Source organism: Pseudomonas sp. Je.1.5.c (genome assembly GCF_051129895.1).
In the GTDB taxonomy this organism is placed as follows: Bacteria; Pseudomonadota; Gammaproteobacteria; order Pseudomonadales; family Pseudomonadaceae; genus Aquipseudomonas; species Aquipseudomonas urmiensis.
In genome coordinates this window covers 1-112,887 of record NZ_JBCPSP010000009.1, presented here as the reverse complement: position 1 = coordinate 112,887, position 112,887 = coordinate 1, and the positions used below count along the sequence as shown (strand labels likewise).

General features: G+C 63.0%; 101 protein-coding genes, 4 pseudogenes and 2 riboswitches (1 of these 107 only partly in view). Of the genes and pseudogenes, 43 read left to right on the top strand and 62 right to left on the bottom strand.

Annotated elements, in window-relative coordinates:
* On the top strand, window positions 1–174 hold the end of the coding sequence (locus AAZU54_RS10120; RefSeq protein WP_434727098.1) for a YeeE/YedE family protein. Its footprint begins 1,041 nt before the window's first position; 174 of the gene's 1,215 nt are visible here — the last part of the coding sequence; its start codon lies off the left edge, out of view; its stop codon occupies window positions 172–174.
* 6 nt (window positions 175–180) lie between these two features.
* On the opposite strand, the gene AAZU54_RS10115 is transcribed toward AAZU54_RS10120, so the two are convergent.
* The 4 genes from AAZU54_RS10115 to AAZU54_RS10100 form a co-directional block, all read right to left on the bottom strand.
* Window positions 181–1,062, bottom strand: coding sequence for a DMT family transporter (locus tag AAZU54_RS10115; RefSeq protein WP_434727097.1), 882 nt, complete (start codon window positions 1,060–1,062; stop codon window positions 181–183).
* 377 nt (window positions 1,063–1,439) lie between these two features.
* Window positions 1,440–1,769, bottom strand: coding sequence for a hypothetical protein (locus tag AAZU54_RS10110; RefSeq protein WP_186557058.1), 330 nt, complete (start codon window positions 1,767–1,769; stop codon window positions 1,440–1,442).
* A gap of 74 nt (window positions 1,770–1,843) precedes the next feature.
* On the bottom strand, window positions 1,844–2,494 hold the full coding sequence (locus tag AAZU54_RS10105) for a DUF998 domain-containing protein (RefSeq protein ID WP_434727096.1): 651 nt from the start codon (window positions 2,492–2,494) through the stop codon (window positions 1,844–1,846).
* A gap of 30 nt (window positions 2,495–2,524) precedes the next feature.
* Entirely contained in the window at window positions 2,525–2,842 is a 318-nt protein-coding gene (locus tag AAZU54_RS10100; RefSeq protein ID WP_405129533.1) for a hypothetical protein, read from the bottom strand.
* A gap of 52 nt (window positions 2,843–2,894) precedes the next feature.
* Here AAZU54_RS10100 and AAZU54_RS10095 point away from each other — a divergent pair.
* Both AAZU54_RS10095 and AAZU54_RS10090 read left to right on the top strand, forming a co-directional pair.
* A pseudogene (locus AAZU54_RS10095) lies at window positions 2,895–3,038 on the top strand (helix-turn-helix domain-containing protein); the annotation flags it as partial.
* Between the two features lie 68 nt (window positions 3,039–3,106).
* Window positions 3,107–3,856: a FadR/GntR family transcriptional regulator gene (locus AAZU54_RS10090; protein WP_186557065.1), complete on the top strand. Its 750-nt coding sequence runs from the start codon at window positions 3,107–3,109 to the stop codon at window positions 3,854–3,856.
* Window positions 3,857–3,981: 125 nt separating this feature from the next.
* Here the strand turns inward: AAZU54_RS10090 and AAZU54_RS10085 are convergent, their stop codons facing one another.
* From AAZU54_RS10085 to AAZU54_RS10035, 11 genes are all read right to left on the bottom strand, one after another.
* On the bottom strand, window positions 3,982–5,562 hold the full coding sequence (locus AAZU54_RS10085) for an aldehyde dehydrogenase (NADP(+)) (protein ID WP_368973509.1): 1,581 nt from the start codon (window positions 5,560–5,562) through the stop codon (window positions 3,982–3,984).
* 47 nt (window positions 5,563–5,609) lie between these two features.
* Window positions 5,610–7,163, bottom strand: a complete 1,554-nt coding sequence (gene garD / locus AAZU54_RS10080) for a galactarate dehydratase (RefSeq protein WP_434727095.1) — start codon at window positions 7,161–7,163, stop codon at window positions 5,610–5,612.
* Window positions 7,164–7,238: 75 nt separating this feature from the next.
* Window positions 7,239–8,603: an MFS transporter gene (locus AAZU54_RS10075; RefSeq protein ID WP_186557069.1), complete on the bottom strand. Its 1,365-nt coding sequence runs from the start codon at window positions 8,601–8,603 to the stop codon at window positions 7,239–7,241.
* A gap of 105 nt (window positions 8,604–8,708) precedes the next feature.
* Window positions 8,709–9,620, bottom strand: a complete 912-nt coding sequence (kdgD, locus tag AAZU54_RS10070) for a 5-dehydro-4-deoxyglucarate dehydratase (RefSeq protein ID WP_186557070.1) — start codon at window positions 9,618–9,620, stop codon at window positions 8,709–8,711.
* Window positions 9,621–10,063: 443 nt separating this feature from the next.
* Window positions 10,064–10,876 carry a gamma-glutamyl-gamma-aminobutyrate hydrolase family protein gene (locus AAZU54_RS10065; RefSeq protein ID WP_186557071.1) on the bottom strand — a complete coding sequence of 271 codons (813 nt, stop codon included), beginning with the start codon at window positions 10,874–10,876 and terminating at the stop codon, window positions 10,064–10,066.
* A gap of 354 nt (window positions 10,877–11,230) precedes the next feature.
* Complete coding sequence (locus tag AAZU54_RS10060) at window positions 11,231–12,013, bottom strand: amino acid ABC transporter ATP-binding protein (RefSeq protein WP_434727094.1); 783 nt, start codon at window positions 12,011–12,013, stop codon at window positions 11,231–11,233.
* Window positions 12,014–12,036: 23 nt separating this feature from the next.
* Window positions 12,037–13,281, bottom strand: a complete 1,245-nt coding sequence (locus AAZU54_RS10055; RefSeq protein ID WP_186557073.1) for an NAD(P)/FAD-dependent oxidoreductase — start codon at window positions 13,279–13,281, stop codon at window positions 12,037–12,039.
* Window positions 13,282–13,297: 16 nt separating this feature from the next.
* Entirely contained in the window at window positions 13,298–14,008 is a 711-nt protein-coding gene (locus tag AAZU54_RS10050; protein WP_186557074.1) for an ABC transporter permease, read from the bottom strand.
* Entirely contained in the window at window positions 14,005–14,724 is a 720-nt protein-coding gene (locus AAZU54_RS10045) for an ABC transporter permease (RefSeq protein WP_186557075.1), read from the bottom strand. Before AAZU54_RS10045 ends, AAZU54_RS10050 begins: the two co-directional genes overlap by 4 nt.
* Before the next feature lie 116 nt (window positions 14,725–14,840).
* Window positions 14,841–15,593: a transporter substrate-binding domain-containing protein gene (locus AAZU54_RS10040; protein WP_186557076.1), complete on the bottom strand. Its 753-nt coding sequence runs from the start codon at window positions 15,591–15,593 to the stop codon at window positions 14,841–14,843.
* A 26-nt stretch (window positions 15,594–15,619) separates the two neighbouring features.
* The gene (locus tag AAZU54_RS10035) at window positions 15,620–16,492 is read right to left on the bottom strand and encodes a MurR/RpiR family transcriptional regulator (RefSeq protein WP_186557077.1); all 873 of its coding nucleotides are present in this window, start codon (window positions 16,490–16,492) and stop codon (window positions 15,620–15,622) included.
* A 155-nt stretch (window positions 16,493–16,647) separates the two neighbouring features.
* Here AAZU54_RS10035 and AAZU54_RS10030 point away from each other — a divergent pair, with 155 nt between their 5' ends.
* The 8 genes from AAZU54_RS10030 to AAZU54_RS09995 all read left to right on the top strand — a co-directional run bounded on the left by AAZU54_RS10030 (window position 16,648) and on the right by AAZU54_RS09995 (window position 30,462).
* On the top strand, window positions 16,648–17,673 hold the full coding sequence (locus AAZU54_RS10030) for an Ldh family oxidoreductase (RefSeq protein ID WP_312155661.1): 1,026 nt from the start codon (window positions 16,648–16,650) through the stop codon (window positions 17,671–17,673).
* Between the two features lie 176 nt (window positions 17,674–17,849).
* Window positions 17,850–19,046, top strand: coding sequence for an aromatic amino acid transaminase (locus AAZU54_RS10025; RefSeq protein WP_434727093.1), 1,197 nt, complete (start codon window positions 17,850–17,852; stop codon window positions 19,044–19,046).
* A 316-nt stretch (window positions 19,047–19,362) separates the two neighbouring features.
* Window positions 19,363–20,652, top strand: coding sequence for a serine/threonine transporter (locus AAZU54_RS10020; protein WP_186557080.1), 1,290 nt, complete (start codon window positions 19,363–19,365; stop codon window positions 20,650–20,652).
* Between the two features lie 132 nt (window positions 20,653–20,784).
* A complete protein-coding gene (tpx, locus tag AAZU54_RS10015) occupies window positions 20,785–21,285 on the top strand; it encodes a thiol peroxidase (protein ID WP_186557082.1) in 501 nt (166 codons plus the stop codon).
* 213 nt (window positions 21,286–21,498) lie between these two features.
* On the top strand, window positions 21,499–22,767 hold the full coding sequence (locus AAZU54_RS10010; RefSeq protein WP_186557084.1) for an MdtA/MuxA family multidrug efflux RND transporter periplasmic adaptor subunit: 1,269 nt from the start codon (window positions 21,499–21,501) through the stop codon (window positions 22,765–22,767).
* Complete coding sequence (locus AAZU54_RS10005; RefSeq protein ID WP_405129501.1) at window positions 22,764–25,862, top strand: MdtB/MuxB family multidrug efflux RND transporter permease subunit; 3,099 nt, start codon at window positions 22,764–22,766, stop codon at window positions 25,860–25,862. Before AAZU54_RS10010 ends, AAZU54_RS10005 begins: the two co-directional genes overlap by 4 nt.
* Window positions 25,859–28,966: an efflux RND transporter permease subunit gene (locus AAZU54_RS10000; protein ID WP_186557088.1), complete on the top strand. Its 3,108-nt coding sequence runs from the start codon at window positions 25,859–25,861 to the stop codon at window positions 28,964–28,966. The genes AAZU54_RS10005 and AAZU54_RS10000 overlap by 4 nt, the downstream gene beginning before the upstream one ends.
* Window positions 28,963–30,462 (top strand): efflux transporter outer membrane subunit, encoded by a 1,500-nt coding sequence (locus AAZU54_RS09995; RefSeq protein WP_186557091.1) that lies wholly within the window; start codon window positions 28,963–28,965, stop codon window positions 30,460–30,462. Before AAZU54_RS10000 ends, AAZU54_RS09995 begins: the two co-directional genes overlap by 4 nt.
* Window positions 30,463–30,495: 33 nt before the next feature.
* On the opposite strand, the gene AAZU54_RS09990 is transcribed toward AAZU54_RS09995, so the two are convergent.
* Together AAZU54_RS09990 and AAZU54_RS09985 are read right to left on the bottom strand one after the other, a co-directional pair.
* Window positions 30,496–31,764: an ATP-binding protein gene (locus tag AAZU54_RS09990; protein ID WP_434727123.1), complete on the bottom strand. Its 1,269-nt coding sequence runs from the start codon at window positions 31,762–31,764 to the stop codon at window positions 30,496–30,498.
* 62 nt (window positions 31,765–31,826) lie between these two features.
* The gene (locus AAZU54_RS09985) at window positions 31,827–32,537 is read right to left on the bottom strand and encodes a response regulator (RefSeq protein ID WP_186557093.1); all 711 of its coding nucleotides are present in this window, start codon (window positions 32,535–32,537) and stop codon (window positions 31,827–31,829) included.
* A gap of 166 nt (window positions 32,538–32,703) precedes the next feature.
* Here AAZU54_RS09985 and AAZU54_RS09980 point away from each other — a divergent pair, with 166 nt between their 5' ends.
* From AAZU54_RS09980 to AAZU54_RS09970, 3 genes are all read left to right on the top strand, one after another.
* A complete protein-coding gene (locus AAZU54_RS09980) occupies window positions 32,704–33,009 on the top strand; it encodes a hypothetical protein (protein WP_186557094.1) in 306 nt (101 codons plus the stop codon).
* A gap of 28 nt (window positions 33,010–33,037) precedes the next feature.
* On the top strand, window positions 33,038–33,706 hold the full coding sequence (locus AAZU54_RS09975; protein ID WP_186557096.1) for a DUF3313 domain-containing protein: 669 nt from the start codon (window positions 33,038–33,040) through the stop codon (window positions 33,704–33,706).
* Between the two features lie 148 nt (window positions 33,707–33,854).
* Entirely contained in the window at window positions 33,855–35,942 is a 2,088-nt protein-coding gene (locus tag AAZU54_RS09970) for a putative bifunctional diguanylate cyclase/phosphodiesterase (protein WP_217838527.1), read from the top strand.
* Here the strand turns inward: AAZU54_RS09970 and AAZU54_RS09965 are convergent.
* Window positions 35,939–36,199: a DUF1652 domain-containing protein gene (locus AAZU54_RS09965; RefSeq protein ID WP_186554305.1), complete on the bottom strand. Its 261-nt coding sequence runs from the start codon at window positions 36,197–36,199 to the stop codon at window positions 35,939–35,941. The genes AAZU54_RS09970 and AAZU54_RS09965 overlap by 4 nt on opposite strands.
* Window positions 36,200–36,471: 272 nt before the next feature.
* Entirely contained in the window at window positions 36,472–37,125 is a 654-nt protein-coding gene (locus tag AAZU54_RS09960; protein ID WP_434727092.1) for a DUF1345 domain-containing protein, read from the bottom strand.
* 178 nt (window positions 37,126–37,303) lie between these two features.
* Between AAZU54_RS09960 and AAZU54_RS09955 the strand changes: the two genes are divergently transcribed.
* Complete coding sequence (locus tag AAZU54_RS09955) at window positions 37,304–38,218, top strand: site-specific integrase (RefSeq protein WP_264232584.1); 915 nt, start codon at window positions 37,304–37,306, stop codon at window positions 38,216–38,218.
* 9 nt (window positions 38,219–38,227) lie between these two features.
* Here the strand turns inward: AAZU54_RS09955 and AAZU54_RS09950 are convergent, their stop codons facing one another.
* Window positions 38,228–39,418, bottom strand: a complete 1,191-nt coding sequence (locus AAZU54_RS09950; protein ID WP_434727091.1) for a type II secretion system F family protein — start codon at window positions 39,416–39,418, stop codon at window positions 38,228–38,230.
* Window positions 39,419–39,429: 11 nt separating this feature from the next.
* Window positions 39,430–39,855 (bottom strand): type II secretion system major pseudopilin GspG, encoded by a 426-nt coding sequence (gspG, locus tag AAZU54_RS09945; RefSeq protein ID WP_186554309.1) that lies wholly within the window; start codon window positions 39,853–39,855, stop codon window positions 39,430–39,432.
* 185 nt (window positions 39,856–40,040) lie between these two features.
* On the opposite strand from gspG, the gene AAZU54_RS09940 reads away from it, so the two are divergent.
* The 4 genes from AAZU54_RS09940 (at window position 40,041) to AAZU54_RS09925 (ending at window position 45,371) form a co-directional block, all read left to right on the top strand.
* A complete protein-coding gene (locus AAZU54_RS09940) occupies window positions 40,041–40,667 on the top strand; it encodes a lytic transglycosylase domain-containing protein (RefSeq protein ID WP_186554310.1) in 627 nt (208 codons plus the stop codon).
* Window positions 40,668–40,757: 90 nt separating this feature from the next.
* Window positions 40,758–42,212, top strand: a complete 1,455-nt coding sequence (locus tag AAZU54_RS09935) for a sensor histidine kinase (RefSeq protein ID WP_434727090.1) — start codon at window positions 40,758–40,760, stop codon at window positions 42,210–42,212.
* Between the two features lie 266 nt (window positions 42,213–42,478).
* Window positions 42,479–43,972 (top strand): sensor histidine kinase, encoded by a 1,494-nt coding sequence (locus tag AAZU54_RS09930; RefSeq protein ID WP_186554312.1) that lies wholly within the window; start codon window positions 42,479–42,481, stop codon window positions 43,970–43,972.
* Entirely contained in the window at window positions 43,941–45,371 is a 1,431-nt protein-coding gene (locus AAZU54_RS09925) for a sigma-54-dependent transcriptional regulator (RefSeq protein WP_186554313.1), read from the top strand. Before AAZU54_RS09930 ends, AAZU54_RS09925 begins: the two co-directional genes overlap by 32 nt.
* 20 nt (window positions 45,372–45,391) lie before the next feature.
* Here AAZU54_RS09925 and AAZU54_RS09920 read toward each other — a convergent pair whose 3' ends face one another.
* The 3 genes from AAZU54_RS09920 to AAZU54_RS09910 form a co-directional block, all read right to left on the bottom strand.
* Window positions 45,392–45,685, bottom strand: a complete 294-nt coding sequence (locus AAZU54_RS09920; RefSeq protein ID WP_405129495.1) for a hypothetical protein — start codon at window positions 45,683–45,685, stop codon at window positions 45,392–45,394.
* Between the two features lie 131 nt (window positions 45,686–45,816).
* Complete coding sequence (locus tag AAZU54_RS09915; RefSeq protein WP_186554314.1) at window positions 45,817–47,169, bottom strand: GntP family permease; 1,353 nt, start codon at window positions 47,167–47,169, stop codon at window positions 45,817–45,819.
* A gap of 112 nt (window positions 47,170–47,281) precedes the next feature.
* Window positions 47,282–47,821, bottom strand: a complete 540-nt coding sequence (locus AAZU54_RS09910; RefSeq protein ID WP_186554315.1) for a gluconokinase — start codon at window positions 47,819–47,821, stop codon at window positions 47,282–47,284.
* A 209-nt stretch (window positions 47,822–48,030) separates the two neighbouring features.
* Between AAZU54_RS09910 and AAZU54_RS09905 the strand changes: the two genes are divergently transcribed.
* The 3 genes and pseudogenes from AAZU54_RS09905 to AAZU54_RS09895 all read left to right on the top strand — a co-directional run bounded on the left by AAZU54_RS09905 (window position 48,031) and on the right by AAZU54_RS09895 (window position 50,512).
* On the top strand, window positions 48,031–49,050 hold the full coding sequence (locus tag AAZU54_RS09905; protein ID WP_186554316.1) for a LacI family DNA-binding transcriptional regulator: 1,020 nt from the start codon (window positions 48,031–48,033) through the stop codon (window positions 49,048–49,050).
* 85 nt (window positions 49,051–49,135) lie between these two features.
* Window positions 49,136–49,975, top strand: a pseudogene (locus AAZU54_RS09900) (PAS domain-containing protein); the annotation flags it as partial.
* A gap of 42 nt (window positions 49,976–50,017) precedes the next feature.
* Window positions 50,018–50,512: a methyl-accepting chemotaxis protein gene (locus tag AAZU54_RS09895; protein ID WP_392467266.1), complete on the top strand. Its 495-nt coding sequence runs from the start codon at window positions 50,018–50,020 to the stop codon at window positions 50,510–50,512.
* Here the strand turns inward: AAZU54_RS09895 and AAZU54_RS09890 are convergent.
* The 7 genes from AAZU54_RS09890 to AAZU54_RS09860 all read right to left on the bottom strand — a co-directional run bounded on the left by AAZU54_RS09890 (window position 50,487) and on the right by AAZU54_RS09860 (window position 56,989).
* Window positions 50,487–53,753, bottom strand: coding sequence for a transporter substrate-binding domain-containing protein (locus AAZU54_RS09890; protein WP_434727122.1), 3,267 nt, complete (start codon window positions 53,751–53,753; stop codon window positions 50,487–50,489). The two genes, AAZU54_RS09895 and AAZU54_RS09890, sit on opposite strands and share 26 nt — an antisense overlap.
* A 13-nt stretch (window positions 53,754–53,766) precedes the next feature.
* On the bottom strand, window positions 53,767–54,381 hold the full coding sequence (locus AAZU54_RS09885; protein WP_186554318.1) for a response regulator transcription factor: 615 nt from the start codon (window positions 54,379–54,381) through the stop codon (window positions 53,767–53,769).
* Between the two features lie 220 nt (window positions 54,382–54,601).
* Window positions 54,602–54,844 carry a DUF1272 domain-containing protein gene (locus AAZU54_RS09880; RefSeq protein WP_264232596.1) on the bottom strand — a complete coding sequence of 81 codons (243 nt, stop codon included), beginning with the start codon at window positions 54,842–54,844 and terminating at the stop codon, window positions 54,602–54,604.
* Window positions 54,845–54,910: 66 nt separating this feature from the next.
* Window positions 54,911–55,663, bottom strand: coding sequence for a precorrin-4 C(11)-methyltransferase (gene cobM / locus AAZU54_RS09875; RefSeq protein ID WP_312153719.1), 753 nt, complete (start codon window positions 55,661–55,663; stop codon window positions 54,911–54,913).
* A gap of 30 nt (window positions 55,664–55,693) precedes the next feature.
* The gene (locus AAZU54_RS09870) at window positions 55,694–56,086 is read right to left on the bottom strand and encodes a cobalamin biosynthesis protein (RefSeq protein WP_186554603.1); all 393 of its coding nucleotides are present in this window, start codon (window positions 56,084–56,086) and stop codon (window positions 55,694–55,696) included.
* Between the two features lie 17 nt (window positions 56,087–56,103).
* Window positions 56,104–56,793 carry a CbtA family protein gene (locus AAZU54_RS09865; RefSeq protein ID WP_186554321.1) on the bottom strand — a complete coding sequence of 230 codons (690 nt, stop codon included), beginning with the start codon at window positions 56,791–56,793 and terminating at the stop codon, window positions 56,104–56,106.
* A gap of 10 nt (window positions 56,794–56,803) precedes the next feature.
* Window positions 56,804–56,989 carry a CbtB domain-containing protein gene (locus AAZU54_RS09860; protein WP_186554322.1) on the bottom strand — a complete coding sequence of 62 codons (186 nt, stop codon included), beginning with the start codon at window positions 56,987–56,989 and terminating at the stop codon, window positions 56,804–56,806.
* Between the two features lie 99 nt (window positions 56,990–57,088).
* Window positions 57,089–57,313: riboswitch (cobalamin riboswitch) on the bottom strand.
* A 176-nt stretch (window positions 57,314–57,489) separates the two neighbouring features.
* A riboswitch (cobalamin riboswitch) is annotated at window positions 57,490–57,689 on the top strand.
* 100 nt (window positions 57,690–57,789) lie between these two features.
* Between AAZU54_RS09860 and cobW the strand changes: the two genes are divergently transcribed.
* The 4 genes from cobW to AAZU54_RS09840 are packed head-to-tail and all read left to right on the top strand — an operon-like array spanning window position 57,790 to window position 64,305.
* Window positions 57,790–58,857, top strand: a complete 1,068-nt coding sequence (gene cobW / locus AAZU54_RS09855; RefSeq protein ID WP_186554323.1) for a cobalamin biosynthesis protein CobW — start codon at window positions 57,790–57,792, stop codon at window positions 58,855–58,857.
* A 3-nt stretch (window positions 58,858–58,860) separates the two neighbouring features.
* Window positions 58,861–62,631, top strand: a complete 3,771-nt coding sequence (gene cobN, locus AAZU54_RS09850) for a cobaltochelatase subunit CobN (protein ID WP_434727089.1) — start codon at window positions 58,861–58,863, stop codon at window positions 62,629–62,631.
* Window positions 62,624–63,637: an ATP-binding protein gene (locus tag AAZU54_RS09845; RefSeq protein WP_186554325.1), complete on the top strand. Its 1,014-nt coding sequence runs from the start codon at window positions 62,624–62,626 to the stop codon at window positions 63,635–63,637. Before cobN ends, AAZU54_RS09845 begins: the two co-directional genes overlap by 8 nt.
* A gap of 53 nt (window positions 63,638–63,690) precedes the next feature.
* Window positions 63,691–64,305, top strand: a complete 615-nt coding sequence (locus tag AAZU54_RS09840; protein WP_434727088.1) for a vWA domain-containing protein — start codon at window positions 63,691–63,693, stop codon at window positions 64,303–64,305.
* Window positions 64,306–64,407: 102 nt separating this feature from the next.
* Here the strand turns inward: AAZU54_RS09840 and AAZU54_RS09835 are convergent, their stop codons facing one another.
* A complete protein-coding gene (locus AAZU54_RS09835; RefSeq protein ID WP_003247923.1) occupies window positions 64,408–64,674 on the bottom strand; it encodes a hypothetical protein in 267 nt (88 codons plus the stop codon).
* Window positions 64,675–65,004: 330 nt separating this feature from the next.
* Here AAZU54_RS09835 and AAZU54_RS09830 point away from each other — a divergent pair, with 330 nt between their 5' ends.
* Window positions 65,005–66,330, top strand: coding sequence for a sigma-54 dependent transcriptional regulator (locus AAZU54_RS09830; protein ID WP_186554326.1), 1,326 nt, complete (start codon window positions 65,005–65,007; stop codon window positions 66,328–66,330).
* Window positions 66,331–66,381: 51 nt separating this feature from the next.
* Here the strand turns inward: AAZU54_RS09830 and AAZU54_RS09825 are convergent, their stop codons facing one another.
* From AAZU54_RS09825 to AAZU54_RS09775, 11 genes and pseudogenes are all read right to left on the bottom strand, one after another.
* Window positions 66,382–68,583 carry an LTA synthase family protein gene (locus AAZU54_RS09825; RefSeq protein ID WP_434727087.1) on the bottom strand — a complete coding sequence of 734 codons (2,202 nt, stop codon included), beginning with the start codon at window positions 68,581–68,583 and terminating at the stop codon, window positions 66,382–66,384.
* Between the two features lie 136 nt (window positions 68,584–68,719).
* The gene (locus tag AAZU54_RS09820; protein ID WP_186554328.1) at window positions 68,720–70,000 is read right to left on the bottom strand and encodes a hypothetical protein; all 1,281 of its coding nucleotides are present in this window, start codon (window positions 69,998–70,000) and stop codon (window positions 68,720–68,722) included.
* Between the two features lie 46 nt (window positions 70,001–70,046).
* Complete coding sequence (locus AAZU54_RS09815; protein ID WP_186554329.1) at window positions 70,047–70,793, bottom strand: hypothetical protein; 747 nt, start codon at window positions 70,791–70,793, stop codon at window positions 70,047–70,049.
* 36 nt (window positions 70,794–70,829) lie between these two features.
* On the bottom strand, window positions 70,830–71,510 hold the full coding sequence (locus AAZU54_RS09810; RefSeq protein WP_186554330.1) for a C39 family peptidase: 681 nt from the start codon (window positions 71,508–71,510) through the stop codon (window positions 70,830–70,832).
* 62 nt (window positions 71,511–71,572) lie between these two features.
* Complete coding sequence (locus AAZU54_RS09805; RefSeq protein ID WP_434727086.1) at window positions 71,573–73,126, bottom strand: heme utilization protein; 1,554 nt, start codon at window positions 73,124–73,126, stop codon at window positions 71,573–71,575.
* Between the two features lie 50 nt (window positions 73,127–73,176).
* Window positions 73,177–73,749 (bottom strand): adhesin, encoded by a 573-nt coding sequence (locus AAZU54_RS09800; RefSeq protein WP_264232611.1) that lies wholly within the window; start codon window positions 73,747–73,749, stop codon window positions 73,177–73,179.
* A gap of 1 nt (window position 73,750) precedes the next feature.
* Window positions 73,751–74,188, bottom strand: a complete 438-nt coding sequence (locus AAZU54_RS09795) for a hypothetical protein (RefSeq protein WP_186554333.1) — start codon at window positions 74,186–74,188, stop codon at window positions 73,751–73,753.
* 297 nt (window positions 74,189–74,485) lie between these two features.
* Window positions 74,486–75,037: an AAA family ATPase gene (locus AAZU54_RS09790; protein WP_186554334.1), complete on the bottom strand. Its 552-nt coding sequence runs from the start codon at window positions 75,035–75,037 to the stop codon at window positions 74,486–74,488.
* Complete coding sequence (gene pnuC / locus AAZU54_RS09785) at window positions 75,034–75,600, bottom strand: nicotinamide riboside transporter PnuC (protein ID WP_186554335.1); 567 nt, start codon at window positions 75,598–75,600, stop codon at window positions 75,034–75,036. The genes AAZU54_RS09790 and pnuC overlap by 4 nt, the downstream gene beginning before the upstream one ends.
* A 191-nt stretch (window positions 75,601–75,791) precedes the next feature.
* The gene (locus tag AAZU54_RS09780; protein ID WP_434727121.1) at window positions 75,792–76,526 is read right to left on the bottom strand and encodes a methyl-accepting chemotaxis protein; all 735 of its coding nucleotides are present in this window, start codon (window positions 76,524–76,526) and stop codon (window positions 75,792–75,794) included.
* A gap of 138 nt (window positions 76,527–76,664) precedes the next feature.
* Window positions 76,665–77,336, bottom strand: a pseudogene (locus AAZU54_RS09775) (cache domain-containing protein); the annotation flags it as partial.
* Between the two features lie 391 nt (window positions 77,337–77,727).
* Here AAZU54_RS09775 and AAZU54_RS09770 point away from each other — a divergent pair.
* A complete protein-coding gene (locus AAZU54_RS09770) occupies window positions 77,728–78,558 on the top strand; it encodes an undecaprenyl-diphosphate phosphatase (protein WP_186554337.1) in 831 nt (276 codons plus the stop codon).
* A 10-nt stretch (window positions 78,559–78,568) separates the two neighbouring features.
* Window positions 78,569–79,006 carry a DUF1294 domain-containing protein gene (locus AAZU54_RS09765; protein ID WP_405129528.1) on the top strand — a complete coding sequence of 146 codons (438 nt, stop codon included), beginning with the start codon at window positions 78,569–78,571 and terminating at the stop codon, window positions 79,004–79,006.
* Here AAZU54_RS09765 and AAZU54_RS09760 read toward each other — a convergent pair.
* Both AAZU54_RS09760 and AAZU54_RS09755 read right to left on the bottom strand, forming a co-directional pair.
* On the bottom strand, window positions 78,999–79,358 hold the full coding sequence (locus tag AAZU54_RS09760) for an MmcQ/YjbR family DNA-binding protein (protein WP_186554339.1): 360 nt from the start codon (window positions 79,356–79,358) through the stop codon (window positions 78,999–79,001). The two genes, AAZU54_RS09765 and AAZU54_RS09760, sit on opposite strands and share 8 nt — an antisense overlap.
* A complete protein-coding gene (locus tag AAZU54_RS09755; RefSeq protein ID WP_186554340.1) occupies window positions 79,351–80,253 on the bottom strand; it encodes a LysR substrate-binding domain-containing protein in 903 nt (300 codons plus the stop codon). Before AAZU54_RS09755 ends, AAZU54_RS09760 begins: the two co-directional genes overlap by 8 nt.
* A 132-nt stretch (window positions 80,254–80,385) precedes the next feature.
* Here AAZU54_RS09755 and AAZU54_RS09750 point away from each other — a divergent pair, with 132 nt between their 5' ends.
* Both AAZU54_RS09750 and AAZU54_RS09745 read left to right on the top strand, forming a co-directional pair.
* Window positions 80,386–80,997: an FMN-dependent NADH-azoreductase gene (locus AAZU54_RS09750; protein ID WP_434727085.1), complete on the top strand. Its 612-nt coding sequence runs from the start codon at window positions 80,386–80,388 to the stop codon at window positions 80,995–80,997.
* Between the two features lie 179 nt (window positions 80,998–81,176).
* Window positions 81,177–82,208, top strand: coding sequence for an alpha/beta hydrolase family protein (locus tag AAZU54_RS09745; RefSeq protein WP_434727084.1), 1,032 nt, complete (start codon window positions 81,177–81,179; stop codon window positions 82,206–82,208).
* Here AAZU54_RS09745 and AAZU54_RS09740 read toward each other — a convergent pair.
* From AAZU54_RS09740 to AAZU54_RS09730, 3 genes and pseudogenes are all read right to left on the bottom strand, one after another.
* Window positions 82,185–83,366 carry an MFS transporter gene (locus AAZU54_RS09740; RefSeq protein ID WP_434727083.1) on the bottom strand — a complete coding sequence of 394 codons (1,182 nt, stop codon included), beginning with the start codon at window positions 83,364–83,366 and terminating at the stop codon, window positions 82,185–82,187. The two genes, AAZU54_RS09745 and AAZU54_RS09740, sit on opposite strands and share 24 nt — an antisense overlap.
* Before the next feature lie 196 nt (window positions 83,367–83,562).
* The gene (locus AAZU54_RS09735) at window positions 83,563–85,149 is read right to left on the bottom strand and encodes an ABC-F family ATPase (protein ID WP_434727082.1); all 1,587 of its coding nucleotides are present in this window, start codon (window positions 85,147–85,149) and stop codon (window positions 83,563–83,565) included.
* Between the two features lie 32 nt (window positions 85,150–85,181).
* Window positions 85,182–85,533, bottom strand: a pseudogene (locus tag AAZU54_RS09730) (integrase).
* An 84-nt stretch (window positions 85,534–85,617) separates the two neighbouring features.
* Between AAZU54_RS09730 and AAZU54_RS09725 the strand changes: the two are divergent.
* The 5 genes from AAZU54_RS09725 (at window position 85,618) to AAZU54_RS09705 (ending at window position 88,138) form a co-directional block, all read left to right on the top strand.
* Window positions 85,618–85,926 carry a hypothetical protein gene (locus tag AAZU54_RS09725; RefSeq protein WP_264232627.1) on the top strand — a complete coding sequence of 103 codons (309 nt, stop codon included), beginning with the start codon at window positions 85,618–85,620 and terminating at the stop codon, window positions 85,924–85,926.
* Between the two features lie 249 nt (window positions 85,927–86,175).
* Window positions 86,176–86,538 (top strand): hypothetical protein, encoded by a 363-nt coding sequence (locus tag AAZU54_RS09720; RefSeq protein ID WP_434727081.1) that lies wholly within the window; start codon window positions 86,176–86,178, stop codon window positions 86,536–86,538.
* Between the two features lie 210 nt (window positions 86,539–86,748).
* Window positions 86,749–87,045 carry a hypothetical protein gene (locus tag AAZU54_RS09715; RefSeq protein WP_312154447.1) on the top strand — a complete coding sequence of 99 codons (297 nt, stop codon included), beginning with the start codon at window positions 86,749–86,751 and terminating at the stop codon, window positions 87,043–87,045.
* Between the two features lie 106 nt (window positions 87,046–87,151).
* Window positions 87,152–87,565: a hypothetical protein gene (locus AAZU54_RS09710; RefSeq protein WP_186554349.1), complete on the top strand. Its 414-nt coding sequence runs from the start codon at window positions 87,152–87,154 to the stop codon at window positions 87,563–87,565.
* A 72-nt stretch (window positions 87,566–87,637) separates the two neighbouring features.
* Window positions 87,638–88,138, top strand: coding sequence for a methylated-DNA--[protein]-cysteine S-methyltransferase (locus tag AAZU54_RS09705; RefSeq protein WP_186554350.1), 501 nt, complete (start codon window positions 87,638–87,640; stop codon window positions 88,136–88,138).
* 27 nt (window positions 88,139–88,165) lie between these two features.
* On the opposite strand, the gene AAZU54_RS09700 is transcribed toward AAZU54_RS09705, so the two are convergent.
* The 3 genes from AAZU54_RS09700 to AAZU54_RS09690 form a co-directional block, all read right to left on the bottom strand.
* Window positions 88,166–88,408, bottom strand: a complete 243-nt coding sequence (locus AAZU54_RS09700) for a hypothetical protein (protein ID WP_186554351.1) — start codon at window positions 88,406–88,408, stop codon at window positions 88,166–88,168.
* Entirely contained in the window at window positions 88,405–89,148 is a 744-nt protein-coding gene (locus tag AAZU54_RS09695; protein WP_186554352.1) for a carbon-nitrogen hydrolase family protein, read from the bottom strand. Before AAZU54_RS09695 ends, AAZU54_RS09700 begins: the two co-directional genes overlap by 4 nt.
* 118 nt (window positions 89,149–89,266) lie before the next feature.
* Complete coding sequence (locus AAZU54_RS09690) at window positions 89,267–89,782, bottom strand: DUF3016 domain-containing protein (RefSeq protein WP_186554353.1); 516 nt, start codon at window positions 89,780–89,782, stop codon at window positions 89,267–89,269.
* Between the two features lie 78 nt (window positions 89,783–89,860).
* Between AAZU54_RS09690 and AAZU54_RS09685 the strand changes: the two genes are divergently transcribed.
* Window positions 89,861–90,556 (top strand): metallophosphoesterase, encoded by a 696-nt coding sequence (locus AAZU54_RS09685; RefSeq protein WP_186554354.1) that lies wholly within the window; start codon window positions 89,861–89,863, stop codon window positions 90,554–90,556.
* Here AAZU54_RS09685 and AAZU54_RS09680 read toward each other — a convergent pair.
* Window positions 90,534–91,154: a LysE family translocator gene (locus AAZU54_RS09680; protein ID WP_186554355.1), complete on the bottom strand. Its 621-nt coding sequence runs from the start codon at window positions 91,152–91,154 to the stop codon at window positions 90,534–90,536. The genes AAZU54_RS09685 and AAZU54_RS09680 overlap by 23 nt on opposite strands.
* Before the next feature lie 340 nt (window positions 91,155–91,494).
* Between AAZU54_RS09680 and AAZU54_RS09675 the strand changes: the two genes are divergently transcribed.
* Window positions 91,495–91,971 (top strand): YbjN domain-containing protein, encoded by a 477-nt coding sequence (locus AAZU54_RS09675; protein WP_186554356.1) that lies wholly within the window; start codon window positions 91,495–91,497, stop codon window positions 91,969–91,971.
* Window positions 91,968–92,906 (top strand): peptidylprolyl isomerase, encoded by a 939-nt coding sequence (locus AAZU54_RS09670; protein WP_434727080.1) that lies wholly within the window; start codon window positions 91,968–91,970, stop codon window positions 92,904–92,906. The genes AAZU54_RS09675 and AAZU54_RS09670 overlap by 4 nt, the downstream gene beginning before the upstream one ends.
* A gap of 96 nt (window positions 92,907–93,002) precedes the next feature.
* On the opposite strand, the gene alkB is transcribed toward AAZU54_RS09670, so the two are convergent.
* The 5 genes from alkB to AAZU54_RS09645 form a co-directional block, all read right to left on the bottom strand.
* Window positions 93,003–93,647, bottom strand: a complete 645-nt coding sequence (gene alkB / locus AAZU54_RS09665; RefSeq protein ID WP_405129480.1) for a DNA oxidative demethylase AlkB — start codon at window positions 93,645–93,647, stop codon at window positions 93,003–93,005.
* A gap of 122 nt (window positions 93,648–93,769) precedes the next feature.
* Entirely contained in the window at window positions 93,770–95,215 is a 1,446-nt protein-coding gene (locus AAZU54_RS09660; protein ID WP_312152458.1) for a curlin, read from the bottom strand.
* 16 nt (window positions 95,216–95,231) lie between these two features.
* A complete protein-coding gene (locus AAZU54_RS09655; protein ID WP_186554360.1) occupies window positions 95,232–95,705 on the bottom strand; it encodes a curlin in 474 nt (157 codons plus the stop codon).
* Between the two features lie 20 nt (window positions 95,706–95,725).
* Window positions 95,726–97,957 carry an Ig-like domain-containing protein gene (locus tag AAZU54_RS09650; RefSeq protein WP_434727079.1) on the bottom strand — a complete coding sequence of 744 codons (2,232 nt, stop codon included), beginning with the start codon at window positions 97,955–97,957 and terminating at the stop codon, window positions 95,726–95,728.
* Window positions 97,958–97,989: 32 nt separating this feature from the next.
* The gene (locus tag AAZU54_RS09645; protein WP_186554362.1) at window positions 97,990–99,336 is read right to left on the bottom strand and encodes a hypothetical protein; all 1,347 of its coding nucleotides are present in this window, start codon (window positions 99,334–99,336) and stop codon (window positions 97,990–97,992) included.
* A gap of 385 nt (window positions 99,337–99,721) precedes the next feature.
* Between AAZU54_RS09645 and AAZU54_RS09640 the strand changes: the two genes are divergently transcribed.
* Genes AAZU54_RS09640 through qhpG form a run of 4 tightly spaced genes read left to right on the top strand, consistent with a single transcriptional unit; the run spans window position 99,722 to window position 105,330 of the window.
* A complete protein-coding gene (locus tag AAZU54_RS09640; RefSeq protein WP_186554363.1) occupies window positions 99,722–101,635 on the top strand; it encodes a sigma-54-dependent Fis family transcriptional regulator in 1,914 nt (637 codons plus the stop codon).
* A gap of 3 nt (window positions 101,636–101,638) precedes the next feature.
* Window positions 101,639–103,372 carry an ABC transporter ATP-binding protein gene (locus AAZU54_RS09635; protein WP_434727078.1) on the top strand — a complete coding sequence of 578 codons (1,734 nt, stop codon included), beginning with the start codon at window positions 101,639–101,641 and terminating at the stop codon, window positions 103,370–103,372.
* The gene (gene qhpE, locus AAZU54_RS09630) at window positions 103,362–104,039 is read left to right on the top strand and encodes a subtilisin-like serine protease QhpE (RefSeq protein ID WP_405129477.1); all 678 of its coding nucleotides are present in this window, start codon (window positions 103,362–103,364) and stop codon (window positions 104,037–104,039) included. Before AAZU54_RS09635 ends, qhpE begins: the two co-directional genes overlap by 11 nt.
* Window positions 104,032–105,330, top strand: a complete 1,299-nt coding sequence (gene qhpG, locus AAZU54_RS09625; protein ID WP_434727077.1) for a flavin-dependent monooxygenase QhpG — start codon at window positions 104,032–104,034, stop codon at window positions 105,328–105,330. Before qhpE ends, qhpG begins: the two co-directional genes overlap by 8 nt.
* Window positions 105,331–105,366: 36 nt before the next feature.
* Here the strand turns inward: qhpG and AAZU54_RS09620 are convergent, their stop codons facing one another.
* The 5 genes from AAZU54_RS09620 to AAZU54_RS09600 all read right to left on the bottom strand — a co-directional run bounded on the left by AAZU54_RS09620 (window position 105,367) and on the right by AAZU54_RS09600 (window position 112,598).
* On the bottom strand, window positions 105,367–106,803 hold the full coding sequence (locus AAZU54_RS09620) for a hypothetical protein (protein WP_434727076.1): 1,437 nt from the start codon (window positions 106,801–106,803) through the stop codon (window positions 105,367–105,369).
* 72 nt (window positions 106,804–106,875) lie between these two features.
* Window positions 106,876–108,024 (bottom strand): iron-containing alcohol dehydrogenase, encoded by a 1,149-nt coding sequence (locus AAZU54_RS09615; RefSeq protein ID WP_186554367.1) that lies wholly within the window; start codon window positions 108,022–108,024, stop codon window positions 106,876–106,878.
* A gap of 183 nt (window positions 108,025–108,207) precedes the next feature.
* Complete coding sequence (locus AAZU54_RS09610; protein ID WP_186554368.1) at window positions 108,208–109,581, bottom strand: sigma-54 interaction domain-containing protein; 1,374 nt, start codon at window positions 109,579–109,581, stop codon at window positions 108,208–108,210.
* A gap of 74 nt (window positions 109,582–109,655) precedes the next feature.
* On the bottom strand, window positions 109,656–110,975 hold the full coding sequence (locus tag AAZU54_RS09605; protein ID WP_225915603.1) for an alginate export family protein: 1,320 nt from the start codon (window positions 110,973–110,975) through the stop codon (window positions 109,656–109,658).
* Window positions 110,976–111,104: 129 nt separating this feature from the next.
* Window positions 111,105–112,598, bottom strand: a complete 1,494-nt coding sequence (locus AAZU54_RS09600; RefSeq protein ID WP_434727075.1) for an aldehyde dehydrogenase family protein — start codon at window positions 112,596–112,598, stop codon at window positions 111,105–111,107.
* Window positions 112,599–112,887: the final 289 nt, after the last annotated feature.

Here is a 112,887-nt window from a genome sequence, read left to right as displayed (position 1 = left end):
TCGCGCCTGGCCTACGGCTGCAACATTGGCGCCTATTTCAGTGGTATCGCCTCGGGCAGCGTACATGGCTGGTTGTGGTTGGTTGCGGCGTACACGGGCAACTTGATCGGCGTGCGCCTGCGGCCGAGGTTCTTTGCTGGCGAACGCCGCGCCCCCGCCTTGAGCGGCTGCTAAGGCGCATCACTCCCTGCGCGCTGGCTTCAACGCCAGCGCCACGCCGCCGAGCACCACCAGTGAGGTCAGGCTCAAGCGCCAGGACAACGGCTCGCCCAGCAGCATCACCCCACCCAGCGCCGCAATGACCGGCACGCTCAGTTGCAGCGTCGCGGCTTGCTGGGCGCTGAGGTATTTCACCACCCCATACCACAGGCTGTAGCCAGCACCGGACGCCAGTACCCCGGAGCCGAGCGCGTAGAGCACGCCTTCGCTACTCAGCTGTGCTCGTGCGCCGCTGAAGATTAGCCCCAGCCGCAGCGCCAGCAGCAGTGGCAAGCTGCGCAGGAAATTACCGGCAGTATCTGCCAGCGGGTCAGCCGACCCCTTGCCCAGCACTGAATAAGCGCCCCACGCCACACCCGCGACCAGCATGATCAGGGCGCTAGCCAAGGGCGGCGCATCGGCGCCGGGTAGCAGCAGGGCAATCAGCCCAGTAAAGGCGATCAGCATGCCCAGCATCACCCGCCGCTGCAGTGACTCACCCCTGAACAGGCCATAGGCGAACATGCTCACCTGCACCGCGCCGAACAGGATCAACGCCCCGACCCCTGCGCCCAATTGCAGGTAGGCGAGGGAAAACAGCCAGGCATAGGCGAACAATGCCAGGCTCGCCGCCCAACTGCCGCGCGGCGCCCGTCTACCCTGGCTGAACCACAGCACACTGGCGAGAAAGACCGCACCGCTGCCCAGCCGTAGGGCGGTAAAGCTATTGGCATCTATCGCGCCATCGCGCAGGGCCAGGCGGCAAAACAAGGAGTTGGCAGCGAACGCCAGCAGGCTGAGCACGGTTGGCAGCAGCAGCGAATGGCCAGGCAAGCGGGCGCTACAGGCTTTATTGTTATTCATGGTCACCTGGAGAGGGGCCTGAAGGCTCGTTGTGCGAGCCTGTCGTCAGGTTGGTCGTAAGCGCAGTGTCGACAGGTTGCAGGTTCGCTGCAACGCTACTTTCGGGCGAGGGTTTGCTGTAATGGATGCACAGATCATCGCGATGTCGCCGCTAGGGGCTGTTTAGGGCGGCAGTGCTTCAAGGAGGGGTGGTCGCGAAATCTTAGAATCATTATCTGGATTAAATAACAATCTTATGCTTATGAAATGTATAGATATTTCTATGAAAATTGGTGGGAGGCTTCTTCGCGGTCGTACTGCCGCCGCGAAGAAGACAGGGTAGTAAAGTTATTGCTAAAAAAGATTAGATACCTATCGTAGGTATATGATTTTATTGGTTATCTTCTCGCAACAGCATGCTGGACGCACTGCTCATAGTACGTTTGCTTGATAGCGGCGGGTTTGAGGCGCGATTGGCTGTTGTAGGTCTGCTCGGTAATGCCAAACGCGGTCATGCGCATCCACGGCTTGGGGAATTTGCGCGCCTGTAAACGCTTGCGGGTCGCGTACAGGTTGACCCCGGAAAGCTTGGCCTGCTGGGCCTCGGCGGCGATTTGCGAACCCCAGCCACAGACGTGCCGATCGTTCTGGCTCAGGGCCCGGGCCTGAGCGGTAAAGGCCATGCAGGCCAGCAGGCAGCCGGCCGTGGTTGCTAGAAATACCCGCATGATGCTGTCCTAAGCTTATGAAGGAAAAGGGAGTTTGCCTTCGCTTTAAAAGCTTGGGGGCCAGCAATTTGCCGTCAGATGATCGCCATGCGCAGCGGATTACGGCGGGTGCTGCGCAGGCTGTACAGCGCCAGGATGGCAATCCAGATGACCGACACGCCGTAGTTGAGCCGTTGGTACAGGCCGAACCATTCGCCGCTATGCGCCGCCTGGGCCATGAGTATCACGCTGACGATCGCCACCACTGTGCAGGCCAGTGACCACCAGGCGAGGCTGGCAGAGCCGGCCACCCGTTTGCCCAGCCAGCTCCACAGCAGGCTGGCCAGGGTCAGCGAAAGGAACATCAGCAGCCCGCTCAGGTTGTGCATCTGCTGCGAGAACGAGGGTTGCGCCGGGGCGCAGCCTTGGTCGCAAGCAAACCAGCCCGTGCCGATACTGCCCAACGCATGCACCAGCACCAGCAAAGCACTCAGGCGTGCCCAATTCGACTGCCGCCAGCGGCGTGCCAACCCCCAGGCGAACAGGGCGAATAATCCGCCGAGGGGGAAGTTGTTCAGCAGCGCAGACCATCCCTGGGTCGGTGCGCCAACCGCACCCAGTTGGCTCATGGCCTGATGCAGGTGGCTGTATCCAGGGTAGCTTGCCGCGGTCAGGGTCACGCCCATCAGCAGCCAGACGGGGATCAACAGGCCGCAGCCCAGTAACAGTCGGTCGAGGGTTTTCATGCTGTATTTCCTTCCATGGAGTAGACGCGCTCAAACCCGCACATTACCGCCGTTGCAGGGCGATTGGCCAGCGCTCAGCGCCCGGCGCAGAGCATCACCAGCAGGACTGTGCCTAGCAGCACCAGGTAGGCTCTGGCGTGCAGGCTGTCGGCGATGCGCCAGGGCCGAGCCTGCCCGGCTCATTGGGCGCAGAACGGCGCCGGCGACGCTGACAAAGCCTGGGCGCAGCCAACCATCGAGCAGCGTCAGCACCAGGTAGCCGATGAACAGCCAACGCAGCCAGGTGCCGTCCAGCTGCAGCGCTGCATAGGCGCCGACTATCGCGCCCATGGCGATGGCCGGTGCCAGTTGACCAATCAGATCCCAGCGCAGGCTGCCCGAGCGATGATGACGCCAGGTGGTGACGCGGATCGCCCTGGACTTGGGTTATGACAGCCCCAGTGCGTTTTCCAGCATGTTCCGCAGGGTGCTGGGCGAGGCGCCTTCGCGTTTTGCCCCTGGAGGGGCGCAACCCGCAGTGCGCAGGGTTGAGCGAAAACCGTAAGGGATGTATGTGATCGTACAACTGCTTGCGCTATCATGACGCTGGTCTTTCAAGGTGAAATACACGGCATGACAGAGCAGCAGGTACAGGCAAGGACCCGGCGCAAGCCGCGCAGTCTGGCCCAGGAACTGGTCACGGTGCTGACCGAACGGATCCGCAGTGGTCAGCTCAAGCGCGGCGACAAGCTGCCGACCGAGTCGCAGATCATGGCCGAGGAGGGCGTTAGCCGCACGGTGGTGCGTGAGGCCATCTCGCGGTTGCAGGCAGCAGGCCAGGTGGAGACCCGCCACGGCATCGGCACCTTCGTGCTGGATGCGCCGGCGGGTAGCGGTTTTCGCATCGATCCGGCAACTGTGGTCACCCTGCGTGAGGTGCTGGCGGTGCTCGAGTTGCGTATCGCGCTTGAGATCGAGTCAGCCGGGCTTGCCGCGCAGCGGCGCGATGACCAGCAGTTGGCCGGGATGCGTGCGGCGTTGGATGAGATCAACGAAAGCGCCGCGCATGCCTCCGATGCCGTATCAGCGGACTTCCAGTTTCACCTGCGCATCGCCCAGGCCAGTGGTAATCACTACTTTGCCGACATCATCAATCACCTGGGCACCAGCATCATTCCGCGCACCCGGCTCAATTCGGCACGGATTGCCCATGATGACCAGGCGCACTACATGAGCCGCCTGCGTCACGAGCATGAAGCGATCTATGAGGCGATTGCCCGGCGCGATAGCGAAGGGGCGAAGATGGCGATGCGCATGCACCTGTCAAACAGCCGGGAGCGCTTGCGCCAGGCCCATGAAGCGGCAGAGGCGCAAGGGGTCTAATCGACCTTGCGCTTGCCCTCAGCCTGTTGCTGGACCTGTAGTAGGGGCTTGCCCCGCGATCAGGCCATAACCGACAGATAAAAAAATGCCCCGCACTATGCGGGGCATGGCTTATTTCAAACAGATCACAGCGAACCTTCGCTCCACTGCCCATTGACCAACCGGCGCAGCCCCAGCGGGTTGTTATCCTTGAGCGCCTCAGGCAGCAGCGCCTGCGGGTAGTTCTGGTAGCATACCGGCCGCAGGAAACGGTCGATCGCCAAGGTGCCCACCGAGGTGCCGCGGGCATCGGAGGTGGCTGGGTACGGCCCGCCATGAACCATGGCGTCGCACACTTCCACACCCGTCGGATAGCCATTGACCAGAATCCGGCCAACTTTCTCCTCCAGCAGCGGCACCAGCCAGGCGAACGCCTCGAAGTCTTCCGCTTCACCAATCAAGGTAGCGGTGAGCTGACCGCGCAGGCCCAGCAAGGCCGCGCGCAGTTGCGCCTGGTCCTTGACTTCGACCGCCACAGTGGCCGGCCCGAACACTTCTTCCTGCAGCAGCGGGTCGGCATCGACCAGCAGGCTGGCATCGGCCTTGAACAGCTGCGCGCGGGCTTGTGCACCTTGTTGAGGCTGGCCCGCCAGGTGCTCGATGCCTGCATGAGCGTGCAGGTGCTCAAGGCCGGCGACGTAACTGCGTAGGCCACCGGCGTTGAGCAGGGTTTGCCCGGCCTGGGCATCCAGGGCTTGGCCGACATTGCTCAGCAGGCTGCTGAACTCGGCCGATTGCAGGCCGATCACCATCCCTGGGTTGGTGCAGAACTGGCCGGCGCCAAGGCATACCGAACCTGCCAGTTCGCGGGCGATGGTTTCGCCGCGCTTGGCCAGCGCGCCGGGCAGGACGATCACTGGGTTGATGCTCGACATCTCGGCGAACACCGGGATCGGCTGCGGGCGTTCGGCGGCCATGCGGCACAGCGCGTCGCCACCCTTGAGCGAGCCGGTGAAGCCCACCGCCTGGATCGCCGGGTGCTTGACCAGCCACTCGCCGACACCGCCGCCGAAGACCATGTTGAACACGCCCTTGGGCATGCCCGTGCGCTCGGCGGCGCGAATGATGGCGCAGCCGACCAGATCGGCAGTGGCCATATGGCCGCTATGTGCCTTGAACACCACCGGGCAGCCAGCGGCGAGGGCGGCAGCGGTGTCACCGCCCGCGGTGGAGAAGGCCAGCGGGAAGTTGCTGGCGCCGAACACCGCGACCGGGCCAACGCCAATGCGCATCTGGCGCAGGTCGACCCGTGGCAGCGGTTGACGCTCAGGCAACGCCTGGTCGATGCGAGCGCCTAGGAAGTCACCACGGCGCAGCACCTGCGCGAACAAGCGCATCTGCCCGCTGGTGCGGCCACGTTCGCCCTGAATGCGCGCAGCGGGCAGGGCGGTCTCGCGGCAGACGATGGCGACGAAGCTGTCGTCCAGTTCATCCAGCTCGGCGGCGATGGCCTCGAGGAACTCGGCGCGGCGGGCCGGGGAAAGCTGGCGGAACTCGGCAAAAGCGCCAGCGGCGGCTCGGGCGGCCTGGTCCACTTCAGCCTCAGTGGCTTGGACGAAGCTATAGGGCAGGGCTTCGCCGGTGGTGGCATCGAGGCTCTGCAAGCGTTGGCTGCCGGCGGCGCTGCGCTGGCCGGCGATGAAGTTATGACCAAGAATCTCAGGCATGGGGTGCTCCTTTTGGAGGAATGGAAGACTGAAGGACGACGAAGCCATCAAGTGATCGGCGCCGGGTTGAACAAGGTGATGTCGTTGTGCAGCCTGTGCTGCTCAGCCCAGGTCTGTTTGCGGCCACTGGCGACGTCCAGGTAGTAGTGGAACAGCTCCCAGCCCAGCTCCTCGATGCTCGAACGGCCGCTGGCGATGCGCCCGGCGTCGATGTCGATCAAGTCCGGCCAGCGCTGGGCCAGTTCGCTGCGGGTGCACACCTTGACCACCGGCGCCATGGCCAAGCCATACGGCGTGCCGCGGCCGGTGGTGAATACGTGCAGGTTCATCCCCGCCGCCAGTTGCAAGGTGCCGCAGACAAAATCGCTGGCCGGGGTGGCACAGAAGATCAGGCCCTTGCGCTCGACTCGCTCGCCAGGGCCGAGCACGTCCTGGATGGCGCCGCTGCCAGACTTGACGATCGAGCCGAGCGATTTCTCGACGATATTGGACAGGCCGCCTTTCTTGTTGCCAGGCGTAGTGTTGGCGCTGCGGTCGGCCGCACCTTGTTGCAGGTAGCGGTCGTACCAGTCCATCTCGCGTATCAGGGCCTGGGCGACCTCCTGGTTTTCGGCGCGCGAGGTGAGCATGTAGATGGCATCGCGCACTTCGGTCACTTCCGAGAACAGCACGGTAGCGCCGGCCCGCACCAGCAAGTCGGCGGCGTAGCCCAGTGCCGGGTTGGCGGTAATGCCGGAGAATGCGTCACTGCCCCCGCACTGCATGCCAAGGATCAGCTCGCTGGCCGGCACCGTCTCGCGGCGGCGCTGGTCGAGTTTTTTCAGGCGGGTTTCGGCCAGTTCCATGATCTGCTCGATCATTTCGCTGAAGCCAAGGCTGGCATCCTGCAGGCGATACAGCCACGGCTCGCTGAGGTCCACCGACGGGTCGTTGTCGTGCATCACCTGGCCCGCTTGCAGCTTCTCGCAGCCCAGGCTGATCACCAGCGCTTCGCCGCCCAGGTTAGGGTTGCGCGCCAGGTTGCGCACGGTGCGAATCGGGATGTAGGCGTCGCGGGCGTTGATTGCCACGCCGCAGCCATAGCTGTGGGTGAGGGCGACCACGTCATCGACGTTGGGGTATTGCGGCAGTAACTCGGCGCGGATGCGCTTGACCGCGTGCTCCAGCACGCCGGTCACGCACTGCACGGTGGTGGTGATGCCGAGGATATTGCGGGTGCCGACGGTGCCGTCGGCGTTGCGGTAGCCTTCGAAGGTGAAACCCTCCAGAGGCGGCAGGGGCGCAGGGACGGCATCGCAGCGCGGCAGGCTGTCCAATTCCGGTGCCGACGGCATGGCCAGCTGGCTTTCCTGGACCCAACTGCCCTGGCGCAGGTCTTCCAGGGCATAACCGATGATTTGCCCGTAGCGGCGCACCGGCTCGCCTTTGCCGATCAGCACGGTGGCGACCTTGTGGCTTTGCGGCACGGCTTCGACCAGGGTCAGGCCATCGGGGAAGCGGGCGCCTTCGCCCAGGCCGCCGTCGTTGACCACCACCACGACGTTATCGTCGTCGTGCAGGCGGACGTAGCGGGGCGAGTCGGAGTGTTCGATCAACTGCATGTTCAGGCCCTACAGGTAGGTTCTCAGGCTTTTGTACATCCGCCCGCAGCGGTATCCCGGTGCGGGCGTGTCCACTCAGTGACGCGAGCTTGCCAGTTCGCCATTGGCGGCTGGCTCAGGCTGTGACTGGGGGGTGTTTTCGCGCAGCTCGATACGCTTGATCGGGCCGACGATCACCAAGTAGCTGAACACCGCCACCAAGGCGTTGGCGCCCACATACACCAAGGCCCACTTGAACGAGCCGGTGGCGCTGATGATGTAGCCGATGACGATCGGCGTGGTGATTGAGGCGATGTTGCCGAAGGTGTTGAACAGACCACCGGACAGACCTGCGATCTGCTTGGGTGAGGTATCGGCCACCACCGCCCAGCCCAGGGCACCGATGCCCTTGCCGAAGAACGCCAGGGTCATGAAGCCGACCACCATCCATTCCGCTTCGACGTAGTTGCAAAAGACCATGGTGGTCGACAGCAGCAGGCCGCAGACGATCGGCAGTTTGCGCGAGAAGGTCAGCGAATTGCCGCGGCGCAGCAGCCAGTCCGACAGCACGCCACCCAGCACACCACCGATGAAGCCGCAGATGGCCGGCAAGGAGGCGATGAAGCCGGCCTTGAGGATGGTCATGCCGCGCTCCTGCACCAGGTACACCGGGAACCAGGTCAGGAAGAAGTAGGTGATGGCGTTGATGCAGTACTGGCCCAGGTAGACGCCCAGCAGCATGCGGCTGGTCAGCAGTTGCTTGATGTAGCCCCATTTCGGGCCATCGTTGCCGCGTTTCTGGTCCATGTCGACCAGCCCGCCGTTTTGCTCGATGTGCTCAAGCTCGCTCTGGCTGATGCGCGGGTGCTGGCGTGGGTTATAGATGGTCTTCAACCAGACCGCGGAGAACACGATCCCCAGTGCGCCCATGACGACGAATACATGTTCCCAGCCGAAGCTGAACACGATCCAACCCATGATTGGCGCGAACAGTGCGGTAGCGAAGTACTGCGCCGAGTTGAAGATTGCCGAGGCGGTCCCGCGTTCGGCCGTCGGGAACCAGGCGGCAACGATGCGCGCGTTGCCGGGGAACGACGGTGCTTCAGCGAAACCGACCAGAAAGCGCAGGGTGAACAGGGTCACCACCGCCCAGGCTACCGGCAGGCCGCCGACAAAACCTTGCAGGAGGGTGAACAGCGACCAGGTGAAGATACTGAACGCGTAGACGTTCTTCGAGCCGAACCGATCGAGCAGCCAGCCACCGGGGATCTGGCCCGCGACGTAGGCCCAGCCGAACGCCGAGAAGATGTAGCCGAGGGTGACGGCATCGATGCCGAGGTCTTTTTGCAGGCTGGAGCCGGCGATGGCGATGGTAGCTCTGTCTGCATAGTTGATCGTGGTCACCAGGAACAGCATGAACAGGATCAGGTAGCGCACATGCGTCTTTTTAGTCGCTTGCATGCTGGGTACTCCCACTAGTTATTTTTGTGCGGGCTAACGAGTTGTAACCGGAGCCAGGCATCGCCCGGCTCCGGTGTGCGGCATTGGCAGGCCGCGGGGTGGTGCTTACTGCGGACCCATCTTGTCCATCAGTGCGGCGAGCATCTCGTACTCTTCGCCAGTCAGGTCGGTCAGCGGCGTGCGTACTGGGCCTGCGTCGTAACCGGCGAGCTTGGCGCCGGCCTTGACGATGCTCACCGCGTAACCGGCTTTGCGGTTGCGGATGTCCAGGTACGGCAGGAAGAAATCGTCGATCAGCTTGGCCACGGTGGCGTGATCGTCACGGGCGATGGCGTGGTAGAAGTCCATCGCGGTCTTGGGCACGAAGTTGAACACCGCCGAGGAGTACACCGGTACACCCAGGGCTTTATAGGCGGCAGCATACACCTCAGCGGTCGGCAGACCACCCAGGTAGCTGAAGCGGTCGCCCAGGCGGCGACGAATCGACACCATCAGCTCGATATCGCCCAGGCCATCCTTGTAGCCGATCAGGTTCGGGCAGCGTTCGGCCAGTTGCTCGAGCAGGCTGGCGTTGAGGCGGCAGACGTTGCGGTTGTACACCACCACGCCAATCTTGACCGATTTGCACACCGCTTCGACGTGAGCGGCGACGCCATCCTGGCTGGCCTCGGTGAGGTAGTGCGGCAGCAGCAGCAGGCCTTTGGCGCCAAGCCGTTCGGCTTCCTGGGCGTATTCGATGGCCTGGCGGGTGGAGCCACCGACGCCGGCCAGGATCGGTACCGAGCGCTCGCAGGTATCGACTGCGGTCTTGATCACTTGGCTGTACTCGCTGGCAGCCAGGGAGAAGAACTCACCCGTCCCGCCGGCGGCGAACAGGGCGCTGGCGCCATAGGGGGCGAGCCATTCCAGGCGCTTGATGTAGCCGGCCTGGTTGAAGTCGCCCTGGGCGTTGAAGTCGGTCACCGGGAACGACAGCAGGCCGTGGGAGAGGATGGATTGCAGTTCTTGTGGATTCATTGTTGTTGGCATCCTATGGCGCTTGGGGTGAAGGTGATGTGCTGCGATGGAGGTAAGTTATCGTACAACTTGAATGATGACTAGTACCTCTGCGCAGATTTTTTCAGCGTCGCCAGGAAATAGGCAGGATGGAGCGCCGATAACTTCGCGGCCAAGCTCGTCCCCCATTGATGCTCCAGGGGCCTTGAGAGCTCTGCAGTTCCTGTGGGCGCGGGCTTGCCCGCGAAGTGGCCATGACAGATGACGAGACGGTTGAAGCCGAATGCGCAGTGCTGGCTACGGCAATAAGTCGTCGTATGACTTGAGAGGGAAAAAAGATCGCAGGGACAGGCACGAGCCCGCCACCCGCTTCCACGGGAAGTGTTCTGGGACCAGCAGAGGGTGACCGGGGAAACGGGGGCGGCCTTGCGCCGCCCCGCGATCAAAACTAACGAAGCGAGGGGTCAGGCGGCCTGGTGGCGCTTGCTGACTTGGGATTTGCGGACCTGGGCGCGGCAGGCATCGCCAAATGCCTGGAACATCTTGATCGAATCTGGGTTTTTCGCCGCTTGCCACTCGGGATGCCATTGCACGGCAAACAGGAACGGCGAGATGCTCGGTGCGTGGATTGCCTCGACCAGGCCATCTTCAGCGTGGGCAATCGGCTCCAGGCCTTCACCCAGGTTGCGCAGGCCTTGGCCGTGCAGCGAGTTGACGCGGATTTCGTCGGTACCCAGTGCGTCGCGCAGCCAGCTGCCTGGTTTGATCTTCACGCCATGCACTTGCTGGTACTGGACGTCGACCGGATCTTCCGGGTTTTCCCGGTGATCGTTGAAGCCGGCTTCGGCGTAGACCTTCTGGTAGATGTCACCACCCAGGGCCACGTTGATTTCCTGCATGCCCCGGCAGATACCGAAGATCGGCAGGCCGCGGGCAATGGCCAACTGCACCAGGGGGATGTCGAACAGGTCGCGGTTCTTGTCCTGGGCTTTGCCGGGCGTTTCGTTTTCCTGGCCGTACAGCGCTGGGTCGATGTTGCTGCCGGCGCCGGTCAGGTAGACGCCGTCGGCCATGTCCAGGTAGCTCTCCAGGTCTTCGGTACCACAGCACGTGGGAACCAGGACCGGAATGCAGCCTGCGAAGTCGACCAGCGGAGTGATGTATTTGTGGGTCATGACCTGATAGTCATGGCCTTTGCGCTCTTGGCTGCCCATGGTCATCAGGACGACGGGCTTGCGCAGGGAAGGTTGCTTGTTGCCAATGTTGCTGTTGGACATATGTCACCTTGGGACAGGTGCTTCCTGTCGTTGTTGTGCAGGCGCACGGCCTTGGCCTTGTGTACGACCTCGGGCCCCGAGCACTGCCGGCTCGCAGAGGGAGACGATGCCGGTCGGGGCTTACTCATAGCTTGCCAGAGCCGTTCGATATGTCAAACGAGTGGCGCGCGCTTTGGCGCCGGTTTTCGGGGGGTGTAGAGCGGCGGGGCCTTGGCTGGCAAGGGTTTGGCGGGGGTTTTGGTAAATATATTTAACGATGCAGTTGGATCATTGCAGCGCTGCAATGATCGGGGGCAAGCCGCTGCGTTCGCGTGGGAGCGGGCTTGCCCCGCGATAGGGCCCATACTGCCTAGCTCAATGCAGGATCTGCTTCAAGAACGCCTGCGCCCGCGCCGTGCGCGGCTGCCCGAAGAACACCTGTGGCGGGCTGTCCTCGATGATCTGCCCTCCCTCCAGAAACAGCAAGCGCTCTGCCACCTGCCGAGCAAAGCCCATCTCATGGGTGACGCAGAGCATGGTCATGCCGGTATCGGCCAGTTTCACCAGCACATCCAGCACCTCGGCGACCATCTCCGGGTCCAGCGCCGAGGTTGGCTCATCGAACAGCATGATCCGCGGCTTCATGCACAAGGCGCGGGCGATGGCCACGCGCTGCTGCTGGCCACCGGAGAGCTGGCTGGGGTATTTATGCGCCTGGCTCTCGATCCCGACTTTGCTCAGGTACATCCGCGCACGCTCCTCGGCGTCCTTGCGCGATAGCCCACGAACGCTGGTGGGGGCGAGCAGGCAATTGTCCAGCACGCTCATGTGCGGGAACAGATTGAAGTGCTGGAACACCATGCCGATTTCGCTGCGTACCTGGGCGGCCTCGCGGCGGCTACTGGCCAGATCGATCCCGGCAACCTGGATAGTGCCTTGTTCAGCAATTTCCAGGCGATTGATACAGCGAATCAAGGTCGACTTGCCCGACCCCGAGGGGCCACAGAGCACGATCCGCTCGCCTTCGCGGACCTGCAGGTTGATATCACGCAGGACATGGAAGGCGCCGTAGTGCTTGTTCAGGCCTTCGATGTCGATCAGCACCGGCCGCGAGTCGGCTTCGGGGGTAATACTGGCAAGGCTTAGAGGGGCGGTCATGTTGTTGTTCTCCCGCTGAAGTTCTAGTCGAAGCGTGCGGCGCTGTAAGGCGCAGGATCAGTAAACGGCTGTTCGCCGGTGAGCATTTCGGCCAGCAAGCGCCCGGTCACTGGGCCCAGGGTCAGGCCATGGTGGGCGTGCCCGAAGTTGAACCACAGGCCTTTGTGCCTGGGCGCTGGGCCAATCACCGGGCGCATGTCCGGCATGCACGGGCGCCGGCCCAGCCAGGGCTGGTCGTCCAGGCGCTCACCAAGCGCCGGGAACAGCTTGCGGGCCAAGGCTTCGCAGCGCTGCAGCTGGATTTCGTTGGCCGGCGCATCGCTGGCGGCGAACTCGATGCCGGTGGTCAGGCGCACGCCACGGGCCATCGGCGCCAGTACGTAGCCGCCTTGGGTGTCGCAGATCGAATGCTGCAATTGGGCATCGCCACGGGTGGCGTAGTGCATGTGATAGCCACGCTTGATGCCCAGCGGGAAGCGATAGCCCAGCGGTGCGTACAGCTCGGCCGATTGCGGACCAAGGCAGGCGACTACTTCGTCGGCGCTCAGCGCTCCGCGCTGGCTGTCGACCTGCCATTTGCCATCCACCTGGCGCAGGCTACTGGCATCGCCATGCAGGAACTGCCCGCCACGCTGGACGAACAGTGCGGCATAACCACGGGTCAGACCACCTGGGTTGCTGACGGTTTTCGGGTCGAGCCAGTGGATGCCGCCAACGACATCACCTTGCAATTGCTGCTCGCGTGCTTGCAGCTGCTCGCGCTCCAGAAATTCATAGTGCAGGCCATAACGGGCCAGGCCCTTGACCTCTTGTTTGGCCTGGGCGAACAGGGCAGGGTCGCGGAACACCTCGATCCAGCCTTTGGCCTTGACCAGCGCAGCCAGCCCGGCGGCTTCTATCAACGCGTCGTGCTCCTCGACGCTGCGCTGCACCAGCGGCAGCATGTCGGCCGCCGCCGCAGCCAGGCGGCCGGGCGCCGATTGTTGCCAGTAGCGCAGCAGCCAGGGCGCCGCCTTGGGCAAGTGCAGCGGGCTGTAGCGCACATCCGGCTGGCGGTTCAGGCCATAGCGCAGCAGCGCGCCAAGGTTACGCGGGAACGCATAGGGAATGACGCTGGAGCGTTCGATCAGCCCGGCGTTGCCATGGCTGGTGCCGCTGCCCGGCTCGTCGCGGTCGATCAGGATCACCTGACGGCCACGCGCTTGCAGGTGCAGCGCAGTGCTGACGCCGACGATACCGGCGCCCAGGACAAGGGTTTGGCAATGCATGGAGCGTATCCTTCGGTCAGTTCAGGTGGCGGCCCAGGCGGGCTTCCAGGTGTTTCAGGGTGCGCCGGACGATTTCCACGATCAGCAGATAGAGCACCGCCGCCCACAGGTAGATCTGGAAGTCGAAACTGCGCGAGAAGGCCAGCTTGGTCACGCCCATCAGGTCATAGATGGTCACCAGCGAGGCGATGGCGCTGGCCTTGATCATCAGGATCAGCTCGTTACCCAAGGGGCCGATGGCCACCAGCAACGACTGCGGCATGATCACCTTGAAGAAGGTGGTCGAGCGCTTGAGGTTGAGCGCTCGCGCCGCTTCGTACTGCCCCGGGGCGATGGCCAGCAGGCTGCCGCGGAAAATTTCTGCCTGGTAGGCGGCAGTGTTCAGGGTGAAGGCGAGCACGGCGCAGTACCAGGCCTCGCGGAAGAACCACCATAGCCCCAAGTCTTGCCAGAAGCCTTTGAGCGAGCCGAGGCCGTAGTACAGCAAAAACAGCTGGGCCAGCAGTGGCGAGCCACGGAAGAAATAGATGTAGCCAGCAGCCAGGCGGTTGAGCAGTGGCTGCTTGGACATCCGCGCCAGCGCCAGCAGCAGGCCCAGTAGCGCCCCGAGGGTAAACGAGATAGCCACCAGCTTGGCGGTCACCAGCAGGCCATCGATAAAGCGCGGTCCGTAGCGCTCCAGCAGTTCGGGGTCGAGCACCAGCCCCAGCAGTTGTTCGACAGTCATGCCCGTGCTCCTTGCAGGTGACGGCTGCAGCGCCGCTCGATGAAGGCAAACACCCGGCCCGACAGCGCCGAGAACAGCAGGTAGCCCAGGCAGGCCACGCCATAGAAGAACATCGGCTCCTTGGTCACGCTGACCGCCAGGTTGGTCTGGCGCATCAGATCGACCAGGGAGATGGTCGACACCAGCGAAGTGTCCTTGAGCAGCGACAACCAATTGTTGGATAGGCCGGGCAGGGCGATGCGGGTCAACTGCGGCAATACCACCTTGAAGAACCCGGTGCGCTTGCTCAGGCCCAGTGCCGAGCAGGCTTCAAGCTGGCCCTTGGGCAAGGTCTTGAAGGCGGCCAGCCAGATTTCGCTGGAGAAGGCGGCGAACACCAGGCTGAAGGCGATCATCGCCGCGAGGAAGGTATTGATCAGCACCTCGCCTTGATAGCCCATGGCAGCGAGAATCTTCTGCGCAGCGATCTGGCAGCCGTAATAGATGATCAGCAGGGTCAGCAGCTCCGGCAGGCCGCGAAATACCGTGGAAAAAGTGGTTGCCCAGGCCCGTGGCAGGCGTTTGCGCGAGCGGGCGGCAAGGGCCACAGCCAGGCCAAGTGGCAGGCCAATAGGCAGACAAGCCAGGGCCAGCGACACAGTCACCAGGGCGCCGGCGAGCAGCGCCTGGCCCCAGCCACCGCTGGCGAAAGACAGCAAGGACAGTTGATCGAACATGGGTGTTTCCCCACTTGCAATGAGTGCATGCGAACGTGCGCGGGAGCGGGCTTGCCCCGTGATGGCGCCCGTCAGGCGCCTAGGCTGAGCCCGCTGCCACGCAAATGTCCTGGTGGTCAGTTATAGATGTCGAACTCGAAGTACTTGCTGGCGATCTTCTGATAAGTGCCATTGGCGACGATCTCGCCTAGGGCCTTGTTCAGTCGCTCGCGCAGCGCCTCGTCGTCCTTGCGCACGGCGATGGCGGCATCGGCTTTGGTCTTGCTGACATCACCGAGGATCTTGCAGCAGTCCTGGCCGTTCTTTTTCTGCCAGTCGAGCAGGGGGAACTTGTCGGCGATCACCCCGTCCAGGCGCCCGGCAGCGAGGTCGGCGTTGGCCTCATCCATGGTCGGGTAGAGCTTCACATCGGCGCCGGCCTTGGCGTACACGTCCTCGGCGTAGATCGCCTGGGTCGAGGACGACTGGGCGCCAACGGTGTAGCCTTTGAAGTCGGTCTGGGCGTCGCTGATCGGGCTGTCCTTGGCGACCGCGACGGTCAGCGGGGTGCGGTAATAGTGGTTGGTGAAGGCGATCTTCTTGCGCCGCTCCTCGGTGTCGATCATCGAGGCGACCACAGCATCGTATTTGCGCGCCATCAGCGCCGGAATGATGCCTTCCCAGTCTTGCGCGACCAGCGTGCACTCGACTTTCATCTGCTCGCACAGGGCGTGGGTGATATCGATATCGAAACCGTGCAGCTTGTTGTCGGCATCGACATAGTTGAACGGCGGATAAGCGCCTTCAGTGGCGAAACGCAGGGTCTCGGCGCTGGCAGTCCCCGCCAGCAGCAGGGCGCACGCACCCACCATAGCCATGGTCTTGTTCATCTTGCACCTCTAGGGTTGCTCGCTTGCTATTGTTGTTTTCCCGCCGGCCACGAGGTGTAGCCGACGAACTCGTTATGTAGAGCGGCAGTCGCTTCCAAGCGCTTTTCAACATCAGGCCCGAGTTTCTTGCAGACCTCGTTGACCATCAGGTGCACCCACGACAGCATCGCCGAGGTGGATTCCCAGAACAGATTGAACTCGGTGGGGATGCGAAATACCTCGTCGGCATTGGCATCGGCCCAGTCACAGAAGGTGTCGGTCACCAGCGTGACCGGAATGCCCGCCTGGCGTGCCTTCTGGCACAGCATCAGGGCGTGGCGTGAATAGCGGCGCGCCTCGAAGACCACCAGCGCACTGTGGTCTGGGCGGCCGAGCAGGACCTCGCCAAAGTGCCCGGCGCTGCCGTCGACCACCTGCACGCCATCGCGCAGGTAGTGCAGCAGGTGGGTCATGCATTGGGCGACGCCGCGCTCGGTCTGAAACCCGGCGATGAACACCCGGGGCCGTTGTGCCAGGCGCTGGGCAACCTGGTGCCAGGCCTCAGTGCGGCTGTACTCATGCACCCGCACCAGCGCGGCGATTTCCAGCTCCAGGCTGCCGCTGCTTTGACTGTCGTCGTGCTTCTGGCGATATTCTTGCAAACGGTCACCCACCAGCCATGGGCCATCGCCCAGGTCGCTTTGCAGGTCTTGCTTGAGCGCCTTCAAGTGGGCATAGCCGAGCGAGCGGCAGAAACGGCCAACGCTGGATTCGCTGACGCCAAGCTTTTCGGCGATGCTCGCCGAAGTCTGGAACGGCAGTTCGTGCAGGTTGCCGAGCATGTAGCTGGCGATCTTGCGGCCCGAGGCGGCAGCACTGTGCAGGCTGTGCTCCAGGCGTTGCTTGATCGATTGGCTCATGACGTGCTCCGGGCTGGGTGAGGCGTGAAATAGAAAATGGATCTTTTCTGTCATCAAGTCAACATTTGACAGATAGCTGTCACATGCATGAAAGTTTTTGTCATTGCCAGCGCTGTTGCCATTGCGTTTCCAATAATTCCAAAAAGGAGCTTCAGATGTCCGCACCCTCCACCAGCGCAGTCGTGCGCGTGCCGTTTGCCCAATTGCAGGCGTTGCTGAAAGCGATCCTCGAGCGCCATGGTTGCAGCCAGCAAGTCGCCAGTGCTCTGGCGTTCAACTGCGCCAGTGCCCAGCGTGACGGCGCCCATAGCCATGGCGTGTTCCGCATTCCCGGCTACGTCTCGACCCTGGCCAGTGGCTGGGTCAACGGCAAGGCCGTCGCGCAGGTCAGTGATGTGGCGTCGGGGTATGTCCGGGTCGATGCCGGCGGTGGCTTTGCCCAGCCCGCGCTGGCTGCGGCGCGCGCGCTGCTGGTCGAGAAGGCGCGCAGCGCCGGGATTGCTGTGCTGGCGATTCACAATTCGCACCATTTCGCGGCCCTATGGCCGGATGTCGAGCCGTTCGCCGATGAGGGCCTGGTGGCGCTCAGCGTGGTCAACAGCATGACCTGCGTGGTGCCCCATGGCGCCAGCAAGCCGCTGTTCGGCACCAACCCGATTGCCTTCGCTGCGCCGTGCGCCGGGACTGACCCGATCGTCTTCGACATGGCTACCAGCGCCATGGCCCATGGCGATGTGCAGATCGCGGCGCGCGCCGGTCAGCAACTGCCGCTGGGCATGGGGGTGGATGCCAATGGCCAGCCGACCACCGACCCCAAGGCGATTCTTGAAGGTGGCGCGCTATTGCCGTTTGGCGAGCACAAGGGCTCGGCGCTGTCGATGATGGTCGAGTTGCTGGCGGCGGCATTGACCGGCGGCAACTTCTCCTGGGAGTTCGATTGGAACGGTCATCCGGGGGCGAAGACGCCGTGGACTGGGCAGCTGATCATCGTCATTGACCCAAGCAAGGCCGAGGGTGATCGCTTTGCCCAGCGCAGCCGCGAGCTGGTTGCCCAGATGCAAGCGGTGGGGTTGACGCGCATGCCGGGTGAGCGGCGTTATCGCGAGCGTGAGGTGGCTGAGCGTGAAGGGGTGGCGTTGACCGAGCAGGAGTTGCACGAGCTCAAGGCAATGGCTGGCTGAACGGGCGCTATCGCGGGGCAAGCCCGCTCCTACTAGTAGTCGTGCAAGGGACACACCTGGCGGGTCGTGCAGCCTTGCACTGACTCTGTTGCACCAAGGTGATGTTCCTTGGGCGCAACTGCGGGTATCCTCGCTCAAGCATTTCCGAACTGTCCTGATTCAAGGAGCTGTGCGCTGTGTTCAAACATGTCGATGCCTATGCCGGCGATCCGATCCTCTCGTTGATGGAAACCTTCAAGGCCGACCCGCGTGCCGACAAGGTCAACCTGAGTATCGGCCTGTACTACGATGAGGCCGGCGTCGTGCCGCAGCTGGCGGCCGTGGCCGAGGTGGAAAAGCGCCTGGCCGGTCAGCCCCATGAAGCTTCGCTGTACCTGCCGATGGAAGGTCTGGCCAGCTACCGCCAGGCGATCCAGGCACTGCTGTTCGGTACCGATCATCCGGCCGTCGCTGGCGGGCGGGTTGCCACCGTGCAGACGGTCGGTGGCTCCGGCGCGCTGAAAGTCGGCGCCGACTTCCTCAAGCGCTACTTCCCGCAGTCCGAAGTCTGGGTGAGCAATCCGACCTGGGACAACCACCGGGCAATCTTCGAAGGCGCGGGATTCAAGGTCAACACCTACCCGTACTTCGATGCGAGCACCCGTGGAGTGGACTTTGCCGGCATGCTGGCAACCCTGCAGAGCCTGGCACCCAACAGCGTGGTGCTGCTGCACCCGTGCTGCCACAACCCGACCGGTGTCGACCTGGACCAGAGCCAATGGCAGCAAGTGGTCGAAGTGGTCAAGGCGCGTGAGCTGATTCCGTTCCTGGATATCGCCTATCAAGGCTTTGGCCAAGGCCTGGTTCAAGACGCCTACGCCATTCGCGAAATGGCCCGTGCCGGTGTCCCGTGCCTGGTCAGCAATTCGTTCTCGAAAATCTTCTCGCTGTATGGCGAGCGGGTAGGGGGCCTGTCGGTGGTCTGTGACGACCAGGCGACTGCGCAGAGCGTGCTGGGTCAGCTCAAGGCCACCGTGCGCCGCAACTACTCCAGCCCACCGGCATTTGGTGCGCAGTTGGTAGCCGGCGTACTGAACGATGCCGAGCTCAATGCCCAGTGGACGGCGGAAGTCGAAGTGATGCGCAAGCGTATCCTGCAAATGCGCCAGGGCCTGGTCGATCTGCTCGGCGAGCTGTTGCCAGGTCAGGACTTCCAGTTCTTCCTCGAGCAGCGTGGCATGTTCAGCTACACCGGTTTCAACGTCGAGCAAGTGCGCCGTCTGCGCGACGAGTTCGGCGTTTACCTGATCGACAGCGGCCGGGTCTGCATGTCGGGGCTGCGCCCAGACAACCTGCGCCGTGTGGCCGAGGCGTTCGCCGCGGTTCAGAAGTAAATCGTTTGGGGCCGCTACGCGCCCCTTCGCGGGCAAGCCCGCTCCCACAGGTATAGCGCTCATCTTCAAAGTGGCGCGGGCCCTGTGGGAGCGGGCTTGCCCGCGAAGGGGCGCGTAGCGGCCCCATCATTTCACCCATTCTTGCAGCTCATGTCGCCTTTTCCTGTCATGACAAGTGCAACCGTCCCTCGGACGGGGCTTCGCAAGTGCAACCTTTCAGTGCACAATCGCGCCCCTCTTTTCGGTTGAGGTGTGCGATCCCTCTGTTTCGCCACTCTCAGCCTGTTGCAGTCTTGCGAGTGGAGTTGCACCCGGAATGAATGAGCAGGCCCAAGGCGTTGAACAACGCTTCGAACAATCGTCCCCCGCCGTCCTCGGCAGCTGGTCGCGTCAAGACACTACCTGGATGCTGGGCCTGTTTGGCACGGCTATCGGCGCCGGAACCCTGTTCCTGCCGATCAACGCAGGCCTGGGCGGCTTCTGGCCGCTGCTGATCCTGGCGATCCTCGCATTCCCCATGACTTACTACGCACACCGCGGCCTGACCCGCTTTGTCCTGTCCGGACGCAGCGGCGACATCACCGAGGTGGTCGAAGAGCATTTCGGCATCAAGGCCGGTGCACTGATCACCATCCTGTACTTCTTCGCCATCTTCCCGATCCTGCTGATCTACAGCGTGGCGTTGACCAACACGGTCACCAGCTTCATGCAGCACCAGCTGCACATGACCCCACCACCGCGCGCGCTGCTGTCGTTCGTGCTGATCCTCGGCCTGCTGGCGATCGTGCGCTGCGGCGAGCAGGCCACGGTCAAGGTCATGAGCCTGCTGGTGTACCCGTTCATCGTTGCCCTGGCGCTGCTGGCGCTGTACCTGGTGCCGCACTGGAGTGGTGGCATCCTCGACACCGCCATGCAGGTGCCGTCCGGCTCGGCCTTCCTGCACACCGTGTGGCTGGCGATTCCGGTGATGGTGTTCTCCTTCAACCACTCGCCGATCATCTCGGCGTTCGCCGTCGACCAGAAGCGTCGCTATGGCGAACATGCCGATCAGCGCAGCGGGCAGATCCTCTCGCGCGCCCACCTGCTGATGGTGGCCATGGTGCTGTTCTTCGTGTTCAGCTGCGTACTGACCCTGGACAGCGCTCAACTGGCTGAAGCCAAGGCGCAGAACCTGTCGATTCTGTCGTACCTGGCCAACCACTTCAGCAATCCGACTATCGCCTTTGCCGCGCCATTGATTGCCTTCATTGCCATCGCCAAGTCGTTCCTGGGTCACTACATTGGCGCCAGCGAAGGCCTTAAAGGCATCATCAGCAAGGCCGGCCTGCGTCCAGGTGCCAAGGCCCTGGATCGCATGGTCGCCGCGCTGATGCTGGTGGTGTGCTGGATCGTCGCCACGCTCAACCCGAGCATCCTGGGCATGATCGAATCACTCGGCGGGCCGATCATCGCCGTGCTGCTGTTCCTGATGCCGATGTACGCCATCCGCAAAGTGCCGTCGATGCGCAAGTACAGTGGCGCGATGTCCAATGTGTTCGTGGTGGTGGTGGGTCTGGTCGCCATTACCTCGGTGGTCTACTCGCTGGTAGACAGCCTGCTGGGCTGATCGCGTTATTGTTGTAAGAAATGTCCGGGTCGGCTGTCGCCACCCGGACATTTTTATGTGCGGCCATAGGCTTGGGCGCAGCTTCATGCTTAACTCAGTGTCCTTTCCAAACCCCGTATAAGGATTACGCTCATGGCTCAAGTGACCCTCAAAGGCAACCCGGTTCAGGTCAAAGGTGTCCTGCCGAAGGCTGGCGCCCAGGCTCCGGCCTTCTCGCTGGTTGGTGCGGACCTGTCTGACCAGTCGCTGAAGGACTTCGCCGGCAAGCGCAAGGTGCTGAACATCTTCCCAAGCGTCGATACCCCCACTTGCGCCACCTCGGTACGCAAGTTCAACGCCCAGGCCAATGACCTGGCCAACACCGTAGTGCTGTGCGTGTCGGCTGACCTGCCGTTCGCCCAAGCGCGTTTCTGCGGCGCCGAAGGCCTGGAAAACGTCAAGAACCTGTCGACCCTGCGTGGTCGTGAGTTCCTCGAAAACTACGGCGTGGCCATTGCTGACGGCCCGCTGGCTGGCCTGGCTGCCCGCGCAGTAGTGGTGCTGGACGAAAACGATAAAGTCCTGCACAGCGAACTGGTTGGCGAGATCGCTGAAGAGCCGAACTACGAAGCAGTGCTGGCTGTCCTGAAGTAATCGCTTATTGGGGCTGCGCAGCGGCCTCAATAGTATCTAAGCAACACCCTGAAACGGCCTGGAACGATTTCCAGGCCGTTTTCATTTAAAGTTCATCGTTTTAGCAACGTCAGCCAAAGGTAAATGCCTGGTAAAGCCGCTTTGCTAAACCGGTCTCAATGCTTATCGTTCACCCTCCCACGTCGCCGTTTCCGAACAAGGTTCGTTCAACCCATGCAAGCTTCCGTCTCCCGCTCCCCTCGTCGCTGGCTCATCGGCCTGCTGATCCTGCTACTGGTGGCCTTGTTGGCCTGGTGGCTGTGGCCCGCTGCGTCGACCTCCAAGGAACCGGCCGGGCGCATGGGGAAAAATGGCCGCCCAGGCTTTGGTGGCTCGACCGAGGCGGTGCCGGTGCGAGTCGAACCGGTGCAGATCGGCGATTTCCCGCTGTATTACAAGGCGTTGGGCACGGTCACGGCGAACAACACGGTCAATGTGCGCAGCCGCGTTGCCGGTGAGCTGGTCAAGATCCATTTCAAGGAAGGCCAGCAGGTCAAGGCAGGCGATCTGCTCGCCGAGATCGATCCGCGCAGCTACCGCATCGCCTTGCAACAGGCCGAAGGCACGCTGGCGCAAAACCAGGCGCAGCTGAACAATGCCCTGGTCGATGTAGCGCGCTATAAAGGCCTGTACGCCGAAGACAGCATCGCCAAGCAAACTCTGGACACCGCCCAAGCGCAGGTGGCGCAGTTCCAGGGCTTGGTCAAGACCAACCAGGCAGCGGTAAGCGATGCCCGGCTGAACCTCGAATTCACCCAGATCCGCGCACCGATCAACGGGCGCTTGGGCCTGCGTCAGCTCGACCTGGGCAACCTGGTTGCCGCTAACGACACCACCGCGCTGGTGGTCATCACCCAGACCGAGCCGATCAGCGTCGCCTTCACCCTGCCGGAAACCGAGCTGAGCACCGTGCTCGAGCGCTATCGCAGCGGCGCGGCGTTGCCGGTCGAGGCCTGGGACCGTGGCGACAGCAAGTTGCAGGCCACCGGTGTACTCGGCAGCCTGGATAACCAGATCGACACCACCACCGGCACCCTCAAATTCAAGGGCCGTTTCGAAAACAAGGACCAGGCCCTGTTCCCCAACCAGTTCGTCAACGTGCGCCTGCTCGCCGATACCCTCAAGCAGGTGGTGATGGCCCCAGCCGCGGCGATCCAGTTCGGTAACGAAGGCACTTTCGCCTACGTGGTCAACGCGCAGAACACCATCAATGTGCGCAAGCTCAAGGTCGGTGCCAGCGATGGCGAACGCAGTGTGATCCTCGAAGGCCTGGCTGCCGGTGATCGATTGGTGCTGGAAGGCACCGACCGCCTGCGCGAAGGCAGCAAGGTCGAAGTGGTCGAAGACAGCTCGCAAGTGCCGACCACCCCCGGTCAGCATTTGCAGGGCCAGGACGCCAATGGCGCGATCGAGGCCGGTAAGTCGGACAAGGCGGGCGCATGAACCTCTCGCGCCTGTTCATCCTGCGACCAGTCGCCACCACGCTGAGCATGCTGGCCATCGTCCTGGCCGGCCTGATCGCCTACAAGCTGCTGCCAGTCGCGGCCTTGCCCCAGGTCGACTACCCGACAATCCGGGTCATGACCCTGTACCCCGGTGCCAGTCCGCAGGTGATGACCAGCGCGGTCACCGCGCCGCTTGAGCGCCAGTTCGGCCAGATGCCAGGCCTGACCCAGATGGCCTCGACCAGTTCCGGCGGCGCCTCGGTGTTGACCCTGCGCTTTAGCCTGGACATGAACATGGACGTCGCCGAGCAGCAGGTGCAGGCTGCGATCAACGCCGCCAGCAATCTGTTGCCCAGCGACCTGCCGGCCCCCCCGGTGTACAACAAGGTCAACCCGGCCGATACCCCGGTGCTGACCCTGGCCATCTCGTCCAAGACCATGCCGCTGCCCAAGCTCAACGACCTGGTCGATACCCGTGTGGCGCAAAAGCTCGCCCAGATCAGCGGCGTGGGCATGGTCAGCATCGCTGGCGGCCAGCGCCAGGCAGTGCGGATCAAGGTCAACGTCGACGCCTTGGCCGCCAACGGCCTCAACCTGGATGACGTGCGCACCTTGATCGGCGCCTCCAACGTCAACCAGCCCAAGGGCAACTTCGACGGCCCGACCCGGGTGTCGATGCTCGATGCCAACGACCAGCTGCGTTCGCCCGAGGAATACGCCAACCTCATCCTCGCCTACACCAATGGCGCGCCGCTGCGCCTGAAGGACGTCGCCGAAATCGTCGATGGCGCTGAAAACGAGCGCCTGGCGGCTTGGGCCAACGAGAACCAGGCGGTGCTGCTCAATATCCAGCGCCAGCCGGGGGCCAACGTCATTGAAGTGGTCGATCGGATCAAGGATTTGCTGCCATCGATCACCGACAACCTGCCGGCCGGCCTGGATGTAATGGTACTCACCGACCGCACCCAGACCATCCGCGCCGCCGTTACCGATGTGCAGCACGAGCTGCTGATCGCCATCGTCCTGGTGGTGATGGTTACCTTCGTGTTCCTGCGCCGCTTCAGTGCGACCATCATTCCCTCGATTGCCGTGCCGCTGTCGTTGATCGGCACCTTCGGTGTGATGTACCTGGCGGGCTTTTCCATCAACAACCTGACCCTGATGGCCCTGACCATCGCCACCGGCTTCGTGGTGGACGATGCCATCGTCATGCTGGAGAACATCTCCCGGCACATCGAGGAGGGCGAGACGCCGATGCAGGCGGCGCTCAAGGGCGCGCGGCAGATTGGCTTTACCCTGATCTCGCTGACCTTCTCGCTGATTGCCGTACTGATCCCGCTGCTGTTCATGGCCGACGTGGTCGGCCGGCTGTTCCGTGAGTTCGCCATCACCTTGGCCGTGGCCATCCTGATTTCCCTGGTGGTGTCGCTGACCTTGACCCCGATGATGTGCGCGCGCTTGCTCAAGCGCGAGCCCAAGGAGCAAGAGCAGAGCCGCTTCTATCGTGCCAGCGGCGCGTGGATCGACTGGCTGATCGAGCACTATGGGCGGGGCCTGCAGTGGGTCCTCAAGCACCAGCCGCTGACGTTGCTGGTGGCGGTCGGCAGCCTGGTGCTGACTGTGTTTCTCTACATGATCGTGCCCAAGGGCTTCTTCCCTGTGCAGGACACCGGGGTGATCCAGGGCATCTCCGAAGCGCCGCAATCGACCTCGTTCGCCGCCATGAGCGAGCGCCAGCAGGCGCTGAGCAAGGTCATTCTGCAAGACCCTTCGGTGCAGAGCCTGTCCTCGTATATCGGCGTCGATGGCGACAACGCCACGCTCAACAGTGGCCGTCTGCTGATCAACCTCAAGCCCCACGGCGAGCGCGACGTCACTGCCAGCCAGGTGATCGATCGCCTGCAACCGCAGGTCGACAAGCTGGTGGGTATTCGCTTGTTCATGCAGCCAGTGCAGGATTTGAGCATCGAAGACCGGGTCAGTCGCACCCAGTATCAGTTCAGCCTGTCCTCACCAGACGCAGACATGCTTGCGCAGTGGAGCGGCAAGCTGGTCCAGGCCCTGCAACAGCGCGCCGAACTGCGCGATGTCGCCAGCGACCTGCAAGACAAGGGCCTACAGGTCTACCTGGTGATCGACCGCGACATGGCCAGCCGCCTGGGCATCAACGTGGCGCAGATCACCAATGCCTTGTACGACGCCTTCGGCCAACGCCAGATATCCACCATCTATACCCAGGCCAGCCAGTACCGCGTGGTGCTGCAGTCGCAGGCTGCGGCCAACATCGGCCCGGCAGCGTTGGAGTCGATCCACGTCAAGGCCAGCGACGGTGGCCAGGTGCGCCTCTCGGCCCTGGCGCGTATCGAGCAGCGCCAGGCGCAGCTGGCGATCTCGCACATCGGCCAGTTCCCGGCGGTGATGATGTCGTTCAACCTGGCGCCAGGCGTGGCCTTGGGCGAGGCAGTCCAGGCCATCGAGCAGGTGCAGCAGGACATCGGCATGCCCCTTGGCGTACAGACCCGTTTCCAAGGCGCCGCCGAAGCCTTCCAGGCTTCGCTGTCGAGCACCTTGCTGTTGATCCTGGCGGCGGTGGTGACCATGTACATCGTGCTTGGCGTGCTCTACGAGAGCTACATCCATCCGGTGACTATCCTCTCGACCTTGCCGTCGGCAGCGGTCGGCGCGTTGCTGGCGTTGATCCTCAGCGGTAATGACCTGGGCATGATCGCGATCATCGGCATCATCCTGCTGATCGGTATCGTCAAGAAGAACGCCATCATGATGATCGACTTCGCCCTGGAGGCCGAGCGCAATCAAGGCATGGCGCCGCAAGAGGCGATCTACCAGGCCGCGCTGCTGCGCTTCCGACCGATCCTGATGACCACCCTGGCCGCGTTGTTTGGCGCGGTGCCGTTGATGCTCGCCACCGGCTCCGGTGCCGAGCTGCGTCAGCCGCTGGGCCTGGTGATGGTCGGCGGGTTGCTGGTCAGCCAGGTGCTGACCCTGTTCACCACGCCGGTCATCTACCTGTACTTCGACCGCCTGGCGCGCCGCTGGCGTCCGGCTGCTGACGCCAAGCAGGCCGAGGCATGAATCTCTCCGGTCCTTTCATCCGCCGGCCAGTGGCGACCATGCTGCTGAGCCTGGCGATCATGCTGCTCGGTGGCGTGAGCTTCGGCTTGCTACCGGTGGCGCCGCTGCCGCAGATGGACTTCCCAGTGATCGTGGTGTCGGCCAACCTGTCGGGCGCAAGCCCCGAGGTCATGGCTTCCACCGTAGCCACGCCACTGGAGCGCAAGCTCGGTGCCATCGCCGGGGTCACCACCCTGACCAGTAGCTCCAACCAGGGCTCGACCCGGGTGATCATCGGTTTCGAGCAAGGCCGCGATATCGATGGCGCGGCACGCGAGGTGCAGGCGGCGATCAACGCCACCCGCAACCTGCTGCCAAGCGGCATGCGCAGCATGCCCACCTACAAGAAGATCAACCCATCGCAGGCGCCGATCATGGTCCTGTCGTTGACCTCCGACGTCTTGCAGAAGGGCCAGCTGTATGACCTGGCCGACACCATCCTGTCGCAAAGCCTGGCCCAGGTCAGCGGGGTAGGGGAAGTGCAGATCGGCGGCAGCTCGCTGCCGGCGGTGCGCATCTCGCTGGAGCCACAGCTACTCAACCAATACGCGCTGTCGCTCGATGAAGTGCGCACGGCGGTGGCCAACGCCAACCAGCGCCGGCCGATGGGCTTTGTCGAAGACGCCGAGCGCAATTGGCAGGTGCGCGCCAATGACCAGTTGGAGAAAGCCAAGGACTACGCGCCGCTGGTGATTCGCCAGAGCGATGGCTCGATCCTGCGCTTGTCTGATGTGGCGACCATCACCGACAGCGTCGAGAACCGTTACAACAGCGGCTTCTTCAACGACCAGAGCGCGGTGTTGCTGGTGATCAACCGGCAGAACAACGCCAACATCATCGAAACCGTCGAGCAGATCAAGGCGCAGTTGCCGGCCCTGGAATCGCTGCTGCCGGCCAGCGTCAAGCTGAACATCGCCATGGACCGCTCGCCGGTGATCAAGGCGACCCTCAAGGAAGCCGAGCACACCTTGTTGATCGCGGTGGTGCTGGTGATCCTGGTGGTGTACCTGTTCCTCGGCAACCTGCGCGCCTCGCTGATCCCAAGCCTGGCGGTGCCGGTGTCGTTGGTCGGCACGTTCGCGGTCATGTACCTGTGCGGGTTTTCCCTGAACAACCTGTCGCTGATGGCGCTGATTCTGGCCACCGGCCTGGTGGTGGACGATGCCATCGTGGTGCTGGAGAACATCTCCCGGCATATCGAGAACGGCGAGCCACCGATGCGCGCGGCGTTCCTCGGCGCCAAGGAAGTGGGCTTCACCCTGCTGTCGATGAACGTCTCGCTGGTGGCGGTGTTCGTCTCGATCCTGTTCATGGGCGGTATCGTGCGCAGCCTGTTCCAGGAGTTTTCCATCACCCTGGCCGCAGCGATCATCGTCTCGCTGGTGGTATCGCTGACCCTCACGCCGATGCTCTGCGCGCGCTGGTTGCGCCCGCACCAGCAGGAGCAGAACCGCTTGCAACGCTGGAGCGACAAGGTTCACCAGCGCATGGTCGCCGGTTACGACCGCAGCCTGGGTTGGGTCTTGCGTCATCGCCGCCTGACCCTGCTCAGCTTGCTGGTGACCATCGGGGTCAACGTCGCCCTGTACGTAGTGGTGCCCAAGACCCTGATGCCGCAGCAGGACACCGGCCAGCTGATGGGCTTCATCCGCGGCGACGACGGTTTGTCGTTCACCGTGATGCAGCCGAAGATGGAGGTCTACCGCCGCGCGCTGCTCGCAGACCCGGCCGTGCAGAGCGTGGCCGGCTTCATTGGTGGCAATAGCGGCACCAACAACGCCATGGTCCTGGTACGTCTCAAGCCGATTGCCGAACGCAAGCTCAACGCCCAGCAGGTGATCGAGCGCCTGCGCAAGGAAATGCCCAAAGTGCCAGGCGGGCGGCTTTACCTGATGGCCGACCAGGACTTGCAATTGGGCGGCGGCGGGCGCGACCAGACCACCTCGCAGTACCTGTATACCCTGCAAAGTGGTGACCTGGCGGCATTGCGCGAGTGGTTCCCGAAAGTCACCGCGGCCTTGCGCGCACTGCCTGAGCTGACCGCCATCGACGCCCGTGATGGCGCCGGCACCCAGCAAGTGACCCTGGTCGTCGACCGCGATCAGGCCAAGCGCCTGGGCATCGACATGGAAATGGTCACCAGCGTGCTCAACAACGCCTACAGCCAGCGGCAGATATCGACCATCTACGACAGCCTCAACCAGTACCAGGTCGTGCTGGAGATCAACCCCAAGTATGCCTGGGACCCGAGCACCCTGGAGCAAGTCCAGGTGATCACCGCGGACGGCGCACGCGTGCCGCTGTCGGCCTTCGCCCGCTACGAGAACAGCCTGGCCAATGACCGCGTCAGCCACGAGGGCCAGTTCGCCGCCGAAGACATCGCCTTCGACGTTGCCGAAGGCTACAGCCCCGACCAGGCGATGGCCGCGGTGGAGAGGGCAGTGGCCAAGCTTGGTCTGCCCGAGGAAGTGATCGCCAAGCTCGGTGGCACCGCCGATGCCTTTACCAAGACCCAGGAAGGCCAGCCGCTGATGATCCTTGGCGCGCTGGTGCTGGTTTACCTGGTGCTGGGCATTCTCTACGAGAGCTACATCCACCCGCTGACCATTCTTTCGACCTTGCCTTCGGCCGGCGTCGGCGCGTTGTTGGCGTTGTACGTCACCGGTGGCGAGTTCAGCCTGATCTCGCTGCTTGGCCTGTTCCTGTTGATCGGCGTGGTGAAGAAGAACGCCATCCTGATGATCGACCTGGCCCTGCAATTGGAGCGTCAGCAAGGCATGAGCCCGGAGGAGTCGATCCGCCGCGCGTGCCTGCTGCGTCTGCGGCCGATCCTGATGACCACCATCGCCGCCATTCTCGGCGCGCTGCCGTTGATGCTCAGCAGCGCCGAAGGTGCCGAGATGCGCCAGCCATTGGGCCTGACCATCATTGGCGGTCTGGTGTTCAGCCAGGTCCTGACCCTTTACACAACGCCGGTGGTCTACCTCTACCTCGACCGCCTGCGTCACCGATTCAACCGTTGGCGCGGCGTGCGCACCGACGCCGCTCTGGATACCCCGCTATGAACTTTGCCCAGACCCCACTTCACCGTGCCCTGCAGCAGCTGGGCCGTGGCCGCGGCTCGCGACTGCTCGGCGCCAGCCTGTGCGCATTGATGCTCAGTGCCTGTACCTTGAGCCCCGACTACCATCGGCCGGAGCTGGCCACGCCTGCGCAATTCAAGCAGGCCGAAGGCTGGACCCAGGCCAATCCCTCCGACGCCATTGCCCGTGGCGCCTGGTGGGAGCTGTATGGCGATGCCGGGCTCAATGCCCTGGTCGAAGAACTCAACCGCAGCAACCAGACCGTTGCCCAGTACGAGGCCCAGTACCGCCAGGCGACCGCACTGATTCGCAGCAGCCGCGCTTCGCTGTTCCCCAGCCTCGATCTGTCGGCCGGCAAGACCCGTTCGGCGCAAGGTACCGGCAGTAGCAGCTCAAGCCTGTCGAACAATAGCAGCGGCATCCGCAACACCTACAACGCCCAGCTCGGCGTCAGTTGGGAGATCGACCTGTGGGGCAAGCTGCGCGAGACGCTCAATGCCAACGAAGCCAGCGCGCAAGCCAGCTTTGCCGACTTGGCGGCGATTCGCCTGAGCTTGCAGTCGGAACTGGTGCAGAACTACCTGCAACTGCGCGTCATCGATGAGCAGAAGCGCTTGTTGGAGGCCACCGTCGCTGCCTATGAGCGTTCGCTGAAAATGACCGAGAACCAGTACCGCGCCGGTGTTTCCGGCCCGGATGCGGTGGCCCAGGCGCGCACCCAGCTCAAAAGCACCCAGGCCGACCTGATCGACCTGATCTGGCAGCGCGCGCAGTACGAGAACGCCATTGCCGTGCTGATGGGTAAGGCCCCGGCCGATTTCGCCTTGGCTGACAGCAAGTCGATTCCGGCCTTGCCGCAGATTCCCGTTTCGCTGCCCTCGCAGCTACTGGAACGGCGCCCCGATATCGCCTCGGCGGAGCGCAACGTCATGGCGGCCAACGCCAATATCGGCGTGGCGCGTGCGGCGTACTTCCCAGACCTGAGCCTGAGCATGAGCGGCGGCTATTCGAGCAGCAGCTTCAGCAACTGGATCGAGCTGCCCAACCGCTATTGGTCGGTGGGGCCATCGCTGGCCATGACCTTGTTCGATGCCGGTAAGCGCAGCGCCGAGGTCGATCGCACCGTCGCGGTGTATGACCAGACCGTGGCGCAGTATCGCCAGACCGTGCTCGACGGCTTCAAAGAGGTCGAGAACTACCTGGTCCAGCTCAAGGTCTACGGCGACGAGGCGGTGGTACGCCAGGAGGCGCTGGACGCTGCCCGTGAGTCGCTGCGCCTGACCGAGAACCAGTATCGCGCTGGGTTGATTGGCTATCTGGATGTGGTCAATGTGCAGACCACTGCCCTGAGTAACGAGCGCAGTGTGTTGACCCTGTTGCAAGGGCGGCTGGTGGCCAGTGTGCAGTTGATTGCCGCGCTGGGTGGCGGTTGGGATGCCGAGCAGGCCTTCGCCGAGGCTGAGCGCGCCCAGGACTGATGAGGTAGCGGTTGCTGGCCCTGCAGATTTGCTTCAGCTACGCCCCGGCAGCTCAACCTGCGCAATCAGCCCTGAGCCGCTGCCATTGCGCAGGGTCAGCTCGCCGCCTTGCTCGCGCACGATCGCCCGCGCTGCCGACAGGCCCAGGCCCACCCCGCCGGTGTCGCGGTTACGCGAGCCCTCAAGGCGAAAGAACGGATCGAACACGCGCTGCAGGGCGGGTTCGGGAATCCCCGGCCCTTGGTCGCTAACCTCGATGCGCACGGCTTGCTCGTCACTGCTCAGGTCAATGCGCGGCTGTCGGCCATACTTCACCGCATTGTCCAGCAGGTTGACGATCACACGCTTGATGCTCAGCGGCCGGCCGTCATACACCAGGTGCGCAGGGCCGGCGAAGTCGACGGCAATGCCCTGGTCGCGGTAGTCGTCGATGATGGTTTGCAGCAGCTCCGACAGATCGAACGCGGTGCTCTGCTCCAGCGCGGTGTCTTCGCGGAAAAACGCCAGGGCGGCGTTGATCATCGACTGCATTTCTTCGACATCGCGAATCAGTTTGCGCTGGTGATCGAGGTCTTCCATGAACTCGCTGCGCAAGCGCATCCGCGTCAACGGCGCACGCAGGTCGTGGGAGATGGCTGCGAGCATGTGAGTGCGCTCAGCGATGAAATGCTGAATCTGCGCCTGCATGGTGTTGAAGGCGATGATCGCCTGGCGGATTTCGTGGGGGCCTTCAAGCTTGATCGGTGGCGCGCTTAAATCACCTCCAAAGCGCCGGGCCGCACCGGCAAAGCGCTGCAGGGGCTTGGCCAGTTGGTGGGTGGCGATCCAGGCGACCAGCAAGGTGGCGATCAGCCCCAGGGCGATGATCACGCCAATACGGGCCGGCAAGTTCAAACCCCAGCTGCGCTCAGGTGGCACGAACGACAGCCAGCTGCCATCGCCGAACTCGATCAGCACGGCATACCGCGCCTGGACGCTGCCGCTGGGCCAGTCACTGGGCCGGTAGACTTCGATTTCCCGCTGATTGCCGAGCAATTGGCGCAGCACGGGCACTTTGCCGGGGTCGACCTGCGCGCCACCCGGCGGCAAATCGAATGCGCGGCGCTCGGCTTGCCATTGCACCTGCAGCATGGGGCTGCTGGCGGCATTGGCCAACTGCGGGCGCAGGGGCGCCGGGGCGGCTTCGATCACCCGCGCGGTGGCGGCAATCTGGTCGAGCAAACCTGTGCGGTCGATCGGCGGCCGCGCCCAGATGCCTGCCACCTGCACGAACAGGGCATTGAGGGCCAACGAGATCAGCATCGCCAGCAGGATAGTCAGGGCAATGCGCCGGTTGAGGGTATCGCGGCGCCAGCGCGGTGTAGTCACGAGCGGCTAACCTTGGCGGTGAACATGTAACCGCCGTTGCGCACGGTGCGGATCAGGTCCGGACGCTTGCTGTCGGGCTCGATCTTGCGCCGCAGGCGGCTGACCTGCACGTCGATGCTGCGGTCATAAGCGTCGTGGCCTTGGCCGTGGGTGAGGTCGATCAGTTGCTCGCGGGTGAGGATGCGCTGTGGATGCTCGAGAAACACCAGCAACAGATCGAACTCACCGCCAGACAGTGGGATCATCACGTTTTCAGGCGAGCGCAACTCGCGCGCGGTGATGTCCAGGTGCCAACCGGCAAAGCCGATTATCGGCCGTGACGGTTCGCTGTCGGGCACTTGCCGTTCGCCTACCCGGCGCTGCAAGGCGCGCAACCGCGCCAGCAGCTCACGCGGGGCGAACGGCTTGGTCAGGTAATCGTCGGCGCCCAGCTCCAGGCCGACGATGCGGTCGCTCAGTTCGGCCATGGCGGTGAGCATGATGATCGGGATGCCGGTTTGCGCGCGGACTTTCTGGCACAGGCTCAGGCCGCCTTCACCAGGCAGCATCAGGTCGAGAATGATGGTGTCCGGGCGCTGCTGGGCGATCGCCGCCCACATCGCCTCGCCATGCGGGGCGACATCCACCTCATAGGCATGCTGAAGGAAGAACTTCTTCAGCAACGACAGGATTTCCATATCGTCGTCGACGATCAGCAGTCTGCTCACGATCACTCAGGTCCACAGGCGAAAAAAGGGCAACTGTAAAACCATTGCCCGGGTTGGGTCATATATTTCAATCGAGCAACAAAGCGTCAAAGCAGCCATCAAGCGGACATCCTCCAGCAAAACGCGCCGGGCACTCTGCCGGCTTTCCAAGCCAAAGGGGGCGTCCATGAAGGTTTTGCACAGCAAGTATCCCGCACACGACATCGCCCGCTCGTTGATCCTGATGCAGCGCACCACCACCACCGGGCGCGACGAGCCGATCATTTTCCAGCAGTCCTGCCTGGGGCTGGCCCAGGATCAGCACCAAGTAGTGCTGCGCCGCTACGTCGAGCACTACAGCCCGGACAGCGGTCACTGGGTCGAGTACGCCCACGCAGTGCCCACCGCCGAGCTGATCGCCTGGATCATGGCCCATGGGCAACTGCGCATCGCCTGCTCCGAAGGCGCTGAAGGTAGCCAAGTCCATGTATGACCACGTAGTTGTTAAAGGGATTGCCGTGATGAGAAGCAACCGTTCGCTGTCGCTGCTGTTTGCCGCCGTGTTGACCCTGTCGGCCTGTAGCAGCAAAAAGGCGCCCAATGAGATGCACGCCGGGTTTCTCCAGGACTATAGCCTGCTCAGCCAGCGTCAAGCGCCCTCGGGCCAGACGGTGCTGAGTTGGGTCAGCCCTGGCGTGAGCCGGGGGCAGTACACCCAGGTGTACTTTGCCCCCAGCGTGTTTTACCCACGGTTCGAGCCGAGCGAGCGGATTCCTGGGGCCACTTTGACTAACGTGCTCGGCTATTACGATGCATCGCTCAAGTACGAGCTGGGCAAAGTCTTGACCGTGGTCGACAAGCCAGGCCCGCATACCTTGGTGGTCAGGCCTGCCATTACCCGGGTTGCGGCCAGTACCCAGGGCCTGCGCTTTTATGAGTGGCTGCCAATTACCTTGGTCGCAGCCGGGGTGAGCACTGCCACCGGGATACGCGATCAGGACAGCGAGATCAGCACTGAGCTTTCATTTGAGGATGGCGCGACCGGGGCGGTGGTGGCCGAGGTGATGAGGATGGGCACCGGGGTGCCGCTGGAGAATGACCGGCAGGTGATGACGGCGGATAACGTCAAGGCTGTGCTCGATGGCTGGGCGTGTGATTTGCGTGAGGCGTATGCGGCGGTCTACAGGTAGTTGCCGGACGAATATAGGGGCGCGCAGCGGCTCCTCTTGCACAGGATTGGATCCGTTCTCATTCGCGAAAACCCGTGCGTTTCGCTAAAGCTTGAGTACAATCATCAGCTTTTTGCGGGCACTCCCACGCCCGCCGCTGGATGTGCCAATGCTGATCGGTAGCTACTCTTCCTCGCTGGTGTTGATCTCGCTGTGCGTCGCCATTCTTGCCTCCTACACCGCCCTTGACCTGACCGGGCGGATCGCCACGGCCAAGGGCCGTGCAGCGCATTTGTGGATGGCTGGCGGGGCGTTGGCCATGGGTATCGGCGTGTGGTCGATGCACTTCATTGGCATGCTCGCCTTCAGCCTGCCGATCGACCTGGGCTACGACTTGCCACTGACCGCGCTGTCGTTGCTGATCGCGGTGCTGTCGTGTGGCTTTGCCTTATGGCTGGTGAGCCAGCCTAGCCTGCCGTGGCTGCAACTGGGCTTTGGCGCGCTGATCATGGGCAGCGGCATCAGCAGCATGCATTACATGGGCATGGCTGCCCTGCGCATGCAACCGGGCATCGATTACGACCCGACGCTGTTCGGCGCCTCGCTGGCGATCGCAGTCGGCGCTTCGGCCGCGGCGCTGTGGATTGCCTTCCGTCTACGCCAGCACACCCCTTATGTGCGGCAGATCCGCGGCGCGGCGGCAGTGGTGATGGGTATTGCCATCGTGGGCATGCACTACACCGGCATGGCTGCGGCGAACTTCCCCGAGGGCAGCTTCTGCGGCGCGTTGACCACTGGCCTGAGTGGCGACGGCCTGGATTACCTGGTGCTGATCACCACCTTGGCAGTGCTCTCGGTGGCACTGCTGACCTCGGTGCTCGATGCCCGGCTGGAAGCGCGCACCGCAGAGCTTGCGCGGTCGCTGACGTTGGCCAACCAGGAACTTACCCAGTTGGCGCTGCACGATATCCTTACCGGCTTGCCCAACCGCACGCTGCTGGCCGATCGGATCGACCAGGCAATCGGCAAGGTGACCGAGCAGGGCGGTTGTTTCGCGCTGATGTTCATCGACCTGGATGGCTTCAAGCCGGTTAACGATGCGTTTGGCCATCATGTCGGTGATCAGTTGCTCAAGGCTGTCGCCTCGCGCCTGCGTGGTCACTTGCACAGCCAGGACACCCTGGCGCGGATTGGCGGCGATGAGTTCGTCCTGCTGGTCGAGCTGCAAGAGCCGGAGGACGCCATGGATGTAGCGGCCAAGCAAGTCAACCTGGTCTCGCGGCAATTTCGCGTGGCCGAGCACGACCTGCAACTGACCGCGAGCCTGGGCATCGTGCTTTATCCGGGCAACGGCGTCGATCAGCTCGAACTGCTGCGTAACGCCGATGCGGCGATGTACCACGCCAAGAGCGCAGGCAAGAACGGCTACAGCTTCTTCGACGTGTCGATGAACAGCAACGCCCGCCAGCAGCTGCAATTGCTCCAGGACCTGCGCGCAGCGTTGGAGCTTGGCCAGTTCCGCCTGCATTACCAGCCTAAATTCGACGCTACCCTGCGCCAGCCAATTGGTGCCGAGGCGTTGCTGCGTTGGGATCATCCGCAGCAGGGGCTACTGCTGCCGGACCGCTTCATCGGCCTTGCGGAAAAAACCGGGCTGATCATCCCCATCGGTGAATGGGTGCTCGATGAAGCGTGTCGGCAGATGCGCGAGTGGCTGGAGCAGGGGCACCCAGACTGGCGCATGGCGGTCAACCTGTCGGCGATCCAGTTTTGCCACGCAGGCCTGGTGGCCAGTGTTGCCAGCGCCTTGCAGCGCAATCAGCTGCCCGCCAACCGCTTGACCCTGGAGATCACCGAAACCACGGCCATGCACGACGCCGATGCCAGCCTGACCGTGCTGCAGAAGCTGTCCGACATGGGCGTGGACATTTCCATCGACGACTTTGGCACCGGCTATTCGAGCCTGATGTACCTCAAGCGCCTGCCGGCCAACGAACTGAAGATCGATCGCGGATTCGTCCGTGATCTTGAGCACGACAGCGATGACGCCGCGATCGTCTCGGCCATCGTCGCCCTTGGCCAGGCGCTGGGCCTGCGGATCGTTGCCGAGGGGGTCGAAACCGATCGCCAGCAAGACTTTCTCACCCGCTTAGGGTGCGATTCGCTGCAGGGCTACCTGATGGGCAGGCCGGTACCTGCCGAGCAGTTCATGGCAGGGCTGGTGGCATTGCGGGAAAAACAGCAGCAGGTCGGCTAGACCGCGTCGCGCAAGGCGAACGATGGGACGAACGCGGCCATTTCATCCTCTACCGCTTCGATGATCCGTTCGACATCGGCCGCGGCCATGATCGCCGCACAGGGAATGCCGGCGATGGCCAGTACGGTTTCGCCAGTGGCGCGGTCGAACAGGCGGGCGATCATGCTGCGCGGCGCATCCATGCTGGCTTCGAATCCCAAAGGGTGGAAGTGCCAGCGCATCACCTGGCAGGCGTTGGGGAACGTCATCTTGTTCATGCCAGCCTCCTTGTCCTCATTTTGAACGCGGTGATCATGCGGCCACTCATGCGGCCGGTGGGACTGTAACGATAGCACTTGGCTTAGCAGTGTCCCCCAGAAAATATGACAAATGTGCTAATGCATGACGGCGGTCACAGCACCTGCTTGGATGCTCGCTGGCGGCAGTTTGTCAGGCAAACGTTTTCGCTGTGTGCAGGGCCTGGGGCGAGAGGAGGGCTGTGCTGTTTTTCCGCCTGCGCCTGCCCAGCAGTTTCCGACCGACGGTGCAGCTAATTTGCGCCAAGCAGGCCGGCAGCAATGTTGATGGTAAAGCCCAGGATGGCGGTATTGAATACGAAGCCTACCAGTGAGTGGGCCAGCACCACCCGGCGCATGCCTCGGCCGCCGACACCGACATCAGAGGTCTGCACGGCGACGCTGATGGTGAAGGAGAAGTAGTGAAAGTCCCAGTAGTCGGGGTTGCGCTCGTTGTCGGCAAAACGCAACAGCGGCTGGTGGCCCTTGTCGGTGTAGAACAAGCGCGCGTAATGCAGGCTGAAGATGCAGCCGATCAGCAGCCATGAGCCCGCCACCGTCAGGCCGGTGTACAAGTAGTGCAAGGCGAGCGCGCTGCCTTGCAGGCCGCGGCTGGACACCAGTTGCAGGGTCACCGCGGCAAGGCTGGCGATAGCCGCGATGCACACGGTGAACAACACCAGCGCTGCGTTCTCATCCTCGACCCGGGCGACCTTGCGCACCGTCTCAGGCGTGGCCCGCCAGGTCAGCCAGGCGACCAACAGCAAGTACAGCCAGACGCCCAGGTTCCAGCCCGCGAGAATGTGCTGGGTCAGATCATCTGCTGGGATCAGCCAGGCGCCCACCAGTCCGGCGAGGGCGGCGACGCTCAGGCGTGGGTGGGTACGGGTCAAACGGTGCAAAGCCATGCTGCCTCGGCGCTCAATGGTCATGGCTACCACTCTAGCCCACCCCGGGGCTAGGCCTCAGGTTCGATCAGAGCAGTAGGAATGAGGTACCATCACCGCCTTCACACTGCGCAAAGCCCTTGTATATCAAGGTGATGGCACCGTTTTCGCCTCCGTTTCACGCTACAGGATCCACGTTTTGTCTGATCTCCTGCACAATCCGCTGTTGCAGTATCTGGCGCGCTTGGCGCCATCCAGCCAGTTGACCATGCGTTACATCCTCCAGGATGGCGCCGACCGCCTGGGGTTCGTCGATTGCGATATCGAAGAGGTGCCGTGGCATCGTCTTGAGCCTGGCCATGTCATCGCTCTGGTGGCGGCGCTGCGTGCCGATGGCTATGCGCCGAATACCTCGTCGTTGTATGTCAACGCGGTGCGCGGGGTGATGAATGAAGCCTGGCGCCAGGGCCTGATCGACCACGAGCAGTTGCTGCGCATACGCGAGGTCAAGCCAGACAGCGGCAGCCGCTTGCCACCGGGGCGCAATCTGCGCCGTAGCCTGATTCGAGAGCTGATGGACGTCTGCGCCGCCGACCCACGCCCGCAAGGCGTGCGCGATGCGGCGATCATTGCCTTGTTGTATGGCACCGGCATGCGCAAGTCGGAATCGGTCGATGTCGATCTGGCCCAGGTCGACTTCCAGGCCCGCAGCCTGCAAGTGGTGGGCAAGGGCAACCGCCAGTTGGTCAAATATGCACCGGCTTGGGCCTTCGAAAAGCTACAGGCCTGGCTCGACCTGCGCCGTGCGCAGTTAGCGGAAGGTGAGGGCGATGACGGCTTTCTGTTCAATCGGATTCGCCGGGGCAATCACATCACTCGCGCGCGGATCACCAAGCATGCCATCTATTACATCGCTCGCCAGCGTGGCGCCCAGGTCGGGGTGAAGATCATGCCCCATGATTTTCGCCGGGCGTTCATTACCCGGGTGATCGAGGAGCACGACCTGTCGATTGCACAGAAGCTGGCCCACCATGCCAATATCCAGACCACCGCCGCCTATGACCGGCGCGACGACAACGAGCGGCGGCGGGCGGTGGATCGCTTCGATTACTGAGGCTTGCGCTCAATGAATGCTCGAAGCCAGCTCGAAGATCGGCATGTACATCAGGATCACGATCAGGCCGATCAACAGGCCAATGAAGGTCATCAGCAAAGGCTCGAACAGTTTCACGAACCATTCCACCCAGCGACCGACTTCCTGGTCATGAAAGTCGGCGCAGCGCTCGAGCATCTCGCCCAGGTTGCCCGACTGCTCGCCGGCCCTGAGCAGGCGCAGTGACACTGGCGTCACCAAGCCGCCAGCCTCCAGTGCATCGGACAGCGGCAGGCCTTCAGCGACCCGCTGGCTGGCTTGCTCAAGCCCCTGCGCGGTGCCGCTGCCGAGCAGCCCACGGGCCATGCCCATGGCAGTCAGAATGGATATCCCGCCTTGTAGCAAGATCCCCAGCGAGCGGTAGAAACGCGCCAGTTCATACATCAGCAAGCGCTGGTGCAACGCCCCAAAGCGCCGTATTTGCCGCCCCAGCCAGCGCCGTAATGCTGGGTTACGGCGCATCAGCGCCAGCGCCGTCAGCGCGCCAAGCGTGGCCACTGCCAGCGGCAGCATCTGCGCATGCAGGAACAGGCCAATCTGCATCAATACCCGCGACAGCCAGGGCAGTTCAGTGCCCATGCCCTCGAACACCAAACTGAAGCGCGGCACCACATAGCCCAGCAAAAACAGCACCACGCCACCCCCAACCAGCAGCAACAGCAACGGATACACCGAGGCTCCCACCAGTTTCTGCCGGACCAGGTCCAGCCGCTGGCGGTAGCCGATGTAACGGCCCAGGGCATCGCCGAGGGCGCCAGTGCGTTCGCTGGACTGCACCAGCGCCACATACAGGGTTGGAAACACCTGCGGTTGCTGGCCTAGCGCCTGGGACAGCGAGCGGCCTTCATACAGCTGACGTACCAATTGCTCGAGCACCTTGCGGGACGACCCGCCAGGGGCTTTTTCGGCCAGGCTTTCCAGGGTATCGATCAGCGGCAGGCCGGCATTGAGCAGGGTGCTCAGTTCCTGACTGAACAGCACCAGGTCGAACGCCGGGGCGCGGCGCCAGGGCAGGCCACGCAGACTGTTGGCCTGGCCGCGCAGGCTGACCACCCGCAGGCCTTGCGCCTGGGCCTGGCGGCGCGCCTGCTCGGCATCCTCGGCGTCGATCTGCAGCTCAACGACGCCTTGGCTCCCCAATGCTTTGAGGTGGTAGCGCATAGTCGCTCTCCTTACTGCCAGCTGGTGACTTCGGCGTTTTCCCCATCGCCTCCGGGCTGGCCATCCTTGCCCATCGACAGCAGGTCGTACTCGCCACCGTTTTCGCCGGGTTGGCGGTAGATATAGGCGCGGCCCCAGGGGTCTTGAGGCACGGCTTTTTGCAGGTATGGGCCCGACCAGCGTGCCTCGCCGCTCGGCGCACTGACCAGGGCCTGCAAGCCTTGCTCGCTATTGGGGTAGTGACCGACTTCCAGGCGATACAGGTCCAGGGCTTTGCTTAGCCCTTCGATCTGGGCGCGGGCCACTTTCGCTTCGGAGCGGCCGAGTTGGCTGAAGTACTTGGGTGCGACGATGCCGGCCAGCAAGCCGAGCACCACCAGCACCACCAACAATTCAAGCAGGGTGAAGCCTCTCTGGGCGTTGGATCTGCGCTGCATGGTGAAACCCTCCAGTGCGGTTAGGCAGTTCTCGCAAGGCCTTATGCAACTGTCGTGCACGTCTGCCTCGCGGCCTTGCGCCATGGGCCATGGCAAGCGGCACAGTGCTTGCGTGAGAGGTTCAAACCTCGGGTTTTCCGGGGCATATCCCCCACATCGGGGGCCACGACGGGGAGGTGACCGACATGCGTGGAATTATCCTGGGACTGATCTGGCTAGCGGCGGGTGCTGCTCAGGCCGATGTGTATATCTCCATCGATGCCAAGGGCGGCTATGTGTTATCCAACGTGCATCGGCCAGGACGCCACTATGAGCGGGTGATCAGCGAAGTCGCGGCGCTGTCCGGGCCGGCCAACGCGCAATTGGTCACCGGCCGGCCTTATGCCGACGAGGTTGCCGCCGCCGCGCGTACCCACGACGTGCCTCAGGCTTTGCTGCATGCCTTGATCAAGGCCGAGTCGGGCTACAACCCCAAGGCACGTTCGCCCAGAGGCGCGGTTGGGCTGATGCAACTGATGCCCGATACGGCCAAGGAGATGGGTGTTAAGGATGCGTTGGACCCGGCCGCCAATGTGCAGGGTGGGGCGCGCTACCTCAAGCGCATGCTCAAGTTGTTCGACAATGACATCACCTTGGCGGTGGCCGCTTACAACGCAGGCCCCGAGGCCGTGCTGAGCCGTGGCCGGGTAGTGCCTCCGTTCGCCGAAACCCGCCGTTATGTGCCTAACGTGCTGCGTGAATACCGAAAGCTGCAGGGTTTGGCTGATGACGCGCCGCTGAGCGCCCAGATTGGCCGGCAGCAGGGTCTGTAGCGGGACCGGCGCGAAATCAGTCAATTGCCATCATGGTTTCCCCAACACTGGGCTATAACCTCTTACAGGTGCCCAGTTGTGGAGTCCGCCATGGACCTCGTCCCTCGTCCAGACACGCTTGAAGTGCCCGCAAGCGCTGATGGGGGCGCAAGCCGCAAGCCCTTCGACCTGTTGCGCTGGTATGCCTGGGTAAGCCTGGCGATCATCGTCTCGGTTGCAGCCGGACTTGGGCTGATCTCCAGCCGGTTCATCATTGATGAAAGCGTCGAGCGCGATGCGCTGCTCACCGCCCAGTTCATTACCTCCATCGCCGATGCCGAGGTACGCCATGTTGCGATCCCTAATGTGCGCAGCATGGGCGAATTACTCGATCCACGCACCGACCAGGACATGCCCGATGTCGACCCGGATGCGCGGCGCAAGGCCCGCGGCGAGTTTCTCGATCACATCGCCCACTTGCCAGATGTACTGTTGGCCAACATCTACGCACCCGATCGCACGGTGATCTGGTCGAGCAACCCGGCCTTGACCGGCAAGATCATCGAATCGGACGACGACCTGGAGCGCGCTTTCGAATACAAGATGCGCGTCTCAGCCAGCTACCACGACATTGACGATGCGCGCAGCGAGCAGAAGTTTGTCACCCCGCCACAGCAGCTGTTCATCGAAAACTACATACCGTTGTTCGATGCCGACGGTGAGCGGGTCACCGCCATGGTGGAAATCTACAAGGAGCCGCATGACCTGATCGTGCGCATCGAGCACGGGCTGTTGTTGATCTGGCTGGCCATCGCGGTGGGCGCTGGGCTGGTCTATGTCGGCTTGTACGGCATCATGCGCCGGGCCTCAAAGGTGATGGCGGTGCAGCAAAAGCGCCTGATCAGTAACGAGACCTACGTGGCGCTGGGCGAGATGTCCTCGGCGGTGGCCCACAGCCTGCGCAACCCATTGGCCAGCATTCGCTCCAGTGCTGAGCTGGCCCAGGTGTTCGACGAGGGGCCGGCGCAGAAGAACGTCAACGATATCATCAGCCAGGTCGACCGCATGTCGCAGTGGGTGCGGCAACTGCTGCAATCGTTGCGGCCACTGAATGATGACGCAGTCCCGGTGGATCTAACCCAGGCGCTGCAAGAGAGCCTGCAAACGTTCGCCGTGCCGCTGGTTCGGGCGGGGGTGAGCCTGGAGCTCAAGCCGTTGCCGGCGGTGCGGGTGTTCGGCCAGCCGGCCTTGCTGGGGCAGATCTTCAGCAGCCTGATCGCCAACGCGTTGGAGTCGATGGAGCAGGGCGGGCAGCTGCGCGTTGAGGTCGTACGGCGTGATCGGCGCAGCCTGACCTTGCGTATCTCCGATACAGGCAAAGGCATGAGCGAGCAGCAGCAGCGCCTGGCCTTCCAGCCATTTTTTACCACCAAGCAAGGCGGGCTGGGCGTGGGGCTGGTGTTGGTCAAACGGATCATGGAGCGCTTTGGCGGATCAGTCAGGCTGAGCAGTTACGAAGGCAAGGGCACCCGAGTGTCACTGAGTTTTCGAGTCATCCACGATTGAAGCAATGCCTTAGATTCTCTATATAAAGATATGATTTATAAGGATTAATTAATTTTGGGTGAAAAATACCCATTATTGGGGAATACGACTGATATTTAGCATTAGATATGCATCCTAAGTTACTGAAAATAAACATAATAATGAGTTATGAATTCTTGGCTGATTTCTTGCTGCATGAACGTACCGACCAGCGGCCGCTGCAACGCTAGCGGCAAAGTGATATCACCCTGCTACGCACGGTAGCAGTTCAAGGCGGGAATTACGCGATGCAGACGCTGGAAAACAATGCGCCAGACACGTCTTCGACGCCCTCCAGTGAGCTGGCTGTGCCGCCGCGCGAGTTCAATCTGCTGCGCTGGTTCTCGCTGATCAGCCTGTTGATCATCACCGCCGTGGCAGGCAGCCTGGGTTATGTCTCGACCCGCTTCGTGGTGCGAGACAGCGTTGAGCGCGATGCCATGCTCACCGCTCAGTTCATCCAGGCCATGGCCCAGGCGGAAGTGCGCCATTCGCAGCTACCACCGGGCACCACCATGGGCGAACTGCTTGACCCGCGCCTTGACGATCAGCACCTGCAGGTACCGGCGGCGCTGGCCAAGTCCACTCGTGAAGAGTTTCTCGATCACGTCGAGCACCTGCCTGACACCCTGCTGGCCAATGTCTATGCCCGCGACCGGACGATCGTATGGTCGACCAACCCGCAACTGATCGGCAAGCGCATCGAAGTCGACAGTGACCTGGACCACGCATTTCGCTCGCGCAAACCGGTCTCGGCCAGTTATCACAAGGCCGAAGAAGACCGCGAGGAGCAAAAATTCCAGCGTGAACCGCAATACCTGTTCATCGAGAACTACATCCCCTTGTTCGACAGCCAAGGTGAGCAGGTCTTGTCGATGGTGGAAATTTACAAGGAACCGGTAGATTTGATCCGCCGCATCCAGCGCGGCTACGTGCTGATCTGGGCCTCGACCCTGGTCGGTGGGGCGCTGATCTATTTCGGGCTGTTCTGGATCGTGCGCCGCGCCGCCGGCATGCTGCATCACCAGCAGGAACGCTTGGTCGCCAGCGAGACCTACGTGGCGCTGGGCGAGATGTCCTCGGCAGTGGCCCATAGCTTGCGCAACCCGCTGGCCAATATCCGCTCCAGTGCCGAGCTTGCCCAGGAAATCGCCAACGAGCCGGCACGCAAGAACATTGCCGACATCATCAGCCAGGTTGATCGCATGTCGCGCTGGGTGCGTGACCTGCTGGTATCACTGCGTCCAACCAGTGACGAAGCAGAGCCGGTCGACCTGGTTGCAGCCATCGAAGACACCCGCCTGGCCTTCGCCCAGCAGATCGAACGCAACGGCGTGCAGTTCAGCTACGAGGGCGCGGCGCAGTACTGGGTGGCCAGCCAGTCGTTGCAACTGACGCAAATTCTCAACAGCCTGTTCGCCAACGCCGTAGAAGCCATGCCCAAGGGTGGTCGGCTCAGCGCACAGCTGAGTGAGCTGGAAGGGCAGCAGGTGCAACTGCTGCTCAGTGACACCGGCAAGGGCATGAGCCAGCAGCAGGAGCGGATGGTGTTCAAGCCGTTCTTCACCACCAAGCAGGGCGGCCTCGGGGTGGGGTTGGTCCTGGTCAAGCGCATCATGGAACGATTTGGCGGCTCGGTCAGCCTGAGCAGTCGCGAAGAGGAAGGAACCCGGGTCTGCCTGATCTTCAATATTGCAGTGGGAGAGCACCATGGAGCACAGCATCCTGGTAGTCGAGGATGACGAAATCCTCGCCGACAACATCCGCACCTACCTGAACCTCAAGGGGTTCGAAGTGACGGTCTGCCACAGCGCCGAGCTGGCCCTGGAGCAGATCAGTCGTGCCCAGCCGGACGCGGTGCTCACCGACAACTCGTTGCCGGGCATGAGTGGTCACGACCTGCTGCGTAATCTGGTGGCGCAGGCGCCGGAGCTCAAAGTGATCATGATGACCGGCTACGGCAATGTCGAAGATGCCGTGCTGGCGATGAAAGAAGGCGCCTTTCATTATCTTACCAAGCCGGTGGTGTTGGCTGAGCTCAAGTTGATGCTGGAAAAGGCCCTGGCCACCGAGCGGATGGAGCGCACCTTGTCGTTCTATCAAGAGCGCGAGGCGCAAAAGTCTGGCCTGCAGGCGCTGATTGGCGAGTCGGCACCCATGCACAACCTCAAGCACACCCTGCGCCAGTTGCTCGATGCCGAACGGCGCATGGCCAGCGATGACCTGCCGCCGGTGTTGATCGAGGGCGAGACCGGAACCGGCAAAGAGCTGGTGGCGCGCGCCCTGCACTTTGATGGCATGCGCAGCAAGGGCCCGTTCATCGAGTTCAACTGTGCCTCGATCCCGGCCAACCTGCTTGAGGCCGAGCTGTTCGGCCATGAGAAAGGCGCCTTTACCGATGCCAAGGAGCGGCGGTTAGGCTTGGTCGAGGCCGCCGATGGCGGCACATTGTTCCTCGATGAGATCGGTGAGATGGACCTGGTGCTGCAAGCCAAGCTGCTCAAGCTGCTGGAAGACCGCAGCATCCGTCGGATTGGCGCGGTCAAGGAGCGCAAGGTCGACCTGCGGGTGATCAGTGCCACCAACTGCAACCTGGAGCAGATGGTCCAACAGGGCAAGTTTCGACGCGACCTGTTCTTCCGCCTGCGCATCATTGCCCTCAAAGTGCCCAGGCTGTATGCGCGCGGCCAGGATATCTTGCTGCTGGCGCGACACTTCCTGGCCCATCACGGGCGCCGCTACGGCAAGCCCAACCTGCGTTTCTCGGCCGAGGCCGAATCGCTGATGCTTGGCTACAGTTGGCCGGGCAATGTGCGCGAGCTGCGCAATATGCTTGAACAAACGGTATTGCTGGCGCCCAGCGAAGTGATTGCCGCGCATCAGTTGAACTTGTGCCTGACCTTGATCGACGAGCCACAGGCGCAGCCACAGCCCATGCTCAGCGCCTATGAAGCGCCACGGCATGAGGCCGACCCAGGTAGCAGTCTGCCGGAGATGGAGCGTGACCTGGTGTGCCGTACGCTCGACCGCACCGATTGGAACGTGACCAAGTCGGCGCGTCTGCTTGGGCTGTCACGCGACATGCTGCGCTACAAGATCGAAAAGCTTGGCCTGAGCCGTCCAGACAAGCGTCAGTGGTGATGCCAGCGGGCCCGGATCAGTCAGGGCTTGCTGCTGCCGCCTTCGCCCTGGCGGCCGGTACCCTCTGAGCCGGTGTCACCCATTCCGGGCAGATCGCGGTTTTCATTGCGCTCGGCGGGCGGGCTGTCTGGATCGTTACCTTGGATCCGTGGATCGGTATCGCGAGGCACAGGTGTCTCGATGGGGTTCAAGGTGCTATCGACGCCGGGCACAGGTGCCGGATTGTGGGGGTCGTCGGGGTAGGTCGTGCCGGTGCCAGCTGCCAGGGCCAAGGGCGAGGCGAGCAGGGCTGCGAGTAGCAGGGCGTGTTTCATGGGCAGGCTCCTTTGCATCGAGATAGTGGCTGCCTGGGCCAACGTCATCGCGGGGGCGTCGACGTTCGCCAGGCTTCTACCTCAGTTGGGCCATGCCCGATGGAGCGGGGTGCCATCACCCCGATCAACGGTCACACCACTTGGGCCAACAGCATGATGAAGATGATGCCCACCACCGAAAGGATGGTTTCCATCATGCTCCAGGTCTTGAAGGTCTCGGCCACGGTCATGTTGAAGTACTGCTTGACCAGCCAGAAGCCTGCATCGTTGACGTGAGAGAGGATCAGCGAGCCGGCGCCGGTGGCCAGTACCAGCAGTTCGCGGTTGACCCCGGGCACCAGGTCGACCACGGGTGCGACGATGCCGGCGCCGGTAATGGTCGCCACGGTTGCCGAACCGGTAGCGATGCGAATCACCGCCGCCACCAGCCAGGCCAGCATGATCGGCGAGATTTCTGCCTGCACGGCCATTTGCCCGATCACGTTGCCCACACCAGTATCCACCAGCATCTGCTTGAAACCGCCGCCAGCGCCGACGATGAGCACGATCGCTGCGGTCGGCGCCAGGCTCTGGTCGAGCATCTTCATGATTTGTTGGCGCGAGAAGCCGCGGGCCGAGCCGAAGGTGTAGAACGCCAGCAGCAGGGCAGCGAGCAGGGCGGTGATCGGGTGCCCGATCAGGTCCATCCACTGCCGCACGATGTGTTCGGCGGGCAGCACCACGTCAGCGAAGGTCTTGAGCAGCATCAGCACCACCGGCAGCAGCACGGTGATCAGGGTCACGCTGAAGCTGGGCAGGTTGCGCTGGTCGGACTCCTTGGCGATCTGGTCCATCAGCTCCTGGGACGGGTTGCCGGGGATGTAGCGGGAAATGAAGTTACCGAACAGGGGGCCGGCGATCACCGCCGTGGGCAGTGCCACCAGCAGGCCGTAGAAGATGGTCTTGCCGATGTCGGCGTGGAAGATGCCGATCGCCAGCAATGGCCCTGGATGCGGCGGCACCAGGCCGTGCACAACCGACAGGCCGGCCAGCAGCGGGATACCGATCTTCACCAGCGACACCCCGGAACGGCGGGCGACGATGAATACCAGCGGGATCAGCAGCACGAAGCCGATCTCGAAGAACAGCGGGATGCCCACCAGGAAGGCCGCGAACATCATCGCCCAGTGCACCTTCTGTTTGCCGAAGGCGCGGATCAGGGTCTGGGCGATCTGGTCGGCACCGCCAGAGTCAGCCATCAGCTTGCCGAGCATGGTGCCCAGCGCCAGGACGATGCCGACAAAGCCGAGCACACCGCCAAAGCCGTCCTGGAACGACTTCATGACCTTGGCCACCGGCATGCCTGAGGTCAGGCCGAGAAAGCCTGCGGCCAGGGTCAGGGCGACGAAGGGGTGAACCTTGAAATGGGTGATCAGCAGGATGAGCCCGATGATGGTCACCAGGGCATCGAGTAGCAGGAAGGTATCAGTAGCCAGTCCGAACATGGTTCATGAGCCTCGGTCTTGTCTTTGTTTTTAGGCGGAGCATTGGTGCAACTCTAGACGCCATCAAGCGTCGGGGTAGCGCTGTCTTTGGTGAGCCGGAAAAACCGCCCGCTCAGGCGGTCCGCGCCAATGTCCGCTCACCGCAGGGCTTTAGCCAGTCATTGACGGTTTCAGCCAAGGCGGCGACGGGACGGGTAGCGTCCAGCGGCAAGGTCAGGGGTTCGCCATGGGGCGGCTCAAGGGCGGCAAACTGGCTTTCGATCAGGCTGGCCGGCATGAAGTGGCCAGGTCTGGCGAGCACGCGCTTTTCGGCTTCGGCAGGGGTCAGCTCGAGGAACACGAAGCCCAGGTCCGGCACCGCGTGGCGCAGGGCATCGCGATAGCGGCGCTTGAGCGCAGAGCAGGTGAGGATTGGCCGTTCGCCGGATTTGAGCGTGGCCTGCAGCTCTTCTCCCAGGCGGATTAGCCAACCGGCACGGTCATCGTCGTCCAGGGGAATGCCGGCGCTCATCTTTTCGATATTGGCGGCCGGGTGGAAGGCATCGCCTTCAATCAGGCGGCCGCCGCTTCGCGTAGCAATAGCGGCGCCGATGCTGCTTTTACCGCAGCCGGCCACGCCCATTACCACAATCGCGGACAGGGGAGAGTTCATCAGTACCTCCTGCGGGGTAAGATAGCGCTGTCTCAGCTCTGGCAAGGAGTGATTGCGGGCGCCACCCTCCCGGGTGTTATTAGTCTTGTCTAACGCAGTATGGCCGTTGGACACGGGCTTGCTACCAAAGATTACATTGCCTGTGTCCTGGGACAGCGCTACCTTAGTGGCCGTTCCCTATCCTGGCAAGTAGTAAAATTACAACATCCATGTCCCGCACCGGCTCCCGTACTACAGGTCGCCCGACCCTGGCTGAAGTGGCCAGGCTTTCCGGCGTATCCCCCATTACCGCATCCCGTGCCTTGCGCGGCGTCAGTACCGTGGCCCCAGAACTGGTGGAAAAGGTCCTCAGCGCTGCCGCCAGCTTGGGCTATATCGCCAACCCGGCGGCCCGGGCGTTGGCCTCGGCGCGTAGCCACTCGGTGGTGGTGCTGATTCCGTCGCTGTCCAACCAGCTGTTCATCGATACCCTGGAAGCCATCCATGAGGTGATGCGTCCACGCGGTCTGGAAGTGCTGATCGGTAACTATCACTACGATATTGCCGAAGAAGAGAACCTGATTCGCAACTATCTGGCTTATCAACCCTGTGGGGTGCTGCTCACTGGCTTTGATCGCAGCGAAGCGGCAAGGCAGTTGCTGACCGCCAGCCGAGTGCCCTGTGTGCACATGATGGAGCTTGGTGGTGACGCCGGCGCGGTGTCGGTTGGTTTCTCGCAGCAACAGGCCGGGCGCGCTGCTGCGCGGCACCTGATCGAACGCGGCCGGCGGCGTCTGGCGTTCATCGCTGCGCAGCTCGATCCGCGGGTGCTGCAGCGTGCCGAAGGGTTTCGCCAGGCCTTGGCTGAAGCCGGCATGCAGGCGCCTGAGCTGGAAGTGCTGGCGCCGCAGCCGTCGTCGATTGGCCTAGGCGGGGAGCTGTTTAGCCGCTTGCTGGCCCAGGCGCCGGATGTCGACGGGATCTTCTTCTGTAACGACGACCTGGCCCAGGGTGCAGTCTTGCAGGCATTGCGCCAAGGCATCGAGGTGCCGCGGCAAGTGGCGATGGTCGGTTTCAACGACCTGCCGGCCTCAGCCCATATGGTCCCGCCCTTGACCTCGATTCGCACGCCGCGCGCTGCGGTCGGACGGGCGGCTGCGCAGGCACTGCTGGCCATGCTCGACGGCAAGCGCGTGGCCAGCGAGCAGCAGGATCTGGGCTTCGAGTTGGTGGTGCGCGAAAGCAGCTGATGCGCATGCTCTGCTTCGTTCGGGCTGCGTTGCAGCCCGTTCACGCGGCGCACGGTTAATCCTAAAGTGATAGCAGATTGCTTGCATGGCGTCGGCGCCGATCTATGCTCAGGGCATCCCGTGGATGAAGGAGCCCGGCGTCATGTTCGAATACCATCGCAAGTCCGACCTCGTCGAGATTCAGCGTTGCCGCCAGGCCTTGGCGGGTATGGAGGCGAAGTTGGCGGCGGTCAGCCGTTCCATGGCCATGATCGAGTTCGCCCCTGACGGCACCATCCTCGGCGCCAACGACAACTTCTGCAAAGCCATGGGCTATAGCGCTGAAGAGATCAGCGGTAAACATCACCGCCTGTTCTGTGACCCGGCCTATGCCAAAACTGCCGAGTACCAGCAGCTGTGGCGTGAACTGGGCCAGGGCAAGGCGATCAGTGGCACCTTCGAGCGGGTCGACAAGGCTGGCCGCGAAGTGTGGCTGGAAGCTAGCTATATGCCGGTGCTGGATGAGCGCCAACAGGTTACCAGTGTGATCAAGGTGGCGTCCGATATCAGCCGGCGGGTGCTGGAGGAGCATGAAAGCGAAAGCCTGCTCAAGGCGATCGGTCGCTCGATGGCGATCATCGAGTTCACCCCGCAAGGCCGGGTGATCAAGGCCAACCAGAACTTCCTCGACACCATGGGCTATCGGCTCGAAGAAGTCGTCGGTCGCCATCATGGCTTGTTCTGCCTGGCGCATGAGCGCGAGTCGGCCGAGTACCGGGAGTTCTGGGCCTCTCTGAACCGCGGCGAGTACCACTCCCATCGTTTTGAACGGGTCAACAAGCGCGGCGATACGGTGTACCTGGAGGCTTCGTATAATCCGATTTTCGACAGCAAGGGCCGGCTGTACAAGGTAGTCAAGTTCGCCAGTGATATCACGGCTCAGGTCAGCACCCAGCAGAGTGCCGCCGACGCCGCCCATGCCAGTTCCGTGCAGACCGACGCCTGCGCCCGCAAAGGCAGCGATGTGGTGCAGCAGACGGTGCAGGTGATCGAGCAGATTTCCCAGGAGTTGAGCGATGCCGCGCGCACCATCGATGCGGTGAGTAAGCAGTCGGAAGTAATTGGCCAGATTGTCCTGACCATCCGGGGTATCGCTGATCAGACCAACCTGTTAGCGCTCAACGCCGCGATCGAGGCGGCCCGTGCAGGCGAGCACGGTCGTGGCTTTGCCGTGGTCGCTGACGAGGTACGCAGCCTGGCGGCGCGCACGAGCAAGGCTACCTTGGAGATCGTTGATGTGGTGCGCCAGAACCACGACCTGTCGCTGACTGCGGTGGCCAGCATGCAGTCGAGCCTGTCGCGCACTGGGCGCGGAGTAGCGTTGGCCAACGAGGCGGGTACGGTGATCCAGGAAATTCAACAGGGATCGCGGCATGTGGTCGATGCCATCAGCCAGATCAGCTCGACGTTGCAATTGCATTAAGGTTTTCGCGCAGCTCTCGTTGCAGCGTCTGCAGGCTGGCCTCCAGGCGCTGGAGCAGTTTCAAGGTGGATTCGTGGTGGCTGATGGCCTGTTCCACGGCCTCGCAATCGCGCACCACGCCCCTGACTTTAAGCATCTTTGCTCCGCCTTTGATCCGATGCACCAAGGTTCGCACAGCGTCTTCGCGCGGTGCTGGGCCTAAGGCGCGTAAGCCCTGCAGGTCTTCGCTGGCGCTCTGTGCCAGCTGCTCAAGCAGGCGTCTGATCAAGGTGGCGTCATCCTGGGTCAGGTGGCGCAGTTCATCGAGGTTAAAGCCGCTGCTGCTCAACCCAGGCTCTGCCTCGGGCGGTTGGACCAGCGGCAGGTGCGCCTTGATGGTTTGCAAACCGATAGGCTTGAACAGGCAGTCGTCCATGCCACTGGCCAGGCAGCGTTCACGTTCTTCGACCTGGGCATTGGCGGTGACGCCGAGGATCCGGCAAGGAGGGCGGTTAGTGAGTTTTTCCGCGGCGCGTATGCGCTGCGTCAGTTCATGGCCATCCATCACCGGCATGCTGCAGTCGGTGATCACCAGGTCAAACTGGCCTGTTTGCCAGAGGCCGAACGCCGCCTGGCCATGCTCGGCCAGCGTCACATGATGGCCCAAAGTGGAGAGCTGCTTGTCTAGCAACAGCAGGTTGGCTGGGTAGTCGTCAACCACCAGGATGTTCAGCGGCCCGCCCTGGTCGATGGGTTCAGCTTCGGCTGGCTCGACCTCGGCAGGCGCCTGGGCGGTTGTCAGTTGCAGTGTCACCTCGACTTTGGTGCCCATGCCCTCGACGCTTTGCAGGGTCAACTTGCCGCCCATCAATTCGGCCAGGGTGCGGCTGATTACCAGGCCTAAGCCTGCGCCCTGGCGCGCACGTGGTCCGTCTACCTGGGCGAAGCTATTGAACAACTTGGCCTGGTCGGCGGGGCTGATGCCCACGCCGCTATCTTGCACACAGAGCGTGACCTGTACGGGCTGGTTGGCTTGCCCGGCAGCCGCCGACAGGCGCACCAGAATTTCACCGCGATCGGTGAACTTGATCGCGTTGCTCAGCAGGTTGGACAGCACTTGCTTGAGGCGCAATGGATCGGCCTGCAGCCAAAGCGCCTGCTCGGGCAGCTCGGTGCGCAGGTGCAGGCCCTTGATGCGGGCATTGCCATCGAACACCCGAACCGTTGCGCGGACCAGCTCGACCAGATCGGTCGGTGCCGGTTGCAAGGTCATGTGACCGGATTCGATGCGGGAAATATCGAGGATATCGCCGATCAGCTCGAGCAGGCCGACAGCCGAGTCATGCGCAGTCTGTAAGGTGTGGGGGTCGCTTTGGCCATTTTGGGCGTCCTCCAGTGCCAACTCCAGCAAGCCGATCACCGCATTCATTGGCGTGCGGATTTCGTGGCTCATGGTGGCCAGGAAGGTGCTTTTGGTCTGGCTGGCCTGTTCGGCGTCGTCCTTGGCCTGGCGCAGTTGTTCGAGCAGGCCGCGGCTCAGTGCCAACTGGGCCTGCAGTGCACCTTGAGCCTCGGTACGTTGATGAATCAATTTGCGCAGGTAGCTGTTCCAGAACACCACGCCTGCCAGCAGCAGCGCGGCAAGGATCAATACCTGCAAAGCCAGGGTGCGGTAATTGCGCCACGGGCTGTCACTGACCAGAGTGCTGCTGCGCCAGCGGTTGACCAGTTGGTCCATCTCGTCGGGGGGAATGCTGAGCAAGGCTTTGTTGAGGATGCTTTGCAGCTCGACCAGCTCGGGTGCGACGGCGAACGCAGCACTCGCTGGATCGTCGTTTTGCAGGCCGGCAATTCGCAGCTTGCCTTTGAACACCTGGCCAATGTAATAACCGGCATTGATCAGGCTGCTCAGGGCCACATCGGCTTCACCATTGGCTACCGCTTCCATCAAGCCCAGTGGGGTGTTCACTTCGACAAAGCGGGCATGGGCGTACTGGGCCTGGAGCAAGGCGCGCTGGGGCGAGCCGCGGATCAACGCGACCCGCTTGCCTTCCAGCGAGCGCGAACCTGCCGGCCACGCCATATCCGCGCGGGTCACCAAGACCCGCGGGCTGACCAGGTATGGGCGGGTGTAGCGCAGGCGGGCGGCTCGGTCGCCGCCGTAGCCCAAGGCGCCGATCATCTGCGCCTCACCTTGGGCGACCTGTTCGACCATCGCCTGCACCGAGTCGACTTCGACGCAATTGAACTGCAGGCCGGTGCGCAGGCTGATTTGCCGGAGCAGGTCCATGGTGATGCCGGTAGGGCGTTGCTGGCTGTCGTTGAAGGTCAGCGGGGCCAGGGACGGATTGACCAGCACGCGCACCACCGGGTGGCGGGTAATCCACTCTTGTTCGGCGGTAGTCAGGGCCGCCACCCGGCGCTGCATCAGCAGGCTGGTATTGCCGCTGCTCCAGCGTCGCAGAATATTCAGGCGTTCGCTGTCGGTGATTCTGTCGAGCGCATTATCCACCAATCGGCGCAACTGGGTGTTTTCATTGGCCAAGGCGAAGGCAAAGAACTCAGCAGGCAGGGGCGAGAAGTGATCTACCCGAATCTGCCCTTGGTAGCTCTTGCCGATCAAGTAGTCGGTGCTGATGGCATCGCCCAGGTAGGCATCCACCTCGCCCAGCGCCACAGCCGAGAGGCCTGCCAGGGTCGAGCGATAGAGCGACAGCTGCGCCTGGGGATAGTGCGCGCGCACCATTTCGGTTGGCAGGTAGTGATCGACCATCGCCAGGCGCAGGCCGGCGAGCGCGTTGCTTTGATTGAGGGTGTGCCCTTGGCGGCTGACGATCACCGGCAAGTCATCGGCATACGGCTGGCTCAGGCTCAGTTGGGCCTCGACCGCTTCGAAGGCATTGGAGCTGCCTAAAAGATCGATGCGCCCTTCATGCAGGGCGGCGATCGCCTCGTCGCGGCTGGGAAAGCGCCGTACCTCGATGGGAATGCCCAGCTGTTCGGCGATAAGTCCCGCGTAATCGGCGCTCAAGCCCTCATAGTCGGCCTGATCAATGTTGATTTCAAAAGGCGGATAGTCAGGGCGAGAGCTGCCCAGCACCAACACCTTGCGCTTATCGAGCCAGTCACGATCTTGCTGATCCAGCACCAGCGGCGGGGCCGCGCTTGCCGAGCGGGCCAGTAGCTGGCGGACTTCGCCTTCGGCATGGGCCAGCGTGGCGAGGCTGATCGCCAGCATCATTGCCAGTAGAGCGCCCCTGATCATGTGCGCAGGTTCAGTTGACGTTATTGCGCTTGGCAAGGTCGACCATCTCAACCAGCGATTCGGATTTGAGCTTTTCCATGATCCTTCCGCGGTAGGTACTGATGGTCTTGGCACTGAGGTTCATGCGTTCGCCGATCGACTTGTTGTTTTCGCCTCGGCTCAAACGACGCAGAACTTCCATCTCTCGGTTGGATAGGCTGCCCAGGCGCACGTTTTCGTTTTCCAGCGAGTTGCTGTTGACCGACATCTGCGGAAAGGTCGAATAACCCTTGACCAGTGCCTTGAGGGCGAACACCAAGGATTCGGTGTCTTCATCCTTGTTGACGAAGGCGGCGATGCCTGCATCCAGGCAGCGGCGTACGTAGAGATCGGCGGGTTGTCCGGTCAGCACCAGAATTTTTGGCGCAGGTTCCAGCAACTGCAAACGCTTGATCACTTCCATGCCGTCCAGGCCCGGCAGGCCGATGTCGAGAATCACCACTTGGGGCGAGAGTTTGCGCGCTTGTTGTACCGCTTCAATGCCGTTGCCGGCCTCACCGATCACCTGGAAACGTTCACGCTCCAGCAACATGCGTACGGCCATCCTTACGGTTGGGTGGTCATCGACCATCAGCACGGTTGTCATTGGGAAACTCCTGTCGGAAATTTAGTCCGTTTCCTGAATCACCCAGGAATACGTCTGTAGGGCCTGCCCGGCAGCGCGCAAGATACGTCGATTCAGAATCCTTGGTAATGGCGAGTATAGGTGCGTTGAAAAAACGCGGAGGGTCTGTTGAAAAAGCCTACAAAAAAGAGCGGTTTTGCACGCCCCGGCAAGCGATTTGGCTCACCGGAGCGTGTAGGGATCAGGCGCAGGCGGGGTGCGGTTTTACGATGCGTTGCGTCGAAGCGGGATTATTACTCAGCGCCGTGCCGACCCGGCTGGGCCTGGCCAGCAGCTGGCCCGAGCAATTTGGGCAGCGCCCCTGAAAACGCTGCTCGGCGCAGGCCTGGCAGAAGGTGCATTCGAATGAGCAAATCAGCGCCTGGGTGCTTTCTGCGGGCAAGTCGACATCGCAGCATTCGCAGTTGGGGCGTAGCTCGAGCATGGGCATGACTCCGGTGGGCGAGAGGTAGACCGCAGTCTGCTACGCCAGCCGCGCGCCTGGCAACGCTCAGTTGCCAGGACGATACAGGTGGGCATGGCCGGCCCGGTACAGGGCCGAGTCGCTGAAGGGGGCATCGCCCAGCACATGGCCAACCAGGATCAGCGCGGTGCGCCGGAAGTCCTTGGCCGAGGCGCGTTCGACGATGTCCTGCAACGTGCCCTGGACCCAGTCCTGATCTGGCCAGGAGGCCCGATGAATCACGGCAATCGGGCAGTCGGGGCCATAGTGCGGCAGCAGCTCGGCGACGATCCGTGGCAAGTGCTTGACGCCCAGGTGGATGGCCAAGGTGCTGCCGTGCCGGGCCAGGTCCGCCAGTTGCTCGCCAGCGGGCATCGGTGAGCGGTCGCCGTAGCGGGTGAGGATCACGGTCTGGGCGACCCCGGGCAAGGTCAGTTCGCAGCCAAGCAGGGCGGCGCTGGCGGCGGTGGCGGTGACGCCCGGGATGATCTGGTAGTCGATGCCCAGCTCGCGCAGGCAGCGGATCTGCTCGCCAATGGCCCCATACAGACTTGGATCGCCGCTGTGCACGCGGGCCACATCCTGGCCTTTGGCATGGGCTGTACGGATGGCGCTGATGATCTGCTCCAAGTGCAGCTCGGCGCTGTTGATCAGTGTTTCGGCGCGGTGGCCTTCGAGCACGGCGGCCGGTACCAAGGAGCCGGCGTAGATGATCACCGGGCACTGGCGGATCAGGCGCTGGCCTTTGACCGTGATCAGTTCCGGGTCGCCGGGGCCGGCGCCGATGAAGTAGACCGTCATGGAAAATCCTTGCAGATGAAATAGGCGCGATTATCGGCCACTGGCGAAGGCGAGGGTAGCGCCGCCGAGAATCTGCCGGGCAAGTACCAGTCGCGCAGCGCCATGGGCCTGGGCAGCCAGGGCCAGGGCGCTACTTTCGGCAACGCCCCAGCAGCCGCTGTGGGTGAAGGCTGCAGCGGAACGATGGGACAGTTGCGCTTCGAAGCGTTGCAGCTGCACGGGGGTGAACACCCGCAAAGGCAGCGCGAGTTGCCTGGCCAAGTCAGCCAGGCCAGCCTCGTCGGCTTTCAGCTCGATGCTGGCGATGCCCTGCACTGCACTCAGCGGCAGTTGCAGCTGTGCCAGGCCTAGGCGCAGCAGGGTTTCAAGGTTCTGCCGCGAGCAGCCCTGGCGACAGCCAAAGCCGGCATACAGCACCGGCAGGGCAGTGGCGCTAGGCATCAGGCCTGGCGGGAGCGGCGGAACAACCAGGCGCTGAGCAGGCCCAGGGCCACCCAGAACGCTGCGTTGGTCAGCCAGGAGGCGATCTTGAACTGGGTTTCCAGCGCCTCAGGGGCGAGGCTTTGATGAACCTCTGGCTGCGGCGCGCCGATCACGTGTGGCACCACCAACAGCAGCACACCCACCAGTTTGAGCAGCCAGTGCTGGGCGAACACGATCAGCGCCAGGCCCGTGGCAGTGGCGGCGGCAGTGCCAATCCACCAGGCCTGGCGCTGGCCAAGATCGGCCGCAGCGGTGCCCGGCAACTCAGGTGGCAGGCCCAGGGTCGGCGCCAGGCAGAACACCGCGAAACCGGCCAGGCCCCACAATGCGCCGGTGCTCACCCGATTGGGTTCGCGCAGGCTATACAGCGCGGCCAGAATCAGCGCGAATCCGACCGCGACCACCAGGTTGCCGCCCGTGGTCGACAGCACGCGCTGCCAGCCATCCTCAGGCGCCCAGGCTTCGGCGCTATGTTCATGAGGTGCGTGCGCTTCGCCGGCATGCTCATGCTGCTCGGCAGGTGCTGCGGTTTCGAAGGTTTCCGCTTGAAGAATCAGCGGGCTGACCCACACGCTTTGCAGCAGGGTCAGCAACAGGGCTGCAAGCAGGCCGCTGAAGCCGGCGGTACGGGCAATGCGCTTGATCATGCGAGGCTACTCAGTGGCAAGGAAAGGCGGCGCTGTGGCGGGTGTCGTGGGCAGCGTTGTGCACCGCTTCGATGTGCGAGAAACCGGCAAAGTAGATCAGGCACAGGCCGAGCAGGCTGGCGCCGGCGGCAATGATCACGCGCTGGCTGAGGCTGATGGGGGTGGCGATACTGTGCTTGGCGCTGGTGATGGGCATGACGCTTTCCTCTGCTTGTTATAGGCAACGGGCAAGCGCGGCAGCCCCGGACGTGATTCGTCCAGGGACATGCGACAGCGCCCGCCCACCGCGGGGTGTTCATTGCTACGTAGGCAGGCCGGTCTCCGGGCTTGCGAGGTGGAGCAGGGCTCCAGCAGAGGCGTCACCTTCCCATGCCAGACAACTCGGCACAGTGGTCAAGACGCTTCCTCGCTTACCGTTGCGGGGGCAGCACCGGCCTTGTCGTGGGCATGGATGAAGAGCCTACGACGCACCGGTTTCCCGTTTCACCCCCGTGGGGGCACCTGAACGCAAGCCGTTAGCAAACCACACCTGAGCTTCAGGCTACAAGCTGTAAGCGATGCGATGGCTGGCAAAGTCGGCTGTTTTTTGGTGTATTGAAGGACGACTGGATGTCGTTTGTTCTGGCCTCATCGCGGGGCAAGCCCGCTCCCACGGGATCCAGGTGCGTATCTACTTGCAGCTTATAGCCGTGATGCGTAGCCTTGCCGCTTCGAGGTTCTGCGCCTGTAGGCGCAGCTAAGACGGGAACGCGGTACAAGCCGCGGCTGCCCCCGCAACTGTAAGCACTGAACAGGATCGACACAGCCACTGCGCCCCGGCGCGGGAAGGCGTCATCCAACCGGCCTGGCGCCGGAGCGGTGCGAGCCAGGAGACCTGCCTCGTAGCGATTTCGACTTTTAATCCGGGCGGGGTGATCCGGTGGCGAACGAGCCTGGCCAATCGGCCTGAGGCTTTCGTCCTGCATGCCCGCGCCATCCTGCCAAGGGCATCGAGACATGAAAACACTGGCCAAGCTTCCCGTCACCATCGTCACCGGCTTCCTCGGCTCGGGCAAGACTACCTTGCTGCGGCACATGCTCGACAACGCCCAAGGCCGGCGCATTGCCGTTATCGTCAACGAATTCGGCGAGCTGGGCATCGACGGCGAGATTCTCAAGCAATGCAGCATTGGCTGCACCGAAGAAGAAGCCAGCGGCCGCGTCTACGAGCTGGCCAACGGCTGCCTGTGCTGCACTGTACAGGAGGAGTTCTTCCCGGTGATGCGCGAGCTGGTGGCGCGCCGTGGCGACCTTGACCACATTCTCATCGAAACCAGCGGTCTGGCCCTGCCCAAGCCATTGGTGCAAGCCTTCCAGTGGCCAGAAATCCGCAACGCCTGCACGGTCGACGCGGTGATCACGGTGGTCGACAGCCCGGCCGTCGCGGCTGGCACCTTCGCCGCCTACCCAGACCAGGTGGATGCCCAGCGCAAGCTCGACCCCAACCTGGACCACGAATCACCACTGCATGAACTGTTCGCCGACCAGTTGGCCAGCGCCGACCTGGTAGTGCTGAACAAGGCCGACCTGATCGACGCCGAAGGCTTGGCCAAGGTTCGCGCCGAGGTCGCCGAGGAGTTGCCAGCGGCCGTCAAAGTGATCGAGGCGAGCAGTGGTCGTCTGCCACTTGAGGTGCTGTTGGGCGTGGGGGCAGAGTCTGAAGCGCACATCGATGGGCGTCGTACTCACCACGATTCGCACCACGACGACGGCGATCATGACGATCACGACCACGATGCCTTCGATTCCATCTCCATCGACTTGCCCGAGGCTGACGAAAGCCTGCTGCTCGACGCCCTGACCCAACTGGTGGTCGAGTTCGGCATCCTGCGCGCCAAGGGCTTCGCGGCGATCCCCGGCAAGCCGATGCGCCTGCTGATCCAAGGTGTCGGCACCCGTTTCGACAAACACTTCGACCGCGCCTGGCGTGCCGATGAACTGCGCATCACCCGCCTGGTGCTGATTGGCCAGGATTTGCACGCCGCTGAGCTCGAAGCGCGCCTGCGCCAGGCCCTGGGCGCCTGACCCATGCACTTGCTGCGGACCCAGCCCGGCGGCTTCGTGCCGGACGACAGCATCGCCGACCTCGGCCAGACCCCGGCCGAGCTGGTGATTCTCTGCAGCGGTGATTCGCACCTGGCGCTGCTGGCGGACACCGTCGAGCAGTTGCCCGGCGACTACCCCAGCGTGCGCCTGGCCAACCCTATGCAGGTACAGAACCATGCCTCGGTCGATCTGTATGTCGACCAGGTGCTGCGCCACGCCAAGGTGATTCTGCTATCGCTGCACGGTGGGGTGGGTTATTGGCGCTACGGGGTCGAACAGTTGGTCGAGCTGGCCAGTCGCGGCGTGCAACTGATCCTGGTGCCCGGCGATGATCGTCCCGACCCGCAGTTGACCGACCTGAGCACAGTGCCGGCAGCACACGCCGAACGGCTTTGGCACTATTTGCGCCAGGGCGGTAAGGCCAATGCGCTGAACCTGTTCAATTGCCTGGCCAACCTGTGGCTTGGGCGTAATTACTCCTGGGACGAGCCGCAGCCGCTGCCGCGCACCGCGGTCTACCACCCGCACAAGGCCAGTGCCCAGCCAAGCGACTGGTTCGCCGATTGGGACCCGCTCCAGCCGGTGGCGCCGCTGCTGTTTTATCGCTCACATTTGCAGGCGGCCAATACCGCCTTCATTGACGTATTTTGCCAGCGCTTGCAGGCCGCGGGCCTGAATCCGCTACCGATCGCGGTCGCCAGCCTTAAAGAGCGCGGCTGCCTCGATCAGGTCGAGGCCTGGATGGATGAGGTCGAGGCCGAAGTGGTGATCAATACCACCGGTTTCGCCTTGTCCAGCCCCGAGCAGCCCAACCTGCGGCCGTTACGCCGGGATGTGCCGGTGTTGCAAGCCATCTGCGCCCAGGACAACCAGCAGGGCTGGGAAACCAGCGAGCAGGGCCTGGGCGCGCGCGATTTGGCCATGCACATTGCCTTGCCGGAACTCGATGGGCGGATCATCACCCGCCCGGTCAGCTTCAAGGACTTGGCCTGGCGCAGCGAGCGCAGCCAAGCGGATGTGGTCTGCTACCGCGCCCATCCGGAGCGGATGGACTTCGTTGCCGAACTGGCCAGGCGCTGGGTTGAACTGGCGCGCTTGCCCAATGGGCAGAAACGCGTTGCCCTGGTGCTGGCCAACTACCCAACCCGCGACGGGCGCATTGGCAATGGCGTAGGCCTGGATACGCCGGGGGCTGCGCTGAACATCTTGCAGGCGCTGCGGGCCGAGGGCTATCCGCTAGGGGAATTGCCTGAAACGGGCACCGCGCTGATTCATCAGCTGTTGGGCGGTGTCACCAACGACCTGGATCACCTCGACCAACGCCCTTGCGCACAGAGCTTGAGCCTGGCCGATTACCAGCAGGCGTTCGCCCGCTTGCCCGAGGCCAATCAGCAGGCGGTGCTCGAACGTTGGGGGCCACCGGAACAAGACCCCATGTTCCGCAGCGGACGGCTGATGGTAGCGGGTTTGCGTTTCGGCCTGACCTTCGTCGGGATCCAGCCTGCGCGTGGTTATCAGGTCGATCCGAGCGCGGTGTATCACGACCCCGACCTGGTCCCGCCGCACGGCTACCTGGCGTTCCATTTCTGGTTGCGCCATGTCTATGCAGCCGACGCGGTGATCCATGTCGGCAAGCATGGCAACCTCGAATGGCTGCCTGGCAAGGGCGTCGGCTTGTCCGCGCAGTGCTGGCCGGATGCGCTGCTGGGGCCGCTGCCGAACATCTATCCATTCATCGTCAATGACCCGGGTGAGGGCGCCCAGGCCAAGCGCCGGACCCAGGCAGTGATCATCGACCACCTGATGCCGCCGCTGACCCGCGCCGAAACCTATGGCCCGTTGCGTCATTTGGAGCAATTGGCCGACGAATACTACGAAGCCCAGTTGCTCGACCCACGCCGGGCGCGTGAGCTGCAGCGGGACATCCTCGAGTTGCTCAAAGCCAACCACATCGACCGTGAGTTGCAGCTAGAAGGCCAGCTGGATGACGCCGCCGTCTGGTTGCCACGCCTTGACACCTACCTGTGCGACTTGAAGGAGTCGCAGATTCGCGATGGCCTGCATGTGTTCGGCCAGTCGCCCGAGGGGCGTTTGCGCATTGATACCCTGTTGGCGTTGCTGCGGGTCGCCCGAGGCGATGGCAAGGGCGGCAATGCCAGCCTGATCCGCGCCTTGGCCCAAGCCCTGGCGTTGGGCTTCGATCCGCTGGACTGCGATCTTGGCCTGGCCTGGCAAGGGCCACGGCCGCCGCTGTTGCAGGCGCTCGGTGAAAACCCATGGCGTACCCAGGGTGATACCCGTGAGCGGCTCGAACATCTGGCCCTGGCGCTGATCGAGCAGGCGCTGGCGGGGCAACTGACGCTTGACGCTGATGCGCAATGGCAAGGGGTCAACGAGGTACTGCGCGAGCTGGTCGACTCGGTAGCGCCGAACCTCGACGCCTGTGGCGCGGCGGAGCTTGACGGCCTGCTCGCGGCGCTTGCAGGCCGCTTCGTGCCAGCAGGCCCCAGCGGCGCGCCCAGCCGCGGGCGCCTGGACGTGCTGCCCACCGGGCGCAACTTCTACACGGTGGATGTGCGCAACCTGCCCACCACTACGGCCTGGCGGCTGGGCTTCGCCTCGGCCAACCTGATTCTGGAGCGGCACCTGCAGGAGCACGGCGATCACCTGCGCCAGCTGGGGCTGTCGGTCTGGGGCACGGCCACCATGCGTACCGGCGGTGATGATATTGCCCAGGCCATGGCCTTGATGGGTGTGCGTCCGGTCTGGGCCACCGGCAGTCAGCGGGTCGATGATTTCGAAATCCTGCCCTTGAGCCTGCTGGACCGGCCACGGGTGGACGTAACCTTGCGGGTCTCCGGGTTCTTCCGTGATGCGTTCGGCAACCTGATCCGCCTGTTCGATGCCGCGGTGCAGGCGGTGGCAGCGCTCGATGAGCCCGCCGACCTCAACCCCCTGGCGGCGCGCGTGCGAGCGGAGCGAGAAGCCTTGCAGACACAAGGCCTTGACGCCGAACAGGCGGCGCGACAGGCCGGTTGGCGGGTGTTCGGGGCCAAGCCTGGTGCTTATGGTGCCGGGGTGCAGAATGCCATCGACGGGCGCTTGTGGCAGGGCCGCGAAGACCTGGCCGAGGTTTATCTCAACCATGGTGGCTATGCCTATGGTGGCGCTGACGAGGGCACCCCGGCCCGCGCCCAGTTCGCCACACGCCTGGGCCAGGTCCAGGCCGTGTTGCAGAACCAGGACAACCACGAGCACGACCTGCTTGACTCCAATGACTACTACCAGTTCCAGGGCGGCATGCTGGCAGCGGCCGAGACCTTGGCCGGCTCGACAGTGGCCAGCTATCACGGCGATCACAGCCAGGTCGATCGGCCGCGCATCCGCACCCTCAAGGAAGAGCTGAACCGGGTGATCCGTGCCCGCGCGCTGAACCCAAAGTGGATCGACGGCGCCAAGCGCCATGGCTACAAGGGCGCCTTCGAATTGGCCGCCACGGTGGACAACCTGTTCGCCTTCGACGCCACCACACACCTGATCGACGACCATCATTATCAGTCGCTGGCCGAGGCCTATGTGCTCGATCCAGCGACCCGTGACTTCATGCGTGAGCACAACCCAGAAGCCCTGCGCGACCTCACCGAGCGTCTGCTCGAAGCCCAGCAACGGGGCCTCTGGCAAGAGCCGGGCGCGTACCGCGAAGCGCTCGAAGAGCACCTGCTCGAGGGCGAGGAAGATTCGTTAAATGACTGAACCCGTGCAATTTCCCCTGGCCGCCGTAGTCGGCGCCGAGCCACTCAAACTGGCCCTGTGCCTGACCGCGATCGACCCCAAGATTGGCGGCGTGCTGATCGAAGGCCCGCGTGGCATGGCCAAAAGTACCTTGGCCCGTGGCCTGGCCGACTTGCTGGGCAATGCCGAGCACAGCCCGCCGTTCGTCACCTTGCCGCTGGGGGCGACTGAAGAGCGCTTGGTCGGCACCTTGGATCTGGATGCCGCACTGGGGCAGGGCAAAGCCCAGTTTTCCCCAGGGGTGCTGGCCCATGCCAATGGCGGCGTGTTGTACGTCGATGAGGTCAATCTGCTGCCTGATCCTCTGGTGGACCTGCTGCTGGATGTTGCCGCCAGCGGCACCAACCGTATCGAGCGCGACGGCATCTCCCATCGGCACGACGCCCGTTTCGTGCTGATCGGCACGATGAACCCGGAGGAGGGTGAACTGCGTCCGCAATTGCTCGACCGCTTCGGCTTGAATGTTTCCCTCGATGGCCTGCCCGAGCCTGCGGCGCGTCAACAGATCATTCGTCGGCGCCTGGCGTTCGACAGCGATCCGCAGGCCTTCTGCACCCAGTGGGCAAGCGCTCAGGCGCAGCTGCGCGAGCGTTGCCAGAACGCTCGCCAGCGGCTTGAGCAGATTGCCTTGGACGACCAAGCCTTGGCCTGGATTACCGAGCGTTGTTTTGCTGCGGGAGTGGATGGCCTGCGCGCTGACCTGGTCTGGTTGCGCGCGGCGCGTGCCCATGCTGCCTGGCGCGGCAGTGAGGCTATCGAAGAGCAGGATGTCGACGCTGTTGCAGAATTCGCCCTGCGCCATCGTCGGCGAGAAGCGCCGGCGGCCAATCCGCCGAGTGCAGCGCCTGCTGCTGGCGGTGCCGATAGCAAATCTGAGGGCGGGCAGGGTGACTGGGGGGCGCTACCGCCACAACCGGTGGCAGCTGGCCCGCGGCGCGAGGTGCCGAACTGGGCAAAAAAGCCCTGAGCATCCGCCAGCCCAACGCTGCGGCGGCGGATGCCAGACCCCGCGTCGGCAAATTGACAGGCGCCCCGCGTGGACGGGGTCGCAGTGCCGCATCTGGGCGGGTCGCCTGGTTACCGACCCTGCTCAAAGGCAAGCCCCGCCTGCGTCAGGACTTGGCCTGGCAGCAGCGTCAGGCCCAGCAGCCAGAGCTGTGGTTGGTGATTGTCGATGCGTCGGCTTCGACCCGGCGCCATCAGGCGTTGGCTCAGACCAAGGGGTTGTTGGCGCAGTTGTTCGATCAAGCTTACCGCCAGCGCGCCCGGCTAGCCTTGCTCACCGCCAGTGGCCGTGGCCCGCAATGGCAACGGCATGGCCTGAAGGCCTCGGCGGCGCTGCAGTCATGGCTACACGCACTGGGCGCCGGGGGTGGTACGCCATTGATCACGGGGCTGGAGCAGGCACGGGACTGGTTGCAGCTACGGCGTAAACGCCATCCTCACGAGTTGCAGCGCTGCCTGGTGTTTACCGATGGGCGTCTGCAGCACTGGCAGCCAGTACTGCCAATGCCCTGTGCGACCTGCCTGGTCGACATGGAATTGGCGCCAGTGCGGCTGGGGCGTGCGCACGTGTTGGCCACGCAGCTGCAGGCCGACTATCAACATATCGACCAGTTAAAACGACTGAATTGATATAACTCGCTGTTGTGCGACCCAATGTCGCACGCGCAGAAGTTAGTCGATGGAAGTTGCTGTAAGTGCATGGTTTAACACGCACTTACAGGCGAAGTAGGCTTACTTGGGCATCGACCAGGGTTGCAGGTCATAACCTTTTTCACACAGCTCGGCGCGTACTTCTTCGATCAAGCTGGCCCATTGGGCAGGGTCGGAGTAAATACGTGAGGAGACTTGCTTGGCGCCGATACGCGTGCTGGTCCGGTCGATCACTGCCAGGCTCAGCTCACCAGTACCGTTAGGTGCATCCCAGGCTACGCACTGGAACGGTTCGAAGGCGTGGTCGGCGATCAGCAGTGCTTCGTTGACACGGAGCGGGGCATTCATGGTTCGGTCTCTCTTTGGTCCCAAACAGCGAAAGTAAGTCCGCGAGGCTGAAAAGTTAAGTTACGCAGCGCGGGGTTAATGGTACTGATGCTCCGGGGCCGGGTTGAAGTCACATGGCAGTTGAAATTTTTTATCCGCGCTTGGTTTTAGCGGCGGGCTATCCGGCGTGTGACGCCGACAACTAAATAAAATTCCCGTACGGCTAGAACATGCCGTTAACTGGCAGACAAACGGTAGGGGGTTCTGACGCTTTCGTTGCTACTGTTAATTCGGGCGCTGCAACTTACTGTTTCTACGAAAAAAACCAATCATTGGCGCCAAGGAACGGTCATGCTCGAACCCGCACCGCAACGCCGCTTGTTGATCGTCGACCCTTGCGACGACTGCCTCCGTCTATTGCCTGGCTTGCGTAGCGCCGGCTGGGATGTTCACGGCTGCACCCTGGGCTCGGCACTGGAGCACCCCTGTGATGTCGGTTTGCTGCGCTTGCAGGCCTCGCATCTGCGCCATCCCGAGGCGGTCAAGGACATGATCAAGCGCAGTAATACCGAATGGATCGCAGTGCTCAGCGCCGAGGAGCTGCGCATGCAGAACGTGGGCGACTTCGTCTGCGAGTGGTTTTTTGACTTCCATACCCTGCCATTTGACGTCTCCCGGGTGCAGGTGACCCTGGGGCGCGCTTTCGGCATGGCGCGCCTGCGCGGTAAAGGCGCAATCAAGGTAGACGAGCCTGAGCACGAATTGCTCGGCGAGAGCCGGCCAATTCGTGAGCTGCGCAAGTTGCTCGGCAAGTTGGCGCCCACCGAATCACCTGTGCTGATTCGTGGAGAAAGCGGCACCGGCAAGGAGCTGGTGGCGCGTACGCTGCATCGCCAGTCACATCGGCGCGAAAAGCCGTTTATCGCGATCAACTGCGGGGCCATCCCTGAACACCTGATCCAGTCCGAACTGTTCGGGCATGAGAAGGGCGCGTTTACCGGCGCTCACCAGCGCAAGCTAGGCCGGATCGAGGCAGCCCATGACGGCACGCTGTTCCTTGACGAGGTGGGCGATCTGCCGTTGGAGTTGCAGGCAAATCTGCTGCGCTTTCTACAGGAAAAGCACATTGAACGGGTCGGTGGTAGCCAGCCGATTCCGGTCGATGTGCGGGTGTTGGCGGCGACCCACGTGGACCTTGAGAAGGCCATCGAGCATGGGCGTTTTCGCGAAGACCTGTACTACCGGCTCAACGTGTTGCAGGTGGTGACCGCCCCCCTGCGTGATCGGCATGGTGACCTGTCGATGCTGGCCAACCATTTCTCGCACTTCTATAGCCTGGAGACCGGACGCAGGCCGCGCACTTTCAGTGACAATGCCTTGGCCGCCATGGGCCGGCACGACTGGCCGGGTAATGTGCGTGAGCTGGCCAATCGGGTGCGGCGTGGCTTGGTCCTGGCAGAGGGGCGGCAGATCGAAGCGCAGGACCTGGGTTTGCAAGTGGTCGAGCAGGAAGATCAGCCGCTGGGCACACTGGAGGATTACAAGCACCGTGCCGAGCGCCAGGCACTGTGCGATGTGCTTAACCGGCACAGTGATAACCTGAGTATCGCGGCGAAGGTGTTGGGCGTTTCGCGGCCGACGTTCTATCGCCTGCTGCACAAACACCAGATTCGCTAGGTATGTCAGTGCCTGGCGCCTGGCCGGCACTGACTCAACAGAGCTGATCGGTCAACTGGACTGCGCGATATGCCCATCTGAGCGCTCTTCGGCTGGCTCTTCATCCCCAGGCAACGCGGTAATCACGCTGAAGTCACTCACCTCGACCTCACCGCCACCATAGCCCAGCAGATGGAAGGAGAACGCCTTGCGCATGTTGGGGTTGTCGAAGCTGAACTCCATGTCCAGCGGCTGATCGGCAGTGACCAGGATTTCATCCGGCAAGCCCAGCGGCACATCCTGTTCCAGTTCCTTGGCCTTGAGCTGGATGTGCGCAGTGCGCTGCGGGTCAAGTGAACGCACCTTCACCCGCACGCGGGTATGCGAGCCTTCAGGCATTTCCAGGTACTGCGCGCCAATCAGGTTGTCCGCCCAGTCATCGTGAATGCGTGCCTGCAATTGGATCGGCGAGGGCCCGCCGAACTGGTAACGCAGGTTAAGCGGTGTGCGCAACAGCGACTGATCGAGGACGCCGGCCAGGGCGCTGATCTGCTCGCCGACGGCAGCTTGCCCAGGGCCGAGGTACTTGGCCTGGTCGGCAATGAAGCCCTCGCTGGCGTAGTGGCGACAGCGCTGCTGGAAATCGCATTCGGTAAATACTCCCTGGCCGTTGTGGTAGCGCAGCATGCCATTGGTGTAGGCGATCATTTCCCGGCCGCTGTCATAGTTTCGGTACAGCGAGCGCCCGCCCAGCGCATCGGGGATTGGCAGGGCGAAGTAGTCGAGCAAGGAGGCGGCCAGGTCGATATGGCCATAGGTGCCACGTTTGACTCGTGGGAGTTCGGCCTGCTCCGGGGCCAGGGTGAGGTTGAAGCCCCAGGACGAGGCCAGGCGCACGCCATCGATGCCGTGGGACTCATCGGAGGTGACCACTACCAGGGTGTCCTTGAGCACGCCCTGGCGCTCCAGGCTATCGAGGAACGCACCAATGGCGTCATCCAGATAGGCGACCGCCGCTTGTTTGGGGGTGTCGTAGCGTTGCAAGTACTGCTCGGGTGCCGAGTAGGGCTGGTGGGTGCCAACGGTCAGCAGGGTCAACATCCAGGGTTGATCCTGCTTGCCGAGTTGACCGATGTAGTCCAGTGCACCTTCGAAGAAGGCGCGGTCATCCTTGCCCCAGGGGAACTCCAGGTAGTTGGCGTTGCTGAACCACTCCAGGCCATGCACCGAGTCAAAGCCGATGTGCGGCATGATGCGGTCCTTGGCCATGAAGCGCAGCCCGGCGCCTTGCAGGTAGTGGGTGGTGAACCCCGCCTGACGTAGCTGCGCGGGCAGGCAGGCCTGGTTGCGCTGGTTCTGGGTGAGCAGTTCGACACCCTTGGGGGTGCCGTTGGCCAATTTGTCGTAGTCGCCGCAGAGCATGGCATACAGGCCGCGGATGGTCTGATGGGTGTGCAGCACGTAGTCGGGGGTGTTCATGCCGCGCTCGGCCCACCGGCTGAGCTTGGGCATCAACGCTTCGTCGAAGCGGCTATCGAGGGCCTCACGGTTGGCTTGCACATAGGCGCCGGGAATGCCTTCGAGGGTAATTACCAGCAGGTTGCGCGCCTGTCCGGGGGTGGCCAACAGTTTCTGGCCGCTGAGGTCAGACTGGGTCAGGCCAACACTGGGTAAAGGGGTAACTGCCTGAGTCTGGCCCAGCCAGCCCTGAGCCTGGCGCTGCAGGTTGCCCACCCCGGCCGACAACAGTTGGTGCGAGAGGTTGTACTGACGCCACTGGTCGGCGTCGGAAGGGGCCAGGTGCTGGCTCGCCCAATGCAGGCCGAACAGCATGAGCGGTACCGCCAGCGCCATGCGCGGTAGCGCGGCTAGCGGCTGTGCCCGGCTGCGCCAGGCGCTGATCAGCCACGCCAGCAGGCCTGCGCCGAGCACGGCTGGCAGCCAGGGGTGGGCCAAGCCGCCGCCGGTGGAGTTTTCCATGAACTGCGGGTCGAACAGATAACCCAGGTCGGCACTGTTCGGCAGTCGGCCCACCGCGCTCACCAGCTCGGCCGAGGCCACCCACAGCGCAGCCCATGCCAGCAGCACCGGCAAGGCCAGCCACCATGGACGACGCAACAGCAGCAGCACCAGCAGGCTGCCCAGGGCGAGGTCCGACAAGTAGCCGAGCGGGTTGGACCAGCCCAGCAGGGCACGCGCACCCAGTGGAAGCACTAGCACCAGGGTCGCCAGGGCGACAAGCCGGGTCCGCGGGTGGCCGAACAGGTTTTTCACGCAAACTTTCCTTATTGCCATTAAAACGTCACACATCCGTGCTCGATGATAACAGGCCAGGGTCAGGAAAGCGGTTGGCTACAAGCCTGGTTACCAAAAGACGGACCCGCCAAGCAGGTCCGTACGTTCGGCAAACTCAGAAGTAATAAGGGAATTTCAGGCTGAAGGAGAAGTCTGGCGAGTCGTCGGTCAGGCCAATCGAGAGGTTGGGCACGATGGTCAGGTTGTCGGTTGCGGCGAAGGTCATGCCGATGTTGAAGTTTGCCGCGTTGTAGTCGCTGTTGGGCACGTCCTGCCAGTCGCCGCCATCGGGTTTGATCTTGCTCTTGGTGGCAAATTGGTCGGACACCGAGAACGACATACTCATTTTTTCGTTCAAGGCAAAGGCAATACCGGCGCCGATCTGCCAAGAGTCACCGAGCTTCACGTCCCCTGCGACTTTACTGTTGACCTGCGGGCTGATGTCGCTGAACGAGTCCTGCATGTTGTAGGTGTAGGACAAGCTGGCAAACAGCACCGCCGGGTCGAAGGTCTTGACCAGCGAGATACCCGGGGTGATCGACCAGACGCCATTGCCGGTCGGCAGGCTTTCAGGCACCGACAGGTTATCGTTGGTCGGGTCGTTGACCAGCTTGATGCCATAGGGGTCTTTGCCGGTAGGCGCCTTGACCCGCAGGGTGGCCACCGCATCGGGCCAGTTTTCCGACTCATCGAGGAATTTATAGGCGACCCCGAAGTTGACATCGCCAATGGTCGGGTCGCGGGTGACGGTGGCATCGGAGGTAACTGGGCCTGCGCCACCGGCGCCGCCAGATGAGTAGGTGGATTCGCGGTAGACCACCGGTACGTTGACGTCGAATTGCCAGCGCTGATCGAGGTTGTAGCGGGCCGTCAGGTCCAAGGTCCAGTTATCGGCCTTGATCCGGTCAAGGTTGATATTGCCCAGGAATATCGAGTCCAGCGCCAGGAAACCATTGAGCACCAAGGCTCGGGTATCGTAGTGGGTGTAGGTCAGGCCGGTTTCGACGCTGAACTTGCCGCCGCCGAAGAAGCCACTGGCCTCGTCATACAGGTTCGATACACTTTGCGCAGGTTCGGAATCTTCCTTGAGCGATTGGCCGTATGAGCTGCCGCTAGTACCTGGCGCGCCTGCGGCAACGCTCTGGCCGCCCCGTACGGTTTCGGCAGGGGATTTGGTCAGGCGCTTGGGTGCAGGGGTTGCGGGTGCTTCCTCAACCTGGCGAACGCGCTGTTCAAGCACCATCAGCGCGTGTTGCTGGGCTTCGTAACGTTGTTTCAACTCCATCAGTTCTTGTTTTAGGGCTTCGACTTGAGGGTCGGGTGCTGCATAGAGCAATGCGGCTGGAGTCAGGCTACCCAAACAGACGATAGCTCTGAAGGTTAACGATCGGTGCATGGGTTAGCCGTCCCTTCTGACTACATTTGATGAGACAGAGCGTAGATCAGAATCCGAGAGTACGAAGGCCTTTGAGCTGGTCTAGGTTGCCGCTCACCGACCCGGCTGCCGAGACGTTGTCACGCAGCACGACATTGAGCGAAGTGAGGTTTCTGACCTGATTGCCGGCGCCGAGCAACGTGGTGTTCTGCATCAGCCCACCCTGGCCCAGGCGTTGGAAGGTGCTGCCCTGGTTATTGTTGGCATTGATGTTCAGTTGCACGCCGGTGCCGCTCGAGGACACGCTCAGCGCGCCTGCAGCATTGGCTCCGAGTACTTTGCTGCCAGCGGCCAAGGCCTCGCCCTGGGGCTGCGTGGTGGGCGCTTTGTTGCCTTTGCTGACATTGATATCAACGCCGTTGTAGGCCAGGTTATGGTCGCCGGCAGCCCGCACGATCTGGGTCACGCCCTCGGTGCTATTGAGCCCCTTGCCGCCGGTTACGCTGCCCGTGCCGGGGCCTTGGCCACGCGGTGTGCCGCTGCCTTTTTGGTTGATCATCGACACGTAGAACTGCGGCTTGATGGTCGATTGCTGGATTTGCATCGACGAGGTGGCGCCAATCACTTCGCCGTTGGCATTTTGCCAGGTGCTGGTCATGACAACCCCGAAACTGATGATCCGCCCTGGCATGACATAGCGCCCGCGCAAGTTGGCCAGCTCCTGATCCTTCAGCTCAATGGGTTTGAACGTCTCCGCCTGGAGCGGCAGGCTGGCGGCCAGGCACACCACGGCTAGCCAGGTTGAAGTCTTCATTGGATGCTCCCGGAGCGTGGTGCTCCCTTGTCATTATTAGAAGAAGTCGCTTTGGATGAATCCGAAATCCATCAACTCTGCGTCTTGCACCGGGGTGAAGTTGTTGATGCGACCTTTGACGGTCAGCGGAATGGGCGGGTCGAGCAAGGCATTGCTCTTGTCGTACCCCTGGCCGATGATGGCAAAGATGATGCCGTTCCAGCCTTTGATGAAATCTTCGACTTTGAAGCGCTTGTGACCCAGTACCGGATCACCGATATACACCCAGCCGTTGTCGACTTTTTGCATGACCACAAAATGCTTGTAGCCGCGGATGTCCATCAGGACCACGACGGGAATGCGGATACTGTGCAAGGTGTCGACGGCTACCCGGTAGCCGCGGGCGCGCATGCCGAGGGTTTCCACGTAGCGTTTCATGTCGAGCATGGAAAAACCCTGCACGCGGACCAGATCCTGATCGGCGTTGGCCAGCATGCCTTCGATGATCTGCTGTTCATCGACGTCCAGCCAATAGGCTTGGCGCAAGATGGTCGCCAGCGCGGCGGCGCCACAACTGAAGTCGGTTTTCTGTTGCACCAGATCGGCGAACTTGCGTTCGCGCACACTCTGGATGGGTTTGAATATCACCGCGCCACCCGGCAATACCGAAAGTGGCATTTGCGCGGCTTCTGCTTGGCTTGCCAGGCAAAGCAACAGCGCCAAGGCGATAATGCGCATGTTCGACGTCCCCCTGCGGATGCTGAAAAAGGCCCCCCGAAGGGGGCCTCAGGCCACAGTACTTAGAACGAGGTGTTGGAGATGGCCAGCGAGTTGCTTTGCTGGTTGCCGACACCCGAGGCCACGTTGACGCCCAGGTTGCCGCTGCCGCCATTCACCGAACCGCTCAGGGTTGCAGTGTTGGTCACAGGGTTAGCCCAGCCGATTGGAGTCAACACTTGGTACGAGATGGTGTTGCTCAGCTCATACGAGTTGGCTTCGCTGTAGCTCTTCGAAATGTCTTTCGAAGACTCGTTGGCCTTCTCGTAGGACTTCTCGAACGAGCTGGAGGCGGTCTTGTCGTACGAGGACTCACGAGACTTATCGTACGAAGAGTCACGTGCCTTGTTGTACGACGAATCGCGCGATTTGTCGTACGAAGAGTCACGCGCCCTGTCGTAGGAGTAGTCACGAGACCTGTCGAACGAGGAGTCGAACGACTTCTCGAACGAAGCGTCATACGCGCTTTCATGCGACGTATCGATCGACGCATTCAACGAAGCGTCAAGCGATCCGCTGGCACTCTGGCTGCGAGTGCGATCGCCAAAGCCGTTGTTGACGGTAGTCGACCGGGTAGACTCGGCTGCGACGGTCAAGGTAGCGTCCAGCGAAGCGCTAGAGCTCGAGCTGGCGCTGCCGCTAGCCGAACCGTTGGCACTGGCGCTGTTGGAACCACTGGCGTTGGCGCTGCCTGAACCGCTGGCGCTGGAGCTGTTGGACCCACTGGCGGTCATGCTGTTGGAGCCGCTGGCAGTCATGCTGTTGGATCCGCTGGCACTCCAGCTGTTGGAGCCACTGGACGCCGAGTTTTTCGAGCCGCTGACACTGCCGCTCGAAGACGAGCTGCGATTGTCGCTGGACTCGAAGGTGCCTTCGCGCGAGAACGAGCCGCTCGAAGTCTTGGTCAGGGTCAGCGTATCTAGCCGGGTTTCACGATCGGCATAGTTGTTGACGGTCAGACCAGGGCCACTTTGGTTGGCAGAAGCGGTGGCCACGGCGTTGCCAATGGGCGCATTGGTGTTAGCAATGGCCATGGTGTTTTTCTGTTGGTTGAGGTCGCCACTGGCGATGTTGACACCAACGTTGCCGTTGGCGCCGCTGGCTGATCCGCTCATGACCGCAGAGCTTTGGGTGGACCAGTTGGTGACCCGGTTGTTGTTGCTGACCTGGCGGACGTCGGCAGTGGCAGTGGCGGTGCCAAACACGAAGCTGTTATCCAGGCTTGAGTCGGAGGCCGCGTTGGCGATGGCGGCGGCGTTGTCTTGTTGGTTGCCGTTACCGGCTGCCACGTTGACCCCGACGTTGCCTGCGGCGCCTTCGGCGGAGCTGCTCATTTCAGCTTCGTTGACAGTCCCTTCGTTCCAGATGCGGTTGCCGGTACTGCTTTGACGATCGGTAGCTTCGGCAGTGGCGCTGATTGGGATGATGATCGGACGAGGGTTGTTGTTGCCGTTGTTGTGGCCGTTGTTATGGCCATTGTTGTGGCCGTTGCCACGCCTATCGTCAGCTTGTACAGCTACAGCCATGATCGCAGCAATTGCGAAAACCAGAGGCTTGATTGCCATCGAGGGTTTCATGGTGATTCTCCGTACTTTATTTTAGGTTAAGTGTTGTTATTACCTGTGGGTCAGTCCGCGACCCGGACGCTCAGGGTGTTGGCCGTTCGGTTTCCCACCCCGGCGCTCTGATTCAACTGGATCACCCCACGACTACCGGTGAAGGCCTGGTCACTCGTGGTGATCTGGCGATAGCCGGGTGCAGAGGCAGTTGCATCGGAGTTATTGATCAGCGCCACGTTCTGTTGCAGCAGGACGCTGTCATCAATGGTTTGCGGTTGCGCACTAATGCTGATGCGCAATGCGTTGGCTTGCTGGTTGCTGGCCCCCGCGCTCTGGTTGACGCCCAGCGCGCCAGTGCCGTTGCTGAAGGCATCGCCCTGGATGCTCGACTTGGCATCGCGCGAAGGGTCGACCTCGCTGCGCAGGCGTTGGCGAATTTGCGTGGTAGCGCTGGCGTTATGGCCAATGGCGAAGGCTCGGGCGTTGGCTTGTTGCTGGAGGTCGCCGGCCGCCTGGTTGACGCTAAGATTGCCCTGGTATTGCGCACCGGAACGGTCAATGGTGGCGGTGTCGATGATGGGGCCTTGGGCAAAGGCCGATGCACTGCAAAGGCTGGCCAGAATCAGCAGCGTGTGCTTCATCTCATTGGCCTCCGCCGAGGATCTTCAGCGCGCCCATGCCACGCTGGACGTTCGAGTTGACCATGTTGGAGATGCCATTGCCCGAGCCTGAAGCGCGTCCACCGGCCAGGTTAGGCAACTGGTTCTGATTGTTGATCTGGCCGCCCAGGTTGTTGGTCTGTTGGGTGATCATGGTGCTGATGCCAGAACCGCTGCTGATACCGGCAAAGTCGCCATCGCTGAGCTCATTGGTTTGCTTGAGAATGTGAGCGGAGGGATTGGTATTGACGGTGACGGGGCTTGGATCGGGGATCAGCGGTGGGCGCATGGCGTTGCGCGGCTGCACATCGCGCGTGATGATGATCACCCCGTTTTCGGCTTGGACTGGCAGACTGAGACTGGGCGCCAGGGCACAACTGAGCAGCAGCAGGCGATAGATGCCTTTATCGAATTTCCCCACGATGGCAATTCCTTCTTCAGAGCGCTGGTCCTAGTCAGCGTTGCGAGGAATAGAGCAGAAGCTGTGCCGGTTTTGCTTATTGCAGTGCAATCAACAGCTTGTGCGGGGGAATGGGGCGCGCCGGGATTTTGCTGTATCAGCGCTGAGACAATTTTTCCTGAAATACCCGCGCAGCCCAGCACGGGCGGTGCCTGAGCGGGCTTTGCCGGGGGTGTATCACCGGCTTAACACTAGCCCCATAACTGGCGAGGGAGGCCCAACTGCGGGGACTATGGCCCAGTGAGATGTATCAGCGGCTTAACACTCGGTGGGGCACGCTGCGGCTTTGCCGTTCAGTAAACGCTGCACCGCAGCGAGCACGGCAGCGCTGCGCTGCGGCCAATCACCGCCAATTACCTGCACCGGCTGCTGATGGCGCTGCAGCCAGGCATGGCTGTCGCTGAAGAACGCCTGGCGTTCGCGTAAATCGGGCTGGCAGCGCTGCCCATCACCGACCCAACTGACGCCCTGCGGGTCGAGCAGCAGGTGCAGATCGTAGTGGCGTTCAAGCAGTGCTTGCTCGATCCATGCCGGACAATCGTTGAACAGTGCCCGGCTCCACAGCAGGTTGCTCAACAGGTGGGTGTCGAGGATCAACAACTCAGGCTGATGGGCGCGCGCGGCGTCTTCCCAGGCCAGTTGACCGCGAGCAATCGCCGGAATATCGGCGTAGCAGGTATCGCGCCCTTGCTCGTCGATAAAATGACGCACGTATTCGCCGACCAGTTCACCACCAAAGTGCGCCTGGATCTCACTGCTGAGCCAGCTCTTGCCGCTGGACTCCGGCCCGCACAGCACCAGGACCTTCATGCGTTGCCCAGCGCCGGGTCACGGCGCCACTCCAGCCAGCCACGCACCGCGATCACGGTGAGCACGACGAACAGTCCGGCGGTGAAGTACAGCTGCTGGTGCAGGTATTGGCCGACATAGACCACATCGACCACCAGCCACAGCGGCCAGCATTGCACGCGCTTTTGTGCCATCCACACCTGTGCGACCAGGCTGAAACCGGTCAGGGTAGCGTCCAGCCAGGGCAGGGCGGCATCGGTCCAATGCGCCATGGCAGCGCCTAGCGCCATACTCAACAGCAGGCCCACGGCCAGCCCGGCGAGTATCTGTGGGCGCGCCAGGCGCGATACCTGGCGGGCATCCTCGACCCGCTCGGGGCGTGTCCATTGCCACCAGCCATAGAGCTGCAGCAGGGCGTAGGTGGCCTGCAGGAGCATCCCCGAGTACAGCTTCACCTCGTAGAAGAACCAGCCATAGAGGGTCACCATCACCAGGCCGATTGGCCAGCACCAAGGGTTTTGCTTGACGGTGAGCCACACGGCAATGACGCCGAGCACGGCGGCGATCAGTTCAAGGCCGGACATCGGCGATCCTTGGCGGCAGGGAAAGGGCGCGATTGTAGCCTGTGGGGGCGGACAGGAGTAGCGCTCAGTGCAGGCCACGACGCGGGTAAACCTACAGGGTGTATCGCGCGCAATTGCTGCGAACGACACCAACCCTGTAGGCGCCGGCTTGCCTGCGAAGAGGCCGGCAGCGGCGACCTCTGCCGACGCTGTTACACCCTGAACTGCTTCAACAACTGCTCCAGTTCCTCGCTTAGGCGTGCCAGCGCCATTCCCGAATCCGTCGATTGCCGCGCCGCTTCGGCCGTTTGCAGCGACAGTCCGGCTGTCTCGGTCACATTGCGGTTAATCTCTTCGACCACATGCGACTGCTGCAAGGTAGCACTGGCGATGGACGCGTTCAGAGCCGTGAGGTTGTTTAATACCTGGCTGATGGCATCCAGGCTGGTGCCTGCTTCACGGGCTTGCTCGACGGTCTGGCGCGACGCCTCGCTGCTGGTGTCAATGGCTCGCACCGCCGCTTCCGACTGGCCTTGCAGGTGCTCGATCATGGTCTGGATTTCGGCGGTCGATTGCGCGGTGCGCTGGGCCAGCAGGCGCACTTCATCGGCTACCACGGCAAAGCCGCGGCCTTGCTCGCCGGCCCGAGCGGCTTCAATGGCGGCGTTCAAGGCCAGCAGGTTGGTCTGCTCGGCAATCGAGCGAATCACCTCTAGCACGCCGCCGATCTTGTTGCTGTGCCCCGCCAGTTCACGAATGACCTGGACCGCTTGATCGATGGTGGCAGACAACCGGTCGATCTGCTCCAAGCTGCCGTGAATCGCCTGTTGGCCATGGCTGACCTGCTCCTGCGCGGCGCGCATCTCGCTGGCTGCCTGTTCGGCGTTCTTGGCTACGTCCTGGACGGCATAGGTGACCTCATTGACCGCTGTCGCCACCTGATCCATCTGCAACGACTGCTGGGCGCTGCGCTCGTGGGCTTGGCCGGCGTTGTCGCCGACATGGCCGGCCGATTGGGCCAAGGCGTGAGCGGTGCCCTGCAATTGACCAACCACCCCCTGCAGCTTGCCGTTGAAGCGGTTGAAGTGCTCGCCAAGGTGGGTGATCTCGTCGCGACCATGGGTGTCCAGGCGCTGGCTCAGGTCGCTTTCGCCACTGGCGATAATGCCCATGGCCTGTACCGCTTCCTGTAACGGGCGGGCAATGCTACGGGCGATCAGCATCACCAGCAGCCCCATCAACAGGGCGATACCCAGGCCCAACAGGCAGGCATCGCGAACCTGGCGGGCGAACTCGGCCTGTACGTCATCGACGTACACCCCCGAACCGATGATCCACCCCCAAGGCTTGAACAGCTGGATGTATGAGGTCTTGGCCACCGGCTCGCTGGCACCCGGCTTAGGCCAGCGGTAGTCGACGGGCCCGGCGCCCTGGCTGCGAGCCAGGGCGACCATTTCGTTGAACACGGCAAAACCATCCGGGTCCCGGATGGCCGCCAGGTCCTGGCCATCGAGCTTGGGGTTGGCTGGGTGCATGATCATCTTCGGCGCCAGGTCGTTGATCCAGAAGTAGTCGTTCTGGTCGTAGCGCAGGCCGCGCACCACTTGCAGGGCTTGCTGCTGGGCGGCGTCGCGGGTGAGCGTACCGTTGGCTTCCAGGCCTTGGTAGTAGGCCAGCACCCCCGCTGCGGTTTCGACCACATGGTGGGTCTTCTCGGCCTTGGCTCGGTACAGGTCAGCATGGATCTGGCGCAGCATCAGCAGCCCCAGTACCAGCAACATCGCCACCGCCACCAGCAGGATCAGCCACAAGCGGCGGCTGATCGACATCGACCTCAAGGTCTTCATTTATAAGCTACTCCCGCGTTGTTCTTGTTATTGAGATGCATCCAAGCATGCTTTGCCGTTGCTCCCCCAGTCGACCAATGGCTAGGTGTCCGGCAGGACAATCCATGATGTTTGCGCGCGAGCCTTCGGCGGGCTGCTCTGATAGCATCTCGGCCGCTTTGGATGAAACCTTTAGGCATCCGGAACAATTCAACTGGCATTGCGCCTGACAGTCGCTGTAAAACTGCCGGGCCGCGTGCGGCAATCACCAGCAAATCAAGAACAAGGGGCGTGCCACGAGCTGCGTCCCATCGGGGGAATGATGGATTTTTGGAGTGCCTTTCAGGCAATCATCTTAGGCGTCGTCGAAGGACTGACAGAGTTTCTGCCGATCTCCAGTACCGGGCACCAGATCATCGTCGCTGACCTGATCGGTTTTGGTGGCGAGCGGGCCATGGCGTTCAACATCATCATCCAGCTGGGCGCGATCCTGGCGGTGGTGTGGGAGTTCCGCCGCAAGATCTTCGATGTGGTGCTGGGGCTGTCCAGCCAAGCGCCGGCGCGACGCTTCACGGCCAACCTGCTGGTGGCGTTCATGCCGGCAGTGGTGCTGGGCGTGCTGTTCGCCGACTACATCCACGAGTACCTGTTCAACCCGATCACCGTGGCGGCCGCCTTGGTCGTGGGCGGGGTGATCATGCTCTGGGCCGAGCGGCGTGAGCATCGTATCGAGGTCGACCATGTCGATGACATGCACTGGAGCCACGCGCTGAAGATCGGCCTGGTGCAGTGTGTGGCGATGATCCCAGGGACTTCGCGTTCCGGCTCGACCATCATCGGCGGTTTGCTGTTTGGCTTGTCGCGCAAGGCCGCGACCGAGTTCTCGTTCTTCCTGGCCATGCCAACCATGGTGGGCGCTGCGGTGTACTCGGGCTACAAATACCGGGAGCTGTTCCAGCCTGCCGATCTGCCGGTATTCGCCATCGGTTTCGTGGTGTCGTTCATCTTCGCCATGATCGCCGTGCGGGCGCTGCTCAAGTTCATCGCCAACCACAGCTATGCGGCCTTCGCCTGGTACCGCATCGTCTTTGGCCTGATCATCCTGGCGACCTGGCAGTTCGGCTGGGTCGACTGGGCGACGGCGCAGGGCTGATATGGCGCGTATGCACACTGCGGCCAGACGCGGCAATGGCGCTGAACAGGGCGTGCGCCATGCACGCCTGAAGCTACTGATTCTCGCCGTTCTGTGCCTGTTGCCTGGCCTGGGTGCGGCGCAGATGGCCTGGAGTGGGCAGTCGTGGTTGCCATTGGCGGCCTATCCAGCCGTGAGCTTGATCAGCCTCATGCTCTATTGGCAGGACAAACAGCAGGCCCGCAGCCAGGCCTGGCGCACGCCGGAAAAGGTCCTGCATGCCAGCGAACTGTGCGGCGGCTGGCCTGGCGCCTTGCTGGCCCAGCAGCTGTTTCGGCACAAGACACGCAAGACCTCCTATCAGCTGACCTTCTGGGCCATCGTCGCCGTGCACCAGCTGTTTTGGTTCGATCATCTGGCGCTGCAAGGGCGCTGGCTAGGCGCGGCGGTAGCGCCGTTGTTCAGATAAGCAGCCCAAGGCGCAATCGCTTGGGCAGGCGCTGCACCACCAACTGGTGGGAGCGCTGCAGCAGATCGCACAGCGCGGTTCGGCCCATGGGATAGGGCGGGGCCATGCTGATCCAGCGGGCCCTGGCCAGGTAGGGAGCCGGGCGCACGCCCGGGAGGTCGACATACCCCAGGAACAGCTCGTCATCGACCTTGAACGACAACCCCGCACCCGCCAGGTCGAGCACGGCAAACATCTTGTTGCCGGCCACCGAGAACACCCGGATCCCACCCCACTTGTAGTCTTCTCGCGCTCCTGGCAGGCCCAGGCAAAACTCGGCCACCTGCTCAGGGCTCATGCGTTGCTCAGACATAGCGCTCTCCACAGGCCTCGAACGAGGCCGCCAGATGGTCGATCCACACCCGCACCGCCGGCAGCACGCCCCGCCGGTGTGGGTACACCGCCTGCAGCCAGCCGCCCGGCAGCGACCAGTCGGGCAACAGGCGCACCAACTCACCGCGCTCCAGCTCTTCTTCGCAGTACATGCTCGGCAGCGCTGTGAAGCCCAGCCCGGCCAGCACCGAGGCCTTGCGTACGACAAAGTCATCGATGGCCAGGCGCGGCTCCAAGGCCAGGTCCTGCTGACGCCCACCAGGGCCAAACAAGCGCAGATGCACCAATCGATCAGCCTCGGCCGCGCCCAACACCGGTAGGCTGGCCAGCTGCGAAGGCTCACTGATACCGTCGGCAAAGCCTGGCGCGGCAACCAGATGCATCTGCGCCTGGCGCAAGCGGCGGGTGACCAAGGCCGGGTCCTCGTCGCCCAGGTCGCGCACCCGCAGGGCCACGTCGATGCCTTCGGAAATCAGGTCGACCCGGCGATTGAGCAGGACCATGTCCAACTGCACCAGCGGGTGCAACTCCAGAAAACGGCTGATCACCTCCGGTAAAAAGGCATGCGCCAAAGCCACCGGGCATGACACTCGCAAGCGCCCGCGTGGCTCACTGGTCATGCTGGCGACGGCTTCATCAGCCATCTCCGCTTCCAGCAGCATGGCCTGGCAGTGATGCAGATAGCGCTCGCCCACCGCCGTCAGCTTCAGTTGGCGCGTGGTGCGTTGCAGCAAGCGGGTGCCCAGGCGCTCCTCCAGCTCGGCGATGCGCCGCGACAGGCGCGATTTGGGGATACCCAGTTGGCGGCCGGCGGCGGCAAAGCCGCCAGCCTCGACCACGCGGGCAAAGTAGAACAGGTCGTTGAGATCTTGCATGTGAAAATCCATTGTTCCATCAGTAGGACAAACTAATGCATTTTTACCGACTTATCAGCTATTCGATGGTTGTATAGGATTCTCTCCATCGTGATCGCCCACTACCGCGGTCGTCATTCACAGGAGAGTCCCATGAAACTGTTGCATATCGATTCGAGCATTCTGGGCGACAATTCCGCCTCCCGTCAGCTGAGCCGCGAAGTGGTAGACGCCTGGAAAGCCGCTGATTCGAGCATCGAAGTGGTCTACCGCGACCTGGCCGCCGATGCCATCAGCCACTTCTCCGCCGCCACCCTGGTTGCCGCTGGCACCCCAGAGGAAATGCGCGATGCCGCCCAGGCGCACGAAGCCAAGCTGAGCCAGGAAACCCTGGATGAGTTCCTCGCTGCCGACGCCGTGGTGATCGGCGCGCCGATGTACAACTTCACCGTACCGACCCAGCTCAAAGCCTGGATCGACCGCATTGCTGTCGCTGGCAAGACCTTCCGCTACACCGAAGCCGGCCCAGAAGGCCTGTGCGGTAACAAAAAGGTGATCCTGGTTTCCACCGCAGGCGGCCTGCACGCTGGCCAACCGACCGGTGCTGGCCATGAGGACTTCCTTAAGGTGTTCCTCGGCTTTATCGGCATCAGCGACCTGGAAATCGTCCGTGCCCACGGCCTGGCCTATGGTCCAGAGCACCGCAGCCAAGCGATCGACGCCGCTCAGGCGCAGATTGCCGGTGAGTTGTTCGTCGCTGCCTGAGTGCAGTGATGTGCTGACGCCATCGCGGGCCAAGCCCGCTCCCACGCTACCTCCTTTTAGAGGGCGGTAGCGGGAGCTGGCTTGCCCCGCGCTGCGTTGTTTCATCCAGTTTTCATCTGCTGGCCAAGGCCGGGGCTTATGCTGGCGCTATCCTTCCGTTTCGCGGGGAGACGCCTGCGATGAACCGAACCCCTGTGTTGGTAGCGTGCCTGTTGTTGGCCGACCTGTTGGCTCGCGCTGACGCGGCGCCGTGGGTTGCAGGGTTGCATCATCTGCAACTGGCCGACCCGCTAGACGCCCGCCCGATGCAGGCCTTGGCGTTCTATCCCTCCACAGGTCAAGCACATCACATCCGCCTTGAAGGCTATCCGCTCACCGTAGCCGAGGACGCTCCGGTCGCGCTGGGGCAGTTCCCTTTGCTGGTCGTGTCCCACGGCAATACCGGCAGCCCTTTGGCTCTGCACGATTTAGCCAGCGCGCTAGCGCGTCGGGGATTCGTGGTGGTGGCGCTGACCCACCCGGGCGACAACGCCAGTGACCACAGTCGCCTGGGTACCTTGAGCAATCTCTACGGCCGGCCATTGCAAGTGAGCGCAGCGATCAGCGCTGCGCGTGCGGACAGCGTGCTCGGCCCCTATTTGAACGACGGCAAGGTGGGCGTGATTGGTTACTCGGCAGGGGGCGAGACGGCCTTGATCGTGTCTGGCGCCCAGCCCGACCTCGATCGTTTGCACCGTTACTGCCTGGAGCGCCCTGGTGATGCCGATGCCTGCAAGACCCACGGCGTGTTGATCGCTGATCGCAGCGAGCTGACCGCCCAGGCCGACCCCAGGGTTGGCGCACTGGTGCTGATGGCGCCGTTGAGCTTGATGTTTGGCCGGCACGCCTTGAGCGGCGTGCATGTCCCTGCGCTGATCTACAGCGGTGACAACGATCAGTTGCTGGCGCTGGATCGCAATGCCCAGGCTCTGGCGCGCAAGCTGCCGGTCACCCCCGACTATCGGTTGTTGGCAGGGGCGGGGCATTTCATTTTCATGGCGCCCTGCGATGCCGAGCAGCATGCGCGCATGCCTGTAGTGTGCAAGGATGCCGAGGGCGTCGACCGTCGGCAGATTCATCACTCGCTACAGCGCGAAACCGCCGATTTCTTTAGCCAGACCCTGGGTGGGCCAGAGCCAGGCGAGCGCTCAGCGGCGGCGAGCGAGCACTAGGGTCAGGCCCACCCCAGAAAGCGCCAGCAGGGCGGCCACGCCGAAGATCGAGGCATAGCCCAGGTGCACCGCCACTGCGCCCATCACCGGGCCAGCGATTGCCAGGGCCAGGTCGAAAAACACCGCATACGCCCCCAGGCCAGCGCCACGGCTGCTGCTCGGCACCTGTTTGATCGCTTCCACGCCCAGGGCCGGATACACCAGGGACAGGCCGAATCCGGTCAAGCCCGCGCCAACCAGCGCCCAGGCAGGCGAGGGCGCAAGCCAAAGCAGGCTCAGCCCTAGCACTTCCGTCGCCATACAGCTCACAGCCACCGCATAACCGCCAAAGCGATTGACCGCATTGACGAACAGCCGCCGCGAAATGATGAAGCACACGCCGAACGCGCTCAGGCACAACGCCGCGCCAGCCCAGCCGCGCTCCAGGTAATACAGGGTGACGAAGGTGGTCAGCGTGCCATAGCCAATCGAGGCCAGGGTCAGGCCCATTCCACAAGGCGCTACTCGGGCGAACGCCGACCAGAACGGCAGGCGTTCGCCGCGTACTACCACGACGTCTGGCCGCTTGCGCAGGGCCAGCAGCGCCAGTGCCGCCAGGATCAGCAGGGCCGGCCCCAGCACGCTGAAGTCCAGGCCATCGACCATCAGCACGCCCACCGGCGCGCCGATGGCGATGGCGCCATACGAGGCGATGCCGTTCCAGGAAATCACCCGTGCGGTGTGCTCGGCGCCCACCTGGCTGATGCCCCAGCTCAAGGTGGCAACGCCGATCAAGCCTTGGGCGATGCCCAACAGCAAACGCCCACCGAGCAGCAGCGCCAGGCTCAGCCAGGGCAGGCTCAGGGTCCAGGCCGAGAACAGGGTCAGCACCCCGCAACCGGCGATGCCAAACAAGCCGTAGCCAATGGCTCGCTTGCCACCCAGGCTGTCTGCCACCCGCCCGGCGAACGGCCGGCTGAGCAGTGTCGCCAGGTACTGCAGGCCGATGGTCACTCCAGCGATCACCGCGCCAAAACCCAGTTGGTCGTGCACATAGCTGGGCAGTACCGCAATCGGCAGGCCGATGCAGAGGAAGGCGATGAAGGTATAGAAGACGATCGAGAGGATCTGCTGGGTGATGGCAAAGCTATTACTGGGGGCGGGTTCTTGCGCGGTCATGGGCTCGTTCGCGGGCGGGCGGTTGGGCGTGCAAGCATCATGGCCGTAGTCTGGGATAAATGAAAGCAGGCTAACGAATTATTCGTCGGCTGGTGCTGGCCGCAGGCCGAAAAGAGCGCGGGGCAAGCCCACCCCCACGCACTGCGTGAGGGCGGGCTTGCCCCGCGATTGCTGGCTACTGACTCAGTCGCTCAGCTCAGACCACGACGCCCTGGCTACGCAGGTAGTCGTCATAGGTGCCGCTGAAGTCGACCACGCCCTCAGGCGTCAGCTCGATGATCCGGGTCGCCAGCGACGACACGAACTCGCGGTCATGGCTGACGAACAGCAGGGTGCCTGGGTAGTTTTCCAGCGCCAGGTTCAGCGCCTCGATCGATTCCATGTCCAAGTGGTTGGTCGGTTCGTCCATCACCAGTACGTTCGGCTTTTGCAGGATCAGCTTGCCGAACAGCATCCGGCCTTGCTCACCACCGGAAATCACCTTGACCGACTTGAGGATCTCGTCGTTGGAGAACAGCATCCGGCCCAAGGTGCCACGGATCATCTGCTCGCCCTGGGTCCACTGGCCCATCCACTCGAACAGGTTGACGTCATCTTCGAAGTCGTGGGCGTGGTCCTGGGCGTAGTAGCCCACTTCGGCGCTATCGGTCCACTTGACCGCACCCGCGTCGGGCTGCACTTCACCGACCATGGTACGCAGCAGGGTGGTCTTGCCGATACCGTTAGGGCCGATGATGGCGACGCGCTCACCGGCTTCGACGGTGAAGCTGAAGTCTTTGAACAGCACTTTGTCGTCGAATGCCTTGGCCATCTTCTCGATGGTCACCGCCTGACGGTGCAGCTTCTTGTTCTGCTCGAAGCGGATGAACGGGCTGACCCGGCTCGACGGCTTGACCTCGGCCAGCTGGATCTTGTCGATCTGCTTGGCCCGCGAGGTGGCCTGCTTGGCCTTGGAGGCGTTGGCCGAGAAGCGGCTGACGAAGGTCTGCAGCTCGGCGATCTGCGCCTTTTTCTTGGCGTTGTCGGCCAAAAGTTGCTCGCGCGACTGGGTTGCAGCAGTCATGTACTCGTCATAGTTGCCCGGGAACAGGCGCAGCTCGCCGTAGTCCAGGTCAGCCATGTGGGTGCACACGCTGTTGAGGAAGTGCCGGTCGTGGGAAATGATGATCATGATGCTGTTACGCGCCGTGAGAATGGTTTCCAGCCAGCGGATGGTGTTGATGTCCAGGTGGTTGGTCGGCTCGTCGAGCAGCAGCACGTCCGGATCCGAGAACAACGCCTGGGCCAGCAGCACGCGCAGTTTCCAGCCCGGCGCGACTTCGCTCATCGGGCCGTAGTGCTGTTCCAGTGGAATACCCAGGCCCAGCAACAGTTCGCCGGCGCGCGAGTCGGCGGTGTAGCCGTCCATTTCGGCGAACTCGGTTTCCAGCTCAGCGACGGCCATGCCGTCTTCTTCGCTCATCTCAGGCAGCGAATAGATACGATCACGCTCGGCCTTGACCTTGAACAGCTGCTCATGGCCCATGATCACGGTGTCGATCACAGTGAAGTCTTCGTAGGCGAACTGATCCTGGCGCAGCTTACCAAGGCGGGTGTTCGGCTCAAGCATCACCTGGCCGCCAGACGGCTCCAGATCGCCGCCGAGGATCTTCATGAAGGTCGACTTGCCGCAACCGTTGGCGCCGATCAGGCCGTAGCGGTTGCCGTTATTGAATTTGACCGAGACGTTCTCGAACAGCGGCTTGGCGCCGAATTGCATGGTGATGTTAGCGGTAGAAATCAAGTGCTTGTCCTGCGGGGATTCCAGAGGTGTATTTAGGCCCTGTCGTCAGTCTTGGGCCAATTTTGGGCCAATTCGACGCGGGGCGGCAGCTTCTCCAGCTCCCTCCAGTCCGAGGAGGAGCTGATCCATTTCGCGTAGGTAGAGAGCAACATCTCGACGCTGTGGCCAAGCTGGCTCGCGATGAACGCGGGGTTCATCCCAGGCATCAGGCACATGGTTGCGTAGGTGTGGCGGGTGTCGTACTGACGGCGTTCACGGATGTTCAGCGCCTTCAGCGCCGATTTGAAGTGGCGGATTGTAACACTTGGCTCGTTGATCCACAGCCCACCTTTGCCAGGTTTGGAACATCAAGCGACTGGTCGGGTGGGCCGACTTGGACGCCATGCGACGAAGGGTAGCCTATCGAATCGTGGCGATTGATTGGCGCCACTCATTTGATATCGTTGGGTTCCGCTTACAGGAGGTTCTATGTCAGGAAAGTTTGTCACGCGCTGGTTCTACGCATCACTGGAATCAGGAACCAAGCCAGCCGGGCTCTTCGGGAACAAGGTCGAAGTTGTGCACAATCAGAAGGTCGTGGATTTTGATGAGTACGCGGCGCACTTACAAAAAATGTACGAAGACTTTGATCACGCCGGCTACGACGTTATCAACGTGGTACCGATTGCGATGGGGCAGTCCGAGTCATGCACACAAACGACTGGCAATTACGTAGGGGACGTCGGATTCTCGATCACCCGCGGCGCGGTCGTCGTTGGCAAGCGCCGAGATTCCTAGGCAACACTCGCGAGTTCCGATACCGTCGGCCATGGATCATCGGCTCGCGCCAGTGCTGCCATCGGCGGCGGGCTAACGCTGTTGCCACACGTACGCACCTGCTCGGTCTTGGTGAACGGCGGTCAGCAGCCGTTCTCCACTTATCTCTTTGTCGCTCTCCTTCGTCTACCCAGCCTGTCTGTATCAAGACTTTACTGACACGGCCAGGCTGCTAAAATACCGGCCCTTTGAAACCTTGAGACGGATCTTATGCGCAACTTTCTTGCTATGTCCTTTGGCGGTCTGACGCCTAGCTATTACGCTCGTCAATTGTTTTTCGGCGCACTCTTCGCGGCCTTTTTCATTTACATGAAGTCACGTGCTCCCCTCGGGCTTGACTTCGCCACCGTTGCCATTTCCGTGGTGAGCACGTTGCTCTATCCCTACTCAAGGTTCGTGTACGAGAGCGCGGTGGGTTTCATCATGGGGCGCAACGTATTCTTCGTGAACGCGTTGTTCATGCTGGCTGCCAAGTTCTTCACGATGTTCGTGTGCTGGTTCCTGGCGATCTTTATCGCCCCGCTTGGACTGCTGTACCTCTATTGGCACCACAGCCGCCAGCCGTCCAACTAAACCTTCCCAGCCCGGCGAACGAGTCGGGCTTGGTCGTTTTTCAGCCCTGGCAAATGCCGGGGCTTTTTTATGCAACAGTGCCTTGGGCCGAGCCCGGTGGCAGCGTCATCGCGCTGATCGACTTGGTGGCTATCTGTGGCTGGGATTGGCGCGTTGTCCTTAGGTGGGCTATTGCTGAAGCTTCTGCACTGGAGCGAATCAGGAGGTTGTATGAGGCATGTTCTGTTGGGTGCACTGCTGGCTTGCCTAGCCGGGCTGGCCCAGGCGCAGATTCCACTGGTCAACGCCACATGCCCTGGCGACATCGAAGTACATGCCGACGAAGGCGGGCCGATCTACATCAACGGCAAGGAGGCCAAGCTGAAGAAGTTCAACGACAACTATTTCGAGGCCAAGGGCAGTGGTGTGACTATTTCCCTGACCGTCAGCCCCGATGGCTCGCCGAGCGTCTCCTACACCGGTAAAGGCGGCGCCAACGGTGTGTGTGAATTGACTGAAGAGGATTGATCGCGCATACGCCTAGCCACCTCGCCAGGTGGCTGTGCGGGCAGCTAGCAGCTACAGTGCACGCCAGGGCAGGAAACGCCCAAGTCACGAACAGGGAGGTGGTGAGGTGGTTGCGAAGCTCTTGGTGACCGTTGGCATAGTCTTCTACGCCGTCATCGTGCCGATTCTCGAGGTCAATGACAGCCATGTCTTCAATCAGGCGTGGGCGCCGCATGCGCGCCTGCATGAGACCTGGCAATTGTTCACCAATACCGCGCTTGGGGTGTTCAGCGTCTGGCTGGTCTGGGTCAAGGATAATCTGCGCCTGGCCAGCCTGCTGACCGCCTTCGTCACCGGCGGCTTCTTGATGGCGTACTGGTTGCGTGATGGCTACGGTGGCTCGATGGTGCTCTCGGACGGCTCAGAGAAGATGATCCTGGGGGTTAACCTGGGGCTTTTTGCCTACACCCTGGCGATCGCGCTGGTGGGTATCGCGTTGGGGCTTGAGCGGCGCAAGCGAGATTCGCGTGCTGAAACCTGAGCGCTGCCCAGGTGCCGTTGCAGGCATTTGCAGGTAAAGTTCGCCGAACACGTTGTTACCTAGGTATTGGTCATGTCTTGCGCATTCACCCTCATGCAATCGCCCGTTGGCACCTTGACCCTGGTTGCGCGGGGTAATCGGCTGGCCGCGGTGTTATGGCAGGAGGAGCGGGAGAATCGTGTGCGTCTGGGCGAGCTTCAGCGCGATGACGAGCATCCGCTGTTGCAAGAGACTGCACTTCAGCTAGGCGAGTATTTTGCCGGCCAACGGCAGCGCTTCGAGCTGGATTTGGACTTTGTCGGCACCGAATTCCAGCGCCAGGTGTGGGCGGCGCTCTTGACCATTCCGTTCGGCGAAACCCGCAGCTACAGCGAAATCGCCCGACAGATCGGCAACCCCAGTGCTGTACGTGCGGTCGGCGCGGCCAATGGCCGTAACCCCATTTCGATCATCGCCCCTTGCCATCGGGTGATCGGCGCCTCGGGCAGCCTGACCGGCTTTGCCGGTGGTCTGCCGGCCAAGCAACTGCTGCTGGCCCTGGAGGGGCGGCAAAGTCTGACGCTGGATTTCTGATCCGCAGCGCGGGGCACGGCCAAGCCCTCAACTAAGCCAATAGGCCAACAGGCAAATCACCAGTGCTAGGGCGCTACCGGCCATCAGGCTGTATTGGCGATGGGCGCGCCGGGCATGCTGCTCGACTTCGCGCAAGTATTGGCCAGGCGTTGGCGCATCCGGCCGATGGCGCAGCCCTTGGGCAATATCGGCAAGTTGGCCGCGAATCAGCAGGCCCACCAGCCAGTAGCTGCAGGTGTAGCTGGCCAGGATCAGCAACAGGTATCTCATGGCCCCAACTCGGCCAATGGCACGGCCTGGGCCTTGCCCGTGAGGGTGTCGAGCACGATCAGTCCTGGCGACACGTCATCCAGGGTGGCCAGGAGGTTGCCCTGGGCATCCCAGGCAGCCGATCCGCCTGCGCCGACAAAGCTATCGGCAGGGCCTATGCAGTTAGCCAGCACTACCGGCATGGCGAAACGCCGGGCGACTTCGGGGTAGTGTTGGTAGCCTTCCTTTATGCCTTTGGCAGTCTTGGCCACGCTGACCAAGTAAAGCTCGGCGCCCAGTTGGCACACCTGCTGTGCGTGCTCGAAAAACATCGATTCATAACAGATCGCCGGCGCCAGCCGAAGGTCGTCAGCAGCAATCAGTAGCGGTTGATCGCCAGCGACGAAGAACGCCAGCTCATCGGCATGCAAGCGTTGCTTGGCATACCCCAGGCGAGGTTGATCAGGGCGCAGTACAGCCATAGCGATTTGCACGCCTGCCGCTGTCGCCAGCGGTAGTCCGAACGCGATGACCACGCCGTGGCGGTCGCTCACCACCTGCAAGGGGTCGACGAGCGTCGTGTCCAGCGGCTGGGCCAATTCGCGAGCCAGGCTCGGCTCGTAGCCGCTCAGGGACAGCTCAGGAAACACCACCACCTGCGCGCCGTGGCGCACGGCCTGCTCGACGCAATGGACATGGCGCAGGAGATTGGCTTGCAGGTCGCCCTTATCAGAGGCAAGTTGGACAGCGCACAGCTTCATTTTGGATCCATCCTGGTGACGGCTGAGCGCCGAGGATACTCTCGCTCACAGCGTGCACACCAGTGCACGCGGGCCAATTCCACGCAAGGAAGATCAACATGAGCCAAGTGCTACTCACTCAAGAGGTCGGCTTGGGCGCAAAGCGCTGGCGGAACCAGTCGTCGAGCATGGCTTTTTCGGCAAACAAGCGGTCGCTGCTGCTGACCTGGCGGCCCGGACGACTCAAGTACATCTTGTCGCTGACTCGCTCTTGGGCCTGCTGATCGGGTTTTCCCGGTTGGCTCAAGGTGTAGTTCAGCTCGATGGTCGGCCAAGTGATCTCGCGCATGAAGCGCACATCGTAGGCGTAGCTGTTCCATGGCTCGTAGCGACCCGCCAGGTCGATGTCGCGGATGTCGATGCGCAGCTGCTGACCGGGTTGCAGGTAGCGTTGACCGAGTTTTTGCAGATGAGCACTGAGCGCCTTCATCACCTGCTCATCGGCGCCACGCTCGTAGCCTTGGCTGTTGAGGCTGGCATCGCGGAATTTTTCCGGATGATCGAAACGCACCTCGACCTGCGCGGTCGGGGTGCCTTGTGCCATGCTGTCGAATGCCAGCACCATCAGTACGGCACAGGCAAGTACAGAACGCATGATGCACCTCCGGTTTTGCTGACTGCGTGTGCTTTCATTCTACGCCTGGCGTTGGCGCAGTAGCAGAGGAACGATGCCATGACGCTTTTTCGCCGGCTAGCAGCCAATAGCAAAGGGCGCGACCTGGCCGTGGGCGATATCCACGGGCACTTCGCGCGCTTGCAGCGATGCCTGGATGCGGTCGGTTTCAACCCGCTAGTCGACCGCCTGTTCAGTGTCGGCGACCTGGTCGATCGCGGGCCGCACAGTGAACAGGCGCTGCACTGGTTGGCCCAGCCCTGGTTTCATCCGGTGCAGGGCAATCACGAAGCCTTGGCCGTTACCTATCTGCGCGGTGGGCGCTTGGATCTGGACATGTACCGCGCTGCCGGCGGTGGCTGGTTTCTCGATCTGCCCAGCAGCGAGCAGCTGCGCTTTGTCGAGGTGTTCGCCAATCTGCCGCTTGCCCTGGAGGTACCGACCGAGGCGGGCTTGATCGGCCTGCTGCATGCCGACAGCCCGTTCGCCGACTGGCCGACCCTGCGTAGGCGGCTTCAGGCCGAGGATGACCCGCAGGTTCGCGAAGTCTGCCAATGGTCGCGACGTCGGCTCAAGGAGGGCGACACGCAGCGGGTGCAAGGCCTGGCAGCGCTGCTGGTCGGCCACACCCCGGTGCTGCAGGTCAAACAGTTGGGCAATGTCTGGCACCTGGACACCGGGGGCTGGAGCAGCGGCCACTTCAGCCTGCTGGACATGAACCGGCTGGTGTTGCTCAGCCCAGCGCCAGGTGAATGAGTACGGCGCTGGCCAGCAGGATCAGCATGATCCCCGAGGCGCGCTCGAGCCAGGGCAGGGCGCGGCTGAAGCGGCGCAGTACCCGGCGATTGCCGATGCTCATTGCTACCAGCAGGTCCCACAGCAAGACAATGGCGCACATCCAGCAGGCGTAGGCGATTTTCCAGCCTGCGCTGCTGCTGGCCAGCATGCTCGCCAGGCTTGCGTAGAACAGCGCGTTCTTCGGGTTGAGAATGCCCGAGGCAAAGCCCATTGCCAGGCTTGCCAACCAGCCCGGGGTCGCCCGTGCTGCGCTGGCTTGAAGGTTATCCAGGGCGTTCTGCCCGGCATGACGCAGGAACACTTTGCCGATGTACAACAGATAGGCGCAGCCAGCCAACTGCAGGGCCATGAACAGCGCACTGCCTTCGCGCAGTATTGCTACCCCAGCGAAGGCTGCGCCGATGAACACGCCATTGGCCAGCGCGATGCCCAGGCAAGCACCGCTGGCCACCCGCCAGCCAGCGCTGGCTGAGGTACGTGCTACCAGGAAGAAGTCCGGGCCTGGTGAGAGCAAGGCGAGAAAGTGGGCGGCGGCGACAATCAGAAATTGCTCCATGGACTAGGCTGGCTCCGGTGGCGAAAGCCCTAGTCTCAAGCGTCATCGCTTGGGCGTATTGAAGAATATTGCACGCAGCGGCCGGGCGCTGCGACGCAAAGCCTTTACTCCAAGCGGGCTGGCCTCATCGCGGGGCAAGCCCGCTCCCACGCCAGTCGGTGTTCGGCTTTGCCCCGCGATGAGGGCGGCCTGGCCAACAGAGAAACCGTTGTCGATCAGCAAGGGATTATTCCCAAGGTAGTAAGGCCGGTGCTGGGTGCAACAGCTACGCTAGAGCGCATTGCCCAGGTAGCGGGCAATTTCTGAGCTATGCATTGCCTCATCACAAGGAAGACGACACATGACCGAAGTCACCCTGATCGAAACCGTTAGCGCCGACTCCCTCACCCAGTTGCTGCAAGACGCCGGTTGCCGGGTCAACCGCAGCGAGCAGAACGCTGTGGTGCAGTTGCTCAGTGCCAGCCAGGGCGTGGGCTATGCCGTGCGGTTTGGTAATCGTGCGCCGAACAAGGAAGGCGAGTTCCTCGATTTCACCTTCAGCTGCGCCTTGCGTATCCAGGGTGAGCTGCCCGGGGGGCTGGCCGAGCGCTGGAACGCCAGCCGCCGTTTTGCCCGGTTGTCGGTGCAGGGCGAGTTCCTGGTGATGGAGAAGGATGTGGTAGTCGCAGACGGTGTCAGCGAAAAACACCTGCTGGGCAGCCTGCTGCTGTGGGACCGCCTGCTGCAAGAGTTCATCGTCTACCTGCGCGACTACAGCCGCAACGTGGCCGACCAGGCCCCAACCGAGGCAGGCTCTGCAACGGCGCGCGTCTCTTGAGCGCGCGCACCCTCTGGGCCGGCGCCGGGGCGCTGGCCGTGATTGCTGTGGCTGTGACCTTGGCGCTACGCCCAGGGGATGAGCCAGTGGCAGCGGCGCGTACTGCGCCGGCTGCCGACAGCGGGCCGACCTTGGCGCGGCTGGGCGATCAACACGTGGGCAGTGATGAACTCAAGGCACTGCTGGCGCTATTGCCTGAGGATGCGCGCAACCAGTTGCGCAACGATCGGCCAGCATTGGAAGCATGGATTCGTGCACGTCTGGCGGAGAAGGCGCTGTTCCAGCAGGCACAAACCCAGGGCTGGCCGCAACGACCTGAGATCTTGACCCAGACCCGCGCGGCGACCGAGCAGATCGTCTTGCGCGACTACCTGAGCGCGGTCAGCAAGGTGCCTGACGATTACCCCAGTGACGCGCAGTTGCAACAGGCCTACGACAATGGCAAGGCGGGCTTGCAATTGCCTGTGCGTTATCGCCTGAGCCAGATCTTCCTACGGGTGGAGAACCCCAAGGATGACGAGGCAGTACGCAAGCAGGCCCAGGCACTGGCCAAGCAGGCGCAAGCCAGCGACGCTGACTTTGCCGCACTGGCGCGGGAGCATTCGCAGGATGAAGGCACCGCGGCGCAAGGCGGCGATACCGGGTTGCAGCCTCTAGCGGGGTTGTTGCCGGAGGTGCGCGGGGTGGTACCCAAACTTAAGCAAGGCGGTGTCAGCGAGCCGGTGCAAAGTGCTGCGGGCTATCACATCATCAAGCTGGTCAGCCAGGAGCCGGCGCGCACGGCAACGTTGGAAGAAGTTGCTCCGCGTTTGCGCGAGGTGTTGCGTGCCCAGCGTCAGGAGCAGTTGGTCAAGGCCTATGTCGAGGGCATGTTCGACAGCGCGACGTTGAGTATCGATGGCGCGGCGTTGAACAAGGTGGTTGAAGGTAGCTGATCGAGGTTGCAGTTGCTGAGCTCACAGGATCACTTGCCAATAGGGCCGCACAGCGGCCCCAAAACAGACGACGCCGGTCTTAAGTGAACAGCGATATCACCCCGCCTTACGCAAAGTCAGGTTGATCCGCCGCTCACCCAGGCGTTCATGCACGCCGGGCTTGATGGGCAATACGCCATGAAAGCGCAATCGATCCTCGCCACCCCAGACCAGTACATCGCCATGGTTCAGGGCAATGCGCTGGGTACGATCGGCGCGCTGTAGCCCGCCAAACAGAAATACCGCCGGCAAGCCCAGGCTGACCGACACGATAGGCTGACCGAAGTCGTGCTCGTCTCGGTCCTGGTGCAGGCTCAAACGCGTCCCGGGCAAATAATGGTTGACCAAGCACGCGTCGGGCACGAAGTCGTCGAACCCTGCTTCACTGGCGGCCCGGGCAGCGAGCGCCAACAAAACCTGGGGCAGGGCGGGCCAGGGTTTGCCGCTGACAGGGTCTATTGGGCTGTAGCGATAGCCGTGCTGATCACTGACCCAACCCAAGCTGCCGCAGTTGCTCAGGCCTACCGCCATGCGCAAGCCACCCGGCGTATGCATGTGGCGAAACGGTGCGGCGCGCAGCACCGGGCGCAGGGCATCGAGCAGCGCCTCGACGTCGCCCAGGGCGAAGCCTGGCAATAGCACGGTGTGACTGGCCAGGCGCTGCGGCTGCGGGCCGAACAGGTCGAGGTCGGACTGAATCATGCCGGTGGCTTCGGGGGGAGGTAGGCGCATTGTATCGCTGTCGGCCAATCACCACAGCGCCAGAGGCGATAAAAAGGAACCGCGGCGCCAGGGAGTGAGCGCCACGGTCCAAGGGGGAGGGATTACTGCTGGTTGACGGTCGCCAGGTTGGCGTTGCCGAATTGGGTGATGGTGGCGTTCTGGTTGGCGCCGCTCTGGTCGACGAATGCCTGGTTGGCATTGCCGCCTTGGGTCACGTAGGCGACGTTGTAGCTGTCGGTCTGTTTGAGGGTGGCCTCGTTGCCGCTGCCATACAGCTGGTTGGTATAGCTCTGGTTGCTGTAGCCCGATTGCTCCAGGGTGATGGTGTTACCGGTGCCAGCGGAAAGGCCGGTGGCGTAGTTGTCGGTGCCGCGCTGATCGGCGATCAGCAGGTTGTCGGTGCCGTTCTGTTCGAAGTACAGCTCGTTGTTGCTGTCGACCTGATTGGTTTGCATCTCGTTGCCCACGCCTTTCTGGTTGAGGCGGGCGAGTTGGTTGGCTCCGTCCTGGGTCAGGTTGACGCTGTTGAGCGAGCCGTTCTGGTTGATTTCGGCGCGTTGCGCAGTACCGAACTGGCCCCCGGCTTTGTCACCCTTCCAGTTGCTGGCCATGATCTTGTTGCCATTGCCGGTGGTGGTGATGCTCAGGTTGTGGTTGTCGCCGGTCTGGTAGGTGAAGTGCAGGTTGTTGTTGCCGTTCTGCGAAATACTGGTGACCGAGTTGTTGGTCTCGAACTGATCGGACCAGCTGGCGTTGGCGGTGCCGCTCTGGCTCAGGCTGGCCAGGTTGGCTTCGCCGAAGCTCTGGTCGATGTAGCCTTCGTTGCGCTCGCCGCTCTGGTTGACGCTGGCCTGGCTGTCGGTCTGATTGCCTTGCCAGACCTCCACCGAGTTGCCGTCGCCATGCTGGTTGATGCCGATGACTCCGGCAAAACCATCACGCTGGTCGCCGTAGGCCCAGTTGCCCTTGCCCTCTTGGAAGATCTGGATATTCCCGTCCTGATGATAGAGGTGCTCTGCGGCGGCAAAGTTGTCGGTACCCCCTTGCATGATCAGCGCGCTGTTGTTGGTACCACCGAACATTTGCTCGACCACCGCCTCGTTACGGTCGCCCCACTGCATGGTGGTGGCGTGGCTGCCCACTTGGGTGTCCTGGAACACGATCGATTTGTTGGCACTGCCTTGTTGGGTCTGCAAGGACTGGTTGCTTTCACCTACAGACTGACTGGACAAACTGTCGTTGAGGCTGCCACCCGATTGCTGGGTGATCTGGCTGCCTTGCTCGAACAGTTGCTCGCCGTAGCCGGCGTTCTTCGAGCCGGTGGCGCTCTGGTTGATGTGGCTGGTGCTGTTGTCCTGCACGGCTACGTGGTAGTGGCCTTGGCCAGTCTGGTTCTGGGTTGCCGAGGCGAACGACGACTGGGTCTGTTTGACTTCAGCGCTGTTGTCGGCGCCGAGCTGGTTTTGCGTCGAGGTGCTGTCATCGGCCATGACCTGGCCGGCCAGGGTCAGGACTATCGCGGCGCTTAAAGGTGCGAGCTTGAACATGGTGGTGCCTCCAGGTCTATCGATATTGGGTGATCTGTACGTGTTGGCCATTGCCGGCTTGGGTCACGGCGCTGGTCAGCCCCGTGCCGGCCTGCTCGATGCTGGCGCTGTTGTTGTTGCCGATCTGCTCGATCGCAGCACTGTTGCTACTGCCGCTCTGGCGGATCGATGCGGAGTTGCCGTAACCCTGTTGGCTGATCGAGGCCATCAGGTCGTTGCCGTCTTGCAGGATGTACGCCTCCTGCGCGCCCCCGGCCTGGACGATCCGGCCCAGCAGGGCCTGACCGTTCTGGTCGAGGGCGGCGCGGTTGCCCGTGCCTTGCTGCTCGATGACTGCTGCCTGGCCCGAACCTGCCGGTAGCAGGCGCACGATCAGCGGTTCGCCAAGGTCGTTGCCGGCGGCAAGGTCGGCGTTGTCCATCAGGTCGTCGGCCCAGGCAGCCTGGCCACTCAGGGCCAGGCACAGCAGCAGCGGGTACAGGCGGTTCATGGCGTTCTCCTTGGCAGCTGTTACTGCACGACCACTGGCACGGTGCGGGTAGTGCCTTGGCTACTGCGCACGGTGGCCGATGGCGTGGCCGTTGGGATCACCGTGGTGCTGTTGCTCACCGCCAGGCGCCAGCGACCGGTCACCGGTACCGTTGTGGTGCCCAGGGTTACCAGGCCGTTCGGCGTGGTCACCTGCACGGTGATGGTGTTGCCGGTGGTCACCGACGAGGTGCCGCTGATGTCCCAGTTGTAACGGTTGTTGGAGCGCGCCGAGACCGTGGCGGCGGTTACCGCGAAGTTCTCTGCGACTGGGCGTGGCGACACCTGTACCGTGACCGTGCCTGGGCTGGACAACGCCCCAACCGCGTCACGCACCACATAGGTGAAGGTCGTGGTGAAGGCCGTGGTGACGGTGGTTGGCGGGGTATAGGTGACTGTGGTGCCATCGGTGGTCACGGTGCCTCGACCAGGTGCTGGTTGGCCGACGCTGGCGACGGTCAATGGCAGGTTGCCTTCCAGGTCGGTGTCGTTGGTCAACACGTTGATGGTCAGCGGTACGCCCAGGGTAGTGACGGTTTCAGCAACCGCCGTGGGGGCCTGGTTGGGCGCGACGTTGATGGTCACTGTGGTCAGCTCCGATTTCAGGCCTTTGCTGTCCTGGGCGCGGTAGCTGAAAGTGGCCACCAGCGGCGAGGCGGCGCCGGGCGGTGGGGTGTAGGTGATCGCGGTCGTGCCGTTGAGCACCACCGAGCCCAGGCCGGTGCCGGGTTGGGTCAGGTCGGTGATCGCCAGGGGCACGTTGAGGTCCGGGTCGCTGTCGTTGGCCAGCAGGTTCAGGGTCAGCGGCACGCCGACACTGGTACTGCCGCCGTCGGCCTGGGCCAGCGGTGGCTGGTTCTCGGCTTCGACCGGTGCGCTGCCGACTACGATCACCGGCTCGACATCGCTGCCGCCGTGGGCGGACTTGACGGTGACCGTTGCTGGAGGCTGGGTCAGGTCATTGACCGTCAGGCTTTGCAGCGTGCCGGATTTGGACATGCGCCCGTAGCCTTGGGCGACCAGGTCAGGCACCTGCACTTCATCGCTGGAGCTGGCCTCGATCAGCAGGCGTTTGTTGGCCCAGTCATAGCGTGCGGTGCGCACCTTGACCACGTCGGTGAGTTTGCTCGACAGCGAAGTCGGGCGGGTGGCGCCGGTCGCGCTGCTGGCGGTGACCACCACCACTGGCGGCGGTGCGGCCTGGGTCAATTGCTGGTTGAAGAACAGCCCGTTGTTGTCGGCCAACATGCTGAATTGGCAAGGGGAGGCCGGTGAGCCGACCAGCGCCAGGCCATTGCGCAGGCACAGGCTGGCGCTGTTCGGCGCCTTGGCGAAGACCTCGACGCGGGTACCGGCGCCGTTGCGCTGGTAGGTGGCACGTTGCAGCTCCGCCGGGGTTTGCTCACGCGGGTCGAGCACCTTGCCGGAGACGCTGAAGAGGTTGGTTTCGATCTGCCCAGGAGGGCCCTCGATGCGCACGAAGTTGGTATTGAACGGGCTGCCGACGACCGCCTCGGTGAGGTTGGGATCGCCGATGAAGGTCTCGATGGCGCTGGTGTCCGGGTTGACCTCGGTCACCAGGCCGGCGGCGCGCTGCAGGAACGGCCCGATGTTGCCGTTGAGTGCACCGGTAAAGTTGCCTGGGGCGCCGATGCCGATGTCGCGGGTGATGTTGATCGCACGCCGTCCACCTGCCGCGACCGTGACCCTCTCGACCCCGTAGGGGTGGGTGATGGTGTAGGTGCCGGCAGTGGGTACCGAGGCGCGGATGCGGATGCGGGCGAAGCTCTGCTGGTCGCCATCGACCGGATTCTCCGAGGCGAATGCCGCCTCGATACCGGCCACATAGACTTCCAGCTCGTAGCCGCTATTACCCACTTGCGGTATCGAGGTCTCGGCCAGGAACCAGAACATTTCTGGCGGCCAGTTATCCGGGAACACCAGTGGCAGGGCATCGTCATAGATGCCTGGCTCTGGCAGCAGGGTGCACATGTAGGCAGGTGCACCAGGCGCACCGGGTGCCCGCGAGCTGGTAGCGCGCGATTGGCACAGTTCGAGGGCCAGGTCGTTGGCGTCCTTGTACCACATCGGGTAGCGCCCGGTGGCCAAGGTATAGGGACCAGGATCGACTTCGCTGAGCGCGGCCCAGGCCACGCTGCTCAGGGTAAAGGAGAGCCCGGCTGCGTACAGCGTGCGGCGTGACCATGTGTTCATGATGCCTCCTTGGAGGTACGGCCGTTGTCTGTTCATGGCACCAGCACCACGTCTTCGCTGTCGCTGCCGCCATGGGCGCTGGTCACCGTGACCGAGGCCGGCGGGATCGGCGAGAGCCCGGTGGTCAATGTTTTCACTGCGCCATTGCCGGCGAGGCTGCCGATCAGCGCGCCATTGAGGGTGCTGGCGGTCATCGCCGGCGGCGAGGTTTCATCGCTGCTGCTGGCGACCAGGGTCAGCTGGCCGCTGGCCAGGCTGTATTCCGCGCGGCTGATGGTCACCAGGTCAGTCAGCGCTAGGTTGACGTTGGTCGGCGTGCTGCTGGCGATGGCCACGCTGTTGTCGGCATTGACCACCAAGGTGGTGGGCAGGGTCGGGTTGAGGGCCGACTGCACGTACCAGGCGCCAGTGCCATTGGCCTCGGTCAGCGACTGGCTCGGGCTTTGGCTGGTCAGACTGACCGTAGCCGGTGGCGGTGGGGCCATGACGAACACGTCCTGCTGCGCGCGCAGGTCGCCATTGTCGGTGTGCCGCGAGTAGGTGCTGCGCAAAGGAATCAGCGGGGTGGGGCGCTCGACCGTGGACAGTTTGCCGGAGATCGAGAACAGCTCGGTGCGCAGGTCGATGCCGTTGGGGCCTTCGATGCGCACGAAGTTGGTGTTGAACGGGCTGCCGGTCACGGCTTCTTCAAGGTTCGGATCGCCAATGTAGCGTTCGCTGGCGCCGGTCAGCGGGTTGGTCTCGGTGTAGGGGCCGTTGACACTGCGCAGGAACGGCCCGACGTCGCCTTTGAGTGCGCCGCTGAAGTCGCCGGCACCGGCAATGCCGATGTCACGGGTCATGTTGATCGCGCGCCCGCCGGCAGCAGGCACGTCGAATACGTCGACGCCATAGGGGTGGGTGATGATGTAGGTGCCGGCCACCGGTACATCGACGCGGATCCGCACTCGGGCGAAGCTGACCTGGTCGCCTTCGACCGGCTCTTCGGCGGCGAACGCCGCCTCGATAGCCGTGCCGAAGCTCAGGTCGATGCCACGGGCAGCGTCGACGATGGCCGCATCGGCGGTAAACCAGAAGGTCTCGTCGGGGAAGTTGCTGGGAAACACGATTGGCTGGGTGTCGTCGAACACCCCGGGGGTCGGCAGCAGCGTACACATGTACGACGGTGCGCCGGGGGCGCCTGCTACTCGCGAGCTGACCGCCTTGGACAGGCACAGGTCGAGCGTGCGCCCGTGGCTGTCCTGGTACCACGAGGCGAATCCGCCGGTTTCAGGATGATAAGGCCCAGGGTCGACTGCATAGAGTGCAGCTTGGGCCGGAAGCTGGAGCATGCCGGCGAGGATCGCCACTGCCAGCGGGTGGGGTATCGGTCGGTGCATGAGTCAATCCCTCCTGCAAACGGGCCCAAGGGGTTGGGGCGTCTGAGGGGGTATGGGCAACAGCCGTGCCAGTTCTTGGTGATAGGCGTGCAGCCCTTGTGGGGCAAGGCTTGTAGCCCTGAAGGGCAGGGGGCTTTGGGTGTGCGCTGGGTGGGCGGTGGTCCCCAGCATTGGGGAAATGGGTGGAGGGATTGGCTATCCTCCGGGGCCGTTTAGCGGGTCAATGCGCTCAGTGGACGACGTACAATTGCCTACCTTTACGTATACGTAACCTTATGCCACCCTCAGGCCTACCTTGATGACGCTTGGTTGATTCTGACGCACACTGCAGGAAATTCCGTGGCCCGATGTCTCAGCGTGGCTGGGGCACCGCTGGAGTAAAACAATGGCGCGACAATTACCTATAACAAACGCCCAAGATCCGCTGCACGAATCCCGTCAGGCCCGTCTCAGACTGGCCCGCGAAGGCGAACTGCCGTCCGGGATGCTGCGTGACGAAATCGATGCCTCCTGGCGCCGCAGCCTGGGTCATGGCCTGGACTGCCTGCAAGGCGAACAGGTCGGCCTGGGCATGCAGCAAAGCCTCGACCTGCGCGCACTGCTCGAACACAACCGGCTGCTGATCGACGCCGTGACCCCTGAACTGGACTACCTGGTCGAGCGCCAGGGCAAGAGCGGTATCGTCATCCTCGGCGATGCCCAGGCCAACGTCCTGGCCATCGAAGGCCAGAAACATGTGCTCAACCGCGAGGGCCTGCGCGACCTGCACCCTGGCAGTTGCTGGAGCGAAGCCCTGCGCGGCACCAATGCCATCGGCACGGCCGTAGTAGAAGGACGGCCAACCCTGATCAATTGCGGCGAACATTACCTCGACCGGCTCAGCCCTTTCTCTTGTACCTCGGTGCCACTGCGCGACCCGCGTGGCGAGGTGATCGGCGTGCTCGATGTCACCCGCGAAGGGGTGATGAGCCAGCCCCAGGACAGCCTCTGCACCTTGATGCTCGCCGCGGGCAACATCGAAAGCCGGCTGTTCGGCCTGTGCCATCCCGAGCAACTGGTGCTGGCGTTTCATAGCCGCGCGCAGTACCTGACCAGTGCCTGGCAGGGGCTGTTGGCCTTGAGCCTGGAGGGCGAAGTGCTGGCGGCCAACGACAATGCCTGCCAGCTGCTGCAGGTGGCGCGCCAGGCCCTGATCGGCCGACGCTGCAGCGATCTGCTCGGCGAACGTTCGCCCGCGTTTATTGCCCGGCTGTGGCAAAACGGCGTGAGCAGTGTGCAGACCGCCAAGGGCGAGTTCTTCTTCCGCGCCTTGCAACTGCCGCGACACAGCAACCTCAATGGCAGCGTGCCGGCGAGCAAGCCTGCCCCTTCAAGTAAATCCCCCGCGTTGGACAGCCTGGCCGGTGGCGATCCGCGCCTGGCGCGCAACCTGCGCATGGCCCGCCAGGGCCTGGTCAATGGGCTACCGGTGCTGCTGCTGGGCGAGACCGGTACCGGTAAGGAAGTGGTCGCCCGTGCCTTGCATCAAGCCAGCCCGCGTGCCGACAAGGCGTTCGTGGCGGTCAACTGCGCGGCGATCCCTGAGGGCTTGATCGAATCCGAATTGTTCGGCTACCGCGAAGGCGCCTTCACCGGCTCACGCCGTGGCGGCATGATCGGCCGGCTGATGCAGGCCCATGGCGGTACGCTGTTCCTCGATGAGATTGGCGACATGCCGCTGGCCTTGCAAGCGCGCCTGCTGCGGGTGCTGCAAGAGCGCCGGGTAGCGCCGCTGGGCGCAGGGGAGGAGCAGGATATCGATGTCGCGCTGATCTGCGCCACTCACCGCGACCTCAAGCATTTGCTGGCCGAGCAGCAGTTCCGTGAAGACCTGTACTACCGAGTCAACGGGGTATCCCTGCGCTTGCCGGCGTTGCGTGAGCGTGATGACCTGTCCGGCATCATCGAAGGCCTGTTGGACAAGTTCGGCGCCAAGGGCGTATCGCTCGACCCGGCCCTGGCCGAACTGCTCGATGGCTTCGACTGGCCGGGCAACATCCGCCAGCTGGAGATGGTCTTGCGCACCGCCTTGGCCATGCGCGAGGACGGCGAGCAGTTGCTGGGTCTGGAGCATTTGACTGATTGCCTGCTGGACGAGTTGGCCAACGGCGCGGCGCCTTCTGGCAGCCTGCGCGAGAACGAGCTGGAGCTGATTCGCGGCGCCCTGGCGCGTCACCAGGGCAATGTGTCGGCTGCGGCCGAAGCCTTGGGCATCAGCCGCGCGACGCTCTATCGCAAACTCAAGCAGCTGCGCGGTTAAGCCATGGGCGGGTTATTTTCCAGGCTGATCGAAACCAGCGATCCGCTGCTGATGCGCCAGGCACTGGCCTGGCTGTATGGCTTTGTCCGCCCACAGCGCAAGGCGATTGCCGTGCTGCTAGGGTTGTCCCTGAGCGCCTCGCTGTTGGCATTGGCCCAGCCCTGGCTGGTCAAGACCCTGATCGATGAAGGCCTGCTGGCGCGCGATTACCAGACCTTGTGGCACATGGCGGCGATCATGATCGTCGCCGGCCTGCTCGGCACCGTGCTGGCCGGGGTCAATCGCTACCTGCACACGCGTCTGTCTGGGCGCATCCTGTTCGCCTTGCGCGACGACCTCTATCGGCACCTGCAGCAGTTATCGCCGACCTTCTATGGCCGCCGACGTACCGGCGATATCTTGTCGCGGCTGGACGGCGATGTCGCCGAGATCCAGCGCTTTGCCGTGGATTCGCTGTTCTCGGCGGTGTCCAGCGTGATCGGCCTGATCGGCGCGGTCACGCTGATGCTGATGCTGTCGTGGCAACTGTCGTTGCTGCTGGCGTTGTTGATCCCGATCGAGGTGCTGTGGCTGCGCTGGATGCGGCGCAAGGTCGAGCGTGAAGTGCGCAGCCTGCGTGAGCGTTCGGCGGATGTCTCGTCGTTTCTGGTCGAAACCCTGCCGGCAATGAAATTCATTCAGGCCTCAGGCCAACAGGCCCGCGAGGCCGGGCGGCTGGATCAGCTTGGCCAGGGGTATATGGGCCAGTTGCTCAAGGTGCAGGTCACCGAGTTCTTTACCCAGGCAGTGCCTGGCACGCTGACGTCGTGGTGCCGCGCCTGTGCGTTTCTGATCGGCGGCTGGTGGGTGATCCAGGGCACCTGGCAGCTGGGGGCGTTGATCGCGTTTTCGACTTACATGGGCATGGCGGTGGGGCCGGTGCAGAGCCTGCTGGGGCTGTACGTGGCAATCCAGCGGATGGCGGTGAGCCTGGGGCGGGTGATGGAACTGCGCCAGGAGCCGGTGGCCGTGCGCGAGGTGCCAGTGCCGCGACCGATGCCGCAAGGGACGGGCGAGCTGCGCCTGGAACGCGTGCAGTTCTCCCATGCCGGGCGCCAGGGTGCGGTAATGCGGGAGGTCGACGTGGTCATCCCGGGCGGGTTCAAGGTGGCCATCAGTGGTGCCTCCGGGGTCGGCAAGTCAACGCTGATCGACCTGTTGCAACGCTTCTACGACCCCGATGCCGGACGCATTCTGCTCGATGGCGCCGACCTGCGCGAACTCGACCTGGGCGCGCTGCGCCGCCGTATCGCGGTGGTCAGCCAGGACATCGTGCTGTTTCGCGGCACCCTGGCGCAGAACCTGGCCTACAGCGCCCCCGAGGCCAGCCGCGCCCAACTTGAACAGGTGGTGCAGTTGACCCAACTGGACAGCCTGGTGCAAAGCCTGCCGCTGGGCCTCGATGGCCTGCTGGGCGAGCGCGGCCAACAGCTTTCTGGTGGGCAAAAGCAACGCATCGCGATTGCCCGGGCATTGCTCCAGGAACCGGCCATTCTGGTGCTCGATGAAGCCACCTCGGCGGTGGACGAAGCCACCGAGCGTGAGGTGATCGCCGCCATCGACCAGCTATTCGCCGGGCGTACGCGGATTCTGATCAGCCACCGTGCCTCGACCTTGGCCGATGCCCAGTTGCGTTTGCATTTGCATGAAGGGCAATTGCAGGTGTTGCCGCTGGAGACGGCTGGCCATGGGCGCTGAGCTGCGGGTCGGGGTGATCGACAGCGGCTGCTCGCCCGACCAGGCGGCAGGCTTGCTGGGTGCGCGCAGGTTCTGGCTGGACGACGGCGTGCTGCGCGAGGGAGAGGCGTTGGCCGATCAATTGGGCCACGGCACTGCCGTGCTGGCGCGGCTGCGCCGTGAAGCGAGCCGGGTGCCGGTGCTGATGGCCCAGGTGTTTCAGCAGCACGGCAGCACCAGTGCGCTCCAGGTGGCTGCGGCGCTGTTGTGGCTGGTCGAGCAGGGGGTCAGTGTGGTCAACCTCAGCCTCGGCCTGCACCAGGACCGCCCGGTGCTGCGCCAGGCCTGCGCCGAGGCTCAGGCGGCTGGAGTGCTGTTGTGCGCCTCCAGCCCTGCCCAGGGCATGCCGGTGTATCCGGCCAATTATCCGGGGGTTATCCGTATCACCGGGGATGCCCGCTGCGCTGCCGGGCAATGGTCGTGGTTGAACAGCGCCCAGGCTGACTTTGGCGGGCATATGGGCGGGCAGGGTTCTGCTGGTGCGAGCATGGCTTGTGCAGCGTTGACCGGGCGGATTGCCGCGATGCTGCGCGATCAGCCGCAGATGGACGCCCAGCAGGTGCTGGACCGGTTGCGCCGCCACGCAGCGTTTATTGGCCCGGAGCGCCGAGGTGTCGTGGATGCCTGAAACAGCGATCCTGATCCTCGGCGCAGGCCCCGCTGGCGCCGCCTGCGCGATTGGCCTGCGCCGGCTGGGCTACCCAGTTACGCTGGTGTCCGACTGGCGCCGCTTCGCCGCCGTTGAAGGCGTCTCGCAGCGGGTGCTGGATGCGCTGCGCCATGCCGGGCTCGGTGGCGCGCTGGGCCAAGCGGCAATGCCGGCCACCCGTCATGTGCGCTGGAACGGTGAGCAGTTGCAGCTTAACCAGGAGTTCTTGCTCGATCGCCAGCGCTTCGACGCGGCCTTGCGCGATGAACTGCGCCGCGCCGGGGTGGTGCTGGTCGAAGGCCGGGTGCGCGAGGTGCAGCGCGAGCACGGCTACCAGGTCAAGCTGGAGCACGGCCCAGTGTTGCAGGGTGGGTTTTTGGTCGAGGCACGTGGCCGCCAGGCACCGCTGGCGAGTGATCGGCTGCGCGGCCCGGAGACCGTGAGCTTGCTCAACCTCTGGCAATCGACCCCAGGCCCGCCAGCCTCGGCGGTGGAAAGCCTGGACGATGGCTGGGCGTGGATGGCGCGCTTGGCCGACGGCCGCTGCTACTGGCAGATCACCCTGGACGCCGGCGCTGCAGGCCTGCCCGGCAGGGCACAGTTGCCCGGGTACTGCGCCGACCGGCGCAGGCAGTCGGCCTTGGTCCGCGAACTGTTCGACCCGCAGGCCCTGCAACCCGCCCCAGTCCACGCACGTAGCAGCACAGCGATCCTCGCTGGGGACTGTGCGGGCAGTGACTGGTTGCGGGTGGGGGATGCGGCAATGGCGGTTGACCCATTGTCGGGGAATGGGATCTTCCAGTCGTTGTCCTCGGCATTGCAGGCGCCGGTGGTGATCAACACCCTGCTGCGCATGCCTGAACGGGCGGCGCTGGCACGGCAATTTCATCAGCAGCGGATCGAGCAACTGTTCCTGCGTTTTGCCCGGATAGGGCGCGATTTCTACCGTCAGGAGCAGCGCCTGGCCGGCCAGCCATTCTGGCGCAACCGCCAGGACTGGCCGGATGAGCAGCCGATGCATGTAGCGGCGCAGTGGAGCGCAGTGCGTATCGAGCGTCGGCCGGTGCTGCGCGATGGTTGGGTGGACCAAACCGAAGTGGTGGTGACTGCCGATCAGCCGCTGGGCATCTGGCATTTGCAGGGCATCGAGCTGGCGCCGTTGGTGGCCAAGCTGCAGGCGGGCGCAGCTATCGATGAGGTGTTGAGTGGCCGAGCGCCGGATCAGCAGGGCATGCTGCGGCGCTGGTTGGCAGAGCAGGGTTATCGCTGAAAGTGGGCTGCATGGCAGCCCACTGAACCAGGTCAGTCAGTCTGTTACTGCTTCTACCCGTTTGGCAGCTGGAGCCGGTTGAACGCCAGGTTCGGCGTTACCCCCGACAGCCTTCACATCCTTGGCGAAGGTGCCGTCCACCTCACCCTTGAAGAAGTTCTTGCCGTAGATCAGCAGGCACAGCACTACACCAATGCCGAACGCCCAGCTGGCGCCCTTGATCGCCAGCACTGCGCCGATCACCCCGGCGATCCCCAGGTCGCGCTGGCTGCGCGCTTCGAGGATGCCCAGGCGCACACTGACATAGCCCTGGATCAGCAGGGTCAGCGACAGCGCGACACCCAGGATCGGCTGCACCAAGGTCACCACCGGCAGTAGCAACAAGCCAGTGTTGGTGCCCCAGCGGAACGAGCCGACCCCGCCGATGATCGACTGCATCGCCTTCGGCCCGCCTTTGAAGCGCTCGATGACCACCACCAGCATGGCCGCCCATTTCGGCCCGCACATGGCCACGTCCGGGCCAAAGATGCTCATGAACGCATTGCGTGCGCCGAAGATCAGGTGCGCGCGGTCGGCGTTGTAGTCGACCACCTCATCGGTGCGCACGGTTTCAGCCTCATCGAGCAGCGATTTGGCACTGAGCACGTCGCCAAACACGATGATGTACGCCGCGAGCATGGTCGGCAGGGCCGAAATGAACATCGACAGCGGTGGCATGCCCAGGCCGAACACGGTGTAGTTGTTCCACAGACCCGCGAAATCTGGCGTGCTGATGCCCCACTGGATGGTCGGCCAGGGCGCCTCGCCGAACAGCGGCGCAATCACTACCGCCAACAGGATGATCGGCAAGATGCCGAGCTTGGCGAAGTTCCACCAGAAGCGGTTGCGTTGCTTGAGCTGGTTGAAGTGCTGGGAAAAGATCAGGTAGAAGGCGATGCCCACGGCAATCGAGATGGTCCACGGCAGGACGTTGAACTTGCCACCGACCTGGAACACCGCGATCACCGCACTCAAGCCCGCGCCGACGATGATCCCCGAGTTGATCGCCGAAGGCACATACTCGACCACCTTCTTAGCCATCCCGGTCGCGCCCAGGGCTATCGAGAACGCGCCGAGCATCAACTGGAAGGCAATCAGCGCATGCACCCGCTCCGGGCCTTCGGGAAACTGCGCGCAGTAGGCCATCAGCAGCGGCACCGCCGGGGTGATCCAGCCCGGCACCGTCGGGTCGCCGAGCAAATGGTGGGTGAGGTAGAGCAGGCCGTTGAGCATCACTACTGCCAGCGCCACTTCAAAGGGCATGCCCAGCAGCTCGGTCATCAGCGGAATGGCGGCCAGGTCCACCGCGCACATCAGCAAGCCTTGCAGGTAGTCCGGCAGCTCGATGCGGTAGTGAATGAACGGTAAGCGGACCTTGAACGGGCCCAGTGGGATGTACGGGCTTTCGCCCCGCGGCTCAGCAGGAGTGGTCATTGGGTGCACCTGTTTTATTGGTTTTGTAATGGCAGACGCCGCAGCCGCTTGGCTGGGCGTCGAGTTCGCTAATCAGTAGGCTGCGCGGTAGATCTGCTCGATATCGGCGGCGCTCAGCTGGCGCGGGTTGTTGCGCATCAAACGGTCGATCTTGCTGGCTTCTTCGGCCATCGCCGGGATAGCGTCGGCAGGCACGTTGAAGCTGCGCAGGCCCGAGGGGATATCCACCGCCGCGCACAGCTCGGCCATGGCCTGAACCGCCTGATCGGCGGCTTGCTTGTCGCTCAGCTCGGCCACGCGCACGCCCATGGCGGCGGCGATGTCGCGCAGGCGCTCGACGCAGGCCAGCTTGTTCCAGGCCATCACGTAGGGCAGGAGCAAGGCGTTGCTGACGCCGTGGGCGATGTTGAAGCGACCGCCCAGCGGATAGGCCAGCGCATGCACCGCGCCAACCCCAGCGTTACCAAATGCCATGCCGGCCATCAGGCTGGCGGTGGCCATGTCTTCGCGCGCTTTGAGGTTGGTCGGATTGGCGTAGGCCTTGGGCAGCGCCTTGGCGATCAGCTTGATAGCGCCCAGGGCGATGGCGTCGGTGATCGGCGAGGCGTTGACCGACAGGTACGACTCGATCGCATGCACCAGCGCATCGACACCGCTGGCAGCGGTCACGCTCCTCGGGCAGGTCAGGGTCATGCTCGGGCTGACCAGGGCCACGTCTGGCAGCAGGTAGTCGCTGACGATGCCTTTCTTGAGTTGTGCTTGCTTGTCGGAAAAGATCGCCACATTGGTCACTTCCGAGCCGGTGCCGGCCGTGGTCGGGATGGCGATCAACGGCGGGCCTTTGCGCGTGACCAGGTCAACCCCGAACAATTCAGCCAGCGGCCCTGCATGCCCGGCGAACGCTGCGACGCCTTTGGCGATATCGATTGCGCTGCCGCCGCCCAGGCCAATCACGCCATCGTGGCCGCCCTCACGGTAGGCGCGGGTGCAGGCCTCGACGATGGCGATCTCCGGCTCGGGTTGGACTTGATCGAAAATGCCGTAGGGGCGGGCGCCGAGCTGCGCCAGGGCGAGGTCGACGGTGCCGGATTTGAGCAGGATGGCGTCGGTGACGATCAGCGGGTTGTCGACCTTGAGGCGGGTCAGCTCAGCGGCCAGTTGTTCGATGGCCGCGGGGCCTGTGATCAATTTGTTGGCGATCTTGAAGGCAGAAATGCTCATTAGGCGCGTCCTGTGTGCATTGTTGTAGTGGAAGACGTGCCAGAGCAGATAGCGAAAGCTGTGCCAAGATGCGCCAAGCCCCGTGCGGTGCGGCTTGGCGAGGCAGGCATGGGGTTTTACCGGCTGTGCACGGGGCGCTGGCGATTAGCTTTTTGATCGTTATCGCCGGGGATGATTGAAATCCTAATCAGAGCGCTCCCAGCGCTTCATCTTCTGCACCACGGTCGCCTGGCTCACGCCCAGCGCCTTGGCGGCCAGGCGGGTGGTCTTGTGCGTCTGTAGCGCGGCACGGATCGCAGCACGCTCGGCGTTTTCCAGCACCTTGCGCAGCGGCAGGCGGCTGTCGTCGGTGTTCTGCCGACTGAGGTCGAGGATCTCCTCGGGCAGGTCCAGCGCTTCGATGGTGCCGCTTTGGTTGGTCACCACCAGGCGCTCGACGATGTTGATCAACTCGCGGATGTTGCCCGGCCAGGCGTACTCGCACAAAAGATCCAGCGCCGCCAGGCTCCATTGCACCTGGCGCTGGTAGCGGCTGTTGAAGCTGTCGAGGTAGTAATGCAGCAGCGGCGGGATTTCTTCACTGCGCTCGCGCAGCGCCGGGATAGTGATCGGCACCACGTTGAGCCGGTAGTACAGGTCGGCGCGAAAGCGGCCTTCGGCGACCAATTGCTTGAGGTCGTGGTGGCTGGCGCTGATGATGCGCACATCGACTTCCTTGAGCTCCAGGCCGCCGACCGGGATGAAGCGGTTTTCTTCGATGACCTTGAGCAGCTTGACCTGCACCGGCAGCGGCAGATCGCCGATCTCATCGAGGAACAAGGTGCCGTTGTGGGCCAACTCCAGCAGGCCGCGCTTGCCCTTGGGGCCAGCGCCGGTGAAGGCGCCGGGCGCATAGCCGAACAGCTCGGCCTCGATCAGGTTCTCCGGCAGGGCGCCGCAGTTAAGCGCCAGGAACGGCTCGCCGGCACGCCCGCTGGCGTTGTGAATGAACTGCGCGACCAGGGTCTTGCCGACCCCGGTTTCGCCTTGGAGCAAGACCTTGACCGTGCTATCGGCAACTTGTCGGGCCAAGGCGAAGACTCGCCCGGACACCTCCTGGTCGGCCATCAGCGGCGAGTGCAACAGGCTGTCGCGCTGGCCTGCATGCAATTTCGCGGTGCTGTGGCGCAATTGCTTGAGCTGCTGCAGCTCATCGCGCTCATGCTTCATGCGCAGCAGTTCGGTCATGTCGCGCACGGTGCTCACGACGTAGGAGATTCGGTGCTCGGCATCGAGAATCGGTGTGGCGCTGACCAGGAGCTTCTTGCCTTTGCTCAGGCTTTGCATCACCGACACCGGCCGGCCTTCCTGCAACACCCGCAGGGATGCCGATTGGGAAATGATGCCTTCCTTGACCAGCTCCTGCATCAGCCGGCCGATCAGGTCGGCGCTGCTCAGGCCGGTCAGACGCTCATAGGCCTGGTTGACCTTGAGCGTCTTGCCGTCGCCATCGGTGATGTACACGCCGTCATGCAAAGCGTTGAGCAGTTCTTCGAAACTGGCGTCGTTGACGTTCACCGCAGGCTCCAGATGGGGTTGAGAAGCGCTGGAGTTTAAACGCTTGGGCCACCCATGCGCAGTCTGCAATGGTCCTAGAAGAACGTCCCGACCAGCAGTTGCAGATAGGTGCCGCCATCACGGCTGCCCATCTGCACGCCGCCGTTGTCGGCGCTGCGCTCAGGCGTGTAGTAGCCCACCAACGGGCTGATCAGGATGTGCTCGGTGACCATCCACTCGACATACAGATCCAGCTCGCGCCCGCCCAGGTTGCCCTGGTCGGTATCGAGCGTATCGAAGTCGAAATACAGCGCGCCGACGCTCAGGTTGTCGCGTGGCTTGGCCTTCAAGCCCAAGTGGTGCACCTGGCTGTTGCTGTTGAACGGCCCGGCATAGTTGGCCGCCACCTCGCCCTGGAACCAGGTGCCGTAGCCACGGCTCAGGCCATAGAACAGCGGGTCGAAGTCTTGCGAGAAGCGGCTGTAGCGGTAGGTGGCGGTCGGCGACCAGGGCAGCGCGGAGAAGGTCCAGTTGCCCTCCAGGTACCAGGCGTCTTCGCGCCCGCCGCTGCGGTCCTGGGTGACGTACTCGGCGGCTAGCTGCAGATCCTTGACCCCGAGGCTGCCGCGCCCGCGCAGGCTCACGGTGTCCATGCCATCGCGGTGCTCCAGGCCCATAATCTGCGCGTAGCGCTGGTCGACATCCAACCCGCGAATCCAGCTCAGCCCGACGGTGCCTGCATCGGAGACATGCTCAAGGTTGCTCACCGCCAGCGAGGTGTCGGCCTGGTAATGGTTGTCGGACTTGAGCCACATCAGGTCGCCACGCCAGCCCTGGCTGCCGCCAATGCGCAGCACCGCAGTGCGGTCGAAGGCCTTGCGCGCGGCCAGGTAGTAGGCGCCGCCGCGGTTGAAATTGGCGCCCAAATCGACCTTGCCGAGGTTGACCGGGTCGCCCTGGATCAGGAAGCCGTCGCCTAGGGTCACCAATTGGCGGCCAGCGGAAATATCCACGCCGTCTTCGCCCAGGGCTGGGAAGAGGCTGCCTGAGCGCCAGCCGAGGTAGGCGTCTTCGATGGCGGTGCGGCGCTCATCGCCCAAGGTCAGGCCGGCCGCATCGCCGTCGCCCCAGGTCGCCGAGCTGACCAGGCTGAAGGCGCCGTACAGGCTACCGCTGCCGGCCAGGGCCTGGCTGGCGCTGAGGCCGTACTTGATGTAGCCCTCGCGCCAGGCGCTGCTGCCGGGTTGGCGGTTGCCGGCCTGGTTGAAGCTTTCGTCGCTGTGGAACACGCCGAACAGGGCTTCGAGGTCGGCGTTCAGTACTGTGCCGTCCTGGTTGTACAGTTCATGGGCGTGGGCGGTGTGCAGGGCGAGGGCGGTGAGGGCGGTGATTGCCAGGCGGGGGATACGGGGCATCTTGGATGTTCCTTATTATTGTGTTGGTGTATTTCTTGTTCCGGCCTCATCGCGGGGCAAGCCCGCTCCCACGGGCATCACCACGCTGCGGCTTGCCCCGCGATGAGGCCGGAACTGATCAAAGAACACTCAAAGCTTGATCAGCACCGACTTGAGCTCGGTGTAATGCTCGATCGCCGCCGCGCCCATCTCCCGGCCGACGCCCGACATCTTGTAGCCACCAAACGGCAGCGCCGGATCCAGCGCACTGTGGCAGTTGACCCAGACCGAGCCTGACTTGATTCGCGGGATCATCCGGTGCACCGCGCCCAGGTCGTTGGACCAGATGCTGGCGCCCAGGCCATACGGGTTGTCGTTGGCCATACGCACGACGTCATCGATGTCATCGAACGGCATGGCCACCAGCACTGGGCCGAAGATCTCCTCTTGCACCAGGCGATGACGCTGGTCGACATCGACGATCACGGTCGGCTTGACGAAGTAGCCCGGACCGAAACTTTCGCCGCCGCAGGCGATGGTGGCGCCCAGTTCACGGCCAAGGTCGATGTAGCCAGTGACCCGATCCTGCTGCTTGGCCGAGATCAACGGGCCCATTTGCACCGCCGGATCCAGGCCACTGCCCAGCTTCATGCCGTTGGCAATGCCGGCGATATCGGCCACCACATTGTCGAAGTGCTTGCGGTGCACATACAGGCGTGAGCCGGCGCAGCACACCTGGCCCTGGTTGAAGAAGATCGCCATGGCCGCACCCGCTGCAGCTTCCTGCAGGTTGGCATCGGGCATGACGATGGTTGGCGACTTGCCGCCCAACTCCAGGGTCACCCGGGTCATGTTGTCCATCGCCGCCTTGCCGATCAGCTTGCCGACCTCGGTCGAGCCGGTGAACGTCAGCTTGTCCACCCCAGGGTGGCTGCTCAGCGCGGCGCCGGCATTCAAACCGGTGCCCGTGACGACGTTGAGCACGCCCGCTGGATAGCCTGCTTCATCGACCAGTTCAGCGAGTTTCAGCGCGGTCAGCGGGGTTTCGTCAGCCGGCTTGAGCACCAGGGTGCAGCCTGTCGCCAGGGCAGGGCCGAGCTTCCAGCAGGCCAGCAGCAGGGGGAAGTTCCAGGCCACGATCGCACCGACCACACCCACCGCCTCGCGCCGCACGAAGCCATGGAACTGCTCGTCCGGCATCAATGGCATCGATGGCTCGACCGTGCTGCCTTCAAGCTTGGTCGCCCAACCGGCCATGTAGCGCAAGAAGTCGATGGCCAATTGCACATCCATGACCTTGGCCACTGCCGCGCTCTTGCCGTTGTTCAGGCATTCGAGCTCGGCGAGGATTTGCGCGTCGCGCTCCATCAAATCGGCCAGGCGCCACAGCAGGTTCTGCCGCTCACGTGGGCGTACCCGGCTCCACGGCGAATCATCGAAGGCACGGCGCGCGGCGGCGACGGCGCGGTCGACGTCTTGCGGGTCGGCCGAGGGCACCTCGCCCAGGACTTCGCCGGTGGCCGGGTTGCGGAACGTCATGGTGCGGCCGCTGGCGGCGTCTTGCCAGTCGGCGCCAATGCGCATCTTCAGCTTGCGTTCGAGAAAGGCGCGGGTGGCGGGGAGGATGGGCAGATCACAAAGCATGGGGCTGTGCCTCTTGTCATTGAATGGTCAGAGGCGCTTGCGCAATGGCCGTGCCAAGGGCTGTAGATCGACCTAAGCCTTTGAACCACCTGATGTTTGTCCTGGCGCACCGCTGCCATTGCAGGGACGCGCTGTTGCACATTGAGACGGCGTGAGACGGGGGTGAAACAGCACGTCGACTTCTTGCCGGTGGCCTGGTTCAACTGCTGCGCCAGCGCTCATGGAACAAAAAGAATTCTTTGAGTTGACTGCGGCAGCGTGGGAGCGGGGGTGCCCCCCCCTTCGGCGG

What these genes read in the sequence shown, in the direction of transcription:
- AAZU54_RS10115 (WP_434727097.1), bottom strand. Translation starts at nt 1,062, where the DNA reads ATGAATAACAATAAAGCCTGTAGCGCCCGCTTGCCTGGCCATTCGCTG.
- AAZU54_RS10110 (WP_186557058.1), bottom strand. Translation starts at nt 1,769, where the DNA reads ATGCGGGTATTTCTAGCAACCACGGCCGGCTGCCTGCTGGCCTGCATG.
- AAZU54_RS10105 (WP_434727096.1), bottom strand. Translation starts at nt 2,494, where the DNA reads ATGAAAACCCTCGACCGACTGTTACTGGGCTGCGGCCTGTTGATCCCC.
- AAZU54_RS10090 (WP_186557065.1), top strand. Translation starts at nt 3,107, where the DNA reads ATGACAGAGCAGCAGGTACAGGCAAGGACCCGGCGCAAGCCGCGCAGT.
- AAZU54_RS10085 (WP_368973509.1), bottom strand. Translation starts at nt 5,562, where the DNA reads ATGCCTGAGATTCTTGGTCATAACTTCATCGCCGGCCAGCGCAGCGCC.
- garD (WP_434727095.1), bottom strand. Translation starts at nt 7,163, where the DNA reads ATGCAGTTGATCGAACACTCCGACTCGCCCCGCTACGTCCGCCTGCAC.
- AAZU54_RS10075 (WP_186557069.1), bottom strand. Translation starts at nt 8,603, where the DNA reads ATGCAAGCGACTAAAAAGACGCATGTGCGCTACCTGATCCTGTTCATG.
- kdgD (WP_186557070.1), bottom strand. Translation starts at nt 9,620, where the DNA reads ATGAATCCACAAGAACTGCAATCCATCCTCTCCCACGGCCTGCTGTCG.
- AAZU54_RS10065 (WP_186557071.1), bottom strand. Translation starts at nt 10,876, where the DNA reads ATGTCCAACAGCAACATTGGCAACAAGCAACCTTCCCTGCGCAAGCCC.
- AAZU54_RS10060 (WP_434727094.1), bottom strand. Translation starts at nt 12,013, where the DNA reads ATGACCGCCCCTCTAAGCCTTGCCAGTATTACCCCCGAAGCCGACTCG.
- AAZU54_RS10055 (WP_186557073.1), bottom strand. Translation starts at nt 13,281, where the DNA reads ATGCATTGCCAAACCCTTGTCCTGGGCGCCGGTATCGTCGGCGTCAGC.
- AAZU54_RS10050 (WP_186557074.1), bottom strand. Translation starts at nt 14,008, where the DNA reads ATGACTGTCGAACAACTGCTGGGGCTGGTGCTCGACCCCGAACTGCTG.
- AAZU54_RS10045 (WP_186557075.1), bottom strand. Translation starts at nt 14,724, where the DNA reads ATGTTCGATCAACTGTCCTTGCTGTCTTTCGCCAGCGGTGGCTGGGGC.
- AAZU54_RS10040 (WP_186557076.1), bottom strand. Translation starts at nt 15,593, where the DNA reads ATGAACAAGACCATGGCTATGGTGGGTGCGTGCGCCCTGCTGCTGGCG.
- AAZU54_RS10035 (WP_186557077.1), bottom strand. Translation starts at nt 16,492, where the DNA reads ATGAGCCAATCGATCAAGCAACGCCTGGAGCACAGCCTGCACAGTGCT.
- AAZU54_RS10030 (WP_312155661.1), top strand. Translation starts at nt 16,648, where the DNA reads ATGTCCGCACCCTCCACCAGCGCAGTCGTGCGCGTGCCGTTTGCCCAA.
- AAZU54_RS10020 (WP_186557080.1), top strand. Translation starts at nt 19,363, where the DNA reads ATGAATGAGCAGGCCCAAGGCGTTGAACAACGCTTCGAACAATCGTCC.
- tpx (WP_186557082.1), top strand. Translation starts at nt 20,785, where the DNA reads ATGGCTCAAGTGACCCTCAAAGGCAACCCGGTTCAGGTCAAAGGTGTC.
- AAZU54_RS10010 (WP_186557084.1), top strand. Translation starts at nt 21,499, where the DNA reads ATGCAAGCTTCCGTCTCCCGCTCCCCTCGTCGCTGGCTCATCGGCCTG.
- AAZU54_RS10005 (WP_405129501.1), top strand. Translation starts at nt 22,764, where the DNA reads ATGAACCTCTCGCGCCTGTTCATCCTGCGACCAGTCGCCACCACGCTG.
- AAZU54_RS10000 (WP_186557088.1), top strand. Translation starts at nt 25,859, where the DNA reads ATGAATCTCTCCGGTCCTTTCATCCGCCGGCCAGTGGCGACCATGCTG.
- AAZU54_RS09995 (WP_186557091.1), top strand. Translation starts at nt 28,963, where the DNA reads ATGAACTTTGCCCAGACCCCACTTCACCGTGCCCTGCAGCAGCTGGGC.
- AAZU54_RS09990 (WP_434727123.1), bottom strand. Translation starts at nt 31,764, where the DNA reads ATGCTGATCTCGTTGGCCCTCAATGCCCTGTTCGTGCAGGTGGCAGGC.
- AAZU54_RS09980 (WP_186557094.1), top strand. Translation starts at nt 32,704, where the DNA reads ATGAAGGTTTTGCACAGCAAGTATCCCGCACACGACATCGCCCGCTCG.
- AAZU54_RS09975 (WP_186557096.1), top strand. Translation starts at nt 33,038, where the DNA reads ATGAGAAGCAACCGTTCGCTGTCGCTGCTGTTTGCCGCCGTGTTGACC.
- AAZU54_RS09970 (WP_217838527.1), top strand. Translation starts at nt 33,855, where the DNA reads ATGCTGATCGGTAGCTACTCTTCCTCGCTGGTGTTGATCTCGCTGTGC.
- AAZU54_RS09965 (WP_186554305.1), bottom strand. Translation starts at nt 36,199, where the DNA reads ATGAACAAGATGACGTTCCCCAACGCCTGCCAGGTGATGCGCTGGCAC.
- AAZU54_RS09960 (WP_434727092.1), bottom strand. Translation starts at nt 37,125, where the DNA reads ATGGCTTTGCACCGTTTGACCCGTACCCACCCACGCCTGAGCGTCGCC.
- AAZU54_RS09950 (WP_434727091.1), bottom strand. Translation starts at nt 39,418, where the DNA reads ATGCGCTACCACCTCAAAGCATTGGGGAGCCAAGGCGTCGTTGAGCTG.
- gspG (WP_186554309.1), bottom strand. Translation starts at nt 39,855, where the DNA reads ATGCAGCGCAGATCCAACGCCCAGAGAGGCTTCACCCTGCTTGAATTG.
- AAZU54_RS09940 (WP_186554310.1), top strand. Translation starts at nt 40,041, where the DNA reads ATGCGTGGAATTATCCTGGGACTGATCTGGCTAGCGGCGGGTGCTGCT.
- AAZU54_RS09935 (WP_434727090.1), top strand. Translation starts at nt 40,758, where the DNA reads ATGGACCTCGTCCCTCGTCCAGACACGCTTGAAGTGCCCGCAAGCGCT.
- AAZU54_RS09930 (WP_186554312.1), top strand. Translation starts at nt 42,479, where the DNA reads ATGCAGACGCTGGAAAACAATGCGCCAGACACGTCTTCGACGCCCTCC.
- AAZU54_RS09925 (WP_186554313.1), top strand. Translation starts at nt 43,941, where the DNA reads ATGGAGCACAGCATCCTGGTAGTCGAGGATGACGAAATCCTCGCCGAC.
- AAZU54_RS09920 (WP_405129495.1), bottom strand. Translation starts at nt 45,685, where the DNA reads ATGAAACACGCCCTGCTACTCGCAGCCCTGCTCGCCTCGCCCTTGGCC.
- AAZU54_RS09915 (WP_186554314.1), bottom strand. Translation starts at nt 47,169, where the DNA reads ATGTTCGGACTGGCTACTGATACCTTCCTGCTACTCGATGCCCTGGTG.
- AAZU54_RS09910 (WP_186554315.1), bottom strand. Translation starts at nt 47,821, where the DNA reads ATGAACTCTCCCCTGTCCGCGATTGTGGTAATGGGCGTGGCCGGCTGC.
- AAZU54_RS09905 (WP_186554316.1), top strand. Translation starts at nt 48,031, where the DNA reads ATGTCCCGCACCGGCTCCCGTACTACAGGTCGCCCGACCCTGGCTGAA.
- AAZU54_RS09885 (WP_186554318.1), bottom strand. Translation starts at nt 54,381, where the DNA reads ATGACAACCGTGCTGATGGTCGATGACCACCCAACCGTAAGGATGGCC.
- AAZU54_RS09880 (WP_264232596.1), bottom strand. Translation starts at nt 54,844, where the DNA reads ATGCTCGAGCTACGCCCCAACTGCGAATGCTGCGATGTCGACTTGCCC.
- cobM (WP_312153719.1), bottom strand. Translation starts at nt 55,663, where the DNA reads ATGACGGTCTACTTCATCGGCGCCGGCCCCGGCGACCCGGAACTGATC.
- AAZU54_RS09865 (WP_186554321.1), bottom strand. Translation starts at nt 56,793, where the DNA reads ATGATCAAGCGCATTGCCCGTACCGCCGGCTTCAGCGGCCTGCTTGCA.
- AAZU54_RS09860 (WP_186554322.1), bottom strand. Translation starts at nt 56,989, where the DNA reads ATGCCCATCACCAGCGCCAAGCACAGTATCGCCACCCCCATCAGCCTC.
- cobW (WP_186554323.1), top strand. Translation starts at nt 57,790, where the DNA reads ATGAAAACACTGGCCAAGCTTCCCGTCACCATCGTCACCGGCTTCCTC.
- cobN (WP_434727089.1), top strand. Translation starts at nt 58,861, where the DNA reads ATGCACTTGCTGCGGACCCAGCCCGGCGGCTTCGTGCCGGACGACAGC.
- AAZU54_RS09845 (WP_186554325.1), top strand. Translation starts at nt 62,624, where the DNA reads ATGACTGAACCCGTGCAATTTCCCCTGGCCGCCGTAGTCGGCGCCGAG.
- AAZU54_RS09835 (WP_003247923.1), bottom strand. Translation starts at nt 64,674, where the DNA reads ATGAATGCCCCGCTCCGTGTCAACGAAGCACTGCTGATCGCCGACCAC.
- AAZU54_RS09830 (WP_186554326.1), top strand. Translation starts at nt 65,005, where the DNA reads ATGCTCGAACCCGCACCGCAACGCCGCTTGTTGATCGTCGACCCTTGC.
- AAZU54_RS09820 (WP_186554328.1), bottom strand. Translation starts at nt 70,000, where the DNA reads ATGCACCGATCGTTAACCTTCAGAGCTATCGTCTGTTTGGGTAGCCTG.
- AAZU54_RS09815 (WP_186554329.1), bottom strand. Translation starts at nt 70,793, where the DNA reads ATGAAGACTTCAACCTGGCTAGCCGTGGTGTGCCTGGCCGCCAGCCTG.
- AAZU54_RS09810 (WP_186554330.1), bottom strand. Translation starts at nt 71,510, where the DNA reads ATGCGCATTATCGCCTTGGCGCTGTTGCTTTGCCTGGCAAGCCAAGCA.
- AAZU54_RS09805 (WP_434727086.1), bottom strand. Translation starts at nt 73,126, where the DNA reads ATGAAACCCTCGATGGCAATCAAGCCTCTGGTTTTCGCAATTGCTGCG.
- AAZU54_RS09800 (WP_264232611.1), bottom strand. Translation starts at nt 73,749, where the DNA reads ATGAAGCACACGCTGCTGATTCTGGCCAGCCTTTGCAGTGCATCGGCC.
- AAZU54_RS09790 (WP_186554334.1), bottom strand. Translation starts at nt 75,037, where the DNA reads ATGAAGGTCCTGGTGCTGTGCGGGCCGGAGTCCAGCGGCAAGAGCTGG.
- pnuC (WP_186554335.1), bottom strand. Translation starts at nt 75,600, where the DNA reads ATGTCCGGCCTTGAACTGATCGCCGCCGTGCTCGGCGTCATTGCCGTG.
- AAZU54_RS09780 (WP_434727121.1), bottom strand. Translation starts at nt 76,526, where the DNA reads ATGGATCAGGTGGCGACAGCGGTCAATGAGGTCACCTATGCCGTCCAG.
- AAZU54_RS09770 (WP_186554337.1), top strand. Translation starts at nt 77,728, where the DNA reads ATGGATTTTTGGAGTGCCTTTCAGGCAATCATCTTAGGCGTCGTCGAA.
- AAZU54_RS09765 (WP_405129528.1), top strand. Translation starts at nt 78,569, where the DNA reads ATGCACACTGCGGCCAGACGCGGCAATGGCGCTGAACAGGGCGTGCGC.
- AAZU54_RS09760 (WP_186554339.1), bottom strand. Translation starts at nt 79,358, where the DNA reads ATGTCTGAGCAACGCATGAGCCCTGAGCAGGTGGCCGAGTTTTGCCTG.
- AAZU54_RS09755 (WP_186554340.1), bottom strand. Translation starts at nt 80,253, where the DNA reads ATGCAAGATCTCAACGACCTGTTCTACTTTGCCCGCGTGGTCGAGGCT.
- AAZU54_RS09750 (WP_434727085.1), top strand. Translation starts at nt 80,386, where the DNA reads ATGAAACTGTTGCATATCGATTCGAGCATTCTGGGCGACAATTCCGCC.
- AAZU54_RS09745 (WP_434727084.1), top strand. Translation starts at nt 81,177, where the DNA reads ATGAACCGAACCCCTGTGTTGGTAGCGTGCCTGTTGTTGGCCGACCTG.
- AAZU54_RS09740 (WP_434727083.1), bottom strand. Translation starts at nt 83,366, where the DNA reads ATGACCGCGCAAGAACCCGCCCCCAGTAATAGCTTTGCCATCACCCAG.
- AAZU54_RS09725 (WP_264232627.1), top strand. Translation starts at nt 85,618, where the DNA reads ATGTCAGGAAAGTTTGTCACGCGCTGGTTCTACGCATCACTGGAATCA.
- AAZU54_RS09720 (WP_434727081.1), top strand. Translation starts at nt 86,176, where the DNA reads ATGCGCAACTTTCTTGCTATGTCCTTTGGCGGTCTGACGCCTAGCTAT.
- AAZU54_RS09715 (WP_312154447.1), top strand. Translation starts at nt 86,749, where the DNA reads ATGAGGCATGTTCTGTTGGGTGCACTGCTGGCTTGCCTAGCCGGGCTG.
- AAZU54_RS09705 (WP_186554350.1), top strand. Translation starts at nt 87,638, where the DNA reads ATGTCTTGCGCATTCACCCTCATGCAATCGCCCGTTGGCACCTTGACC.
- AAZU54_RS09700 (WP_186554351.1), bottom strand. Translation starts at nt 88,408, where the DNA reads ATGAGATACCTGTTGCTGATCCTGGCCAGCTACACCTGCAGCTACTGG.
- AAZU54_RS09695 (WP_186554352.1), bottom strand. Translation starts at nt 89,148, where the DNA reads ATGAAGCTGTGCGCTGTCCAACTTGCCTCTGATAAGGGCGACCTGCAA.
- AAZU54_RS09690 (WP_186554353.1), bottom strand. Translation starts at nt 89,782, where the DNA reads ATGCGTTCTGTACTTGCCTGTGCCGTACTGATGGTGCTGGCATTCGAC.
- AAZU54_RS09685 (WP_186554354.1), top strand. Translation starts at nt 89,861, where the DNA reads ATGACGCTTTTTCGCCGGCTAGCAGCCAATAGCAAAGGGCGCGACCTG.
- AAZU54_RS09680 (WP_186554355.1), bottom strand. Translation starts at nt 91,154, where the DNA reads ATGGAGCAATTTCTGATTGTCGCCGCCGCCCACTTTCTCGCCTTGCTC.
- AAZU54_RS09675 (WP_186554356.1), top strand. Translation starts at nt 91,495, where the DNA reads ATGACCGAAGTCACCCTGATCGAAACCGTTAGCGCCGACTCCCTCACC.
- alkB (WP_405129480.1), bottom strand. Translation starts at nt 93,647, where the DNA reads ATGATTCAGTCCGACCTCGACCTGTTCGGCCCGCAGCCGCAGCGCCTG.
- AAZU54_RS09660 (WP_312152458.1), bottom strand. Translation starts at nt 95,215, where the DNA reads ATGTTCAAGCTCGCACCTTTAAGCGCCGCGATAGTCCTGACCCTGGCC.
- AAZU54_RS09655 (WP_186554360.1), bottom strand. Translation starts at nt 95,705, where the DNA reads ATGAACCGCCTGTACCCGCTGCTGCTGTGCCTGGCCCTGAGTGGCCAG.
- AAZU54_RS09650 (WP_434727079.1), bottom strand. Translation starts at nt 97,957, where the DNA reads ATGAACACATGGTCACGCCGCACGCTGTACGCAGCCGGGCTCTCCTTT.
- AAZU54_RS09645 (WP_186554362.1), bottom strand. Translation starts at nt 99,336, where the DNA reads ATGCACCGACCGATACCCCACCCGCTGGCAGTGGCGATCCTCGCCGGC.
- AAZU54_RS09640 (WP_186554363.1), top strand. Translation starts at nt 99,722, where the DNA reads ATGGCGCGACAATTACCTATAACAAACGCCCAAGATCCGCTGCACGAA.
- AAZU54_RS09635 (WP_434727078.1), top strand. Translation starts at nt 101,639, where the DNA reads ATGGGCGGGTTATTTTCCAGGCTGATCGAAACCAGCGATCCGCTGCTG.
- qhpE (WP_405129477.1), top strand. Translation starts at nt 103,362, where the DNA reads ATGGGCGCTGAGCTGCGGGTCGGGGTGATCGACAGCGGCTGCTCGCCC.
- qhpG (WP_434727077.1), top strand. Translation starts at nt 104,032, where the DNA reads ATGCCTGAAACAGCGATCCTGATCCTCGGCGCAGGCCCCGCTGGCGCC.
- AAZU54_RS09620 (WP_434727076.1), bottom strand. Translation starts at nt 106,803, where the DNA reads ATGACCACTCCTGCTGAGCCGCGGGGCGAAAGCCCGTACATCCCACTG.
- AAZU54_RS09615 (WP_186554367.1), bottom strand. Translation starts at nt 108,024, where the DNA reads ATGAGCATTTCTGCCTTCAAGATCGCCAACAAATTGATCACAGGCCCC.
- AAZU54_RS09605 (WP_225915603.1), bottom strand. Translation starts at nt 110,975, where the DNA reads ATGCCCCGTATCCCCCGCCTGGCAATCACCGCCCTCACCGCCCTCGCC.
- AAZU54_RS09600 (WP_434727075.1), bottom strand. Translation starts at nt 112,598, where the DNA reads ATGCTTTGTGATCTGCCCATCCTCCCCGCCACCCGCGCCTTTCTCGAA.